At 68.7% G+C, this 111,878-nt stretch carries 106 protein-coding genes and 1 riboswitch (2 of these 107 cut by a window edge); of the genes, 48 read left to right on the plus strand and 58 right to left on the minus strand.

The features are described from left to right. The 5 genes from AC04ME_RS11705 to AC04ME_RS11725 form a co-directional block, all read right to left on the minus strand. Positions 1-1,578, minus strand: the 5' portion of a protein-coding gene (locus AC04ME_RS11705; RefSeq protein ID WP_475435102.1) for a sugar ABC transporter ATP-binding protein. 30 nt of this gene lie to the left of the window's left edge; the window shows 1,578 of its 1,608 coding nt (coding positions 1-1,578); its start codon is at positions 1,576-1,578; its stop codon lies beyond the left edge, outside the window. A gap of 95 nt (positions 1,579-1,673) precedes the next feature. After that, positions 1,674-2,672 carry a substrate-binding domain-containing protein gene (locus tag AC04ME_RS11710; protein WP_042541404.1) on the minus strand — a complete coding sequence of 333 codons (999 nt, stop codon included), beginning with the start codon at positions 2,670-2,672 and terminating at the stop codon, positions 1,674-1,676. A 180-nt stretch (positions 2,673-2,852) separates the two neighbouring features. Next, on the minus strand, positions 2,853-4,400 hold the full coding sequence (locus AC04ME_RS11715) for a sugar ABC transporter ATP-binding protein (RefSeq protein ID WP_475435104.1): 1,548 nt from the start codon (positions 4,398-4,400) through the stop codon (positions 2,853-2,855). Beyond that, entirely contained in the window at positions 4,397-5,416 is a 1,020-nt protein-coding gene (locus tag AC04ME_RS11720; RefSeq protein WP_475435106.1) for a LacI family DNA-binding transcriptional regulator, read from the minus strand. The genes AC04ME_RS11715 and AC04ME_RS11720 overlap by 4 nt, the downstream gene beginning before the upstream one ends. A 68-nt stretch (positions 5,417-5,484) precedes the next feature. Continuing rightward, entirely contained in the window at positions 5,485-6,744 is a 1,260-nt protein-coding gene (locus AC04ME_RS11725) for a D-arabinono-1,4-lactone oxidase (RefSeq protein WP_475435107.1), read from the minus strand. Between the two features lie 78 nt (positions 6,745-6,822). Here AC04ME_RS11725 and AC04ME_RS11730 point away from each other — a divergent pair, with 78 nt between their 5' ends. The 5 genes from AC04ME_RS11730 to arfA all read left to right on the plus strand — a co-directional run bounded on the left by AC04ME_RS11730 (position 6,823) and on the right by arfA (position 12,805). Further along, complete coding sequence (locus AC04ME_RS11730) at positions 6,823-7,869, plus strand: LacI family DNA-binding transcriptional regulator (protein ID WP_042541401.1); 1,047 nt, start codon at positions 6,823-6,825, stop codon at positions 7,867-7,869. 131 nt (positions 7,870-8,000) lie between these two features. After that, positions 8,001-9,338 carry an extracellular solute-binding protein gene (locus AC04ME_RS11735; protein ID WP_042541400.1) on the plus strand — a complete coding sequence of 446 codons (1,338 nt, stop codon included), beginning with the start codon at positions 8,001-8,003 and terminating at the stop codon, positions 9,336-9,338. Then, the gene (locus tag AC04ME_RS11740) at positions 9,335-10,288 is read left to right on the plus strand and encodes a carbohydrate ABC transporter permease (protein ID WP_042541399.1); all 954 of its coding nucleotides are present in this window, start codon (positions 9,335-9,337) and stop codon (positions 10,286-10,288) included. The genes AC04ME_RS11735 and AC04ME_RS11740 overlap by 4 nt, the downstream gene beginning before the upstream one ends. Continuing rightward, positions 10,288-11,193, plus strand: a complete 906-nt coding sequence (locus AC04ME_RS11745) for a carbohydrate ABC transporter permease (RefSeq protein ID WP_042541398.1) — start codon at positions 10,288-10,290, stop codon at positions 11,191-11,193. Before AC04ME_RS11740 ends, AC04ME_RS11745 begins: the two co-directional genes overlap by 1 nt. An 88-nt stretch (positions 11,194-11,281) precedes the next feature. Continuing rightward, positions 11,282-12,805 carry an arabinosylfuranosidase ArfA gene (gene arfA / locus AC04ME_RS11750; RefSeq protein ID WP_475435110.1) on the plus strand — a complete coding sequence of 508 codons (1,524 nt, stop codon included), beginning with the start codon at positions 11,282-11,284 and terminating at the stop codon, positions 12,803-12,805. 225 nt (positions 12,806-13,030) lie between these two features. On the opposite strand, the gene AC04ME_RS11755 is transcribed toward arfA, so the two are convergent. Further along, positions 13,031-15,241, minus strand: coding sequence for a S1 family peptidase (locus AC04ME_RS11755; protein ID WP_475435111.1), 2,211 nt, complete (start codon positions 15,239-15,241; stop codon positions 13,031-13,033). Positions 15,242-15,582: 341 nt separating this feature from the next. Here AC04ME_RS11755 and AC04ME_RS11760 point away from each other — a divergent pair, with 341 nt between their 5' ends. Further along, entirely contained in the window at positions 15,583-16,002 is a 420-nt protein-coding gene (locus tag AC04ME_RS11760; RefSeq protein ID WP_197066070.1) for an META domain-containing protein, read from the plus strand. A 96-nt stretch (positions 16,003-16,098) separates the two neighbouring features. Here the strand turns inward: AC04ME_RS11760 and AC04ME_RS11765 are convergent, their stop codons facing one another. From AC04ME_RS11765 to AC04ME_RS11785, 5 genes are all read right to left on the minus strand, one after another. Beyond that, positions 16,099-17,232: a bifunctional 2-methylcitrate synthase/citrate synthase gene (locus AC04ME_RS11765; protein WP_475435113.1), complete on the minus strand. Its 1,134-nt coding sequence runs from the start codon at positions 17,230-17,232 to the stop codon at positions 16,099-16,101. Positions 17,233-17,234: 2 nt separating this feature from the next. After that, complete coding sequence (gene prpB, locus AC04ME_RS11770) at positions 17,235-18,137, minus strand: methylisocitrate lyase (protein WP_475435114.1); 903 nt, start codon at positions 18,135-18,137, stop codon at positions 17,235-17,237. Positions 18,138-18,333: 196 nt separating this feature from the next. Next, positions 18,334-19,860 (minus strand): MmgE/PrpD family protein, encoded by a 1,527-nt coding sequence (locus AC04ME_RS11775; RefSeq protein ID WP_475435116.1) that lies wholly within the window; start codon positions 19,858-19,860, stop codon positions 18,334-18,336. Continuing rightward, complete coding sequence (locus tag AC04ME_RS11780; protein ID WP_079113639.1) at positions 19,857-20,525, minus strand: GntR family transcriptional regulator; 669 nt, start codon at positions 20,523-20,525, stop codon at positions 19,857-19,859. Before AC04ME_RS11780 ends, AC04ME_RS11775 begins: the two co-directional genes overlap by 4 nt. Before the next feature lie 227 nt (positions 20,526-20,752). After that, on the minus strand, positions 20,753-21,733 hold the full coding sequence (locus tag AC04ME_RS11785; RefSeq protein ID WP_475435118.1) for an EamA family transporter: 981 nt from the start codon (positions 21,731-21,733) through the stop codon (positions 20,753-20,755). 39 nt (positions 21,734-21,772) lie between these two features. Between AC04ME_RS11785 and AC04ME_RS11790 the strand changes: the two genes are divergently transcribed. The 8 genes from AC04ME_RS11790 to AC04ME_RS11825 all read left to right on the plus strand — a co-directional run bounded on the left by AC04ME_RS11790 (position 21,773) and on the right by AC04ME_RS11825 (position 28,995). Continuing rightward, positions 21,773-22,309 (plus strand): CGNR zinc finger domain-containing protein, encoded by a 537-nt coding sequence (locus AC04ME_RS11790; protein ID WP_079113641.1) that lies wholly within the window; start codon positions 21,773-21,775, stop codon positions 22,307-22,309. Positions 22,310-22,471: 162 nt separating this feature from the next. Continuing rightward, a complete protein-coding gene (locus AC04ME_RS11795) occupies positions 22,472-23,455 on the plus strand; it encodes an acetylxylan esterase (protein WP_475435120.1) in 984 nt (327 codons plus the stop codon). Between the two features lie 236 nt (positions 23,456-23,691). Continuing rightward, positions 23,692-24,282: a glucose-6-phosphate isomerase family protein gene (locus tag AC04ME_RS11800; protein ID WP_042541387.1), complete on the plus strand. Its 591-nt coding sequence runs from the start codon at positions 23,692-23,694 to the stop codon at positions 24,280-24,282. An 8-nt stretch (positions 24,283-24,290) separates the two neighbouring features. Then, complete coding sequence (gene xylB, locus AC04ME_RS11805; RefSeq protein WP_079113644.1) at positions 24,291-25,793, plus strand: xylulokinase; 1,503 nt, start codon at positions 24,291-24,293, stop codon at positions 25,791-25,793. After that, positions 25,793-26,749 (plus strand): NAD(P)-dependent oxidoreductase, encoded by a 957-nt coding sequence (locus AC04ME_RS11810; protein WP_475435122.1) that lies wholly within the window; start codon positions 25,793-25,795, stop codon positions 26,747-26,749. The genes xylB and AC04ME_RS11810 overlap by 1 nt, the downstream gene beginning before the upstream one ends. A gap of 11 nt (positions 26,750-26,760) precedes the next feature. Continuing rightward, positions 26,761-27,705, plus strand: a complete 945-nt coding sequence (locus AC04ME_RS11815) for a shikimate dehydrogenase family protein (RefSeq protein ID WP_042541382.1) — start codon at positions 26,761-26,763, stop codon at positions 27,703-27,705. Next, on the plus strand, positions 27,705-28,673 hold the full coding sequence (locus AC04ME_RS11820; protein ID WP_475435124.1) for a phosphotriesterase family protein: 969 nt from the start codon (positions 27,705-27,707) through the stop codon (positions 28,671-28,673). The genes AC04ME_RS11815 and AC04ME_RS11820 overlap by 1 nt, the downstream gene beginning before the upstream one ends. A gap of 25 nt (positions 28,674-28,698) precedes the next feature. Continuing rightward, complete coding sequence (locus AC04ME_RS11825) at positions 28,699-28,995, plus strand: putative quinol monooxygenase (RefSeq protein WP_475435126.1); 297 nt, start codon at positions 28,699-28,701, stop codon at positions 28,993-28,995. 63 nt (positions 28,996-29,058) lie between these two features. On the opposite strand, the gene AC04ME_RS11830 is transcribed toward AC04ME_RS11825, so the two are convergent. The 4 genes from AC04ME_RS11830 to AC04ME_RS11845 all read right to left on the minus strand — a co-directional run bounded on the left by AC04ME_RS11830 (position 29,059) and on the right by AC04ME_RS11845 (position 33,699). After that, complete coding sequence (locus AC04ME_RS11830) at positions 29,059-30,060, minus strand: ABC transporter substrate-binding protein (RefSeq protein WP_042541376.1); 1,002 nt, start codon at positions 30,058-30,060, stop codon at positions 29,059-29,061. 47 nt (positions 30,061-30,107) lie between these two features. Further along, positions 30,108-31,139 (minus strand): ABC transporter permease, encoded by a 1,032-nt coding sequence (locus AC04ME_RS11835; RefSeq protein ID WP_194285966.1) that lies wholly within the window; start codon positions 31,137-31,139, stop codon positions 30,108-30,110. After that, on the minus strand, positions 31,139-32,641 hold the full coding sequence (locus AC04ME_RS11840) for a sugar ABC transporter ATP-binding protein (protein ID WP_079113648.1): 1,503 nt from the start codon (positions 32,639-32,641) through the stop codon (positions 31,139-31,141). Before AC04ME_RS11840 ends, AC04ME_RS11835 begins: the two co-directional genes overlap by 1 nt. A gap of 188 nt (positions 32,642-32,829) precedes the next feature. Next, entirely contained in the window at positions 32,830-33,699 is an 870-nt protein-coding gene (locus AC04ME_RS11845; protein ID WP_475435128.1) for a sugar phosphate isomerase/epimerase family protein, read from the minus strand. A 214-nt stretch (positions 33,700-33,913) separates the two neighbouring features. Here AC04ME_RS11845 and AC04ME_RS11850 point away from each other — a divergent pair, with 214 nt between their 5' ends. Next, the gene (locus AC04ME_RS11850; RefSeq protein WP_475435130.1) at positions 33,914-34,915 is read left to right on the plus strand and encodes a LacI family DNA-binding transcriptional regulator; all 1,002 of its coding nucleotides are present in this window, start codon (positions 33,914-33,916) and stop codon (positions 34,913-34,915) included. A gap of 123 nt (positions 34,916-35,038) precedes the next feature. Here the strand turns inward: AC04ME_RS11850 and AC04ME_RS11855 are convergent, their stop codons facing one another. Continuing rightward, positions 35,039-36,004, minus strand: a complete 966-nt coding sequence (locus tag AC04ME_RS11855) for an aldo/keto reductase (protein WP_079113651.1) — start codon at positions 36,002-36,004, stop codon at positions 35,039-35,041. Next, positions 35,991-37,286 carry an L-fuconate dehydratase gene (locus AC04ME_RS11860; RefSeq protein WP_475435132.1) on the minus strand — a complete coding sequence of 432 codons (1,296 nt, stop codon included), beginning with the start codon at positions 37,284-37,286 and terminating at the stop codon, positions 35,991-35,993. Before AC04ME_RS11860 ends, AC04ME_RS11855 begins: the two co-directional genes overlap by 14 nt. Before the next feature lie 133 nt (positions 37,287-37,419). Between AC04ME_RS11860 and AC04ME_RS11865 the strand changes: the two genes are divergently transcribed. Beyond that, a complete protein-coding gene (locus AC04ME_RS11865) occupies positions 37,420-38,280 on the plus strand; it encodes a fumarylacetoacetate hydrolase family protein (RefSeq protein WP_475435134.1) in 861 nt (286 codons plus the stop codon). Beyond that, positions 38,262-39,035 carry an SDR family NAD(P)-dependent oxidoreductase gene (locus tag AC04ME_RS11870; protein WP_042541366.1) on the plus strand — a complete coding sequence of 258 codons (774 nt, stop codon included), beginning with the start codon at positions 38,262-38,264 and terminating at the stop codon, positions 39,033-39,035. Before AC04ME_RS11865 ends, AC04ME_RS11870 begins: the two co-directional genes overlap by 19 nt. A gap of 8 nt (positions 39,036-39,043) precedes the next feature. On the opposite strand, the gene AC04ME_RS11875 is transcribed toward AC04ME_RS11870, so the two are convergent. Beyond that, on the minus strand, positions 39,044-40,024 hold the full coding sequence (locus AC04ME_RS11875) for an amidohydrolase family protein (protein ID WP_475435136.1): 981 nt from the start codon (positions 40,022-40,024) through the stop codon (positions 39,044-39,046). A gap of 46 nt (positions 40,025-40,070) precedes the next feature. Between AC04ME_RS11875 and AC04ME_RS11880 the strand changes: the two genes are divergently transcribed. Next, positions 40,071-40,748 (plus strand): FadR/GntR family transcriptional regulator, encoded by a 678-nt coding sequence (locus AC04ME_RS11880; protein WP_042541364.1) that lies wholly within the window; start codon positions 40,071-40,073, stop codon positions 40,746-40,748. A gap of 16 nt (positions 40,749-40,764) precedes the next feature. On the opposite strand, the gene AC04ME_RS11885 is transcribed toward AC04ME_RS11880, so the two are convergent. Then, positions 40,765-41,427, minus strand: coding sequence for a transaldolase family protein (locus AC04ME_RS11885; protein WP_475435138.1), 663 nt, complete (start codon positions 41,425-41,427; stop codon positions 40,765-40,767). Between the two features lie 107 nt (positions 41,428-41,534). On the opposite strand from AC04ME_RS11885, the gene AC04ME_RS11890 reads away from it, so the two are divergent. From AC04ME_RS11890 to AC04ME_RS11920, 7 genes are all read left to right on the plus strand, one after another. Next, the gene (locus AC04ME_RS11890) at positions 41,535-42,485 is read left to right on the plus strand and encodes a ribokinase (protein ID WP_042541361.1); all 951 of its coding nucleotides are present in this window, start codon (positions 41,535-41,537) and stop codon (positions 42,483-42,485) included. A gap of 19 nt (positions 42,486-42,504) precedes the next feature. Beyond that, positions 42,505-42,909 carry a D-ribose pyranase gene (gene rbsD, locus AC04ME_RS11895; protein ID WP_042541360.1) on the plus strand — a complete coding sequence of 135 codons (405 nt, stop codon included), beginning with the start codon at positions 42,505-42,507 and terminating at the stop codon, positions 42,907-42,909. 1 nt (position 42,910) lies between these two features. Then, positions 42,911-43,714, plus strand: a complete 804-nt coding sequence (locus AC04ME_RS11900) for a GntR family transcriptional regulator (RefSeq protein ID WP_042541358.1) — start codon at positions 42,911-42,913, stop codon at positions 43,712-43,714. A 490-nt stretch (positions 43,715-44,204) separates the two neighbouring features. Further along, positions 44,205-44,720: a flagellar basal body-associated FliL family protein gene (locus AC04ME_RS11905; RefSeq protein ID WP_052492983.1), complete on the plus strand. Its 516-nt coding sequence runs from the start codon at positions 44,205-44,207 to the stop codon at positions 44,718-44,720. Between the two features lie 20 nt (positions 44,721-44,740). Beyond that, entirely contained in the window at positions 44,741-45,799 is a 1,059-nt protein-coding gene (locus AC04ME_RS11910; protein WP_079113657.1) for a PLP-dependent cysteine synthase family protein, read from the plus strand. Between the two features lie 137 nt (positions 45,800-45,936). After that, the gene (locus AC04ME_RS11915; RefSeq protein ID WP_475435140.1) at positions 45,937-46,452 is read left to right on the plus strand and encodes a glycine cleavage system transcriptional repressor; all 516 of its coding nucleotides are present in this window, start codon (positions 45,937-45,939) and stop codon (positions 46,450-46,452) included. Between the two features lie 10 nt (positions 46,453-46,462). Further along, entirely contained in the window at positions 46,463-46,906 is a 444-nt protein-coding gene (locus AC04ME_RS11920) for an N-acetyltransferase family protein (protein WP_475435142.1), read from the plus strand. Positions 46,907-46,936: 30 nt separating this feature from the next. Here AC04ME_RS11920 and AC04ME_RS11925 read toward each other — a convergent pair whose 3' ends face one another. Continuing rightward, entirely contained in the window at positions 46,937-47,650 is a 714-nt protein-coding gene (locus tag AC04ME_RS11925; RefSeq protein WP_042541350.1) for a FadR/GntR family transcriptional regulator, read from the minus strand. 164 nt (positions 47,651-47,814) lie between these two features. Between AC04ME_RS11925 and AC04ME_RS11930 the strand changes: the two genes are divergently transcribed. The 4 genes from AC04ME_RS11930 (at position 47,815) to AC04ME_RS11945 (ending at position 52,304) form a co-directional block, all read left to right on the plus strand. Then, a complete protein-coding gene (locus AC04ME_RS11930; RefSeq protein ID WP_475435144.1) occupies positions 47,815-49,050 on the plus strand; it encodes an aminotransferase class V-fold PLP-dependent enzyme in 1,236 nt (411 codons plus the stop codon). A gap of 84 nt (positions 49,051-49,134) precedes the next feature. Next, on the plus strand, positions 49,135-50,448 hold the full coding sequence (locus AC04ME_RS11935; protein WP_475435146.1) for an ABC transporter substrate-binding protein: 1,314 nt from the start codon (positions 49,135-49,137) through the stop codon (positions 50,446-50,448). Positions 50,449-50,451: 3 nt separating this feature from the next. Further along, entirely contained in the window at positions 50,452-51,402 is a 951-nt protein-coding gene (locus AC04ME_RS11940; RefSeq protein WP_042541346.1) for a carbohydrate ABC transporter permease, read from the plus strand. Then, positions 51,399-52,304 (plus strand): carbohydrate ABC transporter permease, encoded by a 906-nt coding sequence (locus tag AC04ME_RS11945; protein ID WP_197066066.1) that lies wholly within the window; start codon positions 51,399-51,401, stop codon positions 52,302-52,304. Before AC04ME_RS11940 ends, AC04ME_RS11945 begins: the two co-directional genes overlap by 4 nt. A 62-nt stretch (positions 52,305-52,366) precedes the next feature. Here the strand turns inward: AC04ME_RS11945 and AC04ME_RS11950 are convergent, their stop codons facing one another. Both AC04ME_RS11950 and AC04ME_RS11955 read right to left on the minus strand, forming a co-directional pair. Further along, complete coding sequence (locus AC04ME_RS11950) at positions 52,367-53,380, minus strand: aldo/keto reductase family protein (RefSeq protein ID WP_042541345.1); 1,014 nt, start codon at positions 53,378-53,380, stop codon at positions 52,367-52,369. Between the two features lie 69 nt (positions 53,381-53,449). Continuing rightward, a complete protein-coding gene (locus AC04ME_RS11955) occupies positions 53,450-54,955 on the minus strand; it encodes an aminotransferase-like domain-containing protein (RefSeq protein ID WP_475435148.1) in 1,506 nt (501 codons plus the stop codon). Between the two features lie 19 nt (positions 54,956-54,974). Here AC04ME_RS11955 and AC04ME_RS11960 point away from each other — a divergent pair, with 19 nt between their 5' ends. Next, on the plus strand, positions 54,975-55,310 hold the full coding sequence (locus AC04ME_RS11960) for a hypothetical protein (protein ID WP_475435150.1): 336 nt from the start codon (positions 54,975-54,977) through the stop codon (positions 55,308-55,310). 87 nt (positions 55,311-55,397) lie between these two features. Here AC04ME_RS11960 and AC04ME_RS11965 read toward each other — a convergent pair whose 3' ends face one another. Both AC04ME_RS11965 and AC04ME_RS11970 read right to left on the minus strand, forming a co-directional pair. Further along, positions 55,398-57,023 carry a DUF4407 domain-containing protein gene (locus AC04ME_RS11965; protein ID WP_475435152.1) on the minus strand — a complete coding sequence of 542 codons (1,626 nt, stop codon included), beginning with the start codon at positions 57,021-57,023 and terminating at the stop codon, positions 55,398-55,400. A 77-nt stretch (positions 57,024-57,100) separates the two neighbouring features. Continuing rightward, positions 57,101-57,670, minus strand: coding sequence for a TetR/AcrR family transcriptional regulator (locus tag AC04ME_RS11970; protein ID WP_475435153.1), 570 nt, complete (start codon positions 57,668-57,670; stop codon positions 57,101-57,103). Between the two features lie 65 nt (positions 57,671-57,735). Here AC04ME_RS11970 and AC04ME_RS11975 point away from each other — a divergent pair, with 65 nt between their 5' ends. Continuing rightward, positions 57,736-58,395, plus strand: coding sequence for an NAD(P)H-dependent oxidoreductase (locus tag AC04ME_RS11975; RefSeq protein WP_056374482.1), 660 nt, complete (start codon positions 57,736-57,738; stop codon positions 58,393-58,395). Here AC04ME_RS11975 and rlmN read toward each other — a convergent pair. Continuing rightward, complete coding sequence (gene rlmN / locus AC04ME_RS11980; protein ID WP_194285969.1) at positions 58,344-59,633, minus strand: dual-specificity RNA methyltransferase RlmN; 1,290 nt, start codon at positions 59,631-59,633, stop codon at positions 58,344-58,346. The two genes, AC04ME_RS11975 and rlmN, sit on opposite strands and share 52 nt — an antisense overlap. 70 nt (positions 59,634-59,703) lie before the next feature. On the opposite strand from rlmN, the gene AC04ME_RS11985 reads away from it, so the two are divergent. The 3 genes from AC04ME_RS11985 to AC04ME_RS11995 are packed head-to-tail and all read left to right on the plus strand — an operon-like array spanning position 59,704 to position 61,701. Beyond that, the gene (locus tag AC04ME_RS11985; protein ID WP_475435155.1) at positions 59,704-60,258 is read left to right on the plus strand and encodes a ribosomal protein L7/L12; all 555 of its coding nucleotides are present in this window, start codon (positions 59,704-59,706) and stop codon (positions 60,256-60,258) included. A gap of 53 nt (positions 60,259-60,311) precedes the next feature. Continuing rightward, a complete protein-coding gene (locus AC04ME_RS11990) occupies positions 60,312-60,950 on the plus strand; it encodes a bifunctional 4-hydroxy-2-oxoglutarate aldolase/2-dehydro-3-deoxy-phosphogluconate aldolase (RefSeq protein ID WP_079113666.1) in 639 nt (212 codons plus the stop codon). A gap of 1 nt (position 60,951) precedes the next feature. Beyond that, complete coding sequence (locus AC04ME_RS11995; protein WP_079113667.1) at positions 60,952-61,701, plus strand: sulfite exporter TauE/SafE family protein; 750 nt, start codon at positions 60,952-60,954, stop codon at positions 61,699-61,701. Between the two features lie 24 nt (positions 61,702-61,725). Here AC04ME_RS11995 and AC04ME_RS12000 read toward each other — a convergent pair whose 3' ends face one another. The 3 genes from AC04ME_RS12000 to AC04ME_RS12010 form a co-directional block, all read right to left on the minus strand. After that, positions 61,726-62,559, minus strand: a complete 834-nt coding sequence (locus tag AC04ME_RS12000) for an SDR family oxidoreductase (RefSeq protein WP_475435157.1) — start codon at positions 62,557-62,559, stop codon at positions 61,726-61,728. Positions 62,560-62,645: 86 nt separating this feature from the next. Further along, positions 62,646-63,407 (minus strand): SDR family NAD(P)-dependent oxidoreductase, encoded by a 762-nt coding sequence (locus AC04ME_RS12005; RefSeq protein WP_042541334.1) that lies wholly within the window; start codon positions 63,405-63,407, stop codon positions 62,646-62,648. Between the two features lie 171 nt (positions 63,408-63,578). Continuing rightward, positions 63,579-64,229 carry a roadblock/LC7 domain-containing protein gene (locus AC04ME_RS12010; RefSeq protein ID WP_367824359.1) on the minus strand — a complete coding sequence of 217 codons (651 nt, stop codon included), beginning with the start codon at positions 64,227-64,229 and terminating at the stop codon, positions 63,579-63,581. A gap of 138 nt (positions 64,230-64,367) precedes the next feature. On the opposite strand from AC04ME_RS12010, the gene AC04ME_RS12015 reads away from it, so the two are divergent. Continuing rightward, on the plus strand, positions 64,368-65,093 hold the full coding sequence (locus AC04ME_RS12015) for a phosphotransferase (protein ID WP_475435159.1): 726 nt from the start codon (positions 64,368-64,370) through the stop codon (positions 65,091-65,093). A gap of 3 nt (positions 65,094-65,096) precedes the next feature. On the opposite strand, the gene AC04ME_RS12020 is transcribed toward AC04ME_RS12015, so the two are convergent. The 5 genes from AC04ME_RS12020 to AC04ME_RS12040 form a co-directional block, all read right to left on the minus strand. After that, complete coding sequence (locus AC04ME_RS12020; protein WP_309691644.1) at positions 65,097-66,419, minus strand: hemolysin family protein; 1,323 nt, start codon at positions 66,417-66,419, stop codon at positions 65,097-65,099. Between the two features lie 94 nt (positions 66,420-66,513). Then, the gene (locus AC04ME_RS12025) at positions 66,514-67,614 is read right to left on the minus strand and encodes a TerC family protein (protein WP_056374495.1); all 1,101 of its coding nucleotides are present in this window, start codon (positions 67,612-67,614) and stop codon (positions 66,514-66,516) included. A 215-nt stretch (positions 67,615-67,829) separates the two neighbouring features. Beyond that, a complete protein-coding gene (locus AC04ME_RS12030; RefSeq protein ID WP_475435161.1) occupies positions 67,830-68,627 on the minus strand; it encodes an energy-coupling factor transporter transmembrane component T family protein in 798 nt (265 codons plus the stop codon). Then, positions 68,624-70,084: an ABC transporter ATP-binding protein gene (locus tag AC04ME_RS12035; RefSeq protein ID WP_475435163.1), complete on the minus strand. Its 1,461-nt coding sequence runs from the start codon at positions 70,082-70,084 to the stop codon at positions 68,624-68,626. The genes AC04ME_RS12030 and AC04ME_RS12035 overlap by 4 nt, the downstream gene beginning before the upstream one ends. Next, positions 70,081-70,737, minus strand: coding sequence for an ECF transporter S component (locus AC04ME_RS12040; RefSeq protein WP_475435165.1), 657 nt, complete (start codon positions 70,735-70,737; stop codon positions 70,081-70,083). Before AC04ME_RS12040 ends, AC04ME_RS12035 begins: the two co-directional genes overlap by 4 nt. Next, positions 70,731-70,840, minus strand: a riboswitch (TPP riboswitch). It overlaps the preceding gene by 7 nt. Positions 70,841-70,922: 82 nt before the next feature. Between AC04ME_RS12040 and AC04ME_RS12045 the strand changes: the two genes are divergently transcribed. Next, positions 70,923-72,563 carry a D-alanyl-D-alanine carboxypeptidase family protein gene (locus tag AC04ME_RS12045; RefSeq protein ID WP_475435167.1) on the plus strand — a complete coding sequence of 547 codons (1,641 nt, stop codon included), beginning with the start codon at positions 70,923-70,925 and terminating at the stop codon, positions 72,561-72,563. 197 nt (positions 72,564-72,760) lie between these two features. On the opposite strand, the gene AC04ME_RS12050 is transcribed toward AC04ME_RS12045, so the two are convergent. From AC04ME_RS12050 to AC04ME_RS12060, 3 genes are all read right to left on the minus strand, one after another. Then, positions 72,761-75,004: an ABC transporter ATP-binding protein gene (locus tag AC04ME_RS12050; protein WP_475435169.1), complete on the minus strand. Its 2,244-nt coding sequence runs from the start codon at positions 75,002-75,004 to the stop codon at positions 72,761-72,763. Continuing rightward, positions 75,001-76,728: an ABC transporter ATP-binding protein gene (locus AC04ME_RS12055; protein ID WP_475435171.1), complete on the minus strand. Its 1,728-nt coding sequence runs from the start codon at positions 76,726-76,728 to the stop codon at positions 75,001-75,003. The genes AC04ME_RS12050 and AC04ME_RS12055 overlap by 4 nt, the downstream gene beginning before the upstream one ends. Positions 76,729-76,928: 200 nt before the next feature. Next, on the minus strand, positions 76,929-77,990 hold the full coding sequence (locus AC04ME_RS12060; protein WP_475435173.1) for an enoyl-CoA hydratase/isomerase family protein: 1,062 nt from the start codon (positions 77,988-77,990) through the stop codon (positions 76,929-76,931). A 121-nt stretch (positions 77,991-78,111) separates the two neighbouring features. On the opposite strand from AC04ME_RS12060, the gene AC04ME_RS12065 reads away from it, so the two are divergent. Next, a complete protein-coding gene (locus tag AC04ME_RS12065; RefSeq protein ID WP_475435175.1) occupies positions 78,112-80,097 on the plus strand; it encodes an ATP-binding cassette domain-containing protein in 1,986 nt (661 codons plus the stop codon). 79 nt (positions 80,098-80,176) lie between these two features. Here the strand turns inward: AC04ME_RS12065 and AC04ME_RS12070 are convergent, their stop codons facing one another. Continuing rightward, complete coding sequence (locus tag AC04ME_RS12070) at positions 80,177-80,626, minus strand: hypothetical protein (RefSeq protein WP_056374511.1); 450 nt, start codon at positions 80,624-80,626, stop codon at positions 80,177-80,179. A gap of 144 nt (positions 80,627-80,770) precedes the next feature. Between AC04ME_RS12070 and AC04ME_RS12075 the strand changes: the two genes are divergently transcribed. Then, positions 80,771-82,174, plus strand: coding sequence for an HNH endonuclease signature motif containing protein (locus AC04ME_RS12075; RefSeq protein WP_475435177.1), 1,404 nt, complete (start codon positions 80,771-80,773; stop codon positions 82,172-82,174). Positions 82,175-82,324: 150 nt separating this feature from the next. Here AC04ME_RS12075 and AC04ME_RS12080 read toward each other — a convergent pair whose 3' ends face one another. The 11 genes from AC04ME_RS12080 to hemE form a co-directional block, all read right to left on the minus strand. Then, positions 82,325-83,647: a glutamate-1-semialdehyde 2,1-aminomutase gene (locus AC04ME_RS12080; protein ID WP_042541321.1), complete on the minus strand. Its 1,323-nt coding sequence runs from the start codon at positions 83,645-83,647 to the stop codon at positions 82,325-82,327. 106 nt (positions 83,648-83,753) lie between these two features. Beyond that, complete coding sequence (gene hemB, locus AC04ME_RS12085) at positions 83,754-84,731, minus strand: porphobilinogen synthase (RefSeq protein WP_475435179.1); 978 nt, start codon at positions 84,729-84,731, stop codon at positions 83,754-83,756. Then, positions 84,728-85,519: a uroporphyrinogen-III synthase gene (locus AC04ME_RS12090; protein ID WP_056374518.1), complete on the minus strand. Its 792-nt coding sequence runs from the start codon at positions 85,517-85,519 to the stop codon at positions 84,728-84,730. The genes hemB and AC04ME_RS12090 overlap by 4 nt, the downstream gene beginning before the upstream one ends. Next, positions 85,516-86,532 carry a hydroxymethylbilane synthase gene (gene hemC, locus AC04ME_RS12095; protein ID WP_042541317.1) on the minus strand — a complete coding sequence of 339 codons (1,017 nt, stop codon included), beginning with the start codon at positions 86,530-86,532 and terminating at the stop codon, positions 85,516-85,518. Before hemC ends, AC04ME_RS12090 begins: the two co-directional genes overlap by 4 nt. 7 nt (positions 86,533-86,539) lie before the next feature. Continuing rightward, the gene (gene hemQ / locus AC04ME_RS12100; RefSeq protein ID WP_042541315.1) at positions 86,540-87,217 is read right to left on the minus strand and encodes a hydrogen peroxide-dependent heme synthase; all 678 of its coding nucleotides are present in this window, start codon (positions 87,215-87,217) and stop codon (positions 86,540-86,542) included. 67 nt (positions 87,218-87,284) lie between these two features. Then, on the minus strand, positions 87,285-87,566 hold the full coding sequence (locus tag AC04ME_RS12105) for a hypothetical protein (protein ID WP_042541313.1): 282 nt from the start codon (positions 87,564-87,566) through the stop codon (positions 87,285-87,287). Beyond that, complete coding sequence (locus AC04ME_RS12110; protein WP_056374522.1) at positions 87,553-87,960, minus strand: phage holin family protein; 408 nt, start codon at positions 87,958-87,960, stop codon at positions 87,553-87,555. Before AC04ME_RS12110 ends, AC04ME_RS12105 begins: the two co-directional genes overlap by 14 nt. Position 87,961: 1 nt before the next feature. After that, positions 87,962-88,384 carry a hypothetical protein gene (locus tag AC04ME_RS12115; protein ID WP_042541310.1) on the minus strand — a complete coding sequence of 141 codons (423 nt, stop codon included), beginning with the start codon at positions 88,382-88,384 and terminating at the stop codon, positions 87,962-87,964. A 203-nt stretch (positions 88,385-88,587) separates the two neighbouring features. Then, positions 88,588-90,126, minus strand: a complete 1,539-nt coding sequence (hemG, locus tag AC04ME_RS12120; protein ID WP_475435182.1) for a protoporphyrinogen oxidase — start codon at positions 90,124-90,126, stop codon at positions 88,588-88,590. Positions 90,127-90,233: 107 nt separating this feature from the next. Continuing rightward, on the minus strand, positions 90,234-90,572 hold the full coding sequence (locus tag AC04ME_RS12125) for a metalloregulator ArsR/SmtB family transcription factor (protein WP_042541309.1): 339 nt from the start codon (positions 90,570-90,572) through the stop codon (positions 90,234-90,236). Positions 90,573-90,671: 99 nt separating this feature from the next. Next, positions 90,672-91,694, minus strand: a complete 1,023-nt coding sequence (gene hemE, locus AC04ME_RS12130) for a uroporphyrinogen decarboxylase (protein WP_475435184.1) — start codon at positions 91,692-91,694, stop codon at positions 90,672-90,674. A 61-nt stretch (positions 91,695-91,755) separates the two neighbouring features. Between hemE and AC04ME_RS12135 the strand changes: the two genes are divergently transcribed. From AC04ME_RS12135 to AC04ME_RS12150, 4 genes are all read left to right on the plus strand, one after another. Next, positions 91,756-93,063, plus strand: coding sequence for a glutamyl-tRNA reductase (locus AC04ME_RS12135; RefSeq protein WP_475435185.1), 1,308 nt, complete (start codon positions 91,756-91,758; stop codon positions 93,061-93,063). A 144-nt stretch (positions 93,064-93,207) separates the two neighbouring features. Then, positions 93,208-93,465: a hypothetical protein gene (locus AC04ME_RS12140; protein WP_475435187.1), complete on the plus strand. Its 258-nt coding sequence runs from the start codon at positions 93,208-93,210 to the stop codon at positions 93,463-93,465. A gap of 36 nt (positions 93,466-93,501) precedes the next feature. Further along, the gene (locus AC04ME_RS12145) at positions 93,502-94,074 is read left to right on the plus strand and encodes an HhH-GPD-type base excision DNA repair protein (RefSeq protein WP_079113687.1); all 573 of its coding nucleotides are present in this window, start codon (positions 93,502-93,504) and stop codon (positions 94,072-94,074) included. Next, positions 94,071-94,496 carry a DUF1801 domain-containing protein gene (locus AC04ME_RS12150; RefSeq protein WP_475435189.1) on the plus strand — a complete coding sequence of 142 codons (426 nt, stop codon included), beginning with the start codon at positions 94,071-94,073 and terminating at the stop codon, positions 94,494-94,496. The genes AC04ME_RS12145 and AC04ME_RS12150 overlap by 4 nt, the downstream gene beginning before the upstream one ends. A gap of 57 nt (positions 94,497-94,553) precedes the next feature. On the opposite strand, the gene AC04ME_RS12155 is transcribed toward AC04ME_RS12150, so the two are convergent. From AC04ME_RS12155 to AC04ME_RS12165, 3 genes are all read right to left on the minus strand, one after another. Beyond that, positions 94,554-95,939 carry a glycine--tRNA ligase gene (locus AC04ME_RS12155; protein WP_042541298.1) on the minus strand — a complete coding sequence of 462 codons (1,386 nt, stop codon included), beginning with the start codon at positions 95,937-95,939 and terminating at the stop codon, positions 94,554-94,556. 103 nt (positions 95,940-96,042) lie between these two features. Then, positions 96,043-96,732: a GNAT family N-acetyltransferase gene (locus AC04ME_RS12160; protein ID WP_042541296.1), complete on the minus strand. Its 690-nt coding sequence runs from the start codon at positions 96,730-96,732 to the stop codon at positions 96,043-96,045. Between the two features lie 50 nt (positions 96,733-96,782). Beyond that, entirely contained in the window at positions 96,783-97,406 is a 624-nt protein-coding gene (locus tag AC04ME_RS12165; RefSeq protein ID WP_079113688.1) for a hypothetical protein, read from the minus strand. 42 nt (positions 97,407-97,448) lie between these two features. Here AC04ME_RS12165 and AC04ME_RS12170 point away from each other — a divergent pair, with 42 nt between their 5' ends. Next, positions 97,449-98,912, plus strand: a complete 1,464-nt coding sequence (locus tag AC04ME_RS12170; RefSeq protein WP_309691686.1) for a peptide MFS transporter — start codon at positions 97,449-97,451, stop codon at positions 98,910-98,912. Between the two features lie 57 nt (positions 98,913-98,969). Further along, positions 98,970-100,412, plus strand: a complete 1,443-nt coding sequence (locus AC04ME_RS12175; RefSeq protein WP_475435191.1) for an MFS transporter — start codon at positions 98,970-98,972, stop codon at positions 100,410-100,412. A 19-nt stretch (positions 100,413-100,431) separates the two neighbouring features. On the opposite strand, the gene AC04ME_RS12180 is transcribed toward AC04ME_RS12175, so the two are convergent. The 4 genes from AC04ME_RS12180 to AC04ME_RS12195 all read right to left on the minus strand — a co-directional run bounded on the left by AC04ME_RS12180 (position 100,432) and on the right by AC04ME_RS12195 (position 104,557). Next, positions 100,432-100,827, minus strand: a complete 396-nt coding sequence (locus tag AC04ME_RS12180; RefSeq protein WP_042541290.1) for a hypothetical protein — start codon at positions 100,825-100,827, stop codon at positions 100,432-100,434. Between the two features lie 41 nt (positions 100,828-100,868). Then, on the minus strand, positions 100,869-101,792 hold the full coding sequence (locus AC04ME_RS12185; RefSeq protein WP_042541288.1) for a serine hydrolase: 924 nt from the start codon (positions 101,790-101,792) through the stop codon (positions 100,869-100,871). A gap of 179 nt (positions 101,793-101,971) precedes the next feature. Continuing rightward, the gene (locus AC04ME_RS12190) at positions 101,972-103,936 is read right to left on the minus strand and encodes a M13 family metallopeptidase (protein WP_475435193.1); all 1,965 of its coding nucleotides are present in this window, start codon (positions 103,934-103,936) and stop codon (positions 101,972-101,974) included. Between the two features lie 63 nt (positions 103,937-103,999). Beyond that, positions 104,000-104,557 (minus strand): DnaJ family domain-containing protein, encoded by a 558-nt coding sequence (locus AC04ME_RS12195; protein WP_079113692.1) that lies wholly within the window; start codon positions 104,555-104,557, stop codon positions 104,000-104,002. A 114-nt stretch (positions 104,558-104,671) separates the two neighbouring features. Here AC04ME_RS12195 and AC04ME_RS12200 point away from each other — a divergent pair, with 114 nt between their 5' ends. Next, complete coding sequence (locus AC04ME_RS12200) at positions 104,672-105,991, plus strand: MATE family efflux transporter (RefSeq protein ID WP_056374550.1); 1,320 nt, start codon at positions 104,672-104,674, stop codon at positions 105,989-105,991. Between the two features lie 2 nt (positions 105,992-105,993). Here AC04ME_RS12200 and AC04ME_RS12205 read toward each other — a convergent pair whose 3' ends face one another. Next, positions 105,994-106,461 (minus strand): VOC family protein, encoded by a 468-nt coding sequence (locus AC04ME_RS12205; protein ID WP_153302259.1) that lies wholly within the window; start codon positions 106,459-106,461, stop codon positions 105,994-105,996. Between the two features lie 70 nt (positions 106,462-106,531). Continuing rightward, entirely contained in the window at positions 106,532-107,191 is a 660-nt protein-coding gene (locus AC04ME_RS12210) for a TrmH family RNA methyltransferase (protein WP_194285970.1), read from the minus strand. Between the two features lie 70 nt (positions 107,192-107,261). Between AC04ME_RS12210 and AC04ME_RS12215 the strand changes: the two genes are divergently transcribed. Then, complete coding sequence (locus tag AC04ME_RS12215; protein WP_475435195.1) at positions 107,262-108,551, plus strand: Nramp family divalent metal transporter; 1,290 nt, start codon at positions 107,262-107,264, stop codon at positions 108,549-108,551. Between the two features lie 122 nt (positions 108,552-108,673). Here the strand turns inward: AC04ME_RS12215 and AC04ME_RS12220 are convergent, their stop codons facing one another. Next, on the minus strand, positions 108,674-111,235 hold the full coding sequence (locus AC04ME_RS12220) for a rhamnogalacturonan lyase (protein ID WP_475435197.1): 2,562 nt from the start codon (positions 111,233-111,235) through the stop codon (positions 108,674-108,676). Positions 111,236-111,393: 158 nt separating this feature from the next. On the opposite strand from AC04ME_RS12220, the gene AC04ME_RS12225 reads away from it, so the two are divergent. Both AC04ME_RS12225 and AC04ME_RS12230 read left to right on the plus strand, forming a co-directional pair. Continuing rightward, a complete protein-coding gene (locus AC04ME_RS12225; RefSeq protein ID WP_056374557.1) occupies positions 111,394-111,696 on the plus strand; it encodes a hypothetical protein in 303 nt (100 codons plus the stop codon). Between the two features lie 14 nt (positions 111,697-111,710). Continuing rightward, positions 111,711-111,878: the 5' portion of a metal-dependent transcriptional regulator gene (locus tag AC04ME_RS12230; RefSeq protein WP_042541275.1), read on the plus strand. It continues 465 nt past the right edge of the window; the window shows 168 of its 633 coding nt (coding positions 1-168); the start codon lies at positions 111,711-111,713; the stop codon falls past the right edge of the window.

Genomic DNA, 111,878 nt, shown 5'->3' on the forward strand with positions numbered 1-111,878 from the left:
GGCGATGCTATCGGGCACGGCGCCGTCTGTGTCGTCGAGCGTCTCGGCCGCGGCCTCCACTCCATGAGCGGCGATCACATCGACGATCACCTGCGCGGTGACGTCGGGGCCGTTCTGGATCTCGCCGATCTTGCGGTGGTCCTTCAGCACGACGATCCGTTCGGAGAGACGCACGACCTCTTCGAGTTCGGACGAGATGAACACCACGGCGACGCCGTCTTCGGCGAGCTCGGCCACCGCCTCCTGGATCTCGGCCTTGGCGCCCACGTCGATGCCGCGGGTCGGCTCATCGAGGATCAGCAGCTCGGGCTGCGTGGCGAGCCAGCGCCCGAGCAGCACCTTCTGCTGGTTGCCACCGGAGAGGTTCTTGATCATCCGGTCGGGGTCGGCCGGGCGGACGTTGAACTGCTCGATGTAGCGGTCGACGATCGCATCCTGCTCCTTGCGGCTCATCGGCCGCGCCCACCCGCGCTCGGCCTGCACCGCGAGGACGATGTTCTCGCGCACGGTCAGGTCTCCGATGATGCCCTCGTCGCGACGGTTCTCGGTCGAGAAGGCGATGCGGCGAGGCAGCGCGTCGGCCGGCGACTTGAGGTCGACCCGGTGACCGTGCAGCTCGATCGTGCCCTCGTCGGTGCGGTCGGCCCCGTAGAGCAGTCGCGCGAGCTCGGTGCGTCCGGAGCCCAGCAGACCGGCGAAGCCGATCACTTCGCCGGGGCGGATGTCGAGGTCGGTCGCCTCGACCGCGCCTCGTCGTGCGATTCCGGATGCCGCGAGCAGCGGCTTCTCGTCCGCGTCGCGCGGTGTACGGCGGCGGTTGCCCCCGAGTGACGTGAGCGCGTCGAGGTCTTTGCCGATCATCTTCGAGATGAGGGCATGGCGGTCGAGGTCTCGGGTGAGGTACTCGCCCTCGTACAGTCCGTTGCGCAGCACCGTCAGGCGGTCGCTGATCGCGTAGACCTGATCGAGGAAGTGCGAGACGAAGAGGATCGCGACGCCCTGGTCGCGCAGCGCCCTGATCACGGTGAAGAGGCCGTCGACCTCGGCGGCGTCGAGGCTGGAGGTCGGCTCATCGAGGATGAGCACCTTGGCCCTGATCGCCATCGCGCGGCTGATGGCGACGAGCTGCTGCAGCGCGATCGAGAGAGTCGAGAGCGGTCGGCGCGTGTCGAGGTGCCCCAGCCCGAGTCGGGAGAGAGCGTCGGTCGCGGCGCGGTGGGTGGCCGTCCAGTTGATGCCGAACACTCCACGCAGCTCGTGTCCGAGCATCACGTTCTCGCCGATCGAGAGGTTCGGGGCGAGATTGACCTCCTGGTAGACCGTCGAGATCCCGGCATCCTGCGCGTCGTCCGCACCGCCGAAGCTGCGCTCCTGACCCGCGACGACGATCGACCCCGAGTCGATCTGGTAAACACCGGTCAGTGCTTTGATCAGGGTCGACTTTCCGGCGCCGTTCTCTCCCATGAGCGCGTGGACCTCGCCCTGGAACAGCCGGAAATCGACCCCGTCGAGGGCTTTCACGCCCGGGAACTCGATGGAGATCCCCCGCATCTCGACGATGGGCAGTGCTTCGTTCATCGCTGTCTCTCCGTCCGCAGAACCCGGGTGGAGCAGTGCTCCTGCCCCACCCGGGTTCGCTGCCGGATCGCTCCGGCGTCGGGTTCGGTGCTCGGTCAGTACTTGCGGTCGGCGAGCACGGCCTGGGCCGCCTCGGCGGAGTCGAACGCCTCGCTGGGGACGACGATGTACGACTCGACCTCTTCGCCGGCGAGAGCCTTCTCGACGACCTCGAGCGCGGTCTCACCGAAGAGCGGGTTGTATTCGTGCACGTAGCTGAGCTGACCGTCGGCCAGCGCCTGCATGGCGTTCTTGGTGCCGTCGATCGTGGCGATCTTGACGTCCTCACCGACGACGAGGCCCGCCTCCTCGGCGGCCTGCGCGGCACCGAGGCCCATCTCGTCGTTCTGTGCGAACACGAGCTGGATGTCGTTGTTCGAGGACTTCAGCATCGTCTCGAAGACGCTCTTGCCCTCTTCCGCCGACCAGTTCGCGGTCTGCGCGTCGAGCTTCGTGAGCGACGAGTCGCCCAGGCCCTCGTCGAAGCCCGTGTTGCGCTCGTTCACGACGCCGACACCGGCCGGGCCCTCGAGCACGACGTAGTTGCCGCCGTCGGGGAACGTGGCCGCAGCCCAGGTGCCGACCTCCTTGGCGACCTCGACGTTGTCGGGGGCGATGCGCGTGACGTAGAGGCTGTCGTCGTCCGGTTCGATGCCGCGGTCGAGCAGGATCACGGGGATCTCCGCCTCCTGCGCACGCTTGAGCGAGTCCTCCCAGCCGGAGGCCTCGGTGGCCGACAGCAGGATGACGTCGACGCCCTCGTCGACGAACGACGTGAAGGCGTCGATCTGCGACTTCTGGTCGAGGTTCGTGGCGGGGGCGTACTTGAGCTCGTATCCGGCGTCCTCCGTGAAGGTGTCCTGGATGTTCTGCTCGTTCGCCTCGCGCCATGCGCCCTCGGGGCCGACAGCCACGAAGCCGACGGTGGTGATCTCCTCTGAGCCGCCTCCGCCGTCGCCGCCCGAGTCGCCGGACGAGCAGGCCGCAAGGCCGATGGTGAGTGCGCCGACTGCTGCCAGGCCGAACGCGACGCGGATGCGCTTCTTCGCGGACATTTCTTCTCCTCTTTGAGATGCCGGCGGTCACTCCGGCGGTGGCGGACCAGTCATGGTCCTGACGTGATTGCAGGACAGCTGCTTCGCGTGTCCTGCCGTGATGTTACCGGGAACAATTTCTGAAACACAAGACTTCGTTACCAAATCGGACCGATCACGGTCGGTGGATGTTGTTACCGATCACAGTTCAGCGCTGTGACTCAGCTCGGCGGCGATCATCTCGACCACCGTGTCGACGGTCACACCCGGACCGTTGCTGAGCTCGCCGATCTTCTCGCGGTCCTTCAGCACGACGATGCGATCGCTCAGCCGCACGACCTCTTCGAGCTCTGACGAGATGAACACGACGGCCACGCCGTCTCCGGCCAGCTGGCTGATGCGGCGCTGCACCTCGACCTTGGCCGCGATGTCGATCCCCCGAGTGGGCTCGTCGAGGATCAGCACGTGAGGGCGCACCGCCAGCGCTCGAGCGAGGAGCACCTTCTGCTGCGTTCCCCCCGACAGGAGACCGACCGGGCGGTCGAGGTCCGCAGGGTCGAGATGCAGCGCCTCGACGTACGTCTCCACGAGACCCCTCGACTCGGCGTGCGAGAGAGGACGAGTCCATCCGCGCAGCGCCTGCAGCGAGAGGATGATGTTCTCGCGGGCCGTGAGCTCGCCGATGATGCCCTGTGTACCCCGGTTCTCGGCCGACAGCGCGATGCGGTGCCGCAGCGCTGCCGAGGGGCTGCGCAGCTGCACACGTTCACCGTCGACCCAGAGCTCTCCGCTGTCGGTGCGCACCGATCCGCTGAGCAACGACGCGAGCTCGGTGCGCCCCGACCCCCGGAGGCCCGCGAGCCCCACGATCTCACCCCTCTGGATCTCGACGTCCATGCGCTCCAGCTCGCCGCGTCGACCCACACCGGACGCCTGCATGGCCGGCTCCCCGTCGTACGCGTAGTGATGAGCCTTGCGCTCCGAGCCGAGGGCCCTCAGGCTGTCGATGTCCTTGCCGAGCATCTTCGAGATCAGGTCGGCTCGGTCGAGGTCGCGCGTCGCGTATTCGCCCGCCCGTCGCCCGCCGCGCAGCACCGTCATGCGGTCGCTGATCGCGAACGCCTGCTCGAGGAAGTGCGAGATGAACAGGATCGCGACGCCGCGTTGCCGCAGACCCCGGATGACCCGCATCAGAGTGGCGACCTCGGCGACGTCGAGGCTCGAGGTGGGTTCGTCGAGGATGAGCACCCTCGGGTCGTCGACGACCGCACGAGCGAGAGCGACCAGCTGCTTCTGCGCCGGTGTCAGCATCGACAGCGGCGTCTTCGGGTCGAGGTCGTCGAGTCCCAGCCTGGCCAGCGCCTCGGCGGCATCCGCCCTGGTCCTGCGCCAGTCGATTCCGAATCGGCCCCGGCGCTCCCGCCCGAGCATCACGTTCTCGGCCACGCTGAGATTGGGGCTCAGCTGCGCCTCCTGGAACACCGTGGCGATGCCGGCCGCTCGACTGTCGGCGACTCCCGAGAAGCGACGCGGCTCGCCGTCGACGACCACCGCGCCCTCGTCGGGAGAGAGCGTGCCGGTGATCACCGCGACGAGCGTCGACTTGCCCGCGGCGTTCTCGCCCATCACGGCATGCACCTCACCGGGGAGCAGACGGAAGTCCACGGCGTCGAGCGCGCGCACGCCCGGGAACTCGACCGTGATGCCCTCGAGCCGCACCACCGGCTCGGGACCACGGTCGGGGGTCACCGCACCTCCCTGGGCGCGGCCGACGATCCGCGGGCGACGAGCTCGGTCGGGATCCGGGTGAGCGCGGGGATGTCACGACCCTCGATGGCCGCGCGCAGCATCTCGACCACCGCGACGCCCAGTGCGCCGAAATCCTGGCGCACCGTCGTGAGCGGAGGGATGAAATGCCGAGCGAGCGGGATGTCGTCGAACCCGACCACGCTGAGGTCTCGCGGCACCTCGAAGCCCCTGTCGTGCAGCCCGTGGATCAGGCCGATCGCCATGTCGTCGTTGGCGGCGAAGATCGCCGTGTAATCCGGCAGCCGGGTGAGACCCTTCGCGAAGTCGTAGGCGAAGTCGGCCGACCAGTCTCCGACGACGATGGGCCGTTCACGGATGCCCCACGACTTGGCCCTCGTGTGAAAGGCGCGCTCTCTCGCTCTCGCATCGAGCCAGTCCAGCGGGCCGGAGAGGTGCAGGATGTCTCGGTGTCCGAGCGCGACGAGGTGATCGACCACCGACGTCGTGCCGGCGTGCTGGTCGATCGAGACCGTGAGAAAGGTCGGATCGGCGTCTGCCTTGACCACGAGCATGGGAACGGTGATGGCGATGCGCCGCAGAGCGGCCACCGATGACGAACGTGGCGCGATCACGCACAGCGCATCGACCCCCTGCGTCACGAGGTGGTCGACCGCTTCCTGGGGAGACAGCGCATCACCCGCGTGCAGCGCGATCGGTGTGACCGAGTACCCCGTGGCGCGCGCCGACAGCTCGACGGCCCGCAGGATGCTGGTCGGGCCATGCGCGACCGCGCTCTCGACGATCACGCCGATGCGCCGGGTGCGCTGGGTGGCGAGCGCCCTGGCGACGAGATTCGGGCGGTAGTCGAGCTCCTCGATCGCCTCGAGGACGCGGCGCTTCGTGTCGGGCTTGATGTTCGGGTGATCGTTGAGAACACGCGACACCGTCATGTGCGAGACGCCCGCGATGGTCGCGACCTGACGGATGTTGGGCTTGTCTGAGCCGACGTTCGCCATGCACACCTCCGTCGGCCGAGCCTCGGAGAATGTTACCGAGAACAACCGGGGTGGTGCAATGGATCCCGCTACAGCCCCAGGCGCTCGAGGTACGGGTTCACGAGACGACGCTCGGGGTCGAAGCGCTGCGCGAGGGCGGCGAAGTCATCCCACCGCGCATAGCGCGAGCGCACCTCTGCGGCATCGAGAGTGAAGACCTTGCCCCAGTGCGGGCGGGCGGTCTCGGGCAGTGCCGCTTCGAGGGTGGGCAGGAACGCGCGCACGGCCGCCTCGTCGGGCTTCCAGGTGAAGTGGATGCCGACGGCATCCGTGCCCTGCGACGAGCTCAGCCACAGATAGTCGGGGGCGACCGTGCGGATCTCGTTCACGAGCAGCAGCGGCGCGATCTGACCGGCGAGCGTGCGCACCGCCTGGATCGCGGCGACGGCGTCGGCGCGGGGCACGAGGTACTCGCTCTGGATCTCGGCGCCGGCCGACGGCGTGAACTCGAGCTTGAAGTGCGCGAGGCGCTCGAACCACGGTCCCGACTCGCCGAGCTGCTCGGTGCAGGCGACAGGATCGACGCCGATGATCGGATGCCGCTTGGCGGTCGCCGGCTCCGCCCCCAATCGGGCGAAGAGGTCGTCACGGGCGAGCTCCCGGGCCTCGGGCTGGCGCTGCTTGACCCAGATCTGGTCGGCGAAGTCGGTGTGCTCCCAGCGCGAGAAGATGCTGACGCTCGTGCCGATGCCTGTCACCTCGTCGAAGTCGGCGAGGATCGCATCCCACGACGGATGCTCGAACACGTGCTGCGCCACCTCGTAGGTGGGCTCGACATCGAGCGTGACGTCGACGACCGCACCCAGCGCACCGAGGCTGACGACCGCGCCGTCGAAGTCGTCGTCACCGCGGGCGAGGGTGCGCGTCTCCCCCGCCGGGGTGATGATCGTCAGCGCGCGCACCGCCGAGGCCAGCGAGCCGATGGCGTCGCCCGAGCCATGCGTGCCGGTCGCGACTGCGCCGGCGATCGAGATGTGGGGCAGCGAGGCGAGGTTGGCGAGCGCGAGTCCCTCGGCGTCGAGCAGCGGAGCGAGGTCGCCGTAGCGCAGCCCGCCGGAGACGCGCACCGCGTCACGCGCATCGTTCACCTCGAACACGACGGGCAGCCGATCGAGGGCGATGAGCAGGCCGTCGGTGTCGGCGATGTCGTTGAAGCAGTGCCTCGATCCGAGGATGCGCACGGCTCCGCCCCGGGCGAGCAGATGCCGCAGCTCGTCGATCGAGCCGGGGTGCTCGACGGCGGATGCACGGTAGGTGAGGTTGCCTGCCCAGTTGCGTTCGATGGTCATCGGGCCATAGTAGTCAGCGAGTGCGGACATTCCGCGGCGCGGCGGGCTCGCGGGCGAGCCGGTGGATAGGCTGACCGGATGACAGCGATGCCGCCGCCGCGCGCGACGATGAAGGACGTCGCCGCACTCGCGGGCGTCTCACCCAAGACGGTCTCGAACGTCGTCACCGGCACCGTCGCCGTGCGCGAGGAGACCAAGCTCAGGGTCGAGGCCGCGATGACGCAGCTCGACTTCGTGCCGAACCTCAACGCCCGAGGACTCCGCAAGGGCCGCTCGGGCATCATCGCCGTCGCCCTGCCCGACCTCGCGACCGCGTTCTCGGCCGAGCTCATGCACCGCATCGTCGACGCCGCGCATGATCGCGGCCTCGCCGTGCAGATCGAGGAGACCGCGACCGACCCCGAACGTGAGAGGGAGCTCGTCTCCCGGGCTCGCGCGCACCTGGTCGACGGACTGATCCTGAACCCCATCCGCCTCGAGGACAGCGTGCTGAAGTACGCCGACCGGCTGCCCCCTCTCGTCGTGCTCGGCGAGGTGGAGCAGAACAGGGCCGACCATGTGCGCATCGACAGCCGCCGAGCCGCGGCCGATGTGACCAGGCACGTGCTGTCTCGCGGAGCGACGCGCATCGCCGTGATCGGCGCCGACGACGATCCGTCGGTCGCGACCGCGACGGGCCGTCTGCGACTCGAGGGAGTGCACGACGCGCTTCGGGAGGCCGGCATCCCCCGTGACACCGCCTTGGAGATCAATCCGATGCCGTGGTCGATGACCGGCGGGGCGGATGGCGTGCAGACGCTGTTCCGACGGGGAGTGGCGTTCGACGCGATCATCGCCTTCACCGACTCGCTCGCGCTCGGCGCGCTCCACGCACTGCACGACCACGGTGTGAACGTGCCGGAGGACGTGATCGTGACGGGCTTCGACGACGTCGAGTTCTCGCGCTATACGTCTCCGTCGCTCACGACGCTCGCCTTCGACCGCCGCGCCTTCGCCGATGCGGCGCTCACCCTGCTCGAATCGCGCATGGACGACCGCTCCGCCCCGCCGCGGGCGCTCACCCTGTCGCATCACCTGCTCGAGCGTGACAGCACACGGGGCCGCCCGCGCGGCCACCGCCCCTGACACACACCCGCGCAGCGTTCTCCGCCCGTCGGCCCCGCGCTCACGCGGGTTGCGGACTTCACTCTTGCGCCGCCGATTACATCGATGTAATGATGAGACCCGACCCCGCCCGCTGTCACGAAGGAGTGACGATGACGCCCCCGCTCGATCTGTCTCGGCGGCAGTTCCTGACTGCCGCCTCCGTCACGGCCGCCGCGGCGCTGCTCGCCGGCTGCGCCCCTGGCGCCGTCCCCGGTTCGAACGCCACGACCCTGCAGTTCTGGCATCTGCTCTCCGGAGGCGACGGCGTGACCATGTCGCAGCTGCTCGACGCCGCCAATGCGGCGCAGAGCGACTACCGCATCCGCCCCACCGTGCTCGCATGGGGCACCCCGTACTACACGAAGCTCGCCATGGCGGGTGCCGGCGGCCGGGCCCCCGACGTCGCAATCATGCACGCGACGCGCACGGTCGGCTGGGCACCGGGTGGCCTGCTCGACACCTGGGACCTCGACCGGCTCGCAGACCTCGGAGTCGACGCCTCGACGTTCCCGAAGCCGATCTGGGAGAAGGGCTTCGTCGGCGAGAACATGTACAGCGTCGCACTCGACGCGCATCCGTTCGTCGCGATGTTCAACACCGACATCTGCGACGCGGCCGGTGTGCTCGACAGCGACGGCCGACTGCAGGAGACCTCCTCTCCTGAGGAGTTCCTCGATCAGCTGCGCGCCATCGGGGGCCAGGCCGAGGGGCACGCGCTCTCGTACGGCTACCTCGGCGACGGCGCCCAGATGTGGCGTCTCTTCTACACGTTCTATTCGCAGCACGGCAGTGCGATGGAACTGCCGGCCGGCGGCAAGGCCGTGATCGACAAGGACGCCGCTGTCGCGTCTCTGACCCTCATGCGCACCCTGCTCGACGGCGAGATCGCCCTCGCGCAGGCCGACTACGGCAGCGCGGTGGCCGAGTTCGCCACCGGCAAGAGCGGGATGCTGTTCACCGGCGTGTGGGAGCTGCGCACGATGCAGGCGGCCGAACTGCCCCTGGATGCCACCATGATCCCCACGCTGTTCGGCACGCCGGCGGTCTACGCCGACTCGCACTCGTTCGTGCTGCCGCATCAGACCAACGCCGATCCCGCGAAGCGCGACCTGACCTACCGGTTCGTCGCCGACATGCTGAAGGGCTCGTTCGGGTGGGCCGAGGCAGGGCACATCCCTGCTTTCCTCCCGGTCACCGAATCGCCCGAGTACGCCGACCTCATTCCCCAGGCCAACTACGCCGAGGCCGCGCAGCACGTCGTCTACGACCCCACCGCGTGGTTCACCGGCTCGGGGTCGAGCTTCCAGGGCGAGTTCGGCGCCGCCGTGCAGGGGGTGCTGCTCTCGGGCGACGACCCCGCGGCGGCCATCGACCGGTTCGAGGCCCGGGTGAACACACTCCTCCGACAGCCCAACCCGGCCGACCCCGAGGGGACGTTCGCATCATGACCACCGCGACGGACTCCACGCGCACGATCGTCACCGGCTCGAAGTCGGCCCTGCCCGCTCGACGCGCCGGCTCCTCCCGCAACCGCGAGCAGCTCATCAGCTGGGCGTTCCTCGCGCCCTTCCTCCTCGCGTTCGTGCTGTTCCTCGCGTGGCCGATCGTGCACGGCATCATCCTCAGCTTCACCGATCAGTCGCTCACCGGGGCAGGCGGATCCTTCATCGGCTTTGCGAACTACGCCGAGGCGCTCGCCGACCCCAAGATGTGGCAGTCGATGGGCAACACGGTGTGGTTCACGCTGCTGTCGACCGTGCCGCTCGTCGTGATCGCGCTGCTCATGGCCGCTCTCGTCGATCGCGGCCTTCCCGGCCAGTGGCTGTGGCGGCTGTCGTTCTTCATGCCCTATCTGCTCGCCTCGACCGTGATCTCGCAGATCTGGGTCTGGATCTTCAACCCGCAGATCGGCGCGGCGAACAACATCCTCGAGTTCTTCGGCCTCGAGCCGCTGGCCTGGCTGCAGAACCCCGACACCAACATGCTGTCGATCGTCATCGCCACCATCTGGTGGACGGTCGGATTCAACTTCCTTCTCTATCTCGCCGCGATGCAGAACATCCCGCCGCAGCAGTACGAGGCCGCATCGCTCGACGGCGCGGGCCCGTGGCGACAGTTCTGGTCGATCACGCTCCCCCAGCTGGGACCGGCGACCGTGCTGATCCTGATCCTGCAGATCCTGGCATCGCTGAAGCTGTTCGATCAGGCGTACCAGATGCTCGGCGGCGTCGCGAGCGACACCACCCGCTCGATCGTGCAGTACATCTACGAAGCCGGCTTCGTCAGCTACCGATTCGGCTACTCGGCCGCGATCTCCTACGTGTTCTTCGCTCTCATCGTCATCATCGGCGTCGCGCAGGCTCTGATCATGCGCCGCCGGAAGGAGTCGCAGCTGTGATGTCCACCGCCACACTCACCGAGACCATCACCACCGCCAAGCCGGCGCGAGCCCGCCGCTCGCACCTGCCAGGTCAGAAGCCGTTCGGTGCGCTGCGCATCAGCGCCCTCGTCGTCCTGATCATCCTCGCGATCGGCTGGCTGCTGCCGTTCCTCTGGGCGGTCGCGACCGCCTTCAAGACCGAGACGGATGCCGCCAGCGGCGACCCGTCGTGGATCGGCGCCTCGGGCCCGACCGTCGAGGCCTTCGCGGCGATCCTGTCGCAGGGCAACGTCTACACCTGGGCGTTCAACAGCCTGTGGACGTCGGTCGCAGTGACCCTGATCACCCTGACGATCTCGGCACTCGCCGCCTACGCGTTCTCACGGCTCGACTTCACGGGCCGCAAGTGGCTGTTCGTCGTCATCATCGCCTCCATCGTCGTGCCGCCGCAGGTGCTGATCATCCCGCTGTTCTACGAGATGCTCGCGTTCAACATGATCGACACCTACTGGGGCCTGATCCTGCCGCAGGTCGTCGCCCCGGCGATGGTGTTCATCCTCAAGCGCTTCTTCGATGCGATCCCGATCGAGCTCGAAGACGCGGCCCGCGTCGACGGCGCCAGCCGCCTGCGCATCTTCTGGTCGATCGTGCTGCCGCTCTCGCGGCCGATCCTGGCATCCGTCGCGATCTTCGTCTTCATCGGCGCGTGGAACAACTTCCTCTGGCCGTTCCTCGTCATCAACGACACCACTTTGATGACGCTGCCGGTCGGCCTGCAGACGGTCATCAGCGCCTACGGCGTGCAGTACGCGCAGGTCATGGCGCAGGCCGTGCTCGCCGCGCTGCCGCTGATCATCGTGTTCATCATCTTCCAGAAGCAGATCGTCAAGGGAGTCGCGACCAGCGGCTTCGGCGGTCAGTAGTCCCCACCGATCCTCATCGTCGGTCGTTCAGCGAGGAGCTCAGCGACGGGACGAAACGCCCCACCCCGGCCCACTCACAAGGAGAGCAATGTCTCAGGCCCGCATCACCATCGATCGCGACTTCACCATCGCCGACGTCCCCCGAAGGCTCTTCGGGTCGTTCGTCGAGCACATGGGGCGCTGCGTGTACACCGGCATCTACGAGCCGGGGCACCCGCAGGCAGACGAGCGCGGCTTCCGTCAGGACGTGCTCGCCCTGGTGAAGGAGATGGGTCCGACCGTCGTCCGCTACCCCGGGGGCAACTTCGTCTCCGGCTACCGCTGGGAAGACGGCGTGGGCCCGGTCGAAGACCGCCCCGTGCGCATCGACGGCGCATGGCACACCATCGAGACCAATGCGTTCGGGCTGCACGAGTTCATGGACTGGGCGAAGGAGGCCGACGTCGAGGTCATGGAGGCCATCAACCTCGGCACCCGCGGCGTCGAAGAGGCCCGGTCGCTCGTCGAGTACGCGAACCACCCGAGCGGCACCTACTGGTCGGACCTGCGTCGCAAGAACGGCGCTGAGAAGCCGTTCGACATCAAGCTGTGGTGCCTGGGCAACGAGCTCGACGGACCGTGGCAGATCGGCGGCAAGACCGCGACCGAGTACGGCCGCATCGCGCAGGAGTCGGCCAAGGCCATGAAGCTGGTCGACCCGACGATCGAGCTCGTCGCGGTCGGCTCGTCTGCGCGGTCGATGCCGACGTTCGGCACGTGGGAGCACACGGTGCTCACGCACGCCTACGACGAGGTCGACTTCGTCTCGATGCATGCCTACTACCAGGAGCACGACGGCGACGCCGAGTCGTTCCTCGCCGAGTCGGTCGATATGGATGCGTTCATCGACGGCGTCATCGCGACGATCGACGCCGTGAAGGCCGCGGGCAAGCACACCAAGCAGGTCGACATCTCGTTCGACGAGTGGAACGTGTGGGACCAGGTGAAGTACAACGACGTCGAGGCCGGCGAGGTCGCGAAGTCGGGCTGGCGGGAGCACCCGCGTCTGATCGAGGACACGTACAACGTGACGGATGCCGTCGTCGTGGGCACGCTGCTCAACAGCCTGCTGCGCCACGGCGACCGCGTGAAGATCGCCAACCAGGCGCAGCTCGTCAACGTGATCGCGCCGATCCGCTCGGAGGAGAACGGTCCGGCCTGGCGTCAGACGAGCTTCTGGCCGTTCGAGCGCATGGCTCGCCTCGCGAAGGGTCGCATCCTGCGCCTCGCGGTGTCGGCACCGCAGATCGAGACGAAGCGCTACGGCGGCGTCGACGCGGTCGATGCGGCGGCGACGTGGGATGAGGAGACCGGACGCGTCGTCGTCTTCGTCGCGAACCGCTCGCTCGACGAGGAGAGCGACCTGACGGTCGAGCTGCGCGGTCTCACGGCGCTCCGTGTCGTGAACGCCGAGACGCTGACGATCCCCGAGGGCGGCGACCGCCACACCTCGAACCTCGAGACCACGCAGGATGCCGTGCACATGGTGCCGCTCGCAGCCGCAGAGGTCGTCGACGGCGCCGTGCGCGCGACGCTCCCGCCACTGTCGTGGTCGGTGATCGAACTCGCCTGAGGCTCGCCTCGACCGCAGAAGGCCCGGCATCGCAGTCCGATGCCGGGCCTTCCGCTGTGCTCACGGCATCCGCTCGTCGGCGCACGCGGCACCCCGCAGACGGCCGCGCTGTGGAGACGGCGGCGTCCCGGATATGCGAAGAAGCCCGGCATCTTTCGATACCGGGCTTCTCGGCGAGGGGTTCACGGCCGAAGCCGGTCACACCCTCAGGAGGTGATCAGTGTGTCAGCTCTCGATGAGCTGGCGACGACGGAAGACCAGCAGCAGTCCACCCGACAGCAGCGCGAGCGCGATCGCTGCGGCGGAGAGCGGGACGAGCAGGTCGGCACCGGTCACGGCGAGTCCGCCGTCACCGGGTGCCGCTGCGCCACCGTCACCGGGAGCTGCTCCGCCACCACCGGCGACCGGGGCCGCGAGGACAGCGAACGCCAGGTCGGTCGGAGCCGACGAGACGCCGTCGATGGCCTGCGTGGCCGACACCGTGTACGTGCCCGACTCGAGAGCCGCACCGAAGTCGACGCTCCATGCGCCGTCCTCGACCGTGGCCGTGAAGGTGCCGCTCGCGGCGGCGAAGGCGCCCGCGAGAGCAGCCGTGTTCGCCGACGTCGGCTCAGCGCCGTTGAGCTTCACCGTGACGGTCGCGCCGTCGATGCCCGAGCCGGCGAGTCCGGAAGGACCGTCGTTGTGGGCGAACTCCGCGCCGTTCGCGACCGAGGTCACGGCCGGCGAGACGGGGCGGACGGCGAACGTCGAGGTGGCCTCAGGCGAGACCTCTTCTTCGCCGTCGATCGTGCGGGTCTGCGTCACGACGACGCTGTGCTCGCCGTACTCGAAGGAGAGTCCGTCGACGGTCCAGGAACCGTCTGCGGCGACCTCGGTCGTGCCGAGCACGTCGTCGGTCTCGGCATCCGTGACCGTGATGGTGGTGGTCGGCAGGCCGGTGCCGCTGATCGCGGTGACGGTTTCGGTGACCGTCGTGCGGTCAGCCGGCGAGGTGATGACAGGCGCGACGAGCGGAGCCGGCACGACGGTCACGTCGATCGTCGTGCTGTCCGAGGCGCTGAAGCCGTTGCGCGCGGTGACCGTGATGGCCTGTTCCCCGAGCTCGACGGGTCCGACGAACGAGAAGGCACCGTCCGTGACGGCGACCGTCTGGTCTGCGCCGAAGCCGCTGACCGTGACCTCGGTCGCTCCGGGAGCGGTTCCGGTGACGGTCGTTCCGGGCTGCACCTCTGCGCCATCGGTCGGGCTGGTGATGACCGGCGCGTCGATGTCGAGTGCGACCTCGTAGCCACCGGTCCGGGGCAGAGCCGTCACGAGCGATGCCGCCCAGGTGAACTGCTCTTCGGTCTCGGTCGCTTCGGACCCACCGCTGATGAGGCCGACGGCCGCATCGCCCTGGATGACCGAGCCACCCGAGTCACCGGGGCCTGCGAGCGTGTTGCTCGAGAAGCCGCGCACCCAGTGTCCGTCGATGCTCGCCCAGCCATCGAGGATGTCGTCTCCGTCGACCACACCGGTGGTGAAGCCGGTCGTGCGACCGCTCTTCGAGACCTCACCGAGCGCCGGAGCGGCGACGGACTTGATCTCGATGACGCTGTCAGCGAGCGAGCTGAGCGAGTCGCCGGCCGTGGTCCAGTCGGTGACCGCGGGAACCGGGTTCCAGCCTGCGGCCTCGTCGAGGTCGATGACCGAGATGTCGGTTGCGGTGCTCTCGCCGTTCGAACCGAGGCCACCGTCCGCGCCGCCGAACTGGGCGAAGCCGAACGTGCCGAGCAGGTCGATCGTGTCGGGCAGGGCACCTTCGCCGCCGACTGCGGGCTCTTCTCCGGGAACGGTCAGCGTCGTGTCGGTGAGCTTCTCATCGCTCGCACCGAAGGCGCAGTGCCCGGCGCTGAGGAGAGCAGGACCACCCGTGGGCGTGAACGCGGAGAAGCCCACGGAGCAGGCCCAAGCCGCGCTTCCGGGCTCGCCGGCGACGAAGCTCTCGAGGTCAGGGCTGACCGACAGGTAGCCCTGGCCGCCGACGACATCGCCTTCGGCGAACGACGTCAGAGTGCGGTCGACCTTGACGACCTCAGCGTCGGGGAAGCCCCGGTCTGCCGCAATGCCCTTGATCGCGGAGTCGCTGGCCGTGCTGTCGGCGGTCACGACGACGACGTTGCCGCCATCGGCGCTCTCACCGAGTGCGACCAGCTCTGTTCCCGCTTCGGCACTCGCCTTCGCGATGTCGGCAGCCTGCTGCTCGGAGACTCCCTCGGCGGGTGCTTCGGTCTCGACCGGTGCAGCCGTCTCCGACGCCGTGGTCGGAGCGGGCGTCGGCTCGGTGCCATCTTCAGCGAACGCCGCAGGCGCTCCGAGGAAGAGGCCCGAGAGGGCGAGCGTGGTGGCGGCCGTCAACGCCAATGGGCGTCGGCCTGTCACTCTGTGCTTCATGTGATGTATGTCCTTGCTGGTCACGGATCGTCAGTCAGTTTCATATCCGGCAGTGTGCGATGCACACAGAACCGTTCGCCTCCCGGTGGAGGCGTGAACTGCGACGCTGGCCCCCCGACAAGCAGGATCCTGTTCGTCGGGACGAACAGGGATCTCTAGAAGAGTACCCAGTAAATCCACAGAATGGGGAAATTGTTTACCGGAATTTCACCCCTTGACCTGGACGTCCTCTGTGCGATACGCGCGCACGCGCGTTGTCGTCCGACAGCGGCGAACCGATCGGCCCCGGCCGGATCGAGACTGCGATCGCATTCGCAGGCGGCACCGTTAGCATGGCCAGCATGAGCACCCACCGCAGAGCACGAAACCTCGTCGGCCTCGCGATTCTGGGAGCATTCGCGCTGATGGGCGCGGCCTGCGCGACGGGGGCACCGGGTGGCGCACCCACCTCGAGCAGCGACGACGACGCCGTCATCGAGAAGCTCGTCGGGCTGTGGGGCGAGGATTCCTCGGGCCAGCCGCACCTCGAGTTCGCCGCCGACGGCACGGTGCACGGCAGCGACGGATGCAACGGCATCACGACGACCTACTCGGTGAACGGCGAGCGCGTCGACCTCGCCCGGTTCGCATCGACTCTCAAGGCCTGCCCCGGGGTGGACGACTGGATGCGCGGCATCCGCGCGGTCGAGATCGACGGAGACGTCCTGGTGATCAAGGATGCGTCCGGCGCCGAGCTGGGAAACCTCGCCCGCGCGAGCTGATCACCACCGCAGCGGCGAGCGCGGCCTCCGACGAGCACCCGACGAGCACCCGACGAGCACCCGACCCGGGTGTGCTGACCCGGGCCGGTGCCCCGATCAGTCCTCGATGTGACGCTCGTCGACGCCGTCATAGAGCGACAGCGGGCGGATCAGCGCGTTCGCTCCGGCCTGCTCGATCACGTGCGCCGTCCACCCGGTCACGCGCGCCGCGACGAACAGCGGCGTGAACGTGAGGGTGTCGAAGCCGATGAGGTTGTAGGCAGGGCCCGACGGATAGTCGAGGTTCGGGTAGATGCCCTTGCGCGCGACGAACTCCGACTCGAGCGCGTCGTACAGCTCGGCCACCTCGGGGCGGTCGTAGTGCTCGACGAGAGTGTCGAGAGCGGCCTTCATGGTGGGCACGCGCGAGTCGCCGCTCTTGTAGACGCGATGACCGAAGCCCATGATCTTGCGCTTCTCGGCCAGGGCGTTGTCGAGCCAGGGCACGACGTTCGATGCCTCGCCGATCTCGTCGAAGATGTGCAGCACGGCCTCGTTGGCACCGCCGTGCAGCGGGCCCTTGAGCGCGCCGATCGCTCCGACCACGGCCGAGTAGAGGTCACTGAGGGTCGATGTGATCACGCGGGCTGTGAACGTCGAGGCGTTGAACGAGTGCTCGGCATACAGGATCATCGAGCGGTTGAACGCATCGACGACCACCGGATCGGGCTCCTCACCGAACGTCATCCAGAGGAAGTTCGCCGAATAGTCGAGGTCGTCGCGGGGCTCGATGAGCTGCTCCCCTCGGCGGCGACGCTGACCGTAGGCGACGATCGCCGGCAGCGCCGCGAACAGACGGATGCTGCGCTCGAGGTTCTGCTCGGGGCTGCCGCCGGCATCCAGCACCGATCCGCCCGCGTTCGGGTCAGAGGCGCCGATCAGGCTGACCGCCGTGCGCACCTCGTCCATCGGGTGGGCCTCGACGGGCACCAGGTCGATCGCCGTCTTCACGTTGTCTGCCAGCGCGCGGTGCTCACGCTCCGTCGCGCGGAACGCCGCCAGCTGTGCGGCATCCGGCAGCTCTCCGTGCCAGAGCAGGTACGCGACCGCCTCGAAGGGCTGCGTCGCCGCCAGCTCCTGCACGGGGTAGCCGCGGTAGAGCAGGCTGTTCGTCTCGGGGTTGACCTTCGAGATCGCGGTCGTGTCGACGACGACCCCGGCGAGGCCCTTCTTGATGTCCGGCTCGGTCATGCTCACTCCTTCGTGACGGTGAAACCTGCGACGCCCGAGTCGAACTGCTTGTAGGACTCGTAGTCGATCAGGTCGTAGAGATCGGCACGGTGCTGCATCTCACCGAGCTTCGAGGTGAGGTGCCCCTCCTCGTTCAGCGTATCGAGCGCACGGCCCGCCGCGCCCATCGCGATGCGCAGCAGCGACACAGGCCAGATGACCATGTTGACGCCGACGTCGCGCAGCTGGTCGACCGAGAACAGGTCGCTCTTGCCGAACTCGGTCATGTTGGCCAGGATCGGCACGTCGAGTGCGGTCGCCATCGCCTCGAATTCGGAGAGCGTCCGCATCGCCTCGGGGAACACGGCGTCTGCCCCTGCATCCACCAGCGCCTTGGCGCGGTCGATCGCGGAATCGAGCCCCTCGACGGCGCGGATGTCGGTCCGCGCCATGATCAGGAAGTTCGGGTCGCGACGGGCGTCGGCCGCCGCTCGGATGCGACGGATCGCCGTGCTCTCGTCGACCACGCTCTTGCCGTCGAGGTGTCCGCAGCGCTTCGGGTTGATCTGGTCTTCGATGTGGGTGCCGGCGAGGCCCGCATCCTCGAGCTCCTGGATCGTACGGGCGACGTTCATCGGCTCGCCGAAACCGGTGTCGGCGTCGACGATCGCCGGGATATCGGTCATGCGCGCGATCTGCTTCGCCCGCCCCGCGACCTCGGTCAGCGTGGTGAGGCCGATGTCGGGAACCCCGAGGTCGGCGGACAGCACCGCGCCCGAGATGTAGACCCCGTCGAATCCCTTCTGCTCGATCAGGCGGGCGCTCAGCGGGTTGAAGGCACCGGGGAACCGCAGCAGCTCACCGCTCGCGAGACGTTCGCGGAACAGGCGGCGCTTCTCGGCCGGGGTGACGTGCGAGTACAGCATCAGTTCTCCTCAAGCGTGTCGCGCATCGATACCGCGTTTCGTCTCGCTCGGCTTCGCCGTGCTCGCTCAACGACCGGGGGTCCCGCTCCCTCGGTCGTTGAGCGAGGCCCGCGAAGCGGACCGAGACGAAACGCAATGCCCTCGGTCGTTGAGCGAGGCCCGCGAAGCGGACCGAGACGAAACGCGGTGAGATTCATCAGAACAGGCCCTTCGGGGCGTCGGCGCCTTCGAGCAGGCCGGGCTTGGCGATGATCGACAGTTCGCCGACCTCGGCGGCCGTGAGTTCGGGCAGGCGCTGCACCAGCTCGAGGAACCGCTCGATCTCGGCCGGCTCGAGCACGGGCTCGGCCAGCAGTCGGAACTTCGCGATGTAGTTGGCGCGGGCGAACGGGCGCGCGCCGAGCGGATGCGCGTCGGCGACGGCGATCTCGTCGACCACGGTCGTGCCGTCGGTCAAGCGGAACTCCACGCGACCGCCGAACGCCTTCACATTGGGGTCTTCGGAGTGGTAGCGGCGCGTCCACTCGGCATCCTCGGCTGTGGTGATCTTGTGCCACAGAGCGACGGTGTCTTCGCGACCGGCCCGCTCGGGCRTGTACGAGTCGACGTGGTGCCAACCGCCGTCCTGCAGGGCGACAGCGAAGATGTACGGGATCGAGTGGTCGAGCGTCTCGCGCGAGGCCGTCGGGTCGTACTTCTGCGGGTCGTTCGCGCCAGAGCCGATCACGTAGTGCGTGTGGTGGCTGGTGTGCAGCACGATCGCCTCGATGTTCGCGGGGTCGCGCAGTGCCGGGTTCTCGGTGCCGAGCTTGCGGGCGAGGTCGATCCACGCCTGCGCCTGGTACTCGGCCGAGTGCTCCTTCGTGTACGAGTCGAGGATCGCGCGCTTCGCCTCGCCCGCGGCGGGCAACGGCACCTCGTAGGCGGCATCCTTGCCGTCGAGCATCCAGGCGATCACGCCGTCTTCACCCTCGTAGATCGGGGCGGGGCTGGTCTGCCCCCGCATCGCCCGGTCGACCGCCTCGACGGCGAGCTTGCCCGCGAAGGCCGGGGCGTGCGCCTTCCACGTCGAGATCTCGCCCTTGCGGCTCTGTCGCGTGGCGGTGGTGGTGTGCAGGCCCTGACCGACGGCCTGGTAGATCGTCTCGACGTCGAGCCCGAGCAGGGTGCCGATGCCGGCGGCGGCCGACGGGCCGAGGTGGGCGACGTGATCGATCTTGTGCTTGTGCAGGCAGATCGCGCGCACGAGGTCCATCTGGATCTCGTAGCCGGTCGCGATGCCGCGCAGCAGCGCGCGGCCGTCGGCCTGCACGTGCTGGGCGACGGCGAGGATCGGCGGGATGTTGTCGCCCGGGTGCGAGTACTCGGCCGCGAGGAACGTGTCGTGGTAGTCGAGCTCGCGCACGGCGACGCCGTTGGCCCAGGCCGCCCACTCGGGGCTGGTGCGGTGGTCGAGCGCCGCGCCGAAGACCGTGGCGCCGATGCCGCCGGTCGAGACGGGGTGGCTGAACGCCTGGGCGCGGGCCGCGTTGATGGGGCCGCGGGTGAGCGATGCCGCGGCCACCGACGCGTTGTCGATAATGCGGTTGATGATCATGTCGGCGACGTCCTGCTCGACCTCGACCGGGTCGGCGGCGACCTCGGCGATCTTCCAGGCGAGCTGGTCTTCTCGAGCGAGGTTCTCGTCGCTGCGGTGCACGCGGACGTGGTGGGTGACGGTCATTTCACACCTTCTGGGTTGGCTGTCAGGGAGTCGAGGATGCCGGTGAGCGCGTTGTGCAGATGCACGTGAGTGGCGTGCGCTGCGAGGTCGCCGTCTCGCGCACCGAGCGCTGCGGCGATCGTGCGGTGCTCGGCCGCGGAGGCCGCGAGGCGGTCGGGCTTGTCGCGGGCCATGCGCCGCACCCGCACGAGGTGGGTGCGCACGGTGCGCAGCGCCGAGGCGATGTAGTCGTTGTCGACGGCCTGGTCGAGAGCGGCATCGAAGCGGGCGATGAGGGCGTAGTACGCGTCGCGGCCTTCGACGGCGGCGAGATCGACGTGCGCGAATTCGTCGGCGAGCGCGGCGAACAGCGAGGCATCCCCTCGCTGGGCGGCGAGTCTGGCGGAGGTCTCCTCGAGCGCGCGGCGGATCTCGAAGAGGGCGCGGATRTCGTCGGCATCCAGGTCTGCGACCACGGTGACACGCGGCGACTGCTGCACGACCAGGCCGTCGGCCGCGAGGCGTCGCAGGGCCTCGCGCATCGGCGTGCGGCTGATGCCGAGGCGAGCGGCCTGCTCGACCTCGCCCAGCACGAACCCGGCGGGGAGGGCGCCCGACTGGATCTCCTCCAGCAGTGCCGCGTGGGCTCGGTCGCTCGCGGTAGTGCGATCGGCGACAGAGCTCATGCCCTCAGTGTATACATAGAAGCGGTCTCTGCGGACTGAGTGACCAATTCAGTGGTTAGACGTATACATTGAGTGCCCGGTGGCCGGATCCGCGCGGACCCGCTGTGCGCGCAGCCCGATCGGCGGATGGTCAAAAGAGCATCCCACGCCCGGTGGGTGGTCAAAGAAGCATCCGAAGAGCCGCCCAGAGGTGCGAATGTGACCACGCACCGGCACCCCGCGTGTGACTACCGCTGCGGCAGCGCGACGGCATCCGGAATCGGTTCGACGAACTCCGCAGGGCGCGGCTCGCCGAGCTTCACGACCACCACTCCGACGAGCACGAGCGCTCCGCCGAGAGCCTGCAGCAGGTCGGGCAGCTGTCCGAGCAGCAGCCAGCCGAACAGCAGTGCGGCGACGACTTCGGAGAGTGCGACGAAGGATGCGAGGCGCGAGCCCAGCATCCGGGTCGATGCGATGCCGAGCACGTAGGCGAGGGCAGTGGCGATGAGGCCGATCGCCAGCACCGGCACGAACCACGGCACGGTGCCGAAGCGGTAGGTGATGTCATCGGTCGTCCAGGCGATGGGCAGGATGCCGACGAGGCCGGCGATCGTGAGAGCGACGGCGCCGAGCAGCAGCCCTCCTCCGGCGAGCGCTATCGGCGGCAGGCCGGTGTCGGCCTTGGCCGAGAGCAGGAAGTACGTCGCGGCGCCGACCATCGCGGCGAGCGCCCAGAGGATGCCGGCGACGTTGACCTCGGCACCGGTGATGATGTCGAGCATCAGCACGAGCCCGACGAAGGCGATGGCCGCGCCGATCACACTGCGGCGACTCGGCCGTTCACCCCGCCGGATCCACAGCCAGAGGATGACGGCGATCGGGGCCGTGTACTCGATGAGCAGCGCGAGGCCGACGTCCATCACGGCCACAGCCTGGAAATAGCAGAGCTGCGTGGCGGTGACGGCGAGGAGTCCGTAGGCGGCGACCATGCCCGCGTTCTTCCTGAGCACTCCCCAGCGACCCCGGAGCGAGATGATCGTCGGCACGAGCAGCACGAGAGCAGCGACCCAGACCCGCGCGGTCACTGCCGCACCGGGGGTCCATCCCGCGTCGATGAGTCCTCGAGCCCAGGCGCCGGACATCCCGAACGCGAAGGCCGCGCCGATCGCCAGGGGCAGACCGAACCGCACACCCGGCGCAACGATGTCATTTGCAACCTTGCTCATGACAGGTGACGCTACTCTCGCGGGATGTAAGGTGTCAACATGAACTTCACCGATGACACGGAGGAGGCTCTGCGCTCGGCCGTCTGGCTGGTGAACTCGGCAGAGGACCCGGAAACTCTCGAGACGCTCGCCGACTACGACGCCTTCCTCGCGGACTTCCCCTACTCCGGCCGGCTCGACCGGGACGAGGCCGAGCTGGCTTCGCTGCGAGACCTGCGCCCGCGCCTGCGCGCCATGCTGCTCGCGCCCCGCGACGAGATGGCCGAGCACGTCAATGCCGCTCTCGCCGAGGCGCATCTGGCGCCGAGACTGGTGCGCCACGACGGGGTCGACTGGCACCTGCACGCCGTCGCCGACGAACGCCCGCTCGCCGAGCGCGTGCTGATCGAGACCGCCATGGCGCTGATCGACGTCATCCGCGCCGATGAGGGCTCACGCATCTCCATCTGCGCCGACGACACCTGCGAGGCACTCGCGCTCGACTTCTCGCGCAACCGCTCCAAGCGCTTCTGCTCGACGACCTGCACGAACCGCAACGCCGTGGCCGCCTATCGCGCGCGGCGCGCACGCGCCTGAGCCCTGCGCCGTGGCCCGACCGGGCCTGAGCCGACGCGCCCTCGGCGTCGTCCGCGGCCCCGCCTGAGACCAGGAGAACCGCGCCGGATCAGGAGGTTCTCCGCGGGATGCTCCTGATCTCGGCACACTCTCCTGATCTCGGCCGGGTAGCCTCGGTGACCGATGAGCATCTCCCCCTCCCCCTACGACATCTGGTTCGCCGACGCCGAGTTCGACGCGAGGTACGGCCACACGCTGAGCACGCTCCGTGCGATCGCTCCGGTCGCCGCACCCGACGGATTCGCCGAGCGGTGGCAGGGCTGGCGACAGCAGGCGAAGACGGTGGATGCCGCACCCACCGTGCTGTCCGCCGAGACCGCGCACGGCCGACGGGTCTCGGTCATCGAGCATGCGGGAGTCGACGGCACCCGCCTGCGCGCCTGGCTGGTCGACCCCCTCGCCGCCCCGGCGCGCGTCGGTGTCGTGCACAGCCACGGCTACGGCGGACGGGATGCGGTCGACCTCGCTCGCATACCCGACGATGCGGCAGCGATCTTCCCCGTCGCCCGAGGGCTGCCCACGCTGAACACGGGCGTCGGCGCCCCCGCACCCCAGGCCGAGCATGTGCTGGCCGGGATCGAGAGCCCGGACTCGTACGTGCTCGGCCTCTGCGCCCGAGACCTCTGGCTCGCTGCGGATGCTCTCACCACCCTCGTCGGCGCCCTGCCCCTCTATTACGTCGGCGAGAGCTTCGGCGGCGGCATCGGCGCCCTCGCCCTGCCGTGGGACGACCGCTACGTCGGGGCGACCCTCATCGTGCCGAGCTTCGGACAGTACGACGAGCGCCTCGCCGTGCACTGCGTCGGCAGCGGCGAGACCGTGCGCGACCACGTCGCGGCGCATCCGGAGGCCCGCGAAGTGCTGCGCCTGTTCGACGCCTCGACGGCCCTCGGCTTCGCCCGCATCCCGGTACGCGTCGAGGCGGCGCTGTGGGACCCGTACGTGCCGCCGCCCGGACAGTTCGGCGTCGCGAACGCGGCTCGGATGCTCGAACTCGCCGTCCTCCCCGCGGGCCACGCCGAATATCCGGGGGGCGAGGAGGTGGCGGCCGGGGCGATCCGCGACGGCAGGTCCCACCTCGCACGCGCGCTGCGCGCAGCACCCTGAGATCAGGAGAATGCGTCGAGATCAGGAGGATTCTCGCCGTTCTCTCCTGATTCGGGTCGATCCTCCTGATCTCGCGTCCCGCCGGCAACGGCCCCGCCACCCGCGCCCACACCCGCGCCCACGCCCGCGCGCTCACCCCCGCGCATCCGAGCACTGGACGCCACTTGTCATAACAGGTACACTCGGCTTGTCATTACAGGTTGCGCAGCGCCGCAGCACCCGTACGAGGAGCATCGATGCCCCAGTTCCACACCCCTCCGATCTCGCCGATGGCGATCGCGTTCGACGCCGAGAAGCTCACGCTCTCGCCCGAGGGGCCCACCCTCACGCGCCGGATGTCCGACCTCGAGGGCCTGTTCCTCGACGCGGATGCCTGGGCCGCCGCATCCGCCGGCGACGATCCCGTCGTCTACACGGTGACCAGCTCGCCCGTGCCCGAGGTCGACCGGGAGCTGCCGCAGTCGATCACGACGATCATGCCCGGAGACACCTCGGGTGAGCTCTGGATGACCAAGGGGCACCAGCATCCGAACCACCAGGGCGAGATCTACCTCGCGCTGAAGGGCCGCGGCGGTCTGCTCATGTTCGACGGCGAGCGCACCGAGTGGCTCGACATGCTCCCGGGCACCATCGGCTACATCCCGCCCGGATGGGCGCACCGGTCGGTGAACACGGGCGACGAGCCCTATGCGTTCCTCGCGGTGTATCCGGGCGGCGCCGGCCACGACTACGGCTGGGTGCTCGAGCACGGCATGGGCTCCCGGGCGTATCGCTCGGCCGAGGGAGTCGACCTGCGCCCCTATTCCGCGTCCCCCTCCGCGGAATAGGCTCGGCCATGCTGATCGCGCACGACCTCGGCACCACCGGCAACAAGGCGTCCCTGCACCACGACGACGGGCGCCTCGTGACCTCGGTCACGGTGCCCTACCCCGCACACTTCGCCGCCGGCGGCATCGCCGAGCAGGATCCGGCGGACTGGTGGGATGCCGTCGCCTCGGCGACCCGGCAGCTGCTCGTCCGCGCGGGAGTCGCCCCCGAGACCGTCGTCGGCCTCGTCGTCAGCGGCCAGATGATGGGCACAGTGCTGCTCGACGCCCACGGCGAGCCGGTGCGCCCCGCGATCATCTGGGCCGATACGCGCTCGGGTGCGCAGACCCGCGCGCTCGAAGAACGGCTCGGCGCCGCAGACGCGTATCGCGCGCTCGGCCACCGTCTGAACCCGACGTACTCGATCGAGAAGATCATGTGGGTGCGGGACAACGAGCCGGATGTCTGGGCTCGGGTGCGCCATTTCTGCGTCGCCAAGGACTACATCGTCTACCGGCTCACCGGACGCCTCGCGACAGAGCGCTCCGACGCCTCGGGCACGAACGCCTACGACCAGCTGCGGGGCACGTGGTCGGCCGAGGTTCTCGCCGCCGCCGGGCTCGACGCCGCGCTCTTCCCCGAGATCCTCGAGTCGACGACCGTCGCCGGAACGCTCACGACCGCGTCTGCGGATGCCCTCGGGTTGTCGACATCGGTCCGCGTGGTCATGGGAGGCGGCGACGGACCGCTCGCCGCTGTGGGCTCGGGCATCGTCGCCCCCGAAGACGGCGCCTACGTGTGCCTGGGCACGTCGTCGTGGATCTCGTTCGCCAGCCTCATCCCGCTGCACGACCCTCAGATGCGCACCATGACCTTCGACAACGTCGTGCCCGGTTCGTTCGTGCCCACCGCCACCATGCAGGCCGGCGGGGCATCGGTGCAGTGGATCGCCGAGGCGCTCTCGCCCGACCCCGCCCACCCCGACACCGCGCGCCTCACCGCAGAGGCCGGCGGCGACCTCGACACGGAAGACCTCTACTTCCTGCCCTATCTCCTCGGCGAGCGCTCTCCCCTGTGGGACCCGCACGCCCGGGGCGCCTTCGTCGGCATCGGGCGGCACCACACCCGCGCGCACCTCACGCGGGCCGTGCTCGAAGGCGTGGCCTACAACCTGCTCACCTGCATCCAGGCCTTCCGCGAATCCGGAGCCGCGATCGACCGCATCGACGCGGTCGGCGGCGGGGCGCAGAGCGACGCGTGGCTCGGCATCCTCGCCGACGTCTGGGGCGTGCCGATCCGCCGCCGCACGATCGTCGAAGAGGCCAACAGCCTCGGCGCCGCGGTCACCGGTGCGGTCGGGCTCGGGCTCGCGGACTTCTCGGCGGCCAGGGCGCTCAGCGAGGTCACGGCGGAGTTCGCACCGGATGCCGGTCGGCACGCCGTGCACGCGCAGCGGCATGCCCGCTTCGTCGACGCCTACGCGGCCCTCGAGCCGTGGTTCACCGCCGCGCCGCCGGCCGAGGAGCGCTGATGGGCGTCATCCTCGCCACGAGTCGGTCGTTCTCGGACGGCGATCTCGACCTCGTGGGGCGGGCCAGGGCCGCGGGTCACGAGGTCGTCCGCGGACCCGCGCACCACGGTCTCGCCGAGCTCGCGCCCCTGCTCGCGGCAGCCGAGGGGTGGATCGCCGGCACGGGGCCGGTGACCGACGAGCACCTCGCGGCCGCTCCGAACCTCAGGGTCGTCGCCCGCTACGGCGTCGGCACCGAGGCCGTCGATCTCGATGCGGCGCTGCGACGCGGCATCCCCGTGACCAACACCCCGGGCGCGAACGCGGATGCTGTGGCCGACCATGCCGTCGGCCTCATGCTCGCGGCACTCCGGTTCATCCCCGACGGCGATCGCCGTGTGCGCGCGGGCGACTGGAGCGTGCGACGAGGGCGGGAGCTCGGTGCTGCGGCCGTCGGCATCGTCGGCTTCGGACGCATCGGTCAGGGCGTCGCCCGGCGCCTGAGCGGCTTCGGCTCGAGGGTTGTTGCGACCGATCCCTTCCTCCCGGCCGACGTCATCGTCGAGCGCGGCGCCGAGCCGATCGATCTCGACGAGGTGTTCCGCTCGGCCGACCTGATCACCCTGCACGCCCCCGGTGGACAGACGCTGGTCGACGCGGCGCGGCTCGACAGCATCCGACCGGGCCTGATCCTGGTGAACACCGCGCGCCCCGACCTCGTCGACGAGGCGGCCATCGCGGACGCCCTGCGCGACGGCCGTCTCGGTGCATACGCCGCCGACACTCTCAACGGCGACACCGCGGCGAGTGCGAGCCCGCTGCTCGCCGACGACCTCGCAGACCGGGTGACCGTCACCCCGCACCTCGGCGCCCAGACGACGCAGGCCGTCGACAACATGGGCTCGATGTCGCTCGACGACGTGCTCGCCGTGCTCGCAGGGCGCTCCCCCGCCCACCCCGTCTCTCCCCGACTCTGAAGGACCAGGCCATGACCATCACCGAGACCCCCGCCACCACGACCGGCGGCTACATGGGCTTCGTCGGCGTGAGCACCGGCTCGTCGTCGATCATGAAGGTGTTCCCGAAGTGGGCCGAGGTGCTGGGGCTCCCCACCGAGAACCTCATCGGGCACGACCTGCCGATGGATGCCACCCCTGAGCAGTACGTCGCGATGGTCGAGCAGATCCGCGACGACCCCCACCACCGCGGCGCCCTCGTCACCACCCACAAGATGAACGTCTTCGCGGCGGCATCCGACCTCTTCGACGAGCTCGACCCGTTCGCCGTCTCGTGCTCCGAGATCTCGAGCATCTCGAAGCGGGGCGATCGTCTGATCGGTCGCGCCAAGGACCCTCTCACGGTCGACCTCGCGCTGAACGACTTCCTCCCGACCGACCACTTCGCCCGCACAGGCGCCGAGGTCGTGATCCTCGGCGCCGGCGGCTCCGGCACGGCCCTGAGCTGGGCGCTGGCCGAGCGCGCGGACGCTCCGGCGAAGATCACCGTCACCGCCCGCGACGACGACAAGCTCGACCACCTGCGCGAGGTGCACCGCCAGCACGGCACCCCCGAGGGACTGATCACCTACGTGCGCACCGACACGGTGCAGGATGCCGCCGCGATCGTCGCGGCCGCCCCGGCGGGGTCGCTGATCGTGAACGCCACGGGCCTCGGCAAGGACCGCCCCGGGTCGCCGCTGCCCGACGACGTCGTGTTCCCGACCGACGCGTGGGTGTGGGAGTTCAACTACCGCGGGTCGCTGGAGTTCCTGCACCAGGCGCGCGGGCAGCAGGCCGAGCGCGCACTGCACGTGATCGACGGCTGGCGCTACTTCATCCACGGCTGGTCGCAGGTCGTCGCCGACGTGTTCGAGATCGACCTCACCCCCGAGATCGTCGAGCGGCTCGCCGAGGCTGCCGAGTCGGTGCGCTGATGCCCGTCATCCGAACCGTGCTCGGCGACGTCGACCCGGCGCAGCTCGGGGCGACGAACTATCACGAGCATCTGTTCCAGATCTCGCCGCTGCTCGTCGGCGACGAGCTCGACGACGAAGACCTGTCGGGTCGCGAGGCCGCGCTGCTGAAGGCCAGCGGATTCACGGCGATGGTCGATGCCACTCCGTTCGGCCTCGGGCGCGACCCCGAGGCGGTGGCCCGCATCAGCGCAGGCACCGGCATGCATGTCGTCGCGACGACGGGGCGCCACCGCGAGGCGCATTACGGTGCGGATCATCCGCTGCAGGTGTGGGGCGTCGAGCGCCTCGCCGAGCTCTTCGTCTCCGAGGTGACTCGTGGCATGGTCGTCGACGATGCACTGGTGTTCGAGACGCCCGACGCCCCCCGTGCGGCAGCACCCGATGGCGCCGTGGTGCGCGCCGGGATGCTCAAAGCGGGCGTCGACTACTGGAGCATCAGCCCCTTCGAGCGCACGACGCTGCTCGCGGTCGCCGACGCGCATCGAACGACCGGGGCACCGGTCATGGTGCACCTGGAGTTCTGCACCGCCGCCCACGAGGTGCTCGATCTTCTCGAGGCCGAGGGCGTGGCATCCGATCGTGTCGTGCTCGCGCATGCCGACCGAGACCCGGATGCCGGCCTGCACGCCTCGCTCGCCGAGCGCGGCGCCTATCTGGGATACGACGGCTTCGCCCGCCCGCGCACGAGGTCGGATGCCGAGCTGCTCGCCCTGACCGAGCGGGTCGTCGAGCTCGGCGCGGTCGACCGGGTGCTTCTCGGCGGCGACGTCGCCCGTCGAACCCGGTACATCTCCTACGGCGGAATGCCGGGACTCGCCTACCTCGGCGAGCGCTGCCTCCCGCGGTTGCGGTCGGCGGTGGGCGAGGATGCAGTCGAGCGGATGCTGGTCGCCAACCCCGCGCGTCTGCTCACCCTGTCTGCCTGATCCCCCATCTCCGAGGAGCACTCCCATGACCGAGCCCACGATCCTGCACGCGATCTTCACCGCGCGCCCCGAGCAGGGCGACAACGTCGCCGCACTGCTGCGCGACTTCGCCGAGGTCGTGCGCGCGGAAGAGGGCAACGTCGTGTTCGATGCCACCCGGCTGGTCGACGACCCCGACCGCTTCTTCGTCTACGAGGTCTACCGTGACGAGGCCGCCTTCCAGGCGCACCTCGCCGCTCCCGCCGGAGTGCCGTTCAACGAGGCCCTGCAGCAGCTCATCGTCGAGCCCTCGTCGATCCTCACCTTCCTGCGCCGCATCTGACCCCCGCACACGCAGAGAAGCCCCCCGCCCGAAGGCGAGGGGCTTCTCCGTGATCTCAGCGGGTCACTCGTAGAGGACCGCTGCGATGTCCTCGTCTTCGAGGTTGGTGCTGTCGTACCAGTACGAACCCGTGTCGTAGAACTCGTCGACCGAGTCGCCGTTGGCCGCGTCGTAGGCCGCCTGCACGACCTGCTCGCCGATGCCGATCGGGTCCTGCGTGATGGCGCCGGCCATCGTGCCGTCCTTGATCGCGTTGATCTGGGCTGCGCCCGAGTCGAAGCCGACGATCGTGATCTTGCCCTTCTCGAGACCCAGCTCGTTCACGGCGTTGACGACGCCGATGGCCGAGCCCTCGTTGGTGCCGTAGATGCCCTTGAGGTCGGGGTGCGCCGCGATCAGCGTCTTGGCGATGTCGGCCGACTTCAGGTGGTCGCCGTCGCCGTACTGGATGTCGACGATCTCGATGTCGGGGTAGTCCGCCTCGATCTTCTCGACGAAGCCGTCACGACGCTCGACACCGGTCGAGTTGATCTGCGAGTGGCCGACGATCGCGACCTCGCCCGATCCGCCGATCAGGTCGGCCATGTGCTCAGCGGCCAGCGCGCCGGCGACCTTGCTGTCGGTGGCCGAGAGGCTAAGGCCCACGTCGCCGTCGCACGGGGCGTCGAAGTAGACCACGGGGATGTCCTTCGACTTCGCCTGCTCGAGCGGGGCGACGCACGCCTCGGGGTCGAGGGCTGCGTAGGCGATGGCATCCGGGTTCTTGTCGATCGCGGCGGTCAGCATCTCGAGCTGCTGTGCGATCTCGGTCTCGGCCGCGGGACCTTCGAACGTGATGCGGACACCGAGCTCTTCGGCCTTCTGCTCCGCGCCCTTCTTGACGGCCTGCCAGAACTGGTGCTGGAAGCCCTTCGAGACCATGGCGATGTACATCTCGCCGTCGCCGCTGCCTCCGTCGCCGCCGCTGCCTTCTTCGATGACGTCACCGCCGCCGGCACAGCCCGCGAAGACGAGGGCGGATGCGGCCACGAGTGCCGCGAATGCGGTCTTCTTGCCGAATTTCATGGAAACTCCATTGTTCTCTGTGTGGTGGTGGGGGGGATAGGTCTTGATCAGGTGTGCTGGCGGTTGCGCAGCGAGTCGAGGAACACGGCCAGCAGCACGACGACGCCGACGACGATGTTCTGCCACTCCGTCTGGATCGACATGATGCGCAGTCCGTTGACGAGCACGCTCATGATCAGCGCGCCGATCACGGTGCCCAGGATCGACCCGCGCCCGCCGAGCAGCGAGGTGCCGCCGATGATGACGGCCGCGATGGCCTGCAGCTCGTACCCGGTGCCGATCTGCGGCTGTGCCGAGTCGAGACGGGCGGCGATCACGATGCCCGCGATGCCGGTGAAGGCTCCCGCGAACATGTAGATGAAGATCGTCCAGCGTCGCGTGTTGACGCCAGAGAGGCGCGTGGCCTCCTCGTTCGAGCCGATCGCGAAGGTGTACCGGCCCAGGAGCGTCTTCGACAGCACCAGCCAGGCGACGATCGCGAGCGCGGCGGTGATCAGCACGGCGTTCGGGATGCCGGGGATGATCACGCCGAGCGCGATCTTCTTGAAGTCCGGTGCCGAGGTCGAGAAGTAGATCGGCGCGACGTTGGAGATGACGAGGGCGAGGCCTCCGGCGATCATCATCATCGCGAGGGTCGCGATGAACGGGGGCAGCCGCAGGAATGTGATGTTGATGCCGTTCACGAGGCCCATCAGCACACCGGTCGCGATGCCGCCGATCACGCCGAGCCAGACCGGCAGGCCGAGATTGGTGACGATGACACCCGTCATCACGGCGCACAGGGCCATGCCGGTTCCGATCGACAGGTCGATGCCGCCGGTGATGATGACGAACGTCGTGCCGAGGGCGAGGATGCCGATGACCGCGGTCGAGAGCAGCACGGTCGCGATGTTGCTGAAGGTGAAGAAGTTCGGGCTGGCGATCGAGAAGAAGATCACGAGCACGATCAGGGTGCCGAATGCGAGGGACTGCTGCACCTGACGCTTCAGGAAGCCGACCACGTCGCGCTTGTCGGTGTTCTCATCGAGAGCCGTCTGGATGATCGTCGTCGTCGACGACCCGTTCTGCGGAGCGCTCATCAGTCTTCCTCTCCGTGGGCTGCGAGTTGCATGATCTTCTCCTGGCTGGCGTCCTCGTTGCGGAGCGTGCCGGTGATGCGCCCGTTCGCGAAGACCGCGATGCGGTTCGCGACACGGAGGATCTCCGGCAGCTCCGACGAGATGACGATGATGGACTTTCCCTGATCAGCGAGCTGCTGCATCAGGCGGTAGATCTCTTCCTTGGCGCCGACGTCGATTCCTCGCGTCGGCTCGTCGAAGATGAGGATGTCGCAGTCGCGCATCAGCCACCGGGCGATGACGACCTTCTGCTGGTTGCCTCCCGACAGCAGCTTGACGACCTGGTTGACCGAGGGCGTCTTGACGCGCAGCTGCTGGACGTAGTCCTTGGTGCGGTTCTTCGCCTTGCCGTCGCCCATCCAGCCGATCGCGTTGGCATACGACCCGAGTGAGGCGAGCACGGTGTTGAAGGTGACGTCCTGCTCGAGCATCAGCCCGAGCAGCTTGCGGTCCTCCGAGAGGTAGCCGACGCCGTGCTTGACGGCATCCGCCGGCTGAGCGATGCGCACCGGTCGTCCGCCGATCGACACGGTGCCCCCGTCGCGGTGGTCGGCGCCGATGATGGCCCGGGCCGTCTCGGTGCGACCGGCGCCCATGAGCCCGGCGAAGCCGAGGATCTCGCCCCGGTGCAGTTGGAACGACACGTCTGTGAGCAGGCTCTTGGTCGAGAGCCCCTGCACATCGAGCACGATCGGATCGTTGGCGTGCTCGCGGGCCTGCGGTCTGGTTCCCTCGTCGATCACGCGGCCGACCATCATCTCGATGATCTTGGGGACGCTCACCTCGGATTTATCCAGTGATCCGATGTATGTGCCGTCACGCAGCACGGTGACCCGGTCGGCGAGGCGCCGCAGCTCGTCCATGCGGTGCGAGATGTAGACGATGCCGGTGCCTGACGCCCGCAGCTGCTCGATCAGCACGAACAGGGTCTCGGTCTCGGAGTCGGTGAGTGCCGACGTGGGCTCGTCCATGATGAGCACCTTGGCGTTGAACGAGAGCGCTTTGGCGATCTCGACCATCTGCTGCTCGGCCACCGTGAGCTCGCCCACGAGCTGCCGCGGGTTCAGTCTGATGTCGAGACGCTGCAGCAGCGCGGCGGTCTGCGCGTTGAGCTTGCGCTCCGACAGGAAGGGACCGGTCGTGGGCTCGCGCCCCACGTAGATGTTCTGCGCAACGGTGAGGTCGGGCATCAGGTTGAGTTCCTGATGGATAATCGTGATGCCGAGCTGCTGCGCCTGCAGGGGGCTGGTGAGCTCGACCTCCCGGCCCTCGAAGGTGATCGTGCCCTCGTCCTTGGTGTAGATCCCCGAGAGGATCTTCATCAGAGTCGACTTGCCCGCGCCGTTCTCGCCCACGAGCACCAGCACTTCGCCGGCCCGCACCTCGAGGTGCACGTCCTTGAGAGCCTGCACACCGGGGAATCCCTTGCTGATCCCCTCGACTCTGAGAATGGGGTCACTCATGTGCTCACCTGCTTCCTTGAAGGTCGTTATGCGATATTCCAGTCGGGCCTGGAAACATCGGATCAATTCTGCGTCCTGCGCCCCACCCTGCGCAAGTTGTATCTAAATGTAACTAAGACTTGTTCGGATGGGAAGACCTGTAATAACAAGTTGACAACGGGTCTGGATCTCGAGCGGCCTGCGCTGGGTCAGTGCAGCCTGATCGAGTCGACCGCGACGAGCTTGTCGCGGATGTAGGCGTTGGCGTGCGCACCGAGCTCGACGTTGTCGGTCCACAGGTTGCGCCAGATGCCGAGCATCCGGCTGAGGTCGGGGGCGACCACCGCCGAGGAGAACGACTCGAACACGATCGGGCCGTCATAGCCGATGCGCCCCAGCGCCTTGAAGAAGTTGTCGAAGTCGACCGTTCCGGTGCCGAGATAGCCGCGGTGGCTCTCGCCGATGTGCACGTAGCGGAGGGCGGGTGCGGCATCGAAGACCGGCGCGAACATATCCGACTCCTCGATGTTCATGTGGTACGTGTCGAGGTGGATGCCGAGGTTCGGCCGATCGACCTCCGCGAGGTAGGCGAGTGCCTGCCGCGCGGTGTTCAGCACGTTGGTCTCATAGCGGTTCACGACCTCGAGCGAGACCGAGATCCCTCGCTCGGCCGCGTGATCCGCGACGCGGGCGATGGTGCGACGGCTGCTCTCGAGCCCTTCTGTCGTCACCGGGTCCATGTACTTCTGCATCGCGCTGTAGATCACTCCGCAGAAGTGCCGGCCGCCCAGCTCGGCCAGCACATCGACGGCCTTCATCAGCAGCGCCTCCCCCGCGGCGACGACTGCCGGATCAGAGCTGGTCACATCCGTCGCCCCCGAGAGACCGAGCGAGGCGCTGACGGCGAGGTCGTGCTCTTCGAGCGCCTCCTTCGCGGCGGCGACATCGAACGTGAACGGATCCATGAGCGGGAACTCGATCAGGTCGAAGCCTGCCGCCTTCGTCTGCTCCGCCGAGAGTCGGATGCCGTCGGCATCGAAGTGTCCGGTCCAGACGAGCCCGTGGCATCCGATGTTCATGAGACCTCTCGGAGACGGGTGTGGGGCACCATCGCCTCTGGGATTTGGCACGTGCCAAGTCCGCGTTCAGGTCACGGTACGCGGGGTCGTACGGGGCTGTCAAGAACTTTCTTGGCACGTGCCAACTGCTCGGCTACTGTGGACTCGTCGGTGCCGCGCCGGTGCGCAGTGGTCCCCGCGCACGAGCGCACCGGCGCAGCCGACAAGGAGCTCCATGCCCGCCAGCGTCAAAGATGTCGCCGCCCTCGCCGGGGTCTCCTCCTCGACCGTCTCGAACTACCTCAACCACCCTCACGTGCTGGGCGAATCGAGCGCCGCGAAGGTCCGGGCCGCGATCGAACAGCTCGGCTACGTGCCGAACGAATCCGCACGACAGCTGYGCGCGGGGTCGAGCAAGGCGCTCGCGCTGATCCTCCTCGACGCCTGGCTGCCGTACTTCCACGAGCTCTCGCGCGGTGTCGAGGACGTCGCCCGCGAGGGCGGCTGGTCGCTGTTCTTCAGCAACAGCAACCGCGACGCCGACACCGAGCGTCGCAACATCGACATGTTCGAGGCGCATCGGGTGCAGGGCATCGTGATCTATCCGCTCGAAGACGTGGTGCCCCGGCTCGAGCAGCTCGCCGACCGCGGCATCCGCTCGGTGGTGGTCGGGCCCATCCCCGACTCCCCGACCGTCGGCTCCGTCCTCTTCGACGACCGCGGCGGCGGCCGCCTCGCGGGTGAGCACCTGCTGGCGATCGGACGCCGCCGCATCCTGTTCCTCGGGGCGCCGAGCGTCAGCCAGTCGAACGACCGGCTGCAGGGGCTGCGCGACGCCGTCACCGGCTCGGACGCCACGGTCGAGGTGTTCGACGTGCCGCATCTCACGACGGAAGACGGCCTCGAGGTCGCCGAACGCATCCTCGCGCTCCCTGCAGACGACAGGCCCGACGCGATCTTCGCGGCGAACGACATGGTGGCGATCGGCGTGATGACTCAACTGCTGCGTCACGGCATCCGCGTGCCCGACGAGATCGCGCTCGTCGGCTTCGACGACGTCGCGCAGGCGCATCAGAGCGTCGTGCCGCTGACGAGCGTGCGGCAGCCCGGGTACGAGATCGGACGGGCGGCGGGTGCGGCGCTGATCCGACAGCTCGCCGATCCGGCGGCTGCACTCCCCGCCCCGACGCCGTTCGCCGCCGAGCTCGTCGTCCGCGAGTCGACCGTCGGTCGCTGAGTCCGCTCGCCGCGCCCACCCGGTGCACAATTCAGCATGAACGCGAGCTGAAACCGATACCGCCGGCCGGAACCCGCTCTCCCGGGGCGGTTCCTGCTGAGCTGTCGACGCGCGCAGCTCGACTCAGGCCGGAATCAGCCCTTCCGCCGCTAGCTCATCCCACAGCGCCGCCGGGATCTCGAGCGCCGCATACTCGGCATTCTGACGAAGCTGCGCCGGCCGACTGCCCCCGACGACCACCGACCGCACGACGTCGGACTGCAGCGGAAACTGGATGGCCGCGGCGGGCAGCGGCACGGCGTGGTCGGCGCACACGCGGGCGATGCGCAGCAGCCTCTCCCACAGCTCGTCGGGCAGCTGACCGTACTCGTAGCGACCGTCACGGCGCGGCTCGCTCGACGCCAGCAGGCCGGAGTTGAACACCGATGCCGCCACGATGCCGGTGCCGGTCTCACGACAGGCGGGCAGCACCTCGGCAGCGGCGGGCTGCTCGAGCAGCGTGTAGCGACCGGCGACCATGATCAGGTCGAGGTCGGCCGAGCGCACCGATGCGGCGAGCGCGTCCGACACCATCGAGCCGATCCCGATCGCCGACACCTGCCCGTCAGAGCGCAGCTGCTCGAGCGCCGGAAGCGCCTCGGCGAGTGCGAGGTCGAGGTCATGTCGCTCGGGGTCGTGCAGATAGACCAGATCGATCTGCTCGATGCCCAGTCGCTCGCGCGACTCGTCGAGACCGGCACGGATCCCGTCGTCCGAGAAGTCCCACACGCGCTGCAGATCGTCGGGCACGTGGAAGTCGTTCGCGGTGTCGAGCCCGCCGTCGTGGTCGGGGTTCGGTCGCAGCAGCCGGCCGACCTTCGTCGACAGCACGTACTCCTCACGCGGCTTGGTCTGCAGGAATGCGCCCAGGCGTCGCTCCGAGAGTCCGAGCCCGTAGTGCGGAGCCGTGTCGTAGTAGCGGATGCCGCTGTCCCACGCCGCCTCCAGGATCGCCCAGGACTCGTCGTCGCTCAGCGGGCGGAACAGATTGCCGACGTTCGCCGCCCCGTACCCGAGCGCGGGGACCGCCAGAGCCTCAGACGCCGACATGCTGTCCCTTCCACGTGTAGGCGGCGATGCTCTCGGCCTTCATCTCCATGCCGGAGCCCGGCGCAGTCGGCGCCATGTACGAGCCGCCCTGGATGTCGGTAGGGATCACGAAGTGCTCGTGCAGGTGATCGACGAACTCGATCATGCGGCCTTCGCGCGTGCCCGTGACGGCGACGAAGTCGAACATCGACAGGTGCTGCACGGCCTCGCACAGGCCGACCCCGCCGGCATGCGGACAGACGGGCACCCCGAACTTCGCCGCGAGCAGCAGGTTGGCGATGTTCTCGTTCACGCCCGCGACGCGCACGGCGTCGATCTGCATGACCGCGATCGCCTCGGCCTGCAGCAGCTGCTTGAAGATGACGCGGTTCTGCGCGTGCTCACCGGTCGCGACGCGGATGGGCGCGACTCCCCTGGCGATCTCGGCGTGACCGAGCACATCGTCGGGGCTGGTCGGCTCCTCGATCCAGGCGGGGTGGAACTCGGCGAGCGCGTTGACCCATTCGATCGCCTCCGACACCTCCCAGCGCTGGTTCGCATCGATCGCGATCGGGAAGTCGGGTCCGCAGACCTCGCGCGCCTTGCGGAAGCGGCGGATGTCGTCGTCGAGGTCGGCGCCGACCTTGAGCTTGATCTGGGTGAAGCCGTCGGCCATCGCCTCGCGGGCGAGCCGCTCGAGCTTCTCGTCGGAGTAGCCGAGCCAGCCGGGGCTCGTCGTGTATCCCGGATACCCGGTGGCCAGCAGCTCTCGTTCGCGCTCGATCCGGCCCGGCTCTGCGGCACGCAGGATCTCGAGCGCGTCCTCGCGCGTGAGCGCATTGGTGACGTAGCGGAAGTCGACGAGGTCGACCAGCTCCTCCGGCGTCATCCGTGCGAGGAGCTGCCAGAGCGGCAGCCCCGCGCGCTTCGCCTTGATGTCCCAGAGCGCGTTGATGACCGCGCCGATCGCCATGTGCATGACGCCCTTCTCGGGTCCCAGCCACCGCAGCTGCGAGTCGCCGATGATGTCGCGGAACGTCGTGCCCATGTCGTCGAGCAGCGGCTCGATCTCGCGCCCGACGAGGTGCCCGGCGAGCGCGTCGATCGCGGCGACCTGCACGTCGTTGCCTCGCCCGATGGTGAAGACGAAGGCGTGGCCGTCGATGCCGTCCTCGGCGTCGGTGCGCACGATCACGTACGCGGCCGAGTAGTCGGGATCGGGATTCATGGCATCCGATCCGTCCAGACTCAGCGACGTGGGGAAGCGGATGTCGGTCGTGTCGAGGGCTACGATGCGGCTCACGGGGTCCTCTCGTGCACGGGGTGGGGATTCGTGCAGATCTCTTGGAGTGTAAACATCCGATGTCTATACTGTCAACGAGACGGGCCTCCATGGCGCGCCCCGCAACACAGAATCCTCAGTGATCAGGAGAGACATGAAGTTCGCACGGCTAGGCACTCCCGGCGCCGAGATCCCCGTCCTCGTCGACGGTGAGCGCTACCTCGACCTGAGGTCGGTGACATCCGATGTCAACGGCGACTTCCTCGCCGGTGAATTCCGCGCGCGGATCGACGCCGCCCTCGCCGCCGACGAGCTCCCCGTGCTCGAGGATGCCGCAGCGATGCGCATCGGAGCGCCTATCGCGCGCCCGAGCGCCGTCATCTGCATCGGCCAGAACTACGCGGCCCACGCCCGCGAGTCGGGCTCCGAGCCGCCGACCGTGCCGATCATGTTCCTCAAGACGCCGAACACGGTCGTCGGTCCGAACGATCCGGTCACGATCCCCCGCGGCAGCGAGAAGACCGACTGGGAGGTCGAGCTCGGCATCGTCATCGGTGCTCGCGCCGCCTACCTGGATTCACCCGACGATGCCGACGCGCACATCGCGGGCTACGTCACGGCGAACGACGTGTCCGAGCGCGCCTTCCAGATGGAGGTCTCCGGAGGGCAGTGGTCGAAGGGCAAGATCGCCCCCGGCTTCAACCCGACCGGCCCGTGGCTGGTCACCCCCGACGAGGTCGACGTCGACGATCTGCAGCTGCGCAGCTGGGTCAACGGCGACGCGCGACAGGACTCGAACACCGACGACATGATCTTCGACGTGCGTGTGATCGTGCACCACCTGTCGCAGTACGTCACTCTCGAGCCCGGCGACCTGATCCTCACGGGCACCCCGCAGGGCGTCGCGTTCGGCGGCAAGTTCCCGTACCTGAGGGCCGGCGACGTCGTCGAGATCGAGATCGAAGGGCTCGGGCACCAGCGCCAGGAGTTCGTGGCATGGGAGGCACAGAAGTGAGCAGCACACTCGACGGACTGGTCGCGATCGTCACCGGCGGCGCATCAGGAATCGGCGCGGCGGTCGCTGCCCGACTGCACGCCGACGGCGCCCAGATCGCGGTGCTCGATCGCGACACCTCAGGAGCGGATGCCGCGTTCGCCGCGTTCACGGCCGATGTGTCAGACCGCGCATCGGTGGATGCGGCCGTGGCCGCCGTCGCCGAGAGGTTCGGGCGCATCGACATCGTCGTCAACAACGCCGGGGTCGGCGCACAGGGCGACATCAGCGCGAACGACGACGACGAGTGGGCGCGAGTGCTCTCGATCAACGTCACCGGCATCGCCCGCGTCACCTCGGCAGCGCTGCCCTGGCTCAAGAGGTCGCCGAGCGCGGCCGTGTGCAACACAGCATCCATCGCCTCGACCACCGGGCTGCCGCAGCGCGCTCTGTACAGCGCGTCGAAGGGCGCCGTCTCGGCCCTGACGCGCGCCATGGCAGCCGACCACCTGCGCGACGGCATCCGCGTCAACGCCGTGAACCCCGGCACCGCCGACACCCCCTGGGTCGGGCGCCTGCTCGACTCGGCCTCCGACCCGGCCGCCGAGCGTGCCGCTCTCGAGGCCCGCCAGCCGCACGGTCGTCTGGTCTCGCCCGACGAGGTCGCAGCGGCTGTGGCCTACCTCGTGAGCCCCGCCGCGGGGTCGACCACCGGCACGTTCATCGAGGTCGACGGCGGCATGGCGCAGCTGCGCCTCCGCCCCGTCGGCAGCTGAGTCGGCCGCTACGCGCGGTCGCCCCGCAGCCATCCCAGGAAACCGCGACGAGGCCGCTCCTCCCGAGCGTCCTCGCGCGGGGGCCTGGCGCCGACGCGATAGAACTCCTCGGCGTTGCGCCACATGATCGCGTCGACGTCGTGTCCGCGGCGCTCGGCCCAGCCGCTCACGGCATCCGCCCACCGACTGCGCGCCGTGGGCTGGTACATCGGGGTTCCGTCTTCGTTGGCATACGGGTCGTCCGCTTCGGCGGGGCCGATGACCGAGACCGGCCAGTCACTGCCCCACATCAGTCGCTCGGCGCCGAACGCGTCGGCTGCGGCGTCGAGGAACGGATGCATCTGCTCAGCCGACCAGTCGCCCCCGGCCTCGGCCGGAAGCCCCGACAGCTTGCACCACACGTTCGGATGCCGTGCGAGGTCGTCGAGATCCCGCACCCATTCCATCGTCGGCGCGACCGGAGCATCCGCGGTGCCGACCTGCGGCTTGCCCAGGTGATCGAGCACGATCCGCAGCTCGGGCACTGCCCCCGCGAGACGGGCGACCTCGGGAAGCTGGGATGCACGGATGCAGGCGTCGAAGGCCCACCCGTGCGCTGCGACCTCGCGGGCGCCGGTCACGAAGGCGGCCGACACCGCCAGCCCGTCTGGCTCGCCCTGCAGGTTGTGCCGCACGCCGACCACGAGCGGCTCGGCCGCAAGGCCTTCAAGGTGGGCGGTCGTGTCGGTTCCGCGATCGAGACGAGCGCCGGCGACGATTCCGACCACTCCGATGCGGGCGGCCAGACTCGCCACCCAGCGCACCTCGTCGAGGAAGTCGTCTTCGATGGTCTCGGCCTGCACGAAGACCGCTCTTTCGGAGGTCGCGTTCCCTATTCGCGCGTGCTCGATCTCGGTCTCACCGAACAGCCAGGCGAGCGGGCCTTCGAGCCAGGTGTAGTGCAGAAGCTCGGGATCCCAGAGATGCAGGTGCGAATCGAGTACGCGCATGCCTCCATCCTGCCGCAGACATCCGATGAATGGTTAGGATGACGCCATGGCAGTGACTGACGACGCGATCGAGAAGATCAAGGCGATGATCGTCTCGGGCGAGCTCGCCCCCGGCGATCGGCTTCCTCCCGAGAAAGAGCTGTCCGAACGCCTCGGCCTGTCGCGCAACTCGATGCGCGAGGCGGTGAAGGCGCTCGAGGTGATCCGGGTGCTCGACGTGCGACGGGGCGACGGCACCTATGTCACCAGTCTCGAACCCCACCTGCTGCTCGAGGCGATCTCGTTCGTCGTCGACATGCACGACGACGACTCGATGCTCGAGATCTTCGCCGTGCGACGGATGCTGGAGTCGCAGGCGACCGGCCTCGCGGCCACCCTCGGCACCGACGAGGCGATCGCCGATCTCGAGCGCGAGGTCGAATCCATCGATTCGACGGTGAGCATCGAGGAGCTCGTCGAGCACGACATCCGCTTCCATCGCGAGATCGTCGGCATGGCGGGCAATGCCTATCTCGCCAGCCTCATCGAGCACCTGAGCAGCCAGACCGTGCGCGCCCGCGTGTGGCGGGGGCTCACCGAGGGCGGAGCCGTCGAGCGCACGCTGTCGGAGCATCGGGCGATCGCCGACGCCATCGCCCGCCGCGATTCGGGCCTCGCGACCTCGCTCGCCACCGCGCACATCGCCGGCGTCGAGCGGTGGCTGCGTCAGGCGGCCACCGCCTGAGAGCGATCGGCGCGCCTCAGGCCCCGAGTCGCACCATCGCCGCGTCGAACTCCGCCGCCGAGCTGTCGCTGACCCCGTGGAACAGCATCTGCTCGATCACGTCCGGTGCCGCGGTGAAGTACGGCACCCCGGCGAGACGCAGGCCGGTGATGTCGTCGGGCGACCGCAGGCTCGCGGCGAGCACGTTCGAATCGCTCCCCGCGCACATCCCCTGCATGCGGGCGATCACGGCGTCGCCGTCGATGCCGGCATCCCGCATGCGTCCGAGGTAGGGAGCGATGTACTGCGCGCCGATCGAGGCGCACACCAGCGCCTGGGCGACCGAGTACACGGCGGTGACGAGCACGGTCGCGCCGTCGCGCACCAGAGCGGATGCCGCGGCGAAACCGTCGCGCGTCGCGGGCACCTTCACGACCACCCGGTCGCCGAGCGCCCTGATGCCCTCGGCGTTGCGGAGCAAGGATGAAGCGTCGCCGCCCCACGTCTGGAAGAAGATCTCGCGTGCACCCTCGCCTGCCCAGCGGGCGTAGAGCTCGGGGATCTCGGCTGCGGTGCGACCGCCGCGCTCGAGGATCGTCGGGTTGGTGGTGACGCCGTGCACGACGCCCGCGGCGAGGAGCGACGAGACGCGGTCGACGTCCGCGCTGTCGACATAGAGACGGGGGGCCAGCGCGGTCATCGGGTCTCCTTGTGCACAACCTGTCGTTACAGGTTCGGATTCGGCTAATGTAATGACAGCCGCGGAGGATGTCAAAGCACCCCGCATCGACGACGATCAGGAGTGCCATGACAGCCGCCACCTCGCCCGATCGCACCGGCGTCGTCATCGTCGGCAGCGTGACCGCAGACGTGACGACCTTCTCGACCCGGCTCCCGGCCCGCGGCGAGACCATCCTCGGAGACGAGTTCACCCTGATGCTCGGCGGCAAGGGCGCCAACCAGGCCGTCGCGGCCGGTCGATCCGGAGCACGCACGAGCTTCGTCGGATGCGTCGGCGACGACCTCTTCCACGACCTCGTCGTCACCGGCCTGAGCGACGCCGGCGTCGATCTCGCCCACCTGCGCACCGTGCCCGGGCCGACCGGCATCGCCCACATCCGCGTCGACGCCTCGGCGCAGAACGACATCGTCATGGTGCCGCTCGCGAACGCCGCCCTGAGCACCGAGCAGATCGATGCGGCGCTCACCGCCCTCGCGCCCACCACCTCGGTGCTGCTCACTCAGCTGGAGACCCCGTCGGCCCTCACCGCGCACATCACGTCGCGGGGACGCGAGCACGGCATGACCGTCATCCTCGACCCGGCACCCGCCGCTCCGCTCGACGACGCGGTGTGGGCGAACATCGACATCGTGACCCCGAATGAGACCGAGGCCTCGGTGCTCAGCGGCATCGAGGTGACGGATGCCGCGTCCGCCGCGCTCGCGGGCCGCTGGTTCCTCGACCGCGGGGTCGACGCGGCCGTGATCACGCTCGCCGGTCAAGGCTCGTGCGTCGTGACGGCAGCCGGAGCATCCGTCATCCCCCCGTTCCCGGTCGAGGCCGTCGACACCACAGCCGCGGGCGACGCCTACGCCGGATATCTCGGTGCGGCGCTGGCGAACGGCCTGGAGCTGACGGATGCCGTGCGCATCGCCACGGCCGCCGGCGCGCTCGCCGTCACGAAGCAGGGCGCCTCGCCGAGCCTGCCGCTGCGCGCCGAGGTCGAGGCATTCCTGGCCGCACGAGACGCCCACTGACATCCCCCGAGGAGACATCATGCGCAAGACAGCGACGACCATCAACCCCGCCCTCTCGCGCGTGATCAGCGAGACCGGACACACCGACCTGCTGGTGGTGACCGATGCGGGGCTGCCGATTCCGCCGGGGTCCGAGCGCATCGACCTCGCCTACCGCCCCGGGGCGCCGGCGTTCTTCGACGTGCTCGACACCGTGCTCGCCGAGCTGGTCGTCGAGGGCGCGACCGTCTCTGCGGAGGTGGCCGAGAAGAGCCCCGAGGTGCTCGCCGCGCTGCGCGAGCGCTTCGCCGATCAGGATTTCGAGATCGAGCTGATCCCGCACGTCGAGTTCAAGAAGCTCACGCACTCGGCGCGCGCGTTCGTGCGCTCGGGAGAGTTCACCCCGTACGCGAATGTGATCCTGCACGCAGGGGTGGCGTACTGACATGAACGACACGATCGACCGCCACTCCGCGGCGCCCATGTACGACCAGCTGCGTCAGCTGATCATCGAGGGCATCTCGAGAGACGGCCTGCAGCCGGGCGACCCCCTGCCCGGCGAGCACCGCCTGTGCGAGCGCTATGGCATCTCCCGCACGGTCGTGCGTCAGGCGCTCGCCCAGCTCGAGCACGAGGGGCTCGTCGAGCGGGTCAAGGGAAAGGGCACTTTCGTGTCCCGCCCGCGCACCAGCGAGAGCCTCGTGCACACGCTGGTCGGTCTGTACGACGACGTCGAGCGCCGCGGCGGCCACGTGCACAGCGATGTGCTGCGGCACGAGCAGACCCTGGCCGACGACGAGATCGCGGCGGCCCTCGAGGTCGAGGTCGGCGCTCCCGTCGTGGTGCTCGACCGCCTCCGTCACGTCGACGGCGAACCGTGGTCGCTCTCCACGACCTGGATGCCGGATGCCGTCGGCGGCGTCACTCTCGGCGTCGACCTGTCGGAGCGATCCCTGTATCGGCTGCTCGCCGATCACGACATCGTGGCCACCAGCGGCGTCCGCTCCGCCGAGGCCACCGTCGCCACCCACGAGCAGGCGCAGTATCTCGGCGTGAGCGCCGGCTCGGCCCTGCTGCGGCTGCGCAGTGTGAGTCGTTCCGCCGACGGCATCCCGATCGAGTACTTCGTGGCCCACCACCGCGGTGACCGCTCGCGCTTCGAATTCCAGCTGCAGCAGGAGCAGTCGCACGCGTCGCTGCTGCACGTCGACGACGACGGCGGCACCTCGCGCGCCGGCACTGTTCGCTGACCGGCGCATCGATAGCAGAGTGCGCTGAGGCGGCTAGCCTGGCAGCGGAGCATGCGTCGCACCGGGCGACGCGAGCAGGGGGGCAGACACGATGGTCGACGACGCGCATCCACCGACTTCGGAACCCGAACCGGTCATCCCGCCGCCTACGGCTGCGGCTCCCGGTGTTCTCTCTTCGTCGGTCCCCCTGGCGCCGCCGCTGAGTGGGCCGCCCGCACCTCCCGGGTCGCCGCCGCCTGCACCCGGCGGGCCCGTCGCGCCGCCGCTGCCCCCGTATGCGTCGGGCCGGCAGCCGGGGCAGCACCCGCAGCAGCCGCCAGGGCAGTATCAGCAACAGGGCGGGAACTACCCGCCTCAGCAGCCCGCCTCGTATCCGGCCCCGTACCCGTACCCGGCGGGCCAGCAGGCTCCCGCTCCCTCTGGCGCGGCGTATCCGTACCCCTCCGCACCGCCGAGTCCTCCCTCGCGCTCGGGCAGGACCCTCGGCATCGTGATCGCGGCGGTCGCGGCATTCGTGCTGATCATCGCCGTCGGAGTCGGCGTGGCCGTGAGCCTGCTGATGAGTTCGCGCGAGCCGGTCGCCGCACCGATGCCCTCCGCGACGGCCGCGGCTCCCAGCGAGCCCTCCGACGACCCCTCCACCGAGGAGTCGCCGTCCGACGACCCGGGTGACGCCGACGCATCCGCGATCGCCGACGTCCTCCAGGCGAAGATCGACGAATACAAGCGGCTGCGCGACAGCGGAGCGCTGTGGCAGAGCATCCCCGACACCGAGTTCAACCGCACCGCCGTCTCGGCCTTCCTGTACTTCCTCACCGACATGAAGGTCGCGACGATCTGGGGCGTCGATGAGGCGCAGGCGCAGGAGTACGAGGAGCGGATGACGATGCTCGAAGAGCGCTTGCTCGCTGAACAGCCGCTCGGCGACGACATCCAGATCACGCTCGAAGACGAGGTCTTCACGTACGACGGCGAGACGGGCGAGGGCGGCTACACGGCCAGGTAGCGGGGCGTTACGCTCGAAGGATGAGCGACTGGACCAGCACCGCGATCGCCCTGCTGGAAGCCGACGCGAACCGCAGTGCCGACACGCACCTGCACCTGTTCCCGCTGCCGCCCGAGTGGGGCATCGATCTGTACCTGAAGGACGAGTCGGTGCACCCCACGGGGTCGCTCAAGCACCGTCTCGCGCGCTCGCTGCTCCTGTACGGACTCGTCAACGGCCGCATCACGGAGCACTCGACACTGGTCGAGTCGTCGAGCGGATCCACCGCCGTCTCGGAGGCGTACTTCGCGAGGATGCTGGGGCTGCCGTTCGTCACGGTCGTGCCGCGGTCGACGAGCCAGGAGAAGATCGACCTCATCGAGTTCTACGGCGGACGCTGCCACTTCGTCGACCGCGCAGAGGACATGTCTCCCGAGGCCCAGCGTCTCGCGTCCGAGTGCCACGGGCACTACCTCGACCAGTTCACCTTCGCCGAGCGCGCGACCGACTGGCGCGGCAACAACAACATCGCCGAGAGCGTGTTCAGCCAGCTGTCGCAGGAACGGCATCCGATCCCCCGCTGGATCGTCGTGGGTGCGGGCACCGGCGGCACCAGCGCGACCTTCGGGCGATACGTCAAGTACCGCCGCCACGAGACGCAGATCGCCGTCGTCGACCCCGAGGGCTCGGCCTTCTACGACGGATGGGCGGGAACCGTCGATCCGCCTCCCGGGCGCCCCAGCCGCATCGAGGGCATCGGCCGACCCCGCGTCGAGGCCTCGTTCGTGCCGACGGTGATCGACGAGATGATCCGCGTGCCCGATGCGGGGTCGATCGCCGCGATCCGGATGCTGCGCGAGCGCACCCTGCACCTCGCCGGAGGCTCGACCGGCACCAACCTGTACGGGGCGTTCCAGCTGATCGCGCGCATGCGCGCGGCGGGCGAGACCGGCAGCATCGTCACGCTGATCTGCGACAGCGGCATCCGCTACGCCGGCACGTACTTCAACGACGAGTGGGTCGCGCAGCAGGGCTGGGACCTCGCCCCGCACCGCGAGCGCCTCGATCGCTTCCTCGACACCGGCGACTGGGTCGACTGACCGGGGTTCGGCTCACCGGGGTTCGACTGACCTGCCGTTCGCAACTCAGCATGGACACGCCGAATCGGCCACCTGGCCACGGTCTTCGGGTGCTTTCCGAGCGATGATGCTGAATTGCGAACGGCTACGCTGGCCGCATGACTACTCTCATCCTCACTGTCGCGGGTGCTGATCGCCCAGGTCTCGTCGCTGCCGTCGCCGATGTCGTCGAGGCCCACGGCGGCAACTGGGAGAACAGCTCGCTGGCCGAGCTCGCCGGAACATTCGCCGGCGTGATCGAGGTATCGGTCGCATCGGAGCGCACGGACGAACTGCAGGATGCCCTGCGCGGCTTGCAGGGCCAGGGGCTCCTGACCCTCGCGGTTCTCACCGGCTCCCCGGCGGACACGGACGCCGAGGACCAGATGCTCGAGATCCGGGTGCTCGGCAACGACCGTTCGGGCATCGTCCGCGAGGTCTCGAACGTGCTGAGCGCGCACGACCTGAGCATCGAAGAGCTGGCGACCGAGACCCGGGATGCCGCGATGGCCGGCGGCCGCCTGTTCGAGGCGTCCGTGATCGCACGGGTACCCGCGTCGGTCGACCTCGACGCCCTGCGCCGTGACCTCGAACGCATCGCCACCGAGATCCAGGTCGACATCACCCTCGCCTGACACGTCACCCATGGCCGACGGAATCAGCATCTCGATCGCGGACCGCCTCACAGCGGATGACCTTCGCCGGATCGAGGCACTTCTCCCTCAGCTCTCGGCGACCGCTCGATTCGACTCCGAACGAGTGCTCTCGTTGCTCCAGGCGCAGAACACCGACCTGTTCGTCGCGCGCGAGTCAGGCCGCATCGTGGGAATGGCCACCCTCGTGACGGCCCCGCTCATCACCGGATGGCACGGCAGCATCGAAGACGTCGTGGTCGATCAGAGCACCCGTGGACGAGGCATCGCACGCCTGCTGCTCGAAGCGATCATCGACGAGTCGCAACAGCGGGGGCTGCCGACACTCGACCTGACGTCCCGACCGTCTCGCGAATCGGCGTTGCGCCTCTACGAGTCCGTCGGCTTCGTCCAGCGCGACACGAATGTGCTGCGCTTCGCACCGCAGGGAGACTGAATCGAGGCGAGCATCGCGACCCCGCCGAACTCAGTCCGGCTCGACGGCCGACCCCTCGGCGACGATGTCGGTCTCGGTGTACCGCCGCACCCAGTACTCGGTCTGCGCGACGTGTGCGGATGCCGCAGCCGAGGCCGCGACGGGATCCGCCGCCGCGAGCCCGCGGAGTATCGCGCGGTGCCCGGCGTCCGAGTGCAGCTTCAGCTCGGCCGCGTCACCGGCATCCGGAATCCGATATGCCCGCGATCGTGAGCGCAGCACGTCGATGAGACTCGTGAGGGCGTCATTGCCGGCGACCTCGGAGATCGTCATGTGGAAGGCGTGGTCGAGGCGCGAGTGGTCCTCGAAGTCGTCGCTGGCCTCGATCTCATCGAGCACGCCGCTGAGCTCCTCGAGGGTTGCGGCATCGATGCGGGCCGCGGCGAGCGCGGCGGCATGCGGTTCGAGCACGCGACGCAGCTCGGTCAGCTCGAGCACTCCGGCCATGGGCAGCAACCCGACCGTGAGGGACAGACTGCCGATCAGGTCGGCGGCGCGCAGTTCGCTGACGTAGCTGCCGGAGCCGTGGCGGGTCTCGAGCACTCCGAGTGCGGCCAGCATGCGGATGGCTTCGCGCAGGGATCCTCGCGAGACACCGAGCGTCTCGCACAGTTCGCCCTCGCTCGGCAGACGGTCGCCGGGGCGCAGGGCCCCGTCGGCGATCAGCGCACGCAGCCCGTGCAGAGCCGTATCCAAAGCGCTCATCGTGATCCTCTCTGACACCGGCCACTCCCCTGCGAGTCTGTCGGACGCGCGCTCTTCATCAAATTCGTATGACAACTATGTTTCATCTTCACCTTTCCATAGCCATATCGGAACCTCTGTGGCAAAGTTGTGCAACAACTCCCCCACTGCACCGACGAGGACCGATGCCTGCACCACTCTTCCCCGCACCGCTCACGCTGAACTCCGGCATCCGAGCCCGTGATGCGTGGCCGCTCGATCCCGACGTGATCCATCTGAACCACGGCTCTTTCGGCGCAGTCCCCACCGCCGTCGTCGAACAGCAGGATGCGCTGCGCCGCCGCGCCGACCTGAGCCCGGTCGAGTGGTTCCCCCGCATCGCCGAGCGCGTGCAGCAGGCCCGCGAGCGCACCGCACCGTTCGTGGGCGCCTACGCTGAAGACAGCGTCTTCGTCCCCAACGCCTCGGCCGCGGCCACCGTCGTCTACAACGCCCTGCACCTCGAGCGCGGCGACGAGATCCTCGTGACCGACCAGGGCTACGGCGCGATCACGATGGGGGCGCAGCGTCTGGCCCGTCGCTTCGGAGCATCCGTCCGCGCCGTCGAGCTGCCGCTGCTCGCCTCCGACGACGAGGTCGTGCAGCGCTTCGCCGACGCGCTCACCCCGAGCACTCGCCTGATCGTGGTCGACCAGATCACCTCCCCCACGGCCCGGATGCTGCCGACGCGCCGCATCGCCGAGCTCGCCGCCGAGCGCGGCATCCGCACGCTCGTCGACGGCGCCCACGCCCCCGGTCTCGTCGCGGATGCCGCGGCTGTCGCCGGCGGCGACTGGTGGTTCGGCAACCTGCACAAGTGGCCCTGCGCCCCGCGCGGTTCGGCGCTGCTCGTCACGACCGCACCCGATCGCGACGACCTCTGGCCGCTCATCGACTCGTGGGCCGCGAACGAGCTCTACCCCGAGCGCTTCGACACCCAGGGCACGATCGACGCGACGACCTACCTGGCCACCCCCGCGTCGATCGAGTTCATCGAGCGCGAGTTCGGCTGGCACAACGCCCGCCAGGCGATGGTGCAGATGGCGGATGCCGGTGCCGAGATCATCGCTGAAGGCCTGCGCCCCTACGGCGACGAAGACCCCCTCACCCCGCTGCCCTCGCCCGTGCCGTCGATGCGGCTCGTGCGTCTGCCGCTCGGACTCGGATCCACACGGGAAGAGGCCGACGCCCTGCGCATGGATCTGCTCGACGAGACCGGCGTCGAGACCGCGTTCACCAGCTTCCGCGGCGTCGGCTACTTCCGCCTGTCGGCGCACCTCTACACCGAGGCGTCGGACTTCGAGGCCTTCGTCGAGCGCTGCATCCCGCAGATCCTCCGCCGAGCCGGCATCCGCACCCCCGACTCGATCATCGTCTCCTGACCCGACCACCTGCTCCACCCACCACCCGATCCACACCCACCCGACCCACCCGACCCACCACCATCACCAACTGAGAGGCACCTCGTGAAGAAGAACAGAATCTTGACGACCGCCGCGGGAATCGGCACCGTCGCCGCGCTCGCGCTCACCGGCTGTTCCGCAAGCGGCGGCGAATCCGCCGACGGCACCGTCACCCTGCAGATGGTCGAGAGCCTGACCAACCCTGCACGCACCGACCTGCTCCGCGGGCTCCTCGACGATTTCGAGAAGGCGAACCCCGACATCAAGGTCAAGCTCGTCTCGCCGCCCACCGAGCAGGCGGATGCGAAGATCCAGCAGATGCTGCAGTCCGGAAAGGGCGTCGACATCCTCGAGGTCCGCGACATCACGGTCGGCCCGTTCGCCAACAACGGCTGGCTGCACGACATCTCGGGCGACCTCGAGAAGTGGGACGGCTGGGACGCCCTGACCGACAACGCCCAGGCTGCGTCGGTGGCCACCGACGGCAAGAGCTACTTCGTGCCCTACGGCTTCTACGGCCTGTCGCTCTTCTACCGCACCGACCTGGTCGAGGAGGCCGGCTTCGACGGTCCCCCGCACAGCTGGAAGGACCTGCTCGAGCAGGCCAGCGCCATCCAGGACCCGTCGAACAACATCTACGGCTACGCGTTCCGCGGGGGTGCGAACGCGAACAGCAACGTGGTCGCGGCGATCGAGGCCTACACGATCGACGGCCTCGACGTCGATGACGCGTTCCTCATGGAGGACGGATCGACGATCTTCGCCGCCCCCGAGGCGCAGGAGGCCGTCGATGACTACTTCGACCTGTTCAAGGAGGCCTCCCCGCCCTCGGCCGTCTCGTGGGGCTACCCCGAGATGGTCGCAGGCTTCACCAACGGCACCACGGCGTTCCTGCTGCAGGACCCCGAGGTCATCGCCACGGTGCAGGACTCGTCGCTGACCGAAGACCAGTGGGACACCGCTCCGCTGCTCGTCGGCCCGTCGGGCAAGGCCGCGCAGCCGCTGGCCGTCGCCGGCTGGGGTGTCGCCGAGAACAGCGAGCACCAGGATGCCGCAGTCAAGCTCGTCGAGTTCCTCTCGTCGGCCGAGCCCGCGACCGAGTTCGCCCAGGCCAACAGCCTCGTGCCGATCATCTCGGATGCCGCGGACGACGAGTTCTACTCGACCGGCCCGTGGACCAGCTACGTCACCATGACGGAGGATCCCGAGACGTACGTGAACGTGCGTCAGCCGCGTGGCGTCAGCTGGTGGACCGAGTGGATCCAGAAGTCCGACCAGGATGTGCAGAACGTGCTGCTCGGCAACATGTCGACCAGCGAGCTGCTCGAGTCGTGGGATGCCTTCTGGACCGAGAAGTACGCAGCGGAAAAGGGCTGATCCGTGACCCGGACCGCTCTCGAAGGGGGCTCCGTCGGCACCGCCGGCGGGGCCTCCCCGGCATCCCGCCGGCGCCGCCCGTTCCGTGGCCGCCACGCGCTGACGCTGCTGGCCTTCATGGCCCCGGCGATCGTGTTCGTGTGCTGGTTCACCTACTGGCCCATGCTGCAGGGCGCACGCATGGCCTTCCACGACTGGAACCTGTGGGATCTCACGTCTACCCCTTGGGTGGGCTTCGACAACTTCGTCACCGTCTTCCAGGACCCGGCGTTCCCCGTCGTCGCGTGGAACTCGGTGCTCTGGGTGGTCGGCTCGCTCGTGCCGCAGCTCGTGATCGGGTTCCTGATCGCGCTCGCGCTGCGCAAGCGGTTCCGCTTCCGCGGGCTCTACCAGGCCCTCGTGTTCTTCCCGTGGGCGGTGTCAGGATTCCTGATCGGGATGCTCTTCCGCTGGATGTTCAACGCGGAGTTCGGCGTCGTGAACGACCTGCTCATGAAGGTCGGTCTGATCGACGCCCCGCTCCCCTGGCTGGCCGATCCGAAGCTCGCGATGTTCGCGGTCATCGTGGCCAACATCTGGTACGGCGTGACGTTCTTCGCGATCATGATCCTCGCCGCGCTCCAGTCGGTGCCTGACGAGATGCTCGAGGCCGCGAGCCTCGACGGCGCCGGCAAGGTCCGGCAGCTGTTCTCGATCATCATCCCGTACATCTCGATGACGCTGTTGCTCACGATCCTGCTGCGCATCATCTGGATCTTCAACTTCCCCGACATCATCTACGCGATGACGAACGGCGGGCCGGCGAACCAGACGCACATCGTCACGACGTGGATGATCAACTACACCCAGCAGGGCAACTACGGCATCGCGAGTGCGATCGGACTCATCGTGGTCGCGTTCCTGTTCGTGTTCTGCGCGTTCTACCTGATGGCGATGCGGAAGGTGCAGCGATGACCATCACCGGCACAACAGTCACCGAGACCCGTCGTCTCACCGTTCCCGACATCGCGAAGGCACCGCGACCTGCGCGCAAGGTGTCGGTCGGCGGCGTCGTGCGTGTGGTCGGGCTTCTGCTCTGGCTCGTCATCACGCTGTTCCCGCTGTACTGGATCGCGCTGACGTCGTTCAAATCGCCGGGCACGATCAACTCGTTCCCGATCGAGTACTGGCCGTCAGAGCCCTCGTTCGACAACTACGTCAGTCTGTTCCAGCAGAGCTCGTTCGGGGTGTTCCTCGCCAACTCCGCGATCGTGGCGACGATCGCGGGCGCGGTGGCGACGCTGATCGCGCTGCTGAGCGCCTACGTGATCGCCCGCTTCGAGTTCCGCGGCAAGGGCACGGTGCTGGTCGCGTTCCTGCTGACGCAGATGATCCCGGCGTTCATCGCGCTCGGCCCGCTGTACTCGATGATGACCGACCTCGGCCTGGTCGACACCAAGCCCGGTCTGATCCTCGTGTACATTGCGGTCTGCATCCCGTTCTCCACCGTGATGCTGCGCGGGTTCTTCGAGAACGTCCCCGACGCCCTCGAAGAGGCGGCGATGATCGACGGATGCTCGCGCTTCGGCGCTCTGTTCCGGGTGCTCGTGCCGGTGATGACCCCCGGCATCATCGCCGCGTTCATCTTCAACTTCGTCAACTGCTGGAACGAGCTGTTCCTGTCGGTCGTGCTCATGAACACCGATGAGAACCGCACGGTGCCGTCGGCGCTGAACGGCTTCATCTCGACGTTCAACATCGACTGGGGTTCGATGTCGGCGGCCGCCGTGCTGACGATTCTGCCGACGATGGTGATGTTCGCTCTCGCGAGTCGCTGGATCGTGCAGGGACTGACAGCCGGAGCCGTCAAGGAGTAATCGCTCCCGCGCATGACGAAGGCCGCCGTTCATTTCGAACGGCGGCCTTCGTCATGCGGTCATCAGACCAGGCGCGCCTTCGGCGACACCGAGTAGGTGGCCTCGGCGTCGCGGTTGACCGTGTCGCCCAGTGCGGCGTCGATGGCCGCGAGGGTGTCGGCGTCGAGCGTGACACCCGAGGCCTTGACCGTCTCGGCGAGCTGCTCGGGGCGCGAGGCTCCGACGAGAGCGGCGGCGACGTTCGGGTTCTGCAGCACCCACGCGATCGCGAGCTGCGGCATCGACAGGCCCGCCTCTTCGGCGATCGGCTTGAGCTTCTGCACCGCGGTGAGGATGTCATCCTGCAGGAAGCTCTTGATGAACTCCGAGCCGCTGTGCGGGTCGGTCGCGCGCGAGCCCTCGGGCACCGGCTGGCCCGGAAGGTACTTGCCCGACAGCACGCCCTGCGCCATCGGCGACCAGACGATCTGCGAGATGCCGAGCTCTTCGGAGGCCGGCACGACCTTGCCCTCGATCACGCGGTGCAGCATCGAGTACTGCGGCTGGTTCGAGATCAGCTGCACGCCGAGCTGCTTCGCGAGCGCGTGGCCCTCCTGCAGCTGCTCCGCCGTCCACTCCGAGACGCCGATGTAGAGCGCCTTGCCCTGACGGACGACGTCGGCGAACGCCTGGAACGTCTCCTCCAACGGGGTCTCGTAGTCGAAGCGGTGCGCCTGGTAGAGGTCGACGTAGTCGGTGCCGAGGCGCGTCAGCGAGCCGTTGATCGACTCGAGGATGTGCTTGCGGCTCAGTCCGGTGTCGTTCGGGCCCTTGGGACCTGTGGGGAAGTAGACCTTCGTGAAGATCTCGAGTCCTTCGCGGCGCTGCCCTTCGAGCGCCTTGCCGAGCACGACCTCCGCCGCCGTGTTGGCATACGTGTCTGCCGTGTCGAACGTGGTGATGCCGGCGTCGAGCGCCGCGTGCACCGTCTTGACGGCGGCGTCGTCTTCGACCTGAGAAGCGTGCGTGACCCAGTTGCCATAGGTGATCTCAGAGACCTTGAGACCGCTGTTGCCGAGATAGCGATAGTTGACCATGCAACAACGCTACCGGCCCCCGCAGACACCGGGCCCGGATCTTCGTGACCGGTCTCACAACAGCAGGTGTCAGGCCGACGGTGCTGCTATGAGAGCATCCCGATACTCCCGCCACGCCACGCCCAGTCGGCGCACCCCCTCGGTGAGCACGTCGTCGGGCGCAGTGAACGGGATGCGGATGTGATCGTCAGGCAGAACGGATGCCGCGAACGCCGCGCTTCCGGCGATCGACACCCCGTGCACGGCCGCGATCCGGGAGAAGGCGCCGGCCGACCCCACCGGCAGGGCGGCCCAGAGGGAGAGCCCACCGCGAGGCTCGATCCAGCGCCAGTCGGGCAGGTGCTCGGCCAGCAGCGACCGCACGAGCGTCAGACGCTCTCCGTGGATGCGGCTGGTCGCGGTCCGCAGGTCGACAGCCTTCCCGAGCAGGTCCAGTGCGAGGAGCTGACCGGGCACACTCGTCGACTGGTCGGCGAGCTGGCGCGCCGCGCGCAGTCTGCGCACGAGAACGGGGTCGGCCCGCAGCCAGCCGATCCTCAGTCCCGCCCACGCCCACTTCGACACCGACTCGACGACGATGATCGGCGCATCGGCGCGTTCCGCCGCCAGCGTCGGCGGCACGACGCCGTCGAACGAGATGCCCGCGACCACCCTGTCTTCGATGACGGGAACTCCGTACTGCGCGGCCAGTTCGGCGACGCGATGTCTCGCGGCCGCAGGGAGTCTGGTGCCCGTGGGGTTCTGGTGGTGGGGGTTGAGGGCGATCGCGACCGGGCGCAATCGGGCGATCGCGACCTCGAGCGCATCGACGTCGAGCCCGTCATGCCCCATCGGGATGCCGTGCACCACGCCTCCGCGAAGGCCGACCGAGTCGGTGACCCCCGGCCAGGTCACCTCCTCGGCGAGCACCACGTCGCCGGGGCTGACCAGCGCATTGATCACGAGGCTGATCGCCTGCTGCGCGCCGTGGGTGACCAGGATCTGCTCGCGCGTCGTCGGCGTCCCCTCCGCGCAGTACATCTCGGCGATCAGCTCGCGCAGCGCAGGCAGCCCGGCGGGGTCGGTCTCGGGGAGCAGGGCGAGTTCGAGCCGCGGTCGGTGCTCGCGGATCAGCTGGACGGCGAGATCGGAGAGCTGCGGCACGGTGCGCAGCAGATCGATCGTGTTCGGCGACGCCGAGAAGAGCGCCTCTCCGCGCCCTGGCCGCTGCGCGGATGCGATCGCCGGCGTCGCGACTCCGGCGACCCTCGTGCCGCTGCCCTGACGCCGGTCGACGAGCCCGCGTTCGGCGAGGTCCGCGTAGGCCGCGACGACCGTGCCCCGAGAGACCGCGCTCGCTGCGGCGAACCCGCGCTCCGCCGGAAGCCGGTCACCCGCCCGCAGCTCGCCGCCCGAGATGAGAGCGGCCACGCCGTCAGACAGCCGCGCCGCCAGAGTGCCCTCGCCCTGAGTCCATCGACCGAGTCGAGCAGCCAGGACCTCCGCCGACACCTCGCCCGATCGCACGAGAGGAGCGACTCCACCGGCCGATCGCTGGGCCACTGGCCGGTCATTGGCTCTGTCGATGATGCTCATGGCATCCGATTCTGGACCAATGACCACACCAATCACCATGAAATCTCAGGATCTTGAGCCAATATCCCCCGAATGGACCATTCGCGAGCTCGTCGAATGGCTCTCAGAGGATTCTCGCCAGCATGACCCGGCGCTCCGCCGGCCGCTGATGCTCGTCGAGACGGCGCTGACCGGTGCCACCTGGAAGGGAGAGCCGTCGACGGTCGCGCTGATCCGCTCGCTCGCCGCGGCTGTGCACACGCAGGGCGCTCTCCGGGTCCGTGACGTCATCTCGACTGCGGCGATGACCGCACGCCCCGTCGAACAGGTCCGGCTCCGCGAACTCGCCACCCGGCTGCGGGTGCACGCGGCCTGAACCGGTCAGCGGCCACCGCCGCACTCGTGCCGGTCGAGCGCGTGCGGAACCGGCACGAACCGCGACCGGAACGCACGTCCCACGAACTCAGGCGCGCGACTCGACCAGCTGCTCCTGCTCCTCGAGCGTCTGGGCCTGCGCACGCTTCTCCGCGAGCTCGCGCTCCTCGGCCTGCGCCCGCTCCTGCTCCGCCTGCTCGGCTTCCTTGCGCTCGGCCCGCGTCTGCGGCTCGGCGGGCGACGCATCCGCCTGGATCCCATGCGACTGCACGGTCACGATCGCCGCCCTGTCGCGGAATCCCTCGGCCGTCACCTTGTCGAGTGCGACCTGCCTGCGGATCGCGGCGGCCTTCTCGTAGAGCGACGGGTCGCCGTACGACGTGAGCACCTTCACGAGCACCGGCAGCAGCTCGATCATGAAGAACAGCGCGGCGATCAGGATGTGCGCCCACAGGATCGTCGGCTCCTTCTCGCTCAGGCGGTTGAGGCCGCTGATCTGGCTCAGCAGACCGATCGCTCCCGCATTGCCGGATGCGACGGATTCGGCCCGCGCGTTGTACGCATCGAGCGCGGCGTCGTAGGTGTCGCGCGCAGCGGGCAGCTGCGACTGCGCCTCTTCGCGGTTCTGCGTCTCCGACGTGCTGGTGTTCTCCTTGGCGGCGGTGCCGGCGGCGGCGAGTTCCTCGTTGGCGGTGCGCAGCTGCGCGGCGAGCGCGTCATAGGTCTGCTGCGCCTCGGCCAGCTGGGCCTCGGCGGCATCCGAGCTCGCGCCCTCGCCGTTCACGCCGGTGCAGCCGGGAACCGTGCCCGCGCCCTCACCCGTGAGCTCGCACTGGTACAGGATGCGGGCCTGATCGATCACGGCCTGCTGGGCGGTCATCTTGGCGGTGAGGTCGTCGACCGTCGCCTGAGCGGCGGATTCCGTCGCAGACGACGAGTCGGTGCCGGCGACGATGCCGGTGGCGGCCTGGTTCTCGAGCTCGGCGACGCGGTCGGATGCCGCATCCAGCGCCTTCTTCTCGGGGCCCGTCTCCAGTGCCTCCTGGTCGGACTGCGCCTGCGTGATGTTCGTGGCGGCGACCTCGCGGGCGATGTCGTTGTGGAAGATCTGCAGCACGAGCGGCTCGGCGACGACGAAGCCGATGATCGCGGCCATGATCACTCGCGGGATCGCGAGTCCGATGAGCTTCCAGACATTGCGCGTCGACGTCATGGTCGACGTCAGGAACCGGTCGAGGTTGAAGATGATGAGCGCCCAGACGACCGCCAGCGGCACGGCCAGCCAGATCGCGGCCTGCACTCCGGTGGTCAGCGCGAACAGCATCGAGATCGCCGAGACCAGCGCGGTGCCGGCGAGCACGAAGAACATCTGCACGAAACGAGGCGTCTCGCCCGGAACGCGGTCGAGGATCTCGCCTTCGGCCCCGCCGAGGATCGCGAGCTTCCGCAGTCGCGAACCCGGCACGCGCGGTGTGCGCTCACGGGGCTGACGGCGGGGCTTCGGCTCGCGCGCAGGCTCGGTGGATGCTGCGGCATCCCGCTCGCCCTCTGTCGCCGGCGCAGAGTCGACCGTGTCCGGCGCCTGCAGATCGGCGCCGGTGGGCTCGTACTCGCGAAGGAAGTCGAGGTCGTCCGTGTCAGCGTTCGGGTCGCTGTCGAGGATGATTCGACCCTGCGAGTCGAACCGGCCGGGGCGGTGGGCAGAATAGGGCATCCCGACAATCTACGAAACGTCGCCTGTGGATAACGTGCACGAACCCTGTGCTTCCGCCGCTCCGCCCGCAGAACCGGTCAGTTCCGCAGCATGCGGGCGAGCGAATCCGCGCTCGCGGCGAGCGCGTCGTCGAGCGAGAAGTGCCCTGCGGCGCACAGGGTTCCGAGACCGTGCACGAGCCCCCAGACGCCGGTGACGCCGCTCTTGCTGTCCAGCCCCGCGGCGACGTATGCGGTCGACAGCAGCTCTTCGAGCTCGGCGATCAGCGGGGCCATCGTCTCGCTCGGCTCGCCGGGGATGCAGACGGTCGGGTCGTAGATCACGTCGAAGCCGTGCGGATGCTCGACGGCGAAGCGGATGTACGCAGCGCCGCCGTCGATCGCAGCCGATGCCGGGTCGGATGCCGCCTCGATCGCCACGCGCACCGCGGTGACGAGGTCGGCCATGCTCCGCTCGGCGAGCACCTTGAGCAGCCCCCGCCGGTCGGAGAAGTGGTGGTACGGGGCGTTGTGGCTCACATCGGCGGCGCGGGCGACCTCACGCAGGCTGATCTCCCCCGCCGGCTTCTCGGCGAGCAACTGCATCGCCGCCGCCTCGAGGGCGTGGGCGAGGTCGCCGTGGTGGTACCCCGATCGAGAACTTGACACAAGCAACATTGTTACCTATCTTGACAGTGTCCACCAAGCTTGACACTGTCAACATAGGAGTCCGCATGCCTTCCGCCCTGATCATCGACGGCCACCCCGATGCCCGCTCACTCACCGCCGAGCTCGCCCGGCGTTACGCCGCAGCGCACGGAGATGCGCGCATCCTCGCGCTGCGCGATCTCGAGTTCGATCCGTCGCTGCGCTTCGGCTACCGCCAGCGCATGGAGCTCGAGCCCGATCTCATCGACGCCAAGCGCGCCCTCGCCGAGGCCGCGACGGTCGTCGTGTTCACGCCGCTCTGGTGGGGGTCGGTGCCGGCCCTGCTCAAGGGCTTCTTCGATCGGGCGCTGCTCCCTCAGCAGGAGTACCGCTACTCGAAGCTCGGCCTTCCCGAGGGGCTGCTGCCCGCACGCAACGGACGGCTGTTCCTGCTCGCCGACACTCCGTGGTTCCTCACACCCTTCACGGGTCTGCCCGCGCAGACGCACGTCGCCCGTGGCACGCTGCGGTTCTGCGGGGTCCGCTCGGTGCGCACGACCAGGATGCTGGGCGTCAAAGATGCGAGCCCCGACCGCATCGCATCGTGGCTGACCCGGGCGGAGTCACTGGGTCGCCGTGACGGCATCCGTGACAGCTCGCGCACCCCGTCGGGGCCCGCAGAGCGTCAGGGCTCTCAGGCCATCGCGGCGGAAGCCGCTTCGTCCTCGGTCGTCGCGACGAGCTGACCGCAGGCACCGTCGATCTCCTTGCCGCGGGTGTCGCGGAGGGTCGTCGGGATGCCGGCGTCGTTGAGCCTGCGCACGAACTCGTTCTGGGCCTCACGGGTCGACGAGGTCCAGATCGACCCGGGAGTCGGGTTCAGCGGGATCGGGTTGACGTGCACCCATCCGCGGCCGCGCTCGTTGAGCTTGTCGGCGAGCAGGTCGGCGCGCCAGGCGTGGTCGTTCATGTCCTTGATCAGCGCGTACTCGATCGAGACGCGACGGCCGGTCTTCTCGTAGTAGTACCGAGCGGCATCGAGCGCCTCGTCGACCTTCCAGCGCGAGTTCACGGGGATCAGCTCGTCGCGCAGGTGATCGTCCGGCGCATGCAGCGACAGCGCGAAGGTCACCGGTATGCCCTCGTCAGCGAGCTTCTTGATCGCCGGCACGAGTCCGACCGTCGACACGGTGATGCCACGAGCGCTCATGCCGAGGCCGTCGGGCTGCGGGGCGACCATCGAGCGCACCGCATCCATCACGCGCTTGTAGTTGGCGAGAGGCTCGCCCATGCCCATGAAGACGATGTTCGAGACGCGCTCCATCGAGTGGTCGTCGGACTTCTTGCCACCGAGGCCGCCCTCGGCGATCAGACGGTTGGCGCGGACGATCTGCTCGATGATCTCGGCCGTCGACATGTTGCGCGTGAGGCCGGCCTGGCCGGTGGCGCAGAACGGGCAGTTCATGCCGCATCCGGCCTGCGACGAGACGCAGAGCGTGATGCGACCGGGGTAGCGCATCAGCACCGACTCGACCAGGGCGCCGTCGTGCAGACGCCACAGGAACTTGATCGTGTCTCCGCGGTCGGTCTCGAGGCGACGCACCTCGGTGAGCAGCGGCGGCAGCATGCCGGTGACGAGCTGCTCACGGGTGTCGGCGGGGAGGTCGGTCATCTCCGCGGCATCCGACGTGTAGTGGCGGAAGTAGTGGGTCGAGAGCTGCTTCGCGCGGAAGCCGGGGAGGCCGAGCTCCTTGACCTTCTCGATGCGCTCAGCCGGCGTGAGGTCGGCGAGGTGCACCGGCGGCTTGCCGCGCTTGGGGCTCGCGAACTGCAGCAGCGGGCGCCCCTCGGCATCCTTCTGCTGGGTCCATCCCTCGGTCGCCGGACGCACCTGGGCGACGCCGGTGGAACGGACGGCCCCCGAACGGGACGACGCGGGTGCCGTGGCGGGGCGCGTCTCGCGCGTGCGGGGAGTCTCGGTCATACCTCCAGGGTACGCGGTGCCGGGTGGGAAGGCCCTGGGGCCGGCGCGCACGCTTCCCTAGACTGAGCGAATGGACATCATCATCGCTGTCGGCGCGGTCATCGCAGCTGTCGTCGTCGGCGTGGTGATCATCGGCGCAGCGCTGCGGTCGATGCGCCCCCAGGCGCCCGAGCCCCACGTCTTCACCCCTTCGCCCACGATGGCCCGCTCGGTGGCCTCCACGTCGACGTCGACCGCCTCGGCGTCGCAGCTGACTCCCGCGGCGATCGCCGAGATCGACCGGCTCGTCGCGGCGGGGCACAAGATCAACGCCATCAAGCTCTACCGGCAGCACACGGGCGTGCGCCTGCAGGAGGCGAAGGATCGCATCGACCACTGGTCGGTCAGCACCACGGCCCCGCATCTCGCGGCCGTGTCGAACGCCTCGGCCGTGCACTCGTCGACCACGGCGACGCCGTCGTCGGTGCGCGGGGCACTGCCGGCATCCGTCTCATCGGAGGTCGACCGGCTCGTGTCCGCCGACCAGAAGATCCAGGCGATCAAGCTCGTGAGGGAGCACACGGGCCTGGGACTCAAGGAGTCGAAGGACGTCGTCGAGGCGTGGCCACGACCGCGTCAGTTGTAATTACAGTTTGCGGTCGGGGAGAATGGATGCGATCCCCCACTGAAGGAGCACCGATGTCCGACCGTCTCTCCCGCGCCCGCGCCACCGGCGTCCTCGCCGTGCTCCGCGCGCCCTCCCCCGAGCTCGCGCTCGAGGCGTCCGAGGCGATCATCCGCGGCGGCGTGACCGGCATCGAGGTGACCTTCTCGACACCCGACGCCCCCGCCGTGATCCGCGAGCTGATCGCTCGCCACGGTGATGCCGCGTACATCGGCGCCGGCACCGTCACCACCGCCGCGCAGGCCGCACTCGCCGCCGACGCCGGTGCGGAGTTCCTCGTGAGCCCCGGCACCCTCCCCTCGCTGACGCGCGCGATGCTCGACACCGGCCGCGTCGTGATGACCGGCGCGATGACCCCGACCGAGGTCATGGGCGCGCTCGAGCTCGGCGTGGATGTCGTCAAGATCTTCCCCGCCTCGCTCGGCGGCCCCTCCTACCTCGGCGCATTGCGCGGACCCTTCCCCGACGCCCCGCTGATGCCGACCGGCGGCGTCAGCCCCGACAACCTCGCCGAGTGGTTCCGCGTCGGTGCCGTCGCCGTCGGCGCAGGTGGCGACCTGGCGAACGGCGCCTCGCTCGCCGCCTCCGACTGGGCCGACATCGAGCAGCGCTCGGCTCGATTCGCTGCAGCGCTCGCCGCCGCTCGACGCTGATGTGATCGAACTCGCACCCCTGGCGTGGGCCGCGCTCGGCCTCGCCGCGGTCACGATCGGCATCTCGAAGACCGCGCTGCCCGGTGGCAGCATCCTGGCGATCGCCCTCTTCGCGACCGTGCTGCCCGCGCGCACGTCAACCGCCGCGATGCTCCTGCTGCTCATCGTCGGCGACGTGTTCGCGCTGATCACCTACCGTCGCCACGCGCACTGGCCGACTCTGCTGCGCCTGGCGCCTGCCGTGCTCGCGGGGCTGCTGGCGGGGTTCGCGTTCCTCGCGATCGCGGGCGACGGGATCGTCCGACGAGCGATCGGGGTGATCTTGCTCGCGATGATCGCCGTCACCCTGTGGCGCCGCTGGCGACAGAATCGGGCGGATGCCGTGGCACCCGCGCCGGGCGGCATCGTGCTCTCGGGCGTCTACGGAACGCTCGGCGGGTTCACCACGATGGTCGCGAACGCCGGCGGCCCGGTCATGTCGATGTACTTCCTCGCGACCCGCACACCGGTGCAGGTGTTCCTCGGCACCTCAGCCTGGTTCTTCGCGATCATCAACCTCGTCAAGATCCCGTTCCTCGCGGGACTCGGCCTGTTCGAGGGGCACGTGCTGCTGATGGATGCCGTGCTCGCGCCGCTCGTCGTGCTCGGCGCACTGGCCGGCATYCGGCTGGCGAAGCGCATGAACCAGGTGCTGTTCGACCGCATCGTGATCGTCCTGACGATCGCCGGCGCCGTCTACCTGCTGTTCTGAGCCGCCCGCCGGAGCAGGAGCGCCTCAGTCGAGGAAGATGTCGGGGAACAGCCGGTCGTCGGGGGTTCCCGGCACGGCGGCGTACTGCGAGAAGTCGGTGACGCCGTCGGCTTCGAGCACGTCCTCGACGATCAGCGTCTGGCCGGTGTACTCGGCCGCGGGCTTGAGCAGCACGGCGTAAGCGGCATCCGCATAGATGTCGGGCGTGCGGCTCGCGGCCATGACCTTGTCGCCGCCGAGCAGGTTCTGCACTGCGGCGGTGGCGATCGTGGTGCGCGGCCACAGGGTGTTCGCGGCGATGCCGTCACGGGCGAACTCCGGCGCGAGGCCGAGCGTCACCATGGTCATGCCGAACTTGGCGAGGGTGTACCCGGTGTGCGCGCCGAGCCACTTCGGCGAGGGGTTCAGGGGCGGCGACAGCGACAGGATGTGGGGGTTCTCCGCATCCTTGAGGATCGGGATCGCCGCGCGGGACAGCATGAAGGTTCCCCGCACGTTCACGTCCTGCATGAGGTCGTACTTCTTCGCGCCGAGGTCGAGCGAGCGCGAGAGGTCGATGACGCTCGCGTTGTTGATGACGATGTCGATGCCGCCGAACTCGCCCTGCGTCTTCATCACGGCCTCGGTGATGTCGTCGTCGTCACGCACATCGCCGACGATCGGCAGCGCCTGGCCGCCGGCTGCCCTGATCTGCTCGGCCGCCGAGTGCACTGTGCCCTCGAGCTTCGGATGCGGGGTGTCGGTCTTCGCGAGCATCGCGATGTTCGCGCCGTCGGCCGCGGCACGCAGCGCGATCGCGAGGCCGATGCCGCGGCTCCCGCCGGACATGAGGATGGTCTTGCCTGCCAGTGTGCTCATCGGCCGCCTTCTCGTTTCGAATCGCGTGAATTGCTGTATCCGGTGCTCGAATCGGGTGAGTTGCCCGATTCGAACGCCGCAGGGGTCTACCTCGGTGCCATGCGGATCGCGCCGTCGAGGCGGATCGTCTCTCCGTTGAGATAGCCGTTCTCGACGATCTGCTGCACGAGGGCGGCGTATTCGTCGGGGCGTCCGAGGCGCGAGGGGAACGGCACCTGCTGGCCGAGCGAGTCCTGCGCGGCCTGCGGGAGGCCCATCAGCATGGGCGTCTCCATGATGCCGGGGGCGATGGTGCAGACGCGGATGCCGTAGCGGGCGAGCTCGCGAGCGACCGGAAGGGTCATCGCGTGCACGCCGCCCTTGGATGCCGAGTACGCGGGCTGACCGATCTGACCGTCGAAGGCCGCCACGCTCGCGGTGTTCACGATCACGCCGCGGTCACCCTCATCTGTCGGCTCGTTCTTCGCGATCACGGCGGATGCCTGCGAGAGGACGTTGAAGGTGCCGACCAGGTTGATGCGCACGATGCGCTCGAAGTCGGCGAGCACCGCAGGGTTGCCGTCGCGGTCGAGCACCTTGGCCGGCGGGGCGATGCCGGCGCAGTTGACCACGATGCGCAGCGGCGCTGCCGCCTGAGCTGCGGCGACGGCCGCGGCGGCGTCATCGGCGCTCGTCACGTCGCCGCCCGCGAAGACTCCGCCGAGCTCGTCGGCGATCTCGGCTCCGGCCGAGGACGGCAGGTCGAGGATCGTGACGACGGCGCCCGCGGCGGCGAGGGTTCGTGCGGTGGCGAGGCCCAGACCGGACGCACCGCCGGTGATGAGAGCACTCGAGCCCTGGATCTGCATGCGGTTCTCCTTCGAAACGTGTGCGACTCAGTGTCAGTTTAGCTGATTCCGAGTTTCAGGCGACACGTCAGGAGTGTGGCCTCCGTCGACAGTGTCGATCCCGAGCCTACGCCGCGCACGCCGAAGGGGCGGAGCCGTCATGGCCCCGCCCCTTCCAGGCGACTCGCGAGATCAGACCTCGATCTGCGCGGCGATGCCCTTCAGCTTGTGACGTGCGAGCGCGAGGTTCGCCGACGCGCTGTTGAGCACCAGGTAGATGAAGAGACCGCTTGCGCCGGTGGCGTTGAGCACGTTGATCAGGTGGTACTGCGAGCTCAGGGTGATGAGGATGTCGTCGATCTCGTCGGTGACCCCGAGGTCTCTCATGGTCGCGAGCTTGGCGCGCACGACGTTCGAGTTGCCGGCCGCGGCGATCCCCAGATCGAACGAGGGGTTGCCGCCCTGGGCGAGGGCCATTCCGCTGCCGTAGTCGACGATCGCGGCGCCCGTGGCGCCCTCGATGGCCAGCAGCTGCTGCAGGGCGTCGTCAAGTGAACTCATGTTGTACTGCTCCTCTATGGTGATGCGTGCGCCGGTGTCGTCGGGCGCGGATGCGGATGCGGATGCCGGCACGGATGACTCGGCGTCCTCACTCCAGATCCACTGCACGAACTGGTCGAGATCCCGTTCACCGGACTCCTGCGACGAGATCGCCGGAGCCTTCGGCAGTCCGAACGCGGCAGCCTGAGCGGCGCCCGGACCGGGCACCTCGGATGCGGACGAGGCGGCGTCGGCATCGCTGCCGTGCCGCCGCCACCACTGCGACCGAGACGAAACGCGCACGAAGACCTCTGGGTGTCGAGTGGGATGGATGATGCGGCCGCCGACGGCGACCGGGACTGACACTAACCGCGCATGGCCTCCGAGAACCGGGAAAATACGTGCATTCCGATATACGTTCAGACACGAGGTGAGCGACCCATGAGCATCCCATCCGCCACGACGGACATCCCGCCGATCGTGCGATCCCTCGCCGCGGGCGCCACGCTGACGCCGGTGTGGCTGAACGGCATCGGCGGGGTCACATTCCGCACCGACGACGGGCGCTACATCAAGTGGGGGCCGCACGACGCCGAGGCGAACATGCGCGATGAGGCTGAGCGGATGCGGTGGGCACGGCGCTGGATCACGGTTCCCGAGGTGATCGATCAGGGCGAGGACGCCACCCACGAGTGGCTCGTCACCGTCGCGCTGCCCGGCCGCAGTGCGGTGGACCACCGCTGGATCGACGACCCGGAGACCTCGGTGCGCGCCGTCGGCGCAGCCCTGCGGACGATGCACGACTCGCTGCCCGTCGAGCAGTGCCGCTGGACGTGGGACCCGGCCTGGAGGATCGCGAACGCCGAAGAGCGGGGCGTCACCGTGCCCGCCGATCTGCGCGAGCCGCCGCGCGCCGACAGGCTGGTCGTGTGTCATGGCGACGCGTGCATGCCGAACACGCTGCTCGACGATGCCGGTCGACCGCTCGCACATGTCGATCTCGCCGCGCTCGGCACTGCCGACCGCTGGGCCGACATCGCCGTCGCCTCGATGAGCACCGAGTGGAACTTCGGTCCCGGCTGGGCCGACGTGCTCATCGAGGCCTACGGCATCGCCCCCGATCGGGAGCGGCTCGAGTACTACCGGCGACTCTGGAACGAGACCTGAGCCTCAGCCCTTCGGCGCAGAGGCGCCCGGATCGGCATCCGCGGCGGCATCGACGTCGACGTCCTCGTGCAGAACCACCCGGATCTCGGCGATCCGTCGCCGATCGACCGCAGTGACCCGGATCGTCGCCCCAGGCACCTCGACCGAGTCGCCGACCACCGCGAGGCGCCCGAGCATCTCGGTCACGAAACCGGCGACCGTGTCCGACGCGCCTCGGGGCAGGGCGATGCCGGTGATCTCGGCGAAGTCCTGCAGATTCAGGCGCCCGTCGAGAGCGCCGCCGGCATCCTGCATCCGGTCTTCCGTGTCGTACTCGTCGAAGATCTCGCCGACGACCTCCTCGACGAGGTCCTCGAGGGTCACGATGCCGTCGGTGCCGCCGTACTCGTCGACGACGACCGCGATCTGGTGCCCGGCCGCCCGCATGCGGGTCAGGGTCGGCAGCACGCCCGCGGTTGACGGCACGTACTCGACCGGGCGCATGAGGCCGAGCACCTCGCGCGTCGCGTCGTCGGCTGCGGCCTCGAAGAGATCGCGCACGTGCACGAAGCCCACGATGTCGTCGAGCGACGCGTCGATCACGGGGTACCGCGAGAACGGCAGCTCCCTGACCTGCGAGATCGCCTCGGCCAGCGTCGCCGCACCGTCGAGTGCGACGACCTCCGGACGAGGCCGCATGACCTCGCTCACCTGGCGGCCACGCAGCGACAGCACGTCGTCGAGAATGCGTCGCTCATCGTCGGGGAGGCTCTGATGCGTCGCGACGATGTCGCGCAGCTCTTCCTCGCTGAGCTCGTCGGCGGCCTTGTGCGGATCGCCTCCGAGCAGGCGCACCACGGCGTTCGTCGACACCGAGAGCAGCCAGATGACGGGCCGCATGACGGTGGCGAAGCCGTCGAGCACCGGCGCGACGGCGTATGCGAACTGCGCGTTGCGCTGGATCGCGAGGCGCTTGGGCACCAGCTCGCCCAGCACGAGCGAGAGGTACGCGATCACCAGCGTCAGCAGCACGGTCGCCAGCGTCAAGGCCAGCGGCGCCGCGACGCCGAGGTTCTCGAGCAGCGGCGCGACCGACGGGGCGATCGAGGTCGCACCGTATGCCGCCGACGCGAAGCCGGCGACCGTCACGCCGATCTGCACCGCCGAGAGGAAGGTGTTCGGGTTGCGAGCCAGGCTCGCGACCTTCTCACCTCGTCTGCCGCGGGCGGCGATCGCGTTGATCTGGCTCTCACGCAGCGTGACGAGCGCCATCTCGGTCGCGGCGAACACGCCGCCGACGAGGACGAAGACGAACACCAGGGCGATGTTCACCGCGAGGTCGCCCATCAGCGGGTCACCTCACGAGGTGCGGGGGTGCCCGAGGTCATTCGGGCGCCGGATCTGTCGGGGTCTGCGGACGCGTCGGAGCGGCGCGACTGGTTCACGAGTGTTCCTTCTGGGTGTGGGTGGTGCCGGTGTCGGAGGAGGAAGCGGAGGTCGAAGCGGAGGTCACCGTGGAGTCGGCATCCGAGGCTCCGGGGAGCGCAGCTGCGGCTTCGGTCTCGAGCGCGGTGCGCTTGTCATCGCGTCGCGTCTTCATGAGGCTCGCGATGGTGGCGACGGCGATGGTCGCGCCGATGAAGACCAGCGAGAACCAGATCGGGATCTCGGGCACCCACAGCAGCGGCTCGCCGCCGTTGATGAACGGCAGCTCGTTGACGTGCAGGGCGTGCATCACGAGCTTCACGCCGATGAAGGCGAGGATGACCGCGAGACCCTGGGCGAGGTACACCAGGCGCTGCAGCAGACCGCCGATGAGGAAGTACAGCTGACGCAGACCCATGAGGGCGAACGCGTTGGCCGTGAAGACGATGTACGCCTCTTCGGTCAGACCGTAGATCGCGGGGATCGAGTCGACCGCGAAGATCAGGTCGACGAAGCCGATCGCGATGATCACGAGGAACATCGGAGTGAAGAAGCGCTTGCCGTCGCGCTGCACGGTCAGGCGATCGCCGTTGTACTCGTCGCTCACCGGCAGGACACGGCGCACGAACCGCATGAAGCGGCCGTTGGCGGGGTCGGACTCGCCGTGCGCGAAGGCCTGGCGGTAGGCGAGGAACAGCAGCAGGGCGCCGAACAGGTAGAAGATCCACGAGAAGTTCTCGATCAGCGTGGCGCCGAGCGCGATGAACCCACCGCGCATGATCAGCGCGATCACGATGCCGATCATCAGCACCTTCTGCTGATAGATGCGCGGCACGGCGAAGCCGGTCATCACGATCAGGAAGACGAAGAGGTTGTCGATCGACAGGGCCTTCTCGGTGAGGTATCCGGCGAAGTACTCGCCGCCGTAGGTCCAGCCGGACACGGTGCCGATGCCGACACCGAACAGCAGCGCGAGGCCGATGTAGAAGGCAGACCAGCGGGCGGACTCGCCGATGGTCGGCTCATGGGGCTTTCGCACGTGGGCGAAGAACTCGTACACGAAGAAGGCGATCGTGACGGCGATCGTGATGATCCACACGAGAGGCGTGATGTTCAAGAGGTCTCCAGAAGACGTAGGCGTGACGATGTCGACGCCAAGGTCTTCTCCATCCTCGAGAACGAGAACCGGGGACCCGGGATGCAGGGACATCCGTAATGACGAGCCGCCCGTGGTGGAGTACTCCCCTTGGGTTCACTCGATGCTAGCGAATACATCGGCATTCCAGCTATGAGAAAGCTGAGTGGATGCTGCGGGTCTGTCGTTCGTGCGCCTCAGGCGGTCGGGCCGAGGATGAAGTTCCATGCACCGGTGCGCACAGCCACGGCGATCGCCACCACCGGGATCACCGCTGCGACGACGACCAGCACCGTGTCCCGCCGATCCCACCTCGACTCCCTCGCCCACGAGCGGGGCGCTGTGCCGCCGAAGCCGCGGGCCTCCATCGCGGTGGCCAGGGAGGATCCGCGTCGGATGGCCAGCACGAACAGCGCGAAGGCCATGCCGAAAGCTCGGCGAACCCGCCCTTCGTCGGCGACGCCGCGAGCCCTCCGCGCGAGTGCCAGTGCGCGCCAGTCATCGGCGAGCAGGCCCAGCATCCGCATCCCCGCGAGCGCGCCGACGACGAACCGCGCCGGCAGCTTCACCCGCTGAGCCAGGTCGTCGGCGAGATCGGTGGGATCGACCGTGACGAAGAGCACCACGGCCGGCAGCCCGATCGCGAGAACGCGCACGGCGGTCGCTGCAGCGAGGGCGAGCGATCCGTCGCTGACGCGCATGACCAGCCACTCGAAGTGCACCGTTCCGCTGGTCGCGCCGTAGAGCGCGATGGTGACCGCGCTCAGCGGCGCTGCGATCCACAGCACGGCGGTGCGGGTCCAGAACTCCTTGGCCCGCAGGCCGGCGAGAAGGAGCAGCGGGATCTCGAGCAGCAGGGCGACGGATGCCGAGACGACGTCGATCGTCAGCACGAGCGGCAGCGCGATCAACAGCGCCGCGGTGAGCTTCGCGAGGGCTGAGCGAGGGGCGATCGGCCCCGGTCTCTCGATGCGGGCGGTCAGCGGGTCGATCATCGGCCGACCTCCAGGCGCCGCGCATGCAGGGCCTCCAGCACGGCCTCGTCATGGCTGATCGCCACGATCGCCGTGCCCTCGTCACGCAGGCGTGCGATCAGGCCGACGAGTTCGGCCCAGGTCGTGGCGTCCTGCCCGAAGGTGGGTTCGTCGAGCACCAGCATCCGCGGCCGGGTGGCGAGGGCCGCGGCGACCGTGAGCCGCCGCTTCTCCCCGCCGGACAGCGTGTACGGGTTGGCTCCGGAGAGCGAGGTGAGCCGCAGTCGTTCGAGGAGGTCGTCGACACGAGCGGTGATCTCGGGCTCGGAGAGTTTCAGAGCCCGGGGGCCGACCGACAGCTCGTCGCGCACGGTCTTCGCGAGCAGCTGGTGTTCGGGAGTCTGCATGACCGACGCGATGCGGGTGAGCAGCGCGCGCGACGACCAGCGGAAGGGGTCGGGCTTCTCTCCGGCGGCGAGCGCGGGCAGAGCCGCGACCCGGCCGTCCTCGGCGGGGATGAGCCCTGCGAGCGTGAGTCCGAGCGTCGACTTTCCTGCGCCGTTCGCGCCGGTGACGCCGAGCACCTCGCCCGCGCGAACCTCGACATCGAACGGCCCGGCGACCGCGAGCCCCCGTCGCCGAGCGACCGTGAGGCCGCGCGCTTCGAGAAGGGTCTCCCCCGGCTGGTGCGCCGGCGCGGGCGGAACGGCGGGCGGGTGGCCGGGAACCCACACACCGGATGCCGCGAGCTCGGCCCCTCGCGCACCGAGCACCTGCTCAGGGCTCCCGTCGGCGAGGACGACCGTGCCCTCCGGCTCGGCGCCGAGCACGATCACCCGCGTGACGAGCGGCAGCCAGACGTCGATGCGATGCTCGATCACCACGAGGGTGGCGCCCGTGGCGTCGAGGACGGCGGCGACGGCATCCCGCACGTCCTGCACTCCCTCGGGGTCGAGGTTCGCGGTCGGCTCGTCGAGCAGGATCGCGCCCGGTCGCATCGCCAGCACGCCGGCGAGCGCGAGACGTTGCTTCTGACCGCCCGACAGCGCGGCCGTCGATCGATCGAGTGCGACATCGAGCTCGACGGCGTCCAGCGCCGCGCGCACCCGCTGCCAGATCTCCTCGCGGGGGACGCCGAGGTTCTCGCAGCCGAATGCCACGTCGTCGCCGACCCTCGCGAGGATCGTCTGCGTGTCGGGGTCCTGCAGCACCATGCCGACTCGACCACGCGCCTGGATGGGCGGCACGCCGTCGACGAGCAGCCCTCCGTGCGTCTCGCCCTCGTCCGCCCCTCCGAGCACCCCGCCGAACCCCTGCAGCAGGGTCGACTTGCCCGAGCCAGAGGCCCCCAGCAGCAGCACCCGCTCGCCCGGTTCGATGCGCAGGTCGACGTCGCGCACCGCCCACCGCAGTCGCGTCGCGTACCGCCACCCCCAGCCGCGGGCTTCGAGGGTGGCGGGCGTCGTGGTCGAGGTCACACCCGTGCGGTGACCTCGCGGCCGGCGGCGAACCGGCTGAGGGCTCCCGTCGCCGCGAGTCCTCGGGCGATCAGCCACGCGCCGAGTCCGGCGATCACCGCACCCGAGATGGTGGTCGAGACGATGTAGACGGTGGTGAAGAGCGTGTCTGCTCCGGCGTACCAGAGGATGCGGTCGTTGATGCCGCACGCGAGTCCCGCTCCGGCACCCGCCAGCATCGCGACGGGCAGACGCCAGACGCCGTAGATGAACACGAGGAAGATCAGTTCGGCACCGAGACCCTGCACGAGGCCCGAGACGATGGTCAGCGGACCCCAGGCGTTGCCGACGAGGGCCGAGATGATCGCGGCGACCAGCTCGGTGTAGAGCGCGGCGCCCGGCTTGCGGATGATCAGCGCGCCCAGCACACCGGCGATGAGCCAGGGCCCGGCGAGCAGGCCCTGCACGCCGGGGAGCAGCGGCTTCAGGATGCTGCTGGGCACCTCGTAGCCGACGTTCCAGAGCAGGAAGATCAGCGCGCACGCGACGGCGATGACGCTGGCGACGACGATGTCGACGACCCGCCAGCGCCAGAGCTCAGGGCGACCGAGGCCCTTCGAGGCGCGCGAGACGGCTGCGGATTCCGTGGTGGATCCGGACGTGGATGTACTCATCAGTGACTCCTCCCTGCGCTGGCATGACCCAGATCAGGTTCGACGGTCGAAGCGCGATTCGCTCCCTCTCAGCCCGGCTCGCCGGACTCCCGTGGTTGTTCTGACGATCTTACCCAGTGACGACACTCACGTCTGCTCCTGTTGCAGCGACACTGATCCCTGCGCGAGTTCGGTACCGTGAGGAGGTGACCGCTCCTGACTCCGCCGAGGCCACCGCCTCCGCCGTTCCTGCGGGCGATGCGTCGACGCCCGACGCGACAGCGCCTCATGCGTCAGCGCCTGCCGGTGCCACGGCTGACTCGTCGGAGCCCGCCGGTTCGCCTGCGGCGCTTCCTGATGCCGACGTCGCGTCGGCCGGCACGACGGATGCGGCACCCAGATCAGATGCGGATGACGACGCCCCCGGGCTCGTCGCTCTCGAGGCGGCTCTCGCGACTTCCGAGACGACTCCCCACGCCCAGTGGGCAGAGGGCGCCAGCGGTGGGACGCCCCTGACGTGGGTCGACGCGGTCGAAGTCGCGCGGCACCCGGCGACCGAGGCGCTCGATGACACGCCTCCCGCCGCGAGCGGCGGCGCACTTCTGACCGGAGCCCATCTGCGCCCGGCGATCACCCGCCCCGGCGTGCTGGTCCCGCTCGGCGTTCTCGTCGGGTTGCTCGGCACCTATGTCGGGTCGGCCATGCTGTGGCCGTTGCACGAGGTGGCGCCGACCGTGCAGGCAGTGGAGCTCTCCACGGTCGCCGCGCCCGCAGCCGCCATCACCTGGCCCACCCAGGGAAGCGCCGCCGTGGGAATCGGCGGCATCGGCACGACGTCGTCATCGCTCGATGCGGCGGCGATCGCGAGCGTCACCAAAGTGGTCTCGAGTCTGATGGTGCTCGATCGGATGCCTCTCGCCGTGGGCGAGCAGGGCCCGGAGTTCTCGTTCACGCGGGCGGACAACCTGGCGTACTGGGACTACCGCCGCTCTGACCAGTCGGCGCTCGACGTGCCCGTGGGCGGCACTCTCACCGAGTTCCAGCTCCTGCAGGGAACGCTGCTCGGTTCGGCGAACAACTACATCGACCGTCTCTCTCAGGAGATCTGGGGCTCCCCTTCGGCGTTCACCGCTGCGGCGGAGGTGTGGCTGCGCGACCGTGGCCTCGACAGCATCACGATCGTGACCCCATCGGGGTTCGACGCCCGCAACACGGCCACGCCTGAGTCGCTCGTCGCGCTGGCCGAACTGGCGATGCAGAACCCCGTGTTCGCCGGCATCGTCGGCACTCCGTCTGTCGATCTTCCGGGCGCCGGCACAGTGGTGAACACGAACGGGATGCTGGCGGATCCTGGCGTGGTCGGAGTCAAGACCGGCACGCTCGGCGACAGTTGGAACCTGTTGACCGCGAAGGTCATCACAATCGACGACACGACCGTGCACCTCTATGCGTCCGTTCTCGGGCAGGCCGACGATGAGCAGCGCCTCGCCCAGACCCGTTCGCTGTTCTCGCAGGTCGAGACGGCATTGGAGCAGCAGGCCCCCGCTGTCGCGGCCGGCACGGTCGTCGGCACGGTCACGACGCCGTGGGGCGCGACCGCCGATGTGGTGACGGATGCCGATGCCGACATCGTGCTGTGGAACGGCGCGATGGCCGAGGCTTCGACGGACTTCTCCCTGGGCGACAACCGCGAGTCGGGCGACGAGGTCGGCACGTTGACGAGCTCAGGACCGTTGAACACGGTGACGACGTCGCTGTCGCTCGCCGATGACGTCGATGCCCCGAGCCCGTGGTGGCGCCTGACCCATCCGCTCGAGCTCCTCGGCATCACCGAAGCTCAGCGCTGACGACAGCAGAATGCCCCGCCCCCGGATGAACGGGAGTCGGGGCATTCTGCTTCTCGGACGGCGTGCGGATCGACCGTCGTGCGGATCGACCGTCGTGCGGGTCGGCCGTCGGGCGGATCGACCGTCGGACGGATCGACCGTCGGACGGATCGACCGTCGGGCGGATCGACCGTCGGGCGGATCGGCCGTCGTGCGGATCAGCCCTTCTGGCCCCCGTCGTCCGAGCGTTCGACGACGGACTGTGCCGCAGCGGCTTCGGCGGCAGGAACCTGCGCCCCCACCGAGACCCCGACCCGTGCCGCCGCCGCAGCTTCGTCGGCGTCGCCGCTGACGACGACAGGGGTCGAACCCGTGAGTGCGTCCTCTGCGTCGATGTCGGTGGCCGCCTGCTCGAACTGCGACTGATAGAGGCGCCAGTACGCGCCCTGCGCCGTGATGAGCGCGTCGTGCGTGCCCTTCTCGACGATGTCGCCGTGTTCCATCACGAGGATGAGGTCCGCGTCGCGGATCGTCGACAGTCGGTGAGCGATCACGAACGAGGTGCGTCCCTGTCGCAACGCCGCCATCGCGTGCTGCAGCAGCACCTCGGTGCGGGTGTCGACCGCCGACGTCGCCTCGTCGAGGATCAGGATCGACGGCTGAGCGACGAACGCTCGCGCGATCGTGATCAGCTGACGCTCACCCGCCGAGACGTTCGACGCGTCCTCGTCGAGCACCGTGTCGTAGCCCTCGGGGAGGGAGCGCACGAAGCGATCGACATACGTCGCCTTCGCCGCCTCGAGAACCTCGTCGTCGGTCGCCGTGGAGCGTCCGTATCGGATGTTCTCGCGAATGCTGCCGGCGAACAGCCACGGGTCCTGCAGCACCATGCCGGTGCGTGAGCGCAGCTGCTCGCGCGTGACCTCGGAGATGTCCTGACCGTCGAGCAGGATCCGCCCGCCGTTCAGTTCGTAGAACCGCATGATCAGGTTGACGAGCGTCGTCTTGCCCGCTCCGGTCGGACCGACGATCGCGACCGTCTGACCGGGCTCGACCCGGAAAGAGAGGTCTCTGATGAGCGGACGCTCGGGCGTGTACGAGAACGCGACGTTCTCGAACTCCACGACGCCCTTGCCGTCGGCGAGCTTCGGAGCATCTGCGGCGTCGGCCTCCTGCTCTTCGGTGTCGAGCAGCTCGAACACCCGCTCGGCCGACGCCGTTCCCGACTGCACGACCGCGGCCATTCCACCGAGCTCCGACAGCGGCTGCGTGAACTGCTGCGAGTACTGGATGAACGCCTGCACGTCTCCGAGACGCAGCTGCCCGCTCGCGACCATGAGACCGCCGAGCACGGCGATGCCCACATAGGTGAGACTGCCGACGAAGGTCATCGCCGGCATGATGATGCCGGAGAGGAACTGCGCCTTGAAGCTCGCCTGGAACAGCTCCTCGTTCTCGTCCTTGAACTTCTCCAGCGCATCCTGCTCGCGACCGAAGACCTTGACCAGCGCGTGGCCGGAGAAAGCCTCCTCGACGCGGGCGTTCAGGCGACCGACCTTGCGCCACTGGGTGCCGAAGGCCTTCTGCGACCGAGGGCCGATGACACCGAAGATCACACCCATGAGCGGGAGCGCGACCAGCGCGACCAGCGCGAGCTGCCACGAGATCGAGAACATCAGCACGAGCACTCCCACAACGGTGAGAACGGCCGTGATCGCACCGGACAGCGACTGCTGCATGGTCTGCGTGATGTTGTCGATGTCGTTGGTCACCCGGGAGATCAGGTCTCCGCGCTGCACCTTGTCGAAGTACGACAGGGGCAGGCGGTTGATCTTCGCCTCGACCGCTTCGCGAAGGCGCCACATGGTGCGGACCATGATGACGTTGATCACGTAGCCCTGGAGCCAGCTGAGGAAGGCGGCGGTGATGTAGATCGCCAGCACGGCGATGATGACCCAGCGCAGCGCGTCGAAGTCGACTCCGTCACCGACCCTGAAGCTGCCGAGAGCCTCGACCTGGTTGGCGAAGTCGTCCTGCCCGCCCTGACGGAGCGCGGCGACGACATCGTCCTGCGGGGTGCCGGCGGGGAATCCGGGGAAGTCCCCGTTCGCCTGCGCGAGCTGCACCGAGATGAAGCCCTTGTAGATGAGGTTCGTGGCCTCGCCGAGCACCTTCGGCGCGGCGACCGTCAGCACGACGCCGACGGCGCCGGCGATCGACACGAGGATGAACCACACGGCCGACGGCTTGAGCAGCCCGATCATCCGACCGAAGCTCTTGCCGAAGTTGTCGGCCTTGCCGGGTGCGACGCTGTCCCAGCCGCCGCCGTCCTGGCGCGCCTTCTCGGCGAGCTCGGCTTCGTACTTCTCTTCTTCGGTCATCTCGGGCTCGACCGCAGTGGTCGCGGCCGTCGCCTTGGCTGCACGACCGCGGCGGGTCTGGGGCGTGTTCTGCTCGCTCATGCGTCCACCCCCAGCTGCGATTCGACGATCTCTCGGTACGTGGTGCTCGTCTCGAGGAGCTCCTCGTGCGTGCCGACGCCGACCATGGTGCCCCCTTCGAGCACGACGATGCGGTTCGCATCGGTGATGGACGAGACGCGCTGCGCGACCACGATCTTGGTCACGTGCGGCAGCTCACGCCATAGCGCCTGCCTCAATCGGGCGTCGGTGGTGAGGTCGAGAGCCGAGAACGAGTCGTCGAACACCAGGATCTGCGGCTGACGCACGATCGCGCGGGCGATCGCCAGACGCTGACGCTGTCCGCCCGAGACGTTCGTGCCGCCCTGCGTGATGCGCGATTCGAGGCCCTGCGGCATCTCCTCGACGAAGTCGCGGCCCTGTGCGATCTCGAGGGCATGCCAGAGCTCTTCGTCGGTCGCGTCCTCTCTGCCGTAGCGGAGGTTCGACGCCACCGTGCCGGTGAAGAGGAACGGGCGCTGCGGAACGAGACCGATCGTCGCCCAGAGCGATTCGACATCCGCCTTGCGGACATCCGTGCCGCCGACGAAGACGGCTCCGCCCGAGACGTCGAAGAGTCGCGGGATCAACGACACGAGTGTCGTCTTGCCCGCACCGGTCGACCCCACGATCGCGACGGTCTCGCCGGGCTCTGCAGCGAAGCTGATGCCCTTGAGCACGGGAGAGTCGGCCCCGGGGTAGGTGAACTCGACGTCGCCGAAGGCGACCGAGCCGGGCGTCGGGAAGTCGGTGACGCCGTTCGCCGGACGCTCCATGCTCGACTGCGTGTCGAGGACCTCGCCGATGCGCTCGGCCGAGACCGCGGCGCGCGGGATCATGATCGCCATGAAGCTGGCCATGATGACGCCGCCCATGATCTGACCGATGTACTGCATGAACGCGAAGATCGTGCCGACCTGCACCGTGCCGCTGTTGACCTCGATGCCGCCGAACCACACGACTGCCACGATCGTGACGTTGAGGATTAGCATGAACAGCGGGAACAGCAGCACGAACAGCGAGCCGACCTTGCGGCCGACCACCATGATGTCGGTGTTGGCTCCGCGGAAGCGCTCTTCTTCGATGTTCTCCCGGACGAAGGCCCGCACGACGCGCACGCCGGTGAGCTGCTCGCGCAGCACGCGGTTCACGGTGTCGAGCTTGCCCTGGTAGCTGCGGAACAGCGGAACCATGCGGCTGACGACGAGCCCGGCGACGATCAGCAGCAGCGGCACGGACACGGCGATGAGCCAGCTCAGACCGATGTTCGTCTGCACGGCGAAGATGATGCCGCCGATCGCGAGCAGCGGCGCGGTGACGAGCATGGTGGCGCCCATCATCGCGAGCATCTGCACCTGCTGCACGTCGTTCGTGTTGCGCGTGATGAGGGAGCCTGCACCGAACTGCGACACCTCGCGCTCGGAGAATCCGCTGACCTTGGCGAAGACGTCGGCACGGATGTCGCGGCCCGCGCCCATGGACGCACGGGCGGCGAAGTAGGTGGCGATGACCGAGGCGATGATCTGCCCGAGCGAGACGGCGAGCATGAAGAGACCGGTGCGCCAGATGTAGTCGGTGTCCGACTGGGCGACGCCCTTGTTGATGATGTCTTCGTTCAGGCGCGGGAGGTAGAGGGTGGCGAGCGCGCTGGCGAACTGGAACACCAGGACGGCCGCGAGCAGCCATTTATAGCGGGCGAGATAACGGAGGAGGATTTTTCCCAGCACAGGCGGACTTTCTAGGAAGGATGAATCGGCGGATCTCCCGACGGGCGGACGCAGGCCGACGATCGCGCACAAGCAAGAGTGGCATGAACTTCGGACATTCGTATCCCCCGATGGGCGGACCTTCGCTGACAGCGAACCATTTGGCCCGCGGCCAGCGGTTTATGCACCGCGGCGAACAACCGCAGATATATCGAGATACCTCAGAAGAGCGAGCGTTCGGGCACGAAATCCCGAGCCTCAGCACCGGCATCCGACGGGAGCTCGGCGATGGTCGCCGGGTTCCACTTCGGATTGCGGTCCTTGTCGACGACCTGCGCGCGGATGCCCTCGACCAGATCGGGATGCTGCGTCACGAACCACATCACGCGGCGGTACTCGCCCTCGAGAGCGGCGCGCAGGTTCGGGAGTCGACGTGCCTCCCTGACGGCGTCGAGGGTGACGGCGAGTCCGGTCGGTGCCAGGCTCTCGAGCAGGTCCGCGGTCGCCGCGGCATCCGCAGCCTCCTCAGAACGGAGCCGCGACACGGTCTCCGCAACCGTGTCGGACGAGAACGCGCGGTCGATCCAATCGCGTGACGCCGGGAGCGCAGACGGCTCGGGGGTCTCGTCGAACAGCAGCACGATCTCGGCCGGCCCCGTCGGGTCGGCACGATAGGCCAGCGCCTCCCGCAGCGCATCGAGCCGGTCGGACGGCACGAAGTGGTCGGCGAAGCCGAGCAGCACCGCATCCGCTCCGTTCATCGTCGAGCCCGTGAGTCCGAAGTACTCCCCGAATCGCCCTGGCATCCGCCCCAGCAGCCACGTGCCGCCGACGTCGGGGGTGAATCCGATGCGCGTCTCGGGCATCGCCAGCCGGGAACGCTCGGTGACGATGCGGATGGCCGCGTGACCCGACAGGCCGACGCCGCCGCCCATCGTGATGCCGTCGGCGATGGAGACGATGGGTTTCGGGTACTCGGCGATCATCGCGTTCAATGCGTACTCGGCGCGGAAGAACTCGGCGGTCTCCTCAGTGCGTCCGGCCACGATCTGCCCATGCAGTGCGCGAACGTCTCCCCCCGCGCACATGCCTCGCTCGCCCGCGCCGTCGATGACGACGATCTGCACATCGGTGTCGTCGCGCCAACGCTCGAGGGCCTCGGTGAGCTGCTGGATCATCCCGGGGTCGAGCGCGTTGATCGCTTCCGGCCGGTTCAGGGTCAGCCTGCCGAGGGCCCCTTCGGTGCGGACGAGGACCCGGGAAGCGGCGCTGGATTCGGTCACGGGTGCCAGGCTACCCGCTCGACGGACCCTTGCATCCGGCCGCGTTCGTAGGGTAAATGCACGATCCTGCGGCTTTTCCGGCAGGATAGACAGAACTGCCCACTGCAACGAGAGGTCGCAGATGCCCGACGGACAGGTGCTCGAGTTCACGCACGTCACGAAGCGCTTCAACGACGTGACGGCGGTGTCCGACTTCTCCGCGCGAGTCGAGCCCGGTGTCGTGACCGCTTTCCTCGGCCCGAACGGCGCCGGCAAGACCACCACCCTGCGCATCCTCCTCGGCCAGGTGCGCGCCACGAGCGGCACCGCCACGATCGGCGGAGTCTCGCATGCAGAGCTGCGTCACCCGCTGCGCACGATCGGTTCCGTCCTGGAGGAGACCGCGTATCGGCCTCGCCGCTCGGCCTCACGCCAGCTGACGATCGCTGCCAAGGCCAACGGCATCCCGCTCTCGCGTGTCGACGAGGTCCTCTCGCTGGTCGGTCTCGAGCACGAGGCCGAAGGTCGCATCGGCAGCTTCTCGCTCGGAATGCGTCAGCGGCTGAGCGTGGCACACGCGCTGCTCGGCGACCCCGGCGCTCTGGTCTTCGACGAGCCGGCCAACGGCCTCGACCCTGAGGGCATCCGCTGGATCCGCCTCCTTCTGCGTCGCCTCGCCGACGAGGGCCGCACGGTTCTCGTCTCCTCGCACGTGCTGAGCGAGATCGAACAGGTCGCAGACCACGTGCTCGTGCTCTCGAAGGGCCAGCTCGTTCTCTCGAGCGGCATCGAGACGCTCGCCGACCCTTCTGCCGGTTCTGTCGTGGTCGACGCGGCGGATCGTGCCGCACTGAAGTCCGCGCTCTCGGCAGCGGGCCTCGAGGTCGAGGTGCTCCGATCGGGTCTCACGGTTCGCGGCAGCAACGCGGGAGCCGTCGGCGCCATCGCGGCATCGGCCGGCATCGCCCTCGCCACCCTGGTTCAGCGCGGCCCCACTCTAGAGGACGTCTTCATCGAGCTCGTCCGCGGCGGCAGGCTCGCGCCGCAGGCCATCACCGCCGCGCCGGTCGATTCCGCAGCGCCGGTCGCGGATGCCGGAGCGCCTGTCGTCGATTCCGCGGCGCCATCCGAGTCGTCGGACGTGGCCGACTCCGACCACGCCGATTCCGAGACCCTGCAGGCTCAGGATGTCGCGGGGTCCGATGTGTCCGAGTCCGATGCAGCTGCGACCGATGCGGATGCGTCGGTTCTCTCCGAATCCGATGCGGACGCGGCCGACGCCGCCCGCGCAGAGGCCGACGCGGCGGATGCCGAGGCCGACGACGCAGCTGATGCGGCGGATGCCGAGGCCGACGACGCAGCTGATGCGGCGGATGCGGCTCGTGACGTCGAGTACGCCGCGGCGGAGCTCCGCTATGCGGCCGATGCCTCGGATGCGAACGACGCGGAAGATGCGGCCGACGTCGCGTCGGAGGCCGCGCATGCGGGCCGCGAGGACGCCCACGGCGATGATGACCCGGCAGGCGGATCGACCGAGCCGCAGGCGCCCGCGGACACCGAAGCGGCGAACGCCCAGCCGTCGTTCGACGACATCCTCTTCGGCACCGCCCCGGCCGACGCGCCGGACGCTCATGCCGCCGACGACACCGACGCCCGCGTCAGTGACGACACCGACGGTCACGTCGCTGACGCGACAGACCCGAGTGCGAACGAAGACGGCACCGGCGAGCACTCCGGAGTCGAGTTCTTCGCCGAGGCACACGAGTCCGACGAGTCCGACGAATCGCACGATTCCGACGAGTCCGACGAATCGTCGGATGACGCGACGGCTGAAGCGTCTGGCGACGACGACCCCCGTTCGGCTGCCGTCACCTCGATGCTCGCTGCCGCTGCACGCGCGTACTACGAGGACGAGCCCAAGGACTACCCGCTCGGAGAAGTCGACGCCTCAGCAGAGGCGGAGACAGAGGCGGATGCCGCTCCCGAGGCGAACGACGGTCGCGATGGCGAGCACCACGAGCAGCACGAGGGCGAGCAGCACGAGGGCCAGCAGCACGAGGGCCAGCACCACGAGCACCACGAGGGCGAGCACCACGAGCACCACGAGGGCGAGCACGACCGGTCCTGAGGTCACCGCTCGAGGGCACCGACGCGAACGCCCTCCGCGCCGTGAGGCTGCGGAGGGCGTTCGCTCGTTCTCGGATCGCTCAGGCGGGCCGTGGGCGGATCACCGGACGGCGACTCCCCTTCGACACCGGCGTGGGCGATGTGGCCACGATCTCCTCGACGTCTGCCGGTTCATCCGACACATCGAGTCGGAGCGCCTGGGTCAGAGCGAGGCCGTGCCTCGTCGTGAGGATCAGTCGTCGGTACTGCTCGTCACCGGAGAGGTCGATGACGACGCTGGGACGTCGGCGGCGGATGAGGACGAAGTCGACGCTGCCCGCAGCCTTCCACGTTCCGGCGGCGAGCACTCCGGGGATGTGCGTTCCCGGATTCGGCACGCCACGCAACCAGGTCCATGCGTCGTCGATCAGCTGGACCTTGGTGATGGTGTCGCGCACGAGCCTCACATTGTCGCGGTGGAAGCTCGCCGCACGTTCGATCGGCGAGAGCACGATCTCGAGTTGCGTCTGGTCCAGCAGCAACGTCACCATGCGTCCAGTCTGCCAGCGGCACCCTTCCAGATGTCTGTGTCTTGTTCACAGGAAGGCAACGATCCGTTGTCGGTTCCCACGATTCCACCTTCTTCCATTCCGATGTTCTGCTCGACCTTCGAACAAATCTACTAGAGTCGGAGCATGACATCCGCCACCGATTCCGACCTCGAGCGACGCGCTGCGCTGCTCGACTCGTGGGTCGAGAAGCGGCGACAGATCGCACGCCTCGAAGCCGAGGCGTCCGATCTTCTTGCCGAGCGGATTCACCTGAGCCGGTCTGACTCCGACGAGAACCCGTTCCACCGCGACGCCATCCACAGGTCGATGATCGCGGAGTACTCCGCGGCGGGCCGCCTCACTCAGGGCAGCGTCGAATACGCGTTCACCGATGCCGGCGTCCTCGCCGCCAGCCACCCCGGTGTGCGTTCGGCTTTCAGGGCCGGCCACATCACGGCGGCGCATGTCCGCGAGATCGTGCGGGCCGCAGGAGTGGTCCGGGAGGCGGTCAACAACGGGCGAGCGGATGCCGATGTGCTGCCGCTGTACGACACGGTCGCGGTCATCGTGGCCGAACGGGAGACCCCTGCGCGAACACGAGCGCACCTGCGCGAGCTGGCCGCCGTCCTGGCAGGCTCCACGGTCACCGAGCGCCATGCGCGCTCGAAGTCGGAGCGCACCGTCACCGTACGCCCGGCAGGAGACGGTCTGTGTGTGCTGACAGTCGTGCTCCCCGAGCATCTCGCGACGGCGATCCTCGACCGGCTCACCCGACTCGCGCACGTCGTCATCGCCGGGCGGAACGACCGTGAGCCGACGCTCGATCCGATGGACGACGGCGAGAATCCGATCTATCCGGACGACATCGCGCAAGACGACCCGTCGCGTGACGACTACGCGATCTTCGGCGACGGGACTTTCACAACCGATCCGACCGGCCCCACGGTCGAACACATCCCGTCCGACACCCGCACGATCGATCAGGTGCGGGCAGATCTGCTGATCGACCTCCTGCTCGCTTCCGATCCGAGCGCGGCAAACGGCTCAGGACTCGACAACATCCAGGGGCGCATCCATGTCACAGTCGCCGCCACCACGCTCGCGGGGTGCGACGATCGCCCCGCGCAGCTCGACGGACACGGGCCGCTGCACCCCGATATCGCCCGGGATCTCGCGGGCCGCAACGGCGGATGGTCCCGGTTGTTCCTCGATCCGACCGGACTTGTCGTCGAGACCGACACCTACCGGCCGACAGAACCCATGCGGCGGTTCCTCTGTGCGCGAGATCAACACTGCCGGTTCCCCGGCTGCAGGATGCCGGCGCATCGGTGCCAGGTCGATCACACTTTCGATCATGCCAAGGGCGGGCGGACCGAGCTCCACAACCTCGCCCATCTGTGCGCGCGGCACCACTCTCTCAAGCATCCAGACCTCGCTGACGACCATCGTTGGACGGCGCAGCAGCTTCCCGACGGCACGATCGACTGGTTCAGCCCACTCGGCCGCACCTATCGGGACTCACCGTCACGACGAGTCATGTTCGTCTGACGTTGATCACGCCGTAGTCCGTCGAATCTCGAGCGGCACACACGACTCAGTCGACGCAGACGCGCCTCACGCGATACACACACGCTTCGCGCGACGCGCACGTGCCTCACGCAAAGCACTCACGCCCGGCATGAGGCGGGATCGTGCAGCTTACGCCTGTGCGCGGGCAGCAGCCTCGGCCGCGATCGGGAGCGCCGCTTCGATGCGCTGAAGCTCTTCCTCGCCGTGCGCGGCTGTCAGGAACCAGGCCTCGAACACGCTCGGAGGCAGCGCGACGCCCTGCTCGCGCATCGCGTGGAAGAACGGCGCGTACCGGAACGACTCCTGGGCCTGGGCCTCGGCATAGTTGCGAGGCGCTGAAGCGCGGAACGAAGCGCTGAAGAGGTTTCCCGCGTGCGCGACGGCGTGGGTGACACCTGCGTCCGCGAGAGCGGCGTCCAGGGCGCCAGAGACCCTGGCTGCGGCGGCATCGACGGTCGCATAGACCTCAGGGGTCGCGAGCCTCAGAGTCGCCAGGCCGGCGGCGACCGACAGCGGGTTGCCCGAGAGCGTGCCAGCCTGGTAGACCGGGCCGAGAGGTGCCAGCAGGTCCATGACCTCAGCGCGTCCACCGAGAGCGGCCAGGGGCATTCCTCCGCCGACGACCTTGCCGAACGTGAAGATGTCGGGCAGGTAGTCCTCGCCGGCCGCGGCCTGGAGCCCCCAGAAGCCTGCGGGGTGCACGCGGAAGCCCGTCAGCACCTCATCGAGGATCAACAGCGCGCCATGAGCGTGTGCGGTCTCGGCCAGCAGCCGGTTGAACCCTGGCAGCGGCGGAACCACACCCATGTTCGCGGCTGCGGCCTCGACGATCACCGCGGCGATGCGCGGACCGTGCTCGGCGAAGACGGCCTCGAGCGCGCCCGGGTCGTTGTAGTCGATCACGAGGGTCTGTGCGGCGATCGGCGCGGGCACCCCCGCGGAGCCGGGCAGAGCGAGAGTCGCGACGCCGGAACCGGCCGCGGCGAGGAGACCGTCGGAGTGACCGTGGTAGTGGCCGGCGAACTTGACCAGCAGGTCGCGCCCGGTGGCACCGCGGGCAAGGCGGATCGCGGTCATCGTCGCTTCTGTGCCGGTCGAGACGAGCCGCACTCGCTCGATGGGCCGGGTCTCCCCGAACCGCACACGATCTGCGATCAGCTGAGCGAGTTCGACCTCGCCCTCGGTCGGGGCGCCGAACGAGAGTCCTCGAGTCGCCGCCTCCTGCACGGCGGCGACGACCTCAGGCTGCGCATGGCCGAGCAGGGCCGGACCCCACGACGCGACGAGGTCGACGTACTCGTTGCCTGCGGCATCGGTCACCGTCGCACCCGCGGCCGACGCGAGGAAGCGCGGCGTGCCTCCGACCGAACCGTATGCGCGCACGGGCGAGTTCACACCACCGGGGATCACCGTGCGGGCAGCGGAGAACAGGTCATCATTGCGGTCGGTCACAGCACACTCCTCAGCGATGCACGGAGCTCTCCCGGCATCCCCTCCAGGCTAGTCCGCAGACCTGAGGGAGGGACTCAGACGACCTCGCCGAGTCGACGGAGCGCGATCAGGGGCGCAGCCAGCGAGCGGCTTCTGTCGCCCAGTACGTCAGGACGACATCTGCGCCAGCGCGGCGGATCGACAGCAGCGACTCGAGGATCGACGCGCGGCGATCGATCCAGCCGTTCGCGGCAGCGGCCTCGATCATCGCGTACTCGCCGGACACCTGATATGCCCACACCGGAATGTGCACGGTGTCTCGCACCTCACGCAGCACGTCGAGGAAGGCCATGGCGGGTTTCACCATGACGATGTCCGCACCCTCCTCCTCGTCGACGACAGCCTCCCGCACGCCCTCGCGGCGGTTGCCGGGGTCGAGCTGGTACGTGCGACGGTCGCCCTTCAGCTGCGAATCCACGGCCTCACGGAACGGACCGTAGAACGCGCTCGCATACTTTGCGGCGTAGGCGAGAAGCAGTGTGTCGGTGAAGCCCTCGGAATCGAGCGCCTCGCGGATGACGGCGACCTGGCCGTCCATCATTCCCGAGAGGCCGAGCAGCTGAGAGCCCGCCCGAGCCTGAGCCAGGGCCATCGACGCGTAGCGTTCGAGCGTCGCGTCGTTGTCGACGGTGCCGTCAGGCGCGAGCACGCCGCAGTGCCCGTGGTCGGTGAACTCGTCGAGGCACAGGTCGGTCTGCACCACGAGGGCGTCCCCGACCTCGGCCGCGAGCACCTCGGTGGCGACGTTCAGGATGCCCTGGGGATCGTCGGCGCCCGAGCCCTGCGCGTCTCTGACTGCGGGGACTCCGAACAGCATCACACCGCCGACACCCGCCTCGGCCGCCTCGGTGGCGGCGGCACGCAGAGAATCGAGCGAATGCTGCGCGACTCCGGGCATCGACCCGATGGGGGCGGCCTCAGTGAGTCCCTCACGGACGAACAGCGGGAGCACCAGCTGCCGCGGCTCGAGGGAGGTCTCGCGCACCAGACCCCTGACGGCAGGGGACTGCCGCAGTCGGCGCAGTCGGACGTCGGGGAAGCTCACGGCGCCAGCTCGTCCGCCGCGTGCGGGAGGGTGTAGCTCGACACGGCATCGATGAGCGCGTCGACCGTCTGACGATCGGCGACGACCGTGATCGGAAGACCTGCCTTGTCGGCATCCTTCGCAGTCCGCGGACCGATCGCAGCCAGCAGCGTCTCATCCGGGATCAGCGGGAACTGCTCGCGCACCTGCTCGGCGACCGAACCGCTCGTGATCAGGATCGCGTTGATGCGTCCGTTCTCGACGTCGCGCTTGATGCGGTCGGTGACCGGCACGCCCACGGTCCGGTAGGCGACGACGCTGTCGACGTCGTGACCGGCCTCCTGCAGGAGGACGCTGAGCACGGGCTTCGCGATCTCGCTGCGCAGAGCCAGGATGCGACGCGGCTCGGCCTCGAGGGCGATGAGCTGCTCTGCCATGCCCGCAGCCGAATTGTCTTCATCCGGCACCATCGCGACTTCATACCCGACGGCCTGCAGAGCGGCTGCGGTCGTCTCTCCGACTGCCGCGATCTTCGTACGACGCGGCACCACAGCGCGGTGCGCGAACATCACGTCGACGGTCGTCGCACTGGTCACCGTCAACCAGTCGTACTCTCCGGCAGCCAGGCGGGTGAGCGCCACGTCGAGCGCGGCCTGATCTGTGGTGGCCGCGAAGTTGATCAGCGGCGCGACGACGGGCACCGCTCCCCGGGAACGGAGACTGGCGGCGACGCCGTCGCCCCACGGGCCTCCACGGGGTACGAGGATGCGCCAGCCGTCCAGCGGTCGGTCCTGCTTCGAATTGGTCATGATGAGGAATGCTCTCGGGAGACGAGGTCGGCCGCCCCTTGCTCGAGCAGCCGATGGGCGACAGACAACCCGAACTCGCGTGCTGTGCGCATCGGGTCTGCACCACCGGCAGCATCCGCTCCATTGCCGCTGCCGTTCCGACGAATATACTCCCCGTTCAGACTCTCCGTGACGTCGAGGCCGATCCGGCGACCGCCGTCGGTCGAGTAAACGACCGTCCTGACGCGGATCTCATCGCCGTCCACGACCGCATGAGCGGCCATCGGCGCCTGGCATCCGGAGTCGAGTCCTTCCAGAATCCCGCGCTCGACCGTGATGGCCAGCCGAGTGTCGTGGTCGTCGAGTTCGGCGAGCGCGGCGAGGAGCTCAGCCGGAGCATCGGACCGGGTCTCGACCGCGAGCGAACCCTGACCCGGTGCGGTCGGCCATTCGGACAGCCCCAGCTCCTCACGGCGAAGCGGCGAGTCGGTGCCGAGGCGCGAAAGGCCGGCGGCAGCGAGGATGACGGCGTCCAGCTCACCCGACGCGACCCGTTGCAGACGCGAGTCGACGTTGCCGCGGATGTCGACGACCTCCGCGTGCGGAGCCCTGCGGTGCACCTGCGCGATGCGGCGAGGTGACCCCGTGCCGACCTTGCTGCCGGTGCGCAGCTCGTGCAGCGGCGTGCCCCCGCGCGTGATCGCGACATCGCGCGCGTCCTCACGCACCGGAGTGGCGGCGATGACAAGCCCCTCGGGGATCGCGGTGGGAAGGTCTTTGAGCGAATGCACGAGGATGTCGCACTCCCCCGCGAGCAGCGCCTCACGCAGACGCGTGGCGAAGATGCCCTGGCCGCCGATCTCCGACAGCGACGCACGATTCGTGTCGCCCTCGCTGGTGATCGGCACGAGCTCGACGGGGCGCCCCGAGATCTTCTCTAGGGCGGCGGCGACATGACCCGACTGCGCCTGCGCGAGCGCGCTGCGGCGAGTGCCCAGTCGGATCGGGACGGCAGTGTGACTCTGAGTGCTCATCGTCGACCTACTGCAGCACGTCCGCGATCTCGTCGAACCGGAGGCGACGGCCCGTGTAGAACGGGATCTCCTCCTTCACGTAGAGACGCGCGTCGGTGTAGCGCAGGTCACGCATGAGGTCGACCAGCTCGGTGACCTCGTCGGCTTCGAGCGGCAGGATCCACTCGTAGTCACCCAGAGCGAATGCGGCGACCGTGTTGGCGATGACTCCCTTGAAGGCAGCGCCCTTGCGACCGTGATCGGCGAGCATCTTGCGACGCTCCTCCTCCGGTGCGAGATACCACTCGGGCGTGCGGACGAACGGGTAGAGGCACAGCCAGTCCTTCGGCTCGACACCGCGGAGGAACCCGGGCACGTGCGCACGGTTGAACTCGGCATCCCGATGCACGCCCATGACGTTCCACACAGGAAGCAGAGTGCGCAGCAGCTCGGTGCGCCGCAGGCGCCGCAGGGCCTTCTGAAGATCTTCCGCAGTGTCCCCGTGCAGCCACACCAGCAGGTCGGCGTCGGCCTTCAGGCCCGAGACGTCGTAGAAGCCGCGGACCGTGACTCCGGAATCCTCGATGTAGGAGACGATCGTCTCGAGTTCCGTGGAGTCGGACTCGGTGACCGCGACATCGGGGTTTCGTCGCCAGACGGCCCAGAGGGTGAAGCCGGACGGGTTCTCTTCGCGTGCATCGGACATGGATCCAGTCTGCCCCCTTTGTGAATCACTCGCGAACGCGAGTCAGGATGGGAGGATGCGCCTCCGGTCAGCGAGAAAGCGCGCGGGCGATCGCCCAGACGGCTCCGCCCACGATCACGGCGACTCCCACCGCTCCGGCGATGGCGGCGGCTGGGTTGCGGTCGGCGAAGACCCGCGCCTTCGCCGCAGCGCGCTTCGATGCCTTGTCGATCCGCCGAGGGAAGTTGCCCTTGACCTCGATCGCCGCGAGCGCGGCCTTGAGCTCGGCGCGGGCGGACTGCACCGGATCGACGATCCCTGCGGGGACAGCCGTCTTGGGCAGCGGCCTCGTGATCTCAGAGTTCGTCATAGCCGGCTTCCTTCACGAGTCTGATGTCCTCGCCCACCGCCTGGGCGGGGTTCTTCCGAGCGAGCACCTTGCGGAACTTCAGGATGCCGAGCAGCGCGAACAGCAGCACGGCGAGGATCAGGATTCCGAACACTGCCAGCGCGGAGAGCCAGACCGGCCACCACGACGACAGCCCGGCGATCGCGAAGACCAGGATCACCGGCACGGCCCAGAACAGGAAGAAGAGCGCGACGAGGAACCAGACGGAGCCGATTCCGGCATCCTTCGCCGTCTTCGAGATCCAGGTCTTGGCCGCGTTGATCTCGGCCTTCACGAGGCTGCTGATGAGCTCGGGAAGATCGCCGATCAGGGACAGCAGGCTGTCCTCGGCACGATCGCGGTATCCGCGGGGCATGTCAGCTGCCAGACTTCGCGGCGGTGGAGCGCGAGGATGCCGGCTTCTTGGCCGCGGGCTTCTTCGCGTCGTCCTTCTTCGCGGCGTCCTTGACCTCTTCGACAGCGTCTTCGGTGGCGTCGACGATGTCGTCAGCGGCCTTGCGTCCGGCAGCGACAGCGGAGTCGAGTCGCTGACCTGCGGTCTTGTCGCCGCCGCTGGCCGACTTGACGACCTTCTGCACGCCGGTCCAGATCGCACCGGGCACTGCTGCGGCCTTGTCGCCGACGTAGCCCTTGACTTTGTCGACCTGATCCTGCACGGGGTCGAGGTTCCAGACCTTCAGCCACTGCGTCTTGATCTGCTCGTAACGCTCGCGTCCTGCGCGCGTTCCGAGTACGTATCCCACGCCGATTCCTACGACGAGTCCGATCTTCCCCTTCATGGGGTCTCCTCACGTTGTTCCGGTGTGAACGCCTGGGGCGAACCGACGGCGCGGAGCCGCCTGCCAGGTGTCCAGCGTAGCCCCGTATGCCGATTTCGGCATCTGTCAGGCAGAGGGTTGACAGCAGGGCGACTTTCGGGTTGACCTCAGGGTGCGCGTCACGCTCTCGGCCGCGCCCGGAACGCAGCCCCACGCCACGCGTGTCAGTCCCAGATCAGTGAGCGCCGCAGCCGATCGGCTTCCTCGCGCGCATCGGGGATCACCTGCGCGAGTCCGGTGCCGGCGAGCCACGCACCCACCGCCGCGAGGCCGGGAACGGCCCGGATGGCCGCGCGCGCCGCCTCCCGCCGCTCGCCCGAGCCAATGATCGACGCGGGCTGCGACTGGACGAACCGCGAACGGTGCGCACCGATGAGATCGCCAGGGGCGAGCGGAACGCCGAGAAGAGCGGATGCCTCCCGGAGCGCGAGCTGAGCAGTCGCGTCATCGTCGAGGCCTGCGGTGGCGGCCGGTTCTCCCTGAGCGCCGAAGGAGACGCGCACCAGATGCCGATCCCCGGCGGCGGCCCTGAGCCATTCCCACTTCGCCGTCGAGTGCGTGAGCGCCTTCGCTGTGTGGCTTCCTGGAACTGTGAGGACGCCCGTCCCCCGAGGAGCGCCCTGCAGTGCGGAGGCCCGCAGCAGCAGCGTGACGATCTCGATCTCGGGCGCATCCGCCGCCGTGGTCTCGGCGAGTGCGGGTGCGATGTTCTCGAGCAGATGCCGTGCCCCGGCCTCCGAGGTTCCCAGCACCACGCCGTCGGCGCTGAACTCGAGGGCCTCCGTGGCCGACTCCGCATCGGCATCCGAATCCGCGAGCGCTCGCCCTTCGGCACGCACCGTCCAGCTCGCAGCGGACTGCGCGATCTCAGACACCCGCACGCCAGTGCGGACGACGCCGCCGAGCTTCTCGATGTCGGCGACCAGTGCCTCGATCAGCACCATCATGCCGCCGGCGATGCCTTCCACGGCCGCACCGGGCGCCTGCGCCGCAGCCGCCTGCGCCGCCCGCGCCGCGCTCTCGTCACGAAGAGCCTGCACAGCACCCGACAGAGAACCGACGCGCGTGAGGGCGGCGTTGAGCCCGGGCGCAGCGATGTCGACATCGACGTCTTCGGGTGATGCGGAGTACACGCCCGTCGTCACCGGAGCCACCAGCCGGTCTCGCACCTTGACGCCCATGCGCGAGGACACCAGCTTGCCGAGGCTCTGGCTGTGGCCGATCGTGAGGGGCGGGCGCACGCGGTCGAGGTAGGCACGCCACACTCCCGACCAGCCGATGATGCGGCGCACGTCCTCCTGGAACGGGTTGCTCGGGATGCCGAGGATGCCGCCGACCGGCAGCGGCGCGGCCCCGACGCCGGGGATGCCCGCGAGCCAGGCGCTGCCCGCCGCGGGGGCGACGATGCGATCGGTGAGGCCGAGTTCGTTGAGGAGCGCTCGCACCCGTCCGCCCCGCGTCGCGTAGCTCTCCGCCCCGGCATCCACGACGACACCGTCGATCTCGGCCTGACGGATCGCGCCGCCGACGGCATCCGACGCCTCGAGCACGGTGACGTGCATGCCGACCTTGACGCATTCGCGAGCCGCGATCAGCCCCCCGATGCCACCGCCGATGACGACGATGTGGCGCGTGGCCGCGCGGGCTGCCAGCGTGGCGGGCTCGGCTCGGGACGACTCACGGTTCGCGGGATTCGACGGCATACGTCAATCCTTTCACCCGCGACCTGGATGCCTCGCCGGTTGCGACCGGAGAAACGGGCACGGTGCGGAGATCCATCCGGGGGCCGCTCAGTCGAGGATGCGCCGGCTCAGGCCTCGACGGCCGCAGCGGCGGCGCGCCCGGAGCCACGCTTGCGCACCTCGCGGAGCACGATCTGCTCGGGGCACACGGTCGAGAGGAAGTCGCCGACGGAGAGCGCGAGACGCTCGCCGACGAGGGAGTACAGGATGCGGTTGGCATCGCGACGCTCACTGACGAGGCCCGCCTGGCGCAGCACGCTCAGGTGCCGCGAGATCGTGGGGCCGCTCGCCGAGAACCGCGAGGCGATCTCACCCGCCGCGAGCTCGCCGTCCTTGAGGTCCTGCAGGATCTGACGACGCGTCGGATGGGCCAATGCCGCGAAGATGTCTGACGCACTGTCTGTCATGTTTGCAATATAGCACTCATGCTAGATAGCGTTCCGCGTCCGAGACGATGACGCCGGAGCGACCCGCCCCTGGCTGTCAGATCGGGTGGACCGGTTCTCTCAGATCGAGTGCACCAGTTCGACGATCCGGGTGAGCTGATCGGGGTCGGTCTCGGGGGGAACGCCGTGTCCGAGGTTGACGATGTGGCCCCTGGCCGCGCGCCCGCGTTCGACCACGTCGCGCACGTGCGCCTCGAGCACCGGCCACGGCGCCGAGAGCAGCGCCGGGTCGATGTTGCCCTGCACCGAGACGTCGGGTCCGAGGATCGCCGCGGCCTCATCGAGCGGCAGGCGCCAGTCGACGCCGACGCCGTCCGCGATTCCGTCCAGGCGCATGTCGTCGAGGAAGGGTCCGGTGCCCACGCCGAAGTGGATGCTCGGCACGCCGATGCCATCGAGCGCGACCTTCGAGTGCGGAGCCACGAATGCGCGGTAGTCGGCGGTGCTCAGGGATCCGGCCCACGAGTCGAACAGCTGCACCACGGATGCTCCCGCGTCGCGCTGGATCTCGAGGAACCGGCGCGAGACCTGCGCCAGCCAGCCCGCGAGACGATTCCACGAGTCGGGGTCGGCGTGCATCATGGCGCGGGCGCGCAGGTGCTCCTTCGACGGGCCGCCCTCGACGAGGTAGGCGGCCAGCGTGAACGGGGCACCGGCGAAGCCGATCAGCGGGGTGTCCCCGAGCTCTGCGGTGACGATGCCCACGGCCTCGGCGATCGCGGTGCCGTCGAGCGAGAGGGGATCGATGGAGGTGATGCGATCGACGTCGCCCGCGGTGCGCACGGGATTCGCGAACACCGGGCCGCGTCCGGCCTCGATCTCGACCTCCACGCCCGCCAGTCGCAGCGGGATGACGATGTCGCTGAAGAACACCGCAGCATCGACGCCGTGACGCCGCACCGGCTGCAGAGTGATCTCTGCGGCGAGGTCGGGCGTGAGGCAGGCGTCGAGCATCCGCGTTCCGACCCGCAGCTCGCGGTACTCGGGCAGCGATCGGCCGGCCTGGCGCATGAACCACACGGGGGCGTGCTCAGGTCGGGGGCCGGTGAGGGCGCGCAGCAGCGGAGCGTCGGAGAGAGGCATGCGTCCATCCTCCCATCCGCCCCTGGGCCGACCTGCATGAAGCCTCAGGTAGAATCGAAAGGTGCTGCTGGTTGTCACGGCGAGTCACAAGACCGCCCCCTTCGAATTGCTCGAACGCCTGAGCCGCACCCCCGACGACGTCGCCTCCACGGTTGTGGACATGGCGTCCTGCGTGCAGGGTGCGGTCGTTCTTGCTACCTGCAACCGCTTCGAGGCCTACGTCGAGATGGACGAGCCCGTCACCGCCGCAGGTGCGATCGGCGTCGAGGCAGTGCTCGAGGCTGTCGAGGCGTCCACGGGCATCCGCGCCACCGAACTCGACGGCGCCTACGAGGTGCACTCCGGCCGCCGTGTCGCAGAGCACCTCTTCTCGGTCGCATCCGGCCTCGAGTCCGTCGTGTCGGGCGAAGGCGAGATCGCCGGCCAGGTGCGTCGTGCGCTCAAGTCCGCACGCAAGGAGGGCACGACCTCCCCCGAGCTCGAGCGCCTCTTCCAGCGGGCCAGCCAGGCGCAGCGCAAGGTCAAGAACGTCACTGCGCTCGGCCGCGCCGGTCGTTCACTCGTGCGACTCGCTCTCGAGCTCGCCGACAGCCGCATCGTCGACTGGTCGGCCGAGCGCGTGCTGCTCGTCGGCACCGGCGCCTATGCAGCCGTCACCCTCGCGACGCTGCGCGAACGAGGAGCCGTGAACATCTCGGTGTACTCGCCCTCGGGCCGCGCTGAGAAGTTCGCCGCGAAGCACGGCATCCGCCCGGTCTCCGCTGAGGACTACGCGCGCGTCGCCTCGCGATCGAGCCTGCTGATCACCTGCACGACGGCGGCCGCTCCCGTGCTCACCCCCGAGCACCTGCAGGCGCCGACCGGCATCGCCCCTGAGGGCTGCCCCGTCGCATCCCACCACCAGATGGTCGTCGACCTCGGCATGCCGCGCAACGTCGACCCCGCTGTCGCTGCCCTCGAGGGCGTGGCTCTGCTCGACCTCGAGACCATCAGCCTGCACGCACCGCTCGAGGAGCTGCAGGCGACGGATGCCGCGCGCACCGTCGTGCGCGAAGCCGCCGACACCTTCCACGTCGTCGGCAGCCGCCAGAGCGTCACCCCCTCGGTCGTCGCACTGCGGTCGCACATGTTCGCACTGCTCGAGTCCGAGATCGCCCGAGCCCGCGCCAGGGGCGACGACGACGGCAAGGTCGAGCAGGCCCTGCGCCACCTCACCGGCGTGCTGCTGCACGTGCCGACCACGCGCGCGCACGAACTCGCCGCCACCGGCCGGGCAGACGACTTCGCCGCCGCGCTCTCGACGATGTACGGCATCGAGCCGATCGAGCCCGCGCAGGCGTCTGACGCAGACGACGCAGCGACCGCCTGAGGGCCTCACCCTCACTGCACGATCATCCTCGGCGGAGACCTCTCCCCCGGCTCCGAGGATCTCGGCTCGGACGCCTGCACGCATCGTCCGTGCTTCATATCGTCGAACCATGACAAATCCCTTCCCCGAACGCAGACTGGGAGGATGCTCGTGGATCCGGATGTGATCGGCATCATCATCGCCCTCTTCGCGTTCAGCGCGACCGTGCTCGGCGGGGTCTCCAGAATGCTCGCGAAGCACTCCCGGGGACTGGACACCCGCTTCGACAGCATCGATGAGAGGTTCACGCGACTCGAGACGCAGATCACCGAACTCAGGGTCGAGCTCAAAGCCGACATCGCCGACGTGAGAGTGTCCATCGCACGCCTCGAGGGTCCGCTCCCGAAGCTGCAGCGCATCTGACTCCGCTGCCGCCATCGGGGATGCCAGACTGGACGCATGGCCCTTCACATCACCGGAGACACCGCCGCCGACGCTCTGCTCACCGACAATCCGCTCGCACTGCTGGTCGGGATGCTGCTCGACCAGCAGGTCCCGATGGAGACGGCGTTCGCAGGACCCCTCAAGATCGAGCAGCGCACCGGCGCGACCGATGCGGCCACCATCGCGGCGATGGACCCCGACGAGTTCCTCGAGGCGTTCAAGACGACCCCAGCCGTGCATCGGTTCCCCGGTTCGATGGCGACTCGCGTGCAGACGCTCTGTCAGGAGATCGTCGATCAGTGGGGCGGAGACGCCTCGGCACTCTGGACCGAAGGCGACCCGTCGGGCGCCGAGGTGCTCAAGCGACTCAAGGCTCTCCCCGGCTTCGGCGAGCAGAAGGCGAAGATCTTCCTGGCTCTGCTCGGCAAGCAGTACGGGTTCACCGGCGCCGGGTGGCGCGAGGCCGCGGGCGACTACGGCACCGAGGGTTCCTACCGCAGCGTCGCCGACATCGTCTCGCCCGAATCGCTCACCAAGGTGCGCGAACACAAGAAGGCCATGAAGGCCGCGGCGAAGGCGAAGGCATGAAGCCCACCGGCGACGACGTCGCCGGACTCATCGCCCGATCCACCCCGGCCGTCCGACGTCGGGATGCCGAGACGCTGACCGCCCTCATGCAGGAGATCACAGGCCGCGACCCTCAGACCTGGGGCACGATCATCGGCTTCGGCAGCTGTCACTACCGCTACCCGACCGGCACCGAGGGCGACAGCGGACTCCTCGGCTTCGCCCCCCGCAAGGCGGCTACGACGATCTATCTGTTCGACGGCGTCGACGCGCACTCCGAGGCGCTCGAGAAGCTCGGCCCGCACAGCACGGGCGTCGGATGCCTCTACATCAAGGACTTCGAGAAGATCGACCTCGACGTGCTCCGCGGCATCCTCGAGCGATCGCTGGCCTGGGTCGAGGCGGGCGGCACCGATCAGGTGCAGCTGACCGTCACCGGCTGACGCGAGAGGCCCGCCATCCTGTCGGACAGCGGGCCTCTCGTTCTGATCGTCCGAGCGTCACGCGCCCTTGAGTCGCTCAGCCAGGTACTGGTGCAGCTCGTCGATCGAGACGCGCTCCTGCGCCATGGTGTCGCGGTCGCGCACGGTCACGGCACGGTCGTCGAGCGAGTCGAAGTCGATCGTGACGCAGAACGGCGTGCCGATCTCGTCCTGTCGGCGATACCGGCGACCGATCGCACCCGCGTCATCGAAGTCGACGGCCCACGAGCTGCGCAGCGTGTCGGCGACCTCGCGAGCGAGCGGCGACAGCCGCTCGTTGCGGCTCAGCGGCAGCACGGCCGCCTTGACCGGGGCCAGCCGCGGGTCGAGCTTGAGCACTGTGCGCACGTCGGTGCCGCCCTTGGCGTTCGGCACCTCCTCTTCGCGGTACGCGTCGACGAGGAAGGCCATCATGGCGCGGGTGAGGCCGAACGACGGTTCGATCACGTACGGCGTGTAACGGTCGCCCGTGGCCTGGTCGAAGTAGGTGAGGCTCTGACCAGACGCCTCGCTGTGGCTCGACAGGTCGTAGTCGGTGCGGTTGGCGACGCCCATGAGCTCGCCCCACTCCTTGCCTGTGAAGCCGAAGCGGTACTCGACGTCGATGGTGCCGGCGGAGTAATGCGCGCGGTCGTCCTCGGGCACGTCGAACTGACGCATGTTCTCGGGGTCGATCCCGAGATCGATGAACCAGTTCCAGCACGCCTCGACCCAGTGCTCGAACCACTGCTGCGCGTCAGCGGGGGGCGTGAAGAACTCGATCTCCATCTGCTCGAACTCACGCGTGCGGAAGATGAAGTTGCCGGGGGTGATCTCGTTGCGGAACGCCTTGCCGACCTGGCCGATGCCGAACGGCGGCTTCTTGCGGCTGGCCGTCAGAACGTTCGAGAAGTTGACGAAGATGCCCTGTGCCGTCTCCGGGCGGAGGAAGTAGAGGCCCGACTCATCGTCGACCACACCGAGGTACGTCTTCACGAGACCCGAGAACGACTTCGGCTCGGTGTACTGGCCCTTGGTGCCGCAGTTGGGGCACGGCACGTCGGCGAGGCCGTTCTCCGCCTTGCGACCCTTGCGCGCCTCGAAGTCCTCGATCAGAGTGTCGGCGCGGAAGCGCTTGTGGCAGCTCAGGCACTCGACCAGCGGGTCGGTGAAGGTCGCGACGTGACCAGAGGCCTCCCACACGCGCTTGGGCAGGATGATGCTCGAGTCGAGTCCGACCATGTCGCCACGGCCGCGCACGAACGTCTGCCACCACTGGCGGCGGATGTTCTCTTTGAGCTCCGTGCCGAGGGGCCCGTAGTCCCACGCGGACCGGGAACCGCCGTAGATCTCACCCGCCTGGAAGACGAACCCGCGGTGGCGGGCAAGGGCGATGACCTTGTCAAGACGGGACTGTTCGGCCACGGTGGCTCCAATGGTCGCATGCGGGAAAGCCCGTGATCACGGGCACATCAATCTTATCCGCGACCGGTTCGCCTCAGGACCCTGGCCAGGTCTGTCCGAGCCCTCAGGCCGTGAAGAGGTAGCCCTTCTCGACATCGAACCCCGAGAGCGTCAGGCCGCTGCTCAGCAGACCCTCCATCTGCGCACGCAGACGGGTGCGCCATTCGTGCGCAGCATCCGGATCCTCGACGCGGATGCTCTCGATGTCGCTCGGGATCTCCAGCGTCTCCACAACCTCGTCGGATGCCGGCGACTTGGCGATGTCGGCGAGCGCCCATTCGACGTCGAGCCGGTCGCTCTCGTCTCCGGCATCGCCTCCGCCGAAGATGCCGTAGCGGTTCACCGAGTACCCGGTCACGCGGGCACCGAGCACTGTGAGGAAGAAGTGCGCGTTGCGGGCGACCAGCGGATCGAACGTCCAGGTGATGCGACCGACGTCCCGCGAGAACGCCCATTGGCGCTGGTGCTCTTTGAGCTCTCGTCCCCAGCCGCGTCCGCGGTATTCGGGCAGCAACGCCGTGATGTGCGAGTGCATCGCCCGGCGTCCGGGGGCGCCGAAGAAGGCGATCGAGGCCCCCACCATCCGCTCTTCCCCGTCCTCGGCATCGAAGAGTCCGACGACGTAGTTGCCCGACTGCTGAAGAGCTCGCAGAGTGCCGGCGTCGATCACGCGCTCGGGGCCGCGGATGGAGTCGAGCAGGCCCTGCGCGGCGATGATGAGTTCAACGGTGTCCAGATCACGGATGGTTCGCACGCCCCCAGTCTGCCCCTCCGGTCGCAGATATCGGAATCGAACACGGCTGCTCAGGCTCGCCCGCGCTCCGGAAAGGCCGTACCTCCCCCAGCGGCGAGCGACGCGGCGACGATCTCGAGGAACTCGTTCATCATCTCCTCGGTCATCTCGGGGAGCATCCCGTCCCAGTACGAGAGCACCGCGCCTCGGCCCTGCATCATCCCGGCAGGCCGGGCGAAAGCCCAGAGGTGAAGGTGCGCCGAACCGTCGTTGAACCTGCTGAAGTGACACCGCGCAACACCGGGGATGCTCTTCACGGCCTCCGAGATCCGCTGCATCAACGGCCCGAGCGCGGCAAGGACCTCGACGGGAGCGTCTTCGAGCAGCCAGTGCTCGCGCGGGGCGATCGCCCCGATGAACGGAAGCCCGCCCGGCTCCCATCCGGCCCGCACCTGCCACAGGTCGTCGTGCCAGATCGTGTGCTCATCGGGCTTGCACGAGCCGCAGTTCTCGGGATCGAGCTCCCCGTTGCGCGGCTTCTCGGGCACCAGCATCGGCTCGAGCGGACGCATGACGACCGACTCGTAGGCGTTGGCAGGCCCGTGCGTCATCCACGCACCGTCCGGGCGTTCTCCGTAGACGAGCCTGCGGTGGAACGGGGTGTCGGCGGGATGCTGCTCGAAGTCGACGCTCATCTGCATATCGAACCACGACGCGACCGGGCGTACCGTGGAGGAATGGCAACCAGCGACACGACGGCCGAGAAGTCCGACACCCGATTCTTCGGGCAGCCCTGGGCACTCGTCCACATCTTCGGCGTCGAGATGTGGGAGCGGTTCAGCTTCTACGGCATGCAGGGCATCCTGCTCATCTACCTGTACTTCTCGGTCACCGAGGGGGGTCTCGGACTTTCCCAGGCCGTCGCCGGCGGGATCGTCGGCGCCTACGGCGGGTCGGTCTACCTCTCGACGATCCTCGGCGCCTGGATCGCCGACCGGATGCTGGGCTCGGAACGTGTGCTGTTCCTCAGCGCGATCGTGATCGTCGCAGGGCACGTCGCGCTCGCCCTTCTCCCCGGATTCATCGGCGTCGGGGTCGGCCTCGTGCTCGTCGCGCTCGGCTCGGGCGGCCTGAAGGCGAACGCGACCTCCGTCGTCGGCACCCTCTACAGCGCAGACGACACCCGTCGGGATGCCGGATTCTCACTGTTCTACCTCGGCATCAACCTCGGCGCCTTCATGGGTCCGATCCTCACCGGCATCCTGCAGTCGACCCTCGGATTCCACTACGGCTTCGGGCTCGCCGCGATCGGCATGACGCTCGGACTCGTGCAGTACTCCTTCGGCCGCAAGGCGCTGCCGGATGAGGCACGACGCGTGCCGAACCCGCTGCCCTCCTCGCGCTACCCGCTCGTCGCGATCATCGCGGTCGCCGCCGTCGCCCTCATCGCGGTGCTGGTGCTCGTCGGCGTGGTCAGGGCCGACAACCTGGCGTCCATCGTGATCATCGGAACGATCGTCGCGACGGTGGCGTACTTTGCGGTCATCCTCAGCAGCCGCCGAATCGACGGCACCGAGCGCTCGCGCGTCTGGGGATTCCTGCCCCTCTTCATCACGAGCGTCGCGTTCTGGTCGCTGTACCAGCAGCAGTTCACCGTGCTCACGGTCTACTCCGACGAGCGCCTCGACCGCAACATCTTCGGATTCGAGATGCCCGTCTCGTGGGTGCAGTCGATCAATCCCGTGTTCATCATCATCCTGTCCGGCGTCTTCGCGGCGATCTGGACCCGCCTCGGCCGCCGTCAGCCCTCGACGCCGGTCAAGTTCGCACTCGGCGCGATGATCATGGGGGCGGCGTTCCTGCTGTTCCTGCCGTTCGCGGGCGGTGGCGCCAACTCCACCCCGTTGATCGCCATCATCGGCATCCTGTTCGTGTTCACGGTCGCCGAGCTGCTGATCTCGCCGGTCGGGCTGTCTGTCACCACGAAGCTCGCCCCGAAGGTCTTCCACACCCAGATGGTCGCGCTGTTCTTCCTGTCGATCGCGCTGGGCACGGCGATCTCGGGCTGGCTCGTGCAGTTCTACGACCCGAAGAACGAGGTGCCCTACTTCTCGATCCTCGGCGCCATCGCGATCGTGGTCGGCCTCGGACTGCTCGTCGCCGTCAAGCCGGTGCTGCGACTGATGAAGGGCGTGAGCTGACGATCGCCCCACGCGGGCTCGCGCCTCGGGTGTCTCAGACGCCGATAGCCTGAAGCGATGGGAGAGAACGACGATCGCGCGCGCAGAAGACTCTCCCGGACATCACCGAAGTGGGCGATCGTCGCGGTGCTGGCGTTCGCCGGTCTCTGCTCGTCGTTCATGTTCACACTGGTCGTGCCGCTGCAGGCCGAGCTTCCTCACCTGCTGAACGCATCCCGCGAGGACACCACCTGGGTCGTCACGATCACGCTGCTCGTCGCCGCGGTCGCCACCCCGATCTCCGGCCGACTGGGCGACATGTACGGCAAGCGCCGCGTCGTGATCGTGCTGCTCGGACTGCTGATCCTCGGGTCGCTGATCGCCGCGCTGTCCGGCTCGATCGTCGGCGTGATCATCGGCCGGGCGCTGCAGGGGGCGGTGACCGGTGTGGTCCCGCTGGGCATCGCCATCATGCGCGACGTGCTGCCGCCCGAACGCCTGGGCACCGCGGTCGCCCTGATGAGCGCGACGATGGGCGTGGGCGGTGCGATCGGGATGCCGGTGGCCGCCCTGCTCGCGGTGAACGCCGACTGGCACTGGCTGTTCTGGCTCGCGGCCGCTCTCGGCGTCATCGGCCTCGCCCTCGTGCTGCTCGTGATCCCCGAGGATGTGCTGCGGTTCCCCGGGCGCCTCGACGCGATCGGCGCGATCGGACTCGCGATCGGCCTCACCGGCATCCTGCTGTTCGTCTCGCGCGGCGCGGAGTGGGGCTGGACGGCACCGCTGACCCTCACATGCATCATCGGAGGCGTGGGGGTGCTGCTGGTGTGGGGGTGGTATCAGCTGCGCACGAAGGATCCGCTGCTCGATCTGCGCGTCGCTGCCCGCCCCGCCGTGCTGTTCACCAACATCGCCGCGATCGGCATGGGCTTCGCCCTGTTCGCGTCGAACGTGACTTTCCCGCAGCTGCTCGAGGGCCCGACCGCCTCCGGTGCGGGCTTCGGACTCGACATGGTCTCTGCCGCACTCGTGATCATGCCGGCGGGTCTCGTGATGATGGTGATCTCGCCGTTGTCTGGCTGGCTCGAGCGCACCGTCGGGCCTCGCCCGCTGTTCAGCGTCGGCGCTGCGGCGATCGTGCTCGCCTACGTGTTCGTGCTGCTGTGGTCGAGCGAGGTCTGGCACATCCTCGTCGGCAACCTGCTGATCGGCGTCGGCATCGGATTCACGTTCGCCGCCATGCCGATGATCATCATGCGATCGGTGCCCGCGAACGAGACGGGCGCCTCGAACGGACTGAACGCGCTCTTCCGCTCGATCGGCACGTCGAGTGCGTCCGCCGTGATGGGCGGGGTGCTCGCCGCCATGAGCATCGACGTCGGCGGAGTCTCGGTGCCCACGCGGGCGGCGTTCGATCTGTGCTTCTGGCTGGCGATCGGGGCCGGGATCGTCGCTCTGGTCCTGTCGCTGTTCATCCCCCGGCAGCGTGCAGCAGAGCAGCATCCGTCGCTGCCCGGCTAGCCGTCAGCCCGGATCGCGATCAGAGCACGCGCGGATCGGGATCGCCCGTCGTCGGCGCTCGCAACCGCGCGGGGATCGGCCACTCGAGCACGTACTGCTGCACGGGCGGACGCGCCATGTCGCCGAAGTCGTCGATCTTCACGACGATGCGTCCGGGAACGCCTTCGTCGTCGGGAGTGACCTCGAGGATGCGCACGCGAAGGGGCCTGTCGGCTTCACCCTCGAGCATCCACGGATCGGCGAGCCAGCCGATCCCCCGCTCCTCGAGCGCGGTCTCGGCGTCGAGCCACTCGGTGGGAGCGGAGACCGGGCGACCCAGCACGTCGACGGCCACCCAGTCGTCGCCGTCGGGGTGGATCCATCCGAGCAGCTCGCCGTCGTCACGGCGGTGCGGAGTCCAATCGGGGCGGGGCATGCCTCCAGGCTAGCGACGCCGGGGCGAGGGCGCCCGTGAGCTCAGTGCGTGTACTCCATGAGCTCGACCCCGAGCACGCGGAAGGCATCGTGTGCACGAAGCCGGTGCGTGATCGACAGGTCGTCGAAGCAGACGATCAGGGAATAGGCGACGCCGGCGCGCGGCCCGGCGAGGACTCCCGCCTCTGCCCTCACGCCGCGATCGCGCCCGGTCTTGTTGATGAACAGCAGACCGTGGGCGTCGTGGTCGTGAGCGAAGGGATCGAGGCCCGTCGACGAGGCCACCAGGCTCAGGTCCTGGTTCAGACTGAGCCACTCGGACACCTGAGCGCTCACCGAGGCGCCCACCACCTGCGAGTTCACGAGTGCCGAGAAGAGTCCGGCGAATTCGCGCGCGGAACCCACGGCGACCTGGGGCGCGTCGTCGGGACCGCGCTCGTCGCGGAATCGATCGAGAAGGGCTGTGCGGCGGAGTCCGAGGGCCTCGATACGCTCACGCACGCGATCGTGACCGACCCGCTGCAGCAGGGCGTTGACCGCGATCGGGTCACCGGCTGTCGCCGCGAGCACGGCGAGATCTTCGAGCGGCAGTGCGGGCGCATGCAGGTGTCGCCAGAGACCCGAGGTCGACACCGACTCGACGGCGGTGCGCTCGACGATCTCGAGCGGGTCGAGGGTGCCTGCATCGAACGCTGCCGCCACCTCGATCAGCAGCGGTACGACCCCGAGCCCCGCGACAGGCATGGTCACATGGTCATCACCGGAGAGGACATGCGTGTGGTTGTCGAGATCGACGACATGAACCGACACCTGCGCGCCCGCGTCCGCGAGCTGTTCGAGCGCCCGGAGGGTCGAAGTGAACGACCGCCGCCCCGAGGCCGCACGACGCGGCAAGCGTCGGCTGGGCCGCTGAGAGCGGCGCAGCGAGGCCAGTGGCGGGCCGTCGGCAGGCTCGGAAGCACCCACGCGTGATCCTTAATAGGGGGGTTGGATTGGCGGGATGCTGCGGTGTCCATCCTCCGCAGCACCGATATCGTAACCCCGTCAGGTGAGGATGCCCTACATACTCCGGTATACGGTCATCAGATCGTCATCCAGGAGACAGCAGGGCACCCGTCGACACCTGATCGGTTATAGAGAACGACTCACCAGATCGTCACTCGCGAACCCTGCGGCAGCCACAGCGCGTCGGATTCGGAGACGTCGAACGCCTCGTAGAAGGCGTCGATGTTGCGGACGATCTGGTTGCAGCGGAACTCGTTCGGCGAGTGCGGGTCGATCGTGAGCAGTCGCAGTGTCTCGGCGTCGCGGCTCTTCTGCTGCCAGACCTGCGCCCACGACAGAAGAAGGCGCTGCACGCCCGTGTAGCCGTCGATGACCGGGGCCTCCTCTCCGCCGAGCGCGATCTCGTAGGCCTTGAGCGCGATGCCGAGGCCGCCCAGGTCGCCGATGTTCTCGCCGATCGTCAGGGCGCCGTTGACGTGATGCTCGGCGTCGAGGCCTTCGGGCACGAGCTCGTCGTACTGCGCGATCAGTGCCTTGGTGCGCTGCTCGAACGCCGTGCGATCCGCATCCGTCCACCAGTCCTCGAGCTTGCCGTCTCCGTCGTAGCGGCTGCCCTGGTCGTCGAATCCGTGACCGATCTCATGGCCGATGACCGCGCCGATCCCGCCGTAGTTGGCAGCCGCATCACGCGACGCATCGAAGAACGGATACTGCAGGATCGCCGCCGGGAACACGATCTCGTTCATCGACGGGTTGTAGTACGCGTTGACCATCTGCGGCGGCATGTGCCACTCGTCCCGGTCGATCGGCTTTCCCACCTTCGCGACGTTGCGGTCGTGCTCGAAGATCGCCGCCCGCCGCACGTTGCCGAACAGGTCGGCGCGGTCGATCTCGAGGCTCGAATAGTCGCGCCAGACGGCGGGGTGGCCGATCTTCGGCGTGAACGAGTCGAGCTTGGCGAGAGCTCGCTCGCGGGTCTCGGCCGTCATCCACTCGAGGTCGGTGATGCTCTGCCGATAGGCCTCGATGAGGTTCGCGACGAGCTCGTCCATCGCCGCCTTCGCCGTCGGCGGGTAGTGCCGCTCGACGTACACCTTGCCGATCGCCTCGCTCAGCGCGCCCTCGGTCACCGAGACACCGCGCTTCCACCGCTCGCGGATCGACGGGACGCCGGTCAGCTCGGTGCCGTAGAACGAGAAGTTCTCCTGCACGAAGTCGTCGGTGAGATACGGAGCCGCCGCGTGAACGACCTGCGCGCGCAGCCAGGCCTTCCAGTCGTCGAGGCGCTCGGGGGTGAGCAGCGATCCGAGCCCTTCGAGGAAGCTCGGCTGCGAGACGACCACCTCGGCGAAGGCCTCGGGGTGGGCCGGCGCGACGGAGTCGCGCCACGGCTCGAGGTCGACACCGGCGAGCTCCTGGATCTCGGCCCATGTCTTGAGGTTGTAGGTGGCGACGGCGTCGCGGCTGCGCACGTTGTCCCAGTGGTGGCCCGCGAGCTCGGTCTCGAGGGCGATCGAGCGGTCGGCGGCGCCCGCGGCATCGGCGACACCGGCGAGCGTCAGCAGACGCTCGAGGTGGGCGCGGTAGGCCGCTCGCGTCTCGGCGAAGGTGTCGAGTCTGAAGTAGCTCTCGTCCGGCAGCGACAGGCCGGACTGCACGATCACCGGGAGGTAGCGCTCGGGATTTCCGGGGTCGCCGTCGACGTAGAACCCGATCAGGTGCGCGCGACCGTCGCGGTCGTAGGCGCCGACGGTGCGCAGGAACGCGGGGATGCCATCGATCGCCTCGATCTCGGCGAGGGTCTCGGCGAGCGGCGCGACACCGGCATCGGCGATGCGCTCGGTGTCCATGAAGCTCGCGAACAGGTCGCCGATCTTGCGGGCGAGGGTGCCCGGTTCGGCATCCTGCGACTCCTCGATGATCGCCCTGACGTCCTTCTCGGCCTGCTCGGCGAGCAGATGGAACGAGCCCCAGCGCGCCTTGTCGCCGGGGATCTCGGTGCGGGCGAGCCATGCGCCGTTGACATGGCGGTACAGGTCGTCCTGCGGGCGGATGTCGGAGCTGAACTCGGAGGTCTCAAGGCCAGAGGGAAGCACGTCGGTCATGCCGACCAGCCTAGGCGTCGCTCCGACATTCGGGCGGGAACGGGCTGGCGGTCCTCGCCGACCTCAGCCCCGGCGACGGATGCCGAAGCGACGCGTGCGCGGCTGGATCGACTCCGGCGTCGGCCGGGCGGCCAGGCGCGCCGCACGACGCTCGGCCCACGCGGCCACCTCGGCGTCGATGTCGCGAGGCTCCGTCACGACGGGCGGTCCGCCCTGCAGCTGACGTCGAGCCTCGATGACCCGACGGTTGAAGTCCTCGAGCACCTCCCGCACGTCGACCTCGCGACCGAGCAGGTCGAGCTGGTCGTCGAGCTCTCGGTTCTCGGTCCGGAGCAGGATGGCGGGCGGACCGAGACCCGTCAGGTTCTCCTGCTCGATCTTGCGCCGGATCCACCAGTCCGGGTCGTGGTGCGTGCCGAGACCCTCGAGCGGCTTGCCGGCTCCGGGGAGATCGTCGAAGTCGCCCCTGCGGATCGCGACCTGGATCGCCGTCTCGATGAAGGCGGCCCGGTCGGTGGCTGCGGCGATGCCCGGTGCCGTGCCGGATTCGGCGTCCTCGCCGGCGTTCTCACTCTGCTGTCGCGCGCGGTACCTCGCCGCGGCCTCTCGTGGATCCGTCATGGGCGCCTCCGTCGCATCCGGGATTCCTCCAGGGTACGACTGCACGGGATCCGGCGGGCCGAGTGCGGGCGCGCTGGACGCTCTGAGGTCGGCGCCAGCCCATAGGCTCGGAGGATGACCGAGCGCACTCTCAATCGTGAGATCCTGCGCCTCGCCGTCCCCGCGCTCGGCGCCCTGATGGCGGAGCCCGCGTTCCTCATCGTCGACGCCGCCCTGGTCGGGCACCTCGGCACGACGCCGCTCGCCGGGCTCGGCATCGCGGGTGCGGTGCTGCAGACGATCGTCGGGCTCATGGTCTTCCTCGCCTACTCGACGACCCCGGCCGTCGCCAGGCTGTTCGGCGCCGGCCGGCCGGGCGAGGCCGTCTCGGTCGGGATCAACGGCATGTGGCTGGCGCTGGCGATCGGGGCCGTGCTCGCCGCGGCCGGGGCGGTCGCCTCGCCGTGGCTCGTGTCGCTGTTCGGCGCGAGCGAGGCCGTGGCCGCCGACGCCAACGCCTATCTGGTCGTCTCGATGTGGGGGCTCCCGGCGATGCTCATCGTTTTCGCCGCCACCGGACTGCTCCGCGGGATGCAGGACACCATGACGCCCCTGTGGATCGCCGGCATCGGCTTCGGCGCGAACGCGCTGCTCAACGTGCTGTTCATCTACGGGCTGGGCTGGGGCATCGCCGGGTCGGCGGCCGGCACGGTCGTCGCCCAGTGGGGCATGGTCGGCGCCTACGTGCTGGTGATCCGGCGCCTCGCCGCGAAGCACGATGCGTCGCTGATGGCGCAGCGAGCGGGCATGGGCAGCACTGCGCGTTCGGGCGGCTGGCTGTTCCTGCGCACGGTGAGCCTGCGGGCTGCGCTGTTGGCGACCGTCGCGGTCGCCACGGGCATCGGCACGGAGGAACTCGCCGGGTGGCAGATCGTCTTCACCATCTTCTCGGCGGCCGCGTTCGCACTGGATGCCCTCGCGATCGCGGCCCAGGCACTGATCGGCAAGGAGCTCGGCGCGGGCGACGAACGGCAGGTGCACCGGGTGCTCAGACGCACGGTCGCCTGGGGAGTGTGGTTCGGCGTCGTGGTCGGCGCGCTCATCGCGGCGCTCTCGGGTGTGCTCGGCATCGTGTTCACGGGCGATCCGTCGATCGCCGCGCTCGTGCAGCCTGCGCTCCTCATCCTCGCGGTCGCGCAGCCGATCGCGGGTGTCGTCTTCGTGCTCGACGGGGTGCTGATGGGTGCGAACGACGCGCGCTATCTCGCGATCGCGGGTGGCCTGAACCTCCTGCCGTTCCTCCCGGCACTCTGGGTCATCGCCGCGACCGGCGTCGACGACACCGCAGGTCTCGTCTGGCTCTCGGTCGCGTTCTTCGGGGTGTACCTGCTCGCTCGGCTGGCCACCCTCGGCTGGCGCGTGCGCTCGGGACGCTGGGTCACTGCCGGGGTCTGAGATCAGGCGTTCTCGAGTTCGGCGATCACGATCTTCTTCATGTGCATGAGCGCCTGGATCTGCTCCGGCCTCTGCTGCAGCAGATCGAGGCCTGCGGGCACGACCTGCCAGCTGACGCCGAACCTGTCCTTGCACCAGCCGCATGCCTCCGACTCCGGCACGGCCGAGAGCGCCTGCCAGTAGTGGTCGATCTCGGCCTGGTCCTCGCATCCGATCACGAACGAGATCGACTCGTTGAACGCGAACTCAGGTCCTCCGTCGAGGCATCCGAACGGCGAGCCGTTCAGCGTGAAGTCGCCGTTGAGGACCTTGCCGGTCATCCCTTCGAAGTGTCGATCGAGCGATTCGTCGGGGTAGAGCACCACCTGGTCGATCGACGAGTTCGGGAACACCGAGACGTAGTACTCCATCGCCTCCTGCGCCTGACCGTCGAACCAGAGGAACGGGCGGATGCGACTGATCTCTGCCATGTCGACCTCCTCAGATCGGCACTCACGCTACGCCCGCGCAGCCGCCGTGTCGAGAGGGTCCGCCCACCTGTCAGCCCGCGTGCCTCCGGCACCACTCGTACATGATCACGGCGGCTGCCGCGCTGGCGTTGATCGATCGCGTCGAGCCGTACTGCGTGATCTCGATATGGGCCGACGCCGCGGCGAGCGCGGCATCCGACAGCCCCGGCCCCTCCTGGCCGAACAGCAGCACGCAGCGCTGCGGCAGGTCGGCGCGGTCGACCGGCACTGCGCCGTCGACGTTGTCGACCGCGATGACCGGCAGCCCCTCTGCCGCGGCCCAGGCGGTGAACGTCTCCACGTCCTCATGGTGCACGACGTGCTGGTAGCGGTCGGTGACCATGGCGCCCCGTCTGTTCCAGCGGCGCCGCCCGATGATGTGCACGGTATCGGCGAGGAACGCGTTGGCGCTGCGCACGATCGAGCCGATGTTCATGTCGTGCTGCCAGTTCTCGATCGCGACGTGGAACGGATGCCGTCTGGTGTCGAGGTCGGCGACGATCGCGTCCATCCGCCAGTAGCGGTAGCGATCGATCACATTGCGCGTGTCGCCGACCGTCAGCAGCTCAGGGTCGTACTGCTCTCCCGCGGGCCATTCCGCCTCGCCTCCGGGCCACGGCCCCACTCCGTAGCCGGGCTGCGCCGACGATCCGCCTGTCTCTGCTGCATCCGCGGCCGCCTGCTCTTCCATTCCGCCAGGCTATCCGCCGAGCCCCGCACAACATATTTAGGTACACCGAAAAATCCGCTACGATTTCGGCATGCCTAAAAATTCCGCACTCGAGACGGCTGCGCCGACCGCTCGCGCCACAGCGCCCCGCAGCCTCTGGCTTCTCGGCCCCGCACTGGTGGCCGGCGTCGCGTATCTCGATCCGGGCAATGTCGCGAGCAACATGACCGCGGGCGCTCAGTACGGGTACCTGCTCGTGTGGGTCGTGGTCGCCGGCAACATCATGGCCTGGCTGATCCAGTACCTCTCGGCCAAACTCGGAGTCGTCACCGGTCAGAGCCTGCCCGAAGTGCTGGGAACGCGACTGAAGAACCCGTGGGCACGACGCGCGTACTGGCTGCAGGCCGAGCTCGTCGCGATGGCGACCGATCTGGCCGAGGTCATCGGCGGCGCCGTCGCTCTGTATCTGCTGTTCGACATCCCCCTGCTGCTCGGCGGGATCATCACCGGGGCGGTGTCGATGATCCTGCTGGCGGTGCAGAGCCGCCGGGGGCCCCGACCCTTCGAGTTCGTGATCATCGCGCTCATGGTGATCATCACCGTGGGTTTCATCGCGGGCCTCTTCGTCGCCCCGCCCGACGCCTCGAGCATCGTCGGCGGCCTCGTGCCCCGCTTCGAGGACACCGGATCGGTGCTGCTCGCCGCATCCATCCTCGGCGCCACGATCATGCCGCACGCGATCTACGCCCACTCGTCGCTCACCCGAGACCGCTTCGGCTCGACGACGACCGATGCGCCGACGGAGGCCGTGCGCACGGAGACCTCGCGCATCCGTCGCCTGCTCACCGCGACCCGGTGGGACGTCTCGATCGCGATGGTCATCGCGGGTACGGTGAATCTCGGCATCCTGCTGCTCGCGGCCGCGAACCTCGCCGGCGTCGAGGGCACCGACTCGCTCGAAGGCGCGCACGCCGCGCTGGCCTCAGGGCTCGGTCCTGTCGTCGCGACGTTCTTCGCGGTCGGGCTGCTGGCCTCAGGGCTCGCCTCGACGTCAGTGGGCGCCTACGCGGGGGCCGAGATCATGCACGGACTGCTGCACGTGCGCATCCCGCTGCTCGCGCGTCGGCTGGTGACTCTGATCCCCGCGCTCGTGATCCTCGGCATCGGCTTCGATCCGACGCTCGCCCTCGTGCTCAGCCAGGTCGTGCTCTCGTTCGGCATCCCCTTCGCCCTGATCCCGCTCATCGCGCTCACGGCTCAGCGCCGCACACTCGGCGTCTGGGCGAACCGCCTGTGGACGACGGCGGCCGGCATCATCGCGTCCGTCCTGCTCATCGCCCTCAACGGCGCCCTGCTCTGGCTGGTGCTCACCGGCGCCTGAACCGCAGCCCCTCGAGCAGACAGGCACCGGGACGCGAGACGCAGTGGTCAGGACGCAAGACGCAGGGCGCACAGAACCGCCCCGAGCCGGCACGGGAAGAGTCGACTCGGGGCGGCGGTCTGTCACCGAGAGCGGAGGTTCTCCGTCCATCGCGAGGTCGCGCCGTCGGCGATGCGGTAGCCGGCGTCCGGCACCGCCACGACGGTCACCTCGCCGGTGACCCGCACCTTGCCGCCCGGCGATTCGACCTTCTCGCCGTTCACGTAGTAGCTGACGCCCTTCACGTTCGTCGGCACCTTGACCTCGTCGCGAGAGGTGCCCGGCTTGTCCGTGAACTTCGGCGCCTTCGGCTCCGTCGGGGCGGTCAGCACCGGCACGTCCGCCCAGTCGAGGTCGCTCGCGAGATAGAACGAGGTGTACGCCGGCTGGTTGTAGGTCGTCTGCTGACGCGCGGTCTCAGCCCGGTACTGCACATCGTGCATGAGGGTCGTGAGCTTGTGCGCCGTGGGCTCGGTCGTGGTGAAGAACCGCAGCGCGCTCGAGTCGGCCGTGCGCACCAGCAGCTCCTCGCGCCAGTCGCCCAGCACATCGGCGACGAGCGAGGGGTTGCCCTTCGTGCCGTTGTTGGTGAGCGTGCCCGTCGCGGTGAGCACAGTGCCTCGCGTCCAGTCGTCGATGGTCGGCGTCTGGTCGCCGCTGCCGTTGACGAGCTGCGTCGTCAGGTCGCCCGCCCAGCGGATCGACATGTTCGTGCCGGGCGTCTGCGCCTGCAGCACCTCGCCCGTCGCACTGAGCAGACCGCTGCCCTCCGTGCCGCCGGGCATGCTCGACCACACCTCGATCCCGGGCACGTCGGGCCGCACGTCGCCGATCATCGCCCGACCCGTGTCTCGGCCCGAGTAGGCGCCGAAGAGGGACTCTCCCGTGGCGGCATCGCGCATCACCGACCCGTACGGCGCGCTGGTCGCACCCTCATGTGCCGTCCAGATCTCCACACCCGGGCGGCTCGGATCGATGTCGGTCACGTGCATCGCGTCGCCGTGTCCCAGGCGCACCGATGCTCCGGGATCCGCACTGCCCTCGGGGAGCACGTCGAACGAGCTGTACAGCAGGCTGCCGTCGTCGTCGATCGTCGCGGAACCGTAGACGAGCTCCTGCCTGCCGTCGCCATCCACGTCGGCGAAGCTCAGCGAGTGATCGCCCTGCGTCGTGATCGTGCCGAACTCGGGGTCGCTGCCGTCGCGGCCGTGCGGCGAGTCGTTGAACGGGTTCGTCAGGGGCACGTGGCCGCTGTCGACATCCCAGCGGGCCTTCAGCCGCTTGCCGTCCCAGTCGAAGGCCGCGACGGTCGTACGCGTGTAGTAGCCGCGGGCGAAGACCGCGGACGGATGCTGACCGTCGAGGTATCCGACTCCCGCGAGGAAGCGGTCGACGCGATTGCCCGGCTCGATGCGCGACATCGCGTAGTCGCCCCACAGCAGGCCGTCGTCGCCGCGCTCGGTCGGATACGGGATGGTCTGCAGCTCCTTGCCCGTCGCGCTGTCGAAGACGGTGAGGTACTCGGGCCCGTCGACGATGAACCCCTCGAACTCTCGCAGCAGGTTGCGAGCGCTGCGACCGGGCGCGTACACGTCGATGAAGGTCGTGGCGAGCTCCTGCGCCGACTCGGGCGAGAGCGGATACTCGTGCGCGACGGGCATGCCCCACGCCTCTTCGAGAGTGGCCGGCCACTGACCCGACACGACCTCCGCCCGCTCACTCCAGCCGAGGAACATCTCGACGAGGTGCTGCTCGTAGTCCGCGGCGCTGAGTCGGTAGTCGTCGTCGTTCGAGTAGCCCGCCTTGCGGTCGTCCTTCGGCAGCGTGATGTACGACTCGCTCGCGACGCTGCCGTCGGCGGTGTACTGCACGGACTTCGTGCCAGGGGCCGTCTTCAGCATCGTCTCGGAGCGTCCGTCGCCGTCGAAGTCGTAGACGAGGAACTGCGTGTAGTGCGCACCGGCGCGGATGTTCACGCCGAGATCGAGGCGATTGAGCAGCGTGCCATCGAGCTCGTAGGTGTCGAGGTAGACGGGGCCCGTGTAGCCGCGCTGCGAGACGTCCTTCGAGTTCGAGGGGTCCCACTTCACGACGTACTCGTACTGCCCGTCGCCGTCGACGTCGCCGACCGACACATCGTTGGCCGAGTAGGTGTAGGCCTCGCCCTTCGGTGTGACGCCGTCGGCGGGCTTCTGCAGCGGAAGGTCGTAGTGCCCCTCCGCCCACGCAGACACGGACGGCGAAGCGGATGCCGTCAGCTCGACGCCGTTCACCACCGGGACCACGGAGTACTGCGATGCGGCCGCGCCGTCGGCATCCGCGTAGTTCGTGCTGTCGGTGATCGTGGCGATCTTCGCTCCGTCGCGGTAGACGGCGAAGTCGGGACCCGCGAGCCCCGTGGCGGTCGCACCGCTCGCCTCGGTGGCGAGCAGTCTCCAGCTGAGGAAGACCCCGTCGGTGGTCGAGACGGCGACAAGACCGCGGTCGAGCGTCTCGAGCTGTGGCGCCTTCGGACCGGAGTCATGGCGACCGGCCGTCGGCGCTGTGGGCGACGCCGCCGTCGCACTCTGCGCGCCTCCCACGAGGAGGCAGCCGACTGCGGCCACCGCCACGACGGCGCGGAACGATTGGTGTCGGATATTCATCGTCGAAATCCTTCTCTGGGCATGGCGCCCGCTCGGATAGCGTTTTCCCGTGCCCGGTCGAAGCTACCCGCAGAGCTCGTCCCCCGTCAAGGAATCCGGGCCGATTGACACGATTCACAGCGTGCGCGGCGGAGTGCTCCGACGGTTAGGCTCGAAGGATGTCTGCCGAAACCGCGCGCCGCAACGTCCGCATCCTCACCTGGATCGGCATCGCGACCGGCGTGATCGGCGGGCTGCTCGTCGCCTTCCCCACCGTGCTGCCCTTCGGCGGCCCCTGGGTGCAGCTCGCCCTGGGCATCGCGACCCTCGTGCTGGCCTTCCGCGCGCGCAAGATCGGCATCGCTGAGATCGAAGGCTTCGACGGTCGGCTCTCGCTCTTCGCCGCCCTGCTCGGGTTCCTCATCGTCTTCTTCGCGGGCCAGGTCGCCTTCGGGATCCTCGTCGACGTCGCGAACCCCTGATCTAGGCTGGACCCGTGGCATCCCCTGCAGCAGACGACTACCTGAAGACCGTCTACGCGCACACCGAATGGCAGGACGCGCCGATCACCCCCTCGGTGCTCGCGGCGAAGCTGGGCATCGCCCCGTCGTCGGTGACCGAGATGGTCAAGAAGCTCGCCGCCGCCGGGCTCGTCTCGCACGTT

This window comes from Microbacterium sp. LjRoot205, from assembly GCF_056175745.1.

What these genes read in the sequence shown, in the direction of transcription:
- AC04ME_RS11710 (WP_042541404.1), bottom strand. Translation starts at nt 2,672, where the DNA reads ATGTCCGCGAAGAAGCGCATCCGCGTCGCGTTCGGCCTGGCAGCAGTC.
- AC04ME_RS11720 (WP_475435106.1), bottom strand. Translation starts at nt 5,416, where the DNA reads ATGGCGAACGTCGGCTCAGACAAGCCCAACATCCGTCAGGTCGCGACC.
- AC04ME_RS11725 (WP_475435107.1), bottom strand. Translation starts at nt 6,744, where the DNA reads ATGACCATCGAACGCAACTGGGCAGGCAACCTCACCTACCGTGCATCC.
- AC04ME_RS11730 (WP_042541401.1), top strand. Translation starts at nt 6,823, where the DNA reads ATGACAGCGATGCCGCCGCCGCGCGCGACGATGAAGGACGTCGCCGCA.
- AC04ME_RS11735 (WP_042541400.1), top strand. Translation starts at nt 8,001, where the DNA reads ATGACGCCCCCGCTCGATCTGTCTCGGCGGCAGTTCCTGACTGCCGCC.
- AC04ME_RS11740 (WP_042541399.1), top strand. Translation starts at nt 9,335, where the DNA reads ATGACCACCGCGACGGACTCCACGCGCACGATCGTCACCGGCTCGAAG.
- AC04ME_RS11745 (WP_042541398.1), top strand. Translation starts at nt 10,288, where the DNA reads ATGTCCACCGCCACACTCACCGAGACCATCACCACCGCCAAGCCGGCG.
- arfA (WP_475435110.1), top strand. Translation starts at nt 11,282, where the DNA reads ATGTCTCAGGCCCGCATCACCATCGATCGCGACTTCACCATCGCCGAC.
- AC04ME_RS11755 (WP_475435111.1), bottom strand. Translation starts at nt 15,241, where the DNA reads ATGAAGCACAGAGTGACAGGCCGACGCCCATTGGCGTTGACGGCCGCC.
- AC04ME_RS11760 (WP_197066070.1), top strand. Translation starts at nt 15,583, where the DNA reads ATGAGCACCCACCGCAGAGCACGAAACCTCGTCGGCCTCGCGATTCTG.
- AC04ME_RS11765 (WP_475435113.1), bottom strand. Translation starts at nt 17,232, where the DNA reads ATGACCGAGCCGGACATCAAGAAGGGCCTCGCCGGGGTCGTCGTCGAC.
- prpB (WP_475435114.1), bottom strand. Translation starts at nt 18,137, where the DNA reads ATGCTGTACTCGCACGTCACCCCGGCCGAGAAGCGCCGCCTGTTCCGC.
- AC04ME_RS11785 (WP_475435118.1), bottom strand. Translation starts at nt 21,733, where the DNA reads ATGAGCAAGGTTGCAAATGACATCGTTGCGCCGGGTGTGCGGTTCGGT.
- AC04ME_RS11790 (WP_079113641.1), top strand. Translation starts at nt 21,773, where the DNA reads ATGAACTTCACCGATGACACGGAGGAGGCTCTGCGCTCGGCCGTCTGG.
- AC04ME_RS11795 (WP_475435120.1), top strand. Translation starts at nt 22,472, where the DNA reads ATGAGCATCTCCCCCTCCCCCTACGACATCTGGTTCGCCGACGCCGAG.
- AC04ME_RS11800 (WP_042541387.1), top strand. Translation starts at nt 23,692, where the DNA reads ATGCCCCAGTTCCACACCCCTCCGATCTCGCCGATGGCGATCGCGTTC.
- xylB (WP_079113644.1), top strand. Translation starts at nt 24,291, where the DNA reads ATGCTGATCGCGCACGACCTCGGCACCACCGGCAACAAGGCGTCCCTG.
- AC04ME_RS11810 (WP_475435122.1), top strand. Translation starts at nt 25,793, where the DNA reads ATGGGCGTCATCCTCGCCACGAGTCGGTCGTTCTCGGACGGCGATCTC.
- AC04ME_RS11815 (WP_042541382.1), top strand. Translation starts at nt 26,761, where the DNA reads ATGACCATCACCGAGACCCCCGCCACCACGACCGGCGGCTACATGGGC.
- AC04ME_RS11820 (WP_475435124.1), top strand. Translation starts at nt 27,705, where the DNA reads ATGCCCGTCATCCGAACCGTGCTCGGCGACGTCGACCCGGCGCAGCTC.
- AC04ME_RS11825 (WP_475435126.1), top strand. Translation starts at nt 28,699, where the DNA reads ATGACCGAGCCCACGATCCTGCACGCGATCTTCACCGCGCGCCCCGAG.
- AC04ME_RS11830 (WP_042541376.1), bottom strand. Translation starts at nt 30,060, where the DNA reads ATGAAATTCGGCAAGAAGACCGCATTCGCGGCACTCGTGGCCGCATCC.
- AC04ME_RS11835 (WP_194285966.1), bottom strand. Translation starts at nt 31,139, where the DNA reads ATGAGCGCTCCGCAGAACGGGTCGTCGACGACGACGATCATCCAGACG.
- AC04ME_RS11840 (WP_079113648.1), bottom strand. Translation starts at nt 32,641, where the DNA reads ATGAGTGACCCCATTCTCAGAGTCGAGGGGATCAGCAAGGGATTCCCC.
- AC04ME_RS11845 (WP_475435128.1), bottom strand. Translation starts at nt 33,699, where the DNA reads ATGAACATCGGATGCCACGGGCTCGTCTGGACCGGACACTTCGATGCC.
- AC04ME_RS11855 (WP_079113651.1), bottom strand. Translation starts at nt 36,004, where the DNA reads ATGTCGGCGTCTGAGGCTCTGGCGGTCCCCGCGCTCGGGTACGGGGCG.
- AC04ME_RS11865 (WP_475435134.1), top strand. Translation starts at nt 37,420, where the DNA reads ATGAAGTTCGCACGGCTAGGCACTCCCGGCGCCGAGATCCCCGTCCTC.
- AC04ME_RS11870 (WP_042541366.1), top strand. Translation starts at nt 38,262, where the DNA reads ATGGGAGGCACAGAAGTGAGCAGCACACTCGACGGACTGGTCGCGATC.
- AC04ME_RS11875 (WP_475435136.1), bottom strand. Translation starts at nt 40,024, where the DNA reads ATGCGCGTACTCGATTCGCACCTGCATCTCTGGGATCCCGAGCTTCTG.
- AC04ME_RS11880 (WP_042541364.1), top strand. Translation starts at nt 40,071, where the DNA reads ATGGCAGTGACTGACGACGCGATCGAGAAGATCAAGGCGATGATCGTC.
- AC04ME_RS11885 (WP_475435138.1), bottom strand. Translation starts at nt 41,427, where the DNA reads ATGACCGCGCTGGCCCCCCGTCTCTATGTCGACAGCGCGGACGTCGAC.
- AC04ME_RS11890 (WP_042541361.1), top strand. Translation starts at nt 41,535, where the DNA reads ATGACAGCCGCCACCTCGCCCGATCGCACCGGCGTCGTCATCGTCGGC.
- rbsD (WP_042541360.1), top strand. Translation starts at nt 42,505, where the DNA reads ATGCGCAAGACAGCGACGACCATCAACCCCGCCCTCTCGCGCGTGATC.
- AC04ME_RS11900 (WP_042541358.1), top strand. Translation starts at nt 42,911, where the DNA reads ATGAACGACACGATCGACCGCCACTCCGCGGCGCCCATGTACGACCAG.
- AC04ME_RS11910 (WP_079113657.1), top strand. Translation starts at nt 44,741, where the DNA reads ATGAGCGACTGGACCAGCACCGCGATCGCCCTGCTGGAAGCCGACGCG.
- AC04ME_RS11915 (WP_475435140.1), top strand. Translation starts at nt 45,937, where the DNA reads ATGACTACTCTCATCCTCACTGTCGCGGGTGCTGATCGCCCAGGTCTC.
- AC04ME_RS11920 (WP_475435142.1), top strand. Translation starts at nt 46,463, where the DNA reads ATGGCCGACGGAATCAGCATCTCGATCGCGGACCGCCTCACAGCGGAT.
- AC04ME_RS11925 (WP_042541350.1), bottom strand. Translation starts at nt 47,650, where the DNA reads ATGAGCGCTTTGGATACGGCTCTGCACGGGCTGCGTGCGCTGATCGCC.
- AC04ME_RS11930 (WP_475435144.1), top strand. Translation starts at nt 47,815, where the DNA reads ATGCCTGCACCACTCTTCCCCGCACCGCTCACGCTGAACTCCGGCATC.
- AC04ME_RS11945 (WP_197066066.1), top strand. Translation starts at nt 51,399, where the DNA reads ATGACCATCACCGGCACAACAGTCACCGAGACCCGTCGTCTCACCGTT.
- AC04ME_RS11950 (WP_042541345.1), bottom strand. Translation starts at nt 53,380, where the DNA reads ATGGTCAACTATCGCTATCTCGGCAACAGCGGTCTCAAGGTCTCTGAG.
- AC04ME_RS11955 (WP_475435148.1), bottom strand. Translation starts at nt 54,955, where the DNA reads ATGAGCATCATCGACAGAGCCAATGACCGGCCAGTGGCCCAGCGATCG.
- AC04ME_RS11960 (WP_475435150.1), top strand. Translation starts at nt 54,975, where the DNA reads ATGACCACACCAATCACCATGAAATCTCAGGATCTTGAGCCAATATCC.
- AC04ME_RS11965 (WP_475435152.1), bottom strand. Translation starts at nt 57,023, where the DNA reads ATGCCCTATTCTGCCCACCGCCCCGGCCGGTTCGACTCGCAGGGTCGA.
- AC04ME_RS11975 (WP_056374482.1), top strand. Translation starts at nt 57,736, where the DNA reads ATGCCTTCCGCCCTGATCATCGACGGCCACCCCGATGCCCGCTCACTC.
- rlmN (WP_194285969.1), bottom strand. Translation starts at nt 59,633, where the DNA reads ATGACCGAGACTCCCCGCACGCGCGAGACGCGCCCCGCCACGGCACCC.
- AC04ME_RS11985 (WP_475435155.1), top strand. Translation starts at nt 59,704, where the DNA reads ATGGACATCATCATCGCTGTCGGCGCGGTCATCGCAGCTGTCGTCGTC.
- AC04ME_RS11990 (WP_079113666.1), top strand. Translation starts at nt 60,312, where the DNA reads ATGTCCGACCGTCTCTCCCGCGCCCGCGCCACCGGCGTCCTCGCCGTG.
- AC04ME_RS12000 (WP_475435157.1), bottom strand. Translation starts at nt 62,559, where the DNA reads ATGAGCACACTGGCAGGCAAGACCATCCTCATGTCCGGCGGGAGCCGC.
- AC04ME_RS12005 (WP_042541334.1), bottom strand. Translation starts at nt 63,407, where the DNA reads ATGCAGATCCAGGGCTCGAGTGCTCTCATCACCGGCGGTGCGTCCGGT.
- AC04ME_RS12015 (WP_475435159.1), top strand. Translation starts at nt 64,368, where the DNA reads ATGAGCATCCCATCCGCCACGACGGACATCCCGCCGATCGTGCGATCC.
- AC04ME_RS12020 (WP_309691644.1), bottom strand. Translation starts at nt 66,419, where the DNA reads ATGGGCGACCTCGCGGTGAACATCGCCCTGGTGTTCGTCTTCGTCCTC.
- AC04ME_RS12030 (WP_475435161.1), bottom strand. Translation starts at nt 68,627, where the DNA reads ATGATCGACCCGCTGACCGCCCGCATCGAGAGACCGGGGCCGATCGCC.
- AC04ME_RS12040 (WP_475435165.1), bottom strand. Translation starts at nt 70,737, where the DNA reads ATGAGTACATCCACGTCCGGATCCACCACGGAATCCGCAGCCGTCTCG.
- AC04ME_RS12050 (WP_475435169.1), bottom strand. Translation starts at nt 75,004, where the DNA reads ATGAGCGAGCAGAACACGCCCCAGACCCGCCGCGGTCGTGCAGCCAAG.
- AC04ME_RS12065 (WP_475435175.1), top strand. Translation starts at nt 78,112, where the DNA reads ATGCCCGACGGACAGGTGCTCGAGTTCACGCACGTCACGAAGCGCTTC.
- AC04ME_RS12070 (WP_056374511.1), bottom strand. Translation starts at nt 80,626, where the DNA reads ATGGTGACGTTGCTGCTGGACCAGACGCAACTCGAGATCGTGCTCTCG.
- AC04ME_RS12075 (WP_475435177.1), top strand. Translation starts at nt 80,771, where the DNA reads ATGACATCCGCCACCGATTCCGACCTCGAGCGACGCGCTGCGCTGCTC.
- AC04ME_RS12090 (WP_056374518.1), bottom strand. Translation starts at nt 85,519, where the DNA reads ATGACCAATTCGAAGCAGGACCGACCGCTGGACGGCTGGCGCATCCTC.
- hemC (WP_042541317.1), bottom strand. Translation starts at nt 86,532, where the DNA reads ATGAGCACTCAGAGTCACACTGCCGTCCCGATCCGACTGGGCACTCGC.
- hemQ (WP_042541315.1), bottom strand. Translation starts at nt 87,217, where the DNA reads ATGTCCGATGCACGCGAAGAGAACCCGTCCGGCTTCACCCTCTGGGCC.
- AC04ME_RS12105 (WP_042541313.1), bottom strand. Translation starts at nt 87,566, where the DNA reads ATGACGAACTCTGAGATCACGAGGCCGCTGCCCAAGACGGCTGTCCCC.
- AC04ME_RS12110 (WP_056374522.1), bottom strand. Translation starts at nt 87,960, where the DNA reads ATGCCCCGCGGATACCGCGATCGTGCCGAGGACAGCCTGCTGTCCCTG.
- AC04ME_RS12115 (WP_042541310.1), bottom strand. Translation starts at nt 88,384, where the DNA reads ATGAAGGGGAAGATCGGACTCGTCGTAGGAATCGGCGTGGGATACGTA.
- hemG (WP_475435182.1), bottom strand. Translation starts at nt 90,126, where the DNA reads ATGCCGTCGAATCCCGCGAACCGTGAGTCGTCCCGAGCCGAGCCCGCC.
- AC04ME_RS12125 (WP_042541309.1), bottom strand. Translation starts at nt 90,572, where the DNA reads ATGACAGACAGTGCGTCAGACATCTTCGCGGCATTGGCCCATCCGACG.
- hemE (WP_475435184.1), bottom strand. Translation starts at nt 91,694, where the DNA reads ATGCCTCTCTCCGACGCTCCGCTGCTGCGCGCCCTCACCGGCCCCCGA.
- AC04ME_RS12140 (WP_475435187.1), top strand. Translation starts at nt 93,208, where the DNA reads ATGCTCGTGGATCCGGATGTGATCGGCATCATCATCGCCCTCTTCGCG.
- AC04ME_RS12145 (WP_079113687.1), top strand. Translation starts at nt 93,502, where the DNA reads ATGGCCCTTCACATCACCGGAGACACCGCCGCCGACGCTCTGCTCACC.
- AC04ME_RS12150 (WP_475435189.1), top strand. Translation starts at nt 94,071, where the DNA reads ATGAAGCCCACCGGCGACGACGTCGCCGGACTCATCGCCCGATCCACC.
- AC04ME_RS12165 (WP_079113688.1), bottom strand. Translation starts at nt 97,406, where the DNA reads ATGAGCGTCGACTTCGAGCAGCATCCCGCCGACACCCCGTTCCACCGC.
- AC04ME_RS12170 (WP_309691686.1), top strand. Translation starts at nt 97,449, where the DNA reads ATGGCAACCAGCGACACGACGGCCGAGAAGTCCGACACCCGATTCTTC.
- AC04ME_RS12175 (WP_475435191.1), top strand. Translation starts at nt 98,970, where the DNA reads ATGGGAGAGAACGACGATCGCGCGCGCAGAAGACTCTCCCGGACATCA.
- AC04ME_RS12180 (WP_042541290.1), bottom strand. Translation starts at nt 100,827, where the DNA reads ATGCCCCGCCCCGATTGGACTCCGCACCGCCGTGACGACGGCGAGCTG.
- AC04ME_RS12190 (WP_475435193.1), bottom strand. Translation starts at nt 103,936, where the DNA reads ATGACCGACGTGCTTCCCTCTGGCCTTGAGACCTCCGAGTTCAGCTCC.
- AC04ME_RS12195 (WP_079113692.1), bottom strand. Translation starts at nt 104,557, where the DNA reads ATGACGGATCCACGAGAGGCCGCGGCGAGGTACCGCGCGCGACAGCAG.
- AC04ME_RS12200 (WP_056374550.1), top strand. Translation starts at nt 104,672, where the DNA reads ATGACCGAGCGCACTCTCAATCGTGAGATCCTGCGCCTCGCCGTCCCC.
- AC04ME_RS12205 (WP_153302259.1), bottom strand. Translation starts at nt 106,461, where the DNA reads ATGGCAGAGATCAGTCGCATCCGCCCGTTCCTCTGGTTCGACGGTCAG.
- AC04ME_RS12210 (WP_194285970.1), bottom strand. Translation starts at nt 107,191, where the DNA reads ATGGAAGAGCAGGCGGCCGCGGATGCAGCAGAGACAGGCGGATCGTCG.
- AC04ME_RS12215 (WP_475435195.1), top strand. Translation starts at nt 107,262, where the DNA reads ATGCCTAAAAATTCCGCACTCGAGACGGCTGCGCCGACCGCTCGCGCC.
- AC04ME_RS12220 (WP_475435197.1), bottom strand. Translation starts at nt 111,235, where the DNA reads ATGAATATCCGACACCAATCGTTCCGCGCCGTCGTGGCGGTGGCCGCA.
- AC04ME_RS12225 (WP_056374557.1), top strand. Translation starts at nt 111,394, where the DNA reads ATGTCTGCCGAAACCGCGCGCCGCAACGTCCGCATCCTCACCTGGATC.